This is a genomic window from Cyclobacterium sp. SYSU L10401, from assembly GCF_010993705.1.
In the GTDB taxonomy this organism is placed as follows: Bacteria; Bacteroidota; Bacteroidia; order Cytophagales; family Cyclobacteriaceae; genus Cyclobacterium.
Genome location: NZ_WOFO01000001.1, coordinates 1056160 through 1171502 on the forward strand (window position 1 = coordinate 1056160; position 115343 = coordinate 1171502).

At 44.3% G+C, this 115343-nt stretch carries 95 protein-coding genes (1 of these 95 running past the window's edge); 51 read left to right on the plus strand and 44 right to left on the minus strand.

The window, feature by feature from the left end; all coding sequences use genetic code 11:
- Positions 1-139 precede the first annotated feature (139 nt).
- Complete coding sequence (locus GL182_RS04435; RefSeq protein WP_240469571.1) at positions 140-502, minus strand: hypothetical protein; 363 nt, start codon at positions 500-502, stop codon at positions 140-142.
- 210 nt (positions 503-712) lie between these two features.
- A complete protein-coding gene (locus tag GL182_RS04440) occupies positions 713-985 on the minus strand; it encodes a hypothetical protein (RefSeq protein WP_163378335.1) in 273 nt (90 codons plus the stop codon).
- Positions 986-1115: 130 nt separating this feature from the next.
- On the opposite strand from GL182_RS04440, the gene GL182_RS04445 reads away from it, so the two are divergent.
- From GL182_RS04445 to GL182_RS04505, 13 genes are all read left to right on the plus strand, one after another.
- The gene (locus GL182_RS04445) at positions 1116-1550 is read left to right on the plus strand and encodes a hypothetical protein (RefSeq protein WP_163378336.1); all 435 of its coding nucleotides are present in this window, start codon (positions 1116-1118) and stop codon (positions 1548-1550) included.
- A 385-nt stretch (positions 1551-1935) separates the two neighbouring features.
- Entirely contained in the window at positions 1936-4206 is a 2271-nt protein-coding gene (gene katG, locus GL182_RS04450; protein WP_163378337.1) for a catalase/peroxidase HPI, read from the plus strand.
- 193 nt (positions 4207-4399) lie between these two features.
- Positions 4400-4780, plus strand: coding sequence for a PH domain-containing protein (locus tag GL182_RS04455; protein WP_163378338.1), 381 nt, complete (start codon positions 4400-4402; stop codon positions 4778-4780).
- A 137-nt stretch (positions 4781-4917) separates the two neighbouring features.
- Positions 4918-6369, plus strand: a complete 1452-nt coding sequence (locus GL182_RS04460) for a sulfatase (RefSeq protein ID WP_163378339.1) — start codon at positions 4918-4920, stop codon at positions 6367-6369.
- Between the two features lie 38 nt (positions 6370-6407).
- Positions 6408-7256: a sugar phosphate isomerase/epimerase family protein gene (locus GL182_RS04465; protein WP_163378340.1), complete on the plus strand. Its 849-nt coding sequence runs from the start codon at positions 6408-6410 to the stop codon at positions 7254-7256.
- 47 nt (positions 7257-7303) lie between these two features.
- On the plus strand, positions 7304-9190 hold the full coding sequence (locus tag GL182_RS04470) for a DUF4838 domain-containing protein (RefSeq protein WP_163378341.1): 1887 nt from the start codon (positions 7304-7306) through the stop codon (positions 9188-9190).
- A gap of 244 nt (positions 9191-9434) precedes the next feature.
- Positions 9435-10691 carry an MFS transporter gene (locus GL182_RS04475; protein WP_163378342.1) on the plus strand — a complete coding sequence of 419 codons (1257 nt, stop codon included), beginning with the start codon at positions 9435-9437 and terminating at the stop codon, positions 10689-10691.
- Positions 10692-10724: 33 nt separating this feature from the next.
- Positions 10725-12218, plus strand: a complete 1494-nt coding sequence (locus tag GL182_RS04480; RefSeq protein ID WP_163378343.1) for an L-fucose/L-arabinose isomerase family protein — start codon at positions 10725-10727, stop codon at positions 12216-12218.
- Between the two features lie 25 nt (positions 12219-12243).
- On the plus strand, positions 12244-15213 hold the full coding sequence (locus GL182_RS04485; protein WP_163378344.1) for a glycosyl hydrolase: 2970 nt from the start codon (positions 12244-12246) through the stop codon (positions 15211-15213).
- A 399-nt stretch (positions 15214-15612) separates the two neighbouring features.
- Complete coding sequence (locus GL182_RS04490; protein ID WP_240469573.1) at positions 15613-16659, plus strand: hypothetical protein; 1047 nt, start codon at positions 15613-15615, stop codon at positions 16657-16659.
- A gap of 347 nt (positions 16660-17006) precedes the next feature.
- Complete coding sequence (locus GL182_RS04495; protein ID WP_163378346.1) at positions 17007-17564, plus strand: Uma2 family endonuclease; 558 nt, start codon at positions 17007-17009, stop codon at positions 17562-17564.
- 79 nt (positions 17565-17643) lie between these two features.
- The gene (locus tag GL182_RS04500; protein ID WP_163378347.1) at positions 17644-18654 is read left to right on the plus strand and encodes a glycoside hydrolase family 43 protein; all 1011 of its coding nucleotides are present in this window, start codon (positions 17644-17646) and stop codon (positions 18652-18654) included.
- A 40-nt stretch (positions 18655-18694) separates the two neighbouring features.
- Complete coding sequence (locus GL182_RS04505; protein ID WP_163378348.1) at positions 18695-19342, plus strand: hypothetical protein; 648 nt, start codon at positions 18695-18697, stop codon at positions 19340-19342.
- 80 nt (positions 19343-19422) lie between these two features.
- Here GL182_RS04505 and GL182_RS04510 read toward each other — a convergent pair whose 3' ends face one another.
- Positions 19423-20673, minus strand: a complete 1251-nt coding sequence (locus tag GL182_RS04510; RefSeq protein WP_163378349.1) for a DUF4221 family protein — start codon at positions 20671-20673, stop codon at positions 19423-19425.
- A 224-nt stretch (positions 20674-20897) separates the two neighbouring features.
- Between GL182_RS04510 and GL182_RS04515 the strand changes: the two genes are divergently transcribed.
- Positions 20898-21215: a hypothetical protein gene (locus tag GL182_RS04515; RefSeq protein ID WP_163378350.1), complete on the plus strand. Its 318-nt coding sequence runs from the start codon at positions 20898-20900 to the stop codon at positions 21213-21215.
- Between the two features lie 146 nt (positions 21216-21361).
- Here the strand turns inward: GL182_RS04515 and GL182_RS04520 are convergent, their stop codons facing one another.
- On the minus strand, positions 21362-23083 hold the full coding sequence (locus GL182_RS04520) for a S1C family serine protease (RefSeq protein WP_163378351.1): 1722 nt from the start codon (positions 23081-23083) through the stop codon (positions 21362-21364).
- Between the two features lie 665 nt (positions 23084-23748).
- Here GL182_RS04520 and otsB point away from each other — a divergent pair.
- The 3 genes from otsB to GL182_RS04535 all read left to right on the plus strand — a co-directional run bounded on the left by otsB (position 23749) and on the right by GL182_RS04535 (position 30583).
- The gene (gene otsB / locus GL182_RS24195; protein WP_163378352.1) at positions 23749-25314 is read left to right on the plus strand and encodes a trehalose-phosphatase; all 1566 of its coding nucleotides are present in this window, start codon (positions 23749-23751) and stop codon (positions 25312-25314) included.
- 64 nt (positions 25315-25378) lie between these two features.
- A complete protein-coding gene (locus GL182_RS04530; RefSeq protein ID WP_163378353.1) occupies positions 25379-27775 on the plus strand; it encodes a glycoside hydrolase family 65 protein in 2397 nt (798 codons plus the stop codon).
- 33 nt (positions 27776-27808) lie between these two features.
- Positions 27809-30583: a cation-translocating P-type ATPase gene (locus GL182_RS04535; RefSeq protein WP_163378354.1), complete on the plus strand. Its 2775-nt coding sequence runs from the start codon at positions 27809-27811 to the stop codon at positions 30581-30583.
- A gap of 287 nt (positions 30584-30870) precedes the next feature.
- On the opposite strand, the gene GL182_RS04540 is transcribed toward GL182_RS04535, so the two are convergent.
- Positions 30871-30987, minus strand: a complete 117-nt coding sequence (locus GL182_RS04540; RefSeq protein WP_163378355.1) for a dodecin domain-containing protein — start codon at positions 30985-30987, stop codon at positions 30871-30873.
- A 245-nt stretch (positions 30988-31232) separates the two neighbouring features.
- Positions 31233-32573 (minus strand): M48 family metalloprotease, encoded by a 1341-nt coding sequence (locus GL182_RS04545; protein ID WP_240469578.1) that lies wholly within the window; start codon positions 32571-32573, stop codon positions 31233-31235.
- Between the two features lie 300 nt (positions 32574-32873).
- Here GL182_RS04545 and GL182_RS04550 point away from each other — a divergent pair, with 300 nt between their 5' ends.
- Positions 32874-34220 carry a M28 family metallopeptidase gene (locus GL182_RS04550; RefSeq protein ID WP_163378357.1) on the plus strand — a complete coding sequence of 449 codons (1347 nt, stop codon included), beginning with the start codon at positions 32874-32876 and terminating at the stop codon, positions 34218-34220.
- A gap of 198 nt (positions 34221-34418) precedes the next feature.
- Positions 34419-34919 (plus strand): tail fiber domain-containing protein, encoded by a 501-nt coding sequence (locus GL182_RS04555; RefSeq protein ID WP_163378358.1) that lies wholly within the window; start codon positions 34419-34421, stop codon positions 34917-34919.
- Positions 34920-34944: 25 nt separating this feature from the next.
- On the opposite strand, the gene GL182_RS04560 is transcribed toward GL182_RS04555, so the two are convergent.
- From GL182_RS04560 to GL182_RS04570, 3 genes are read right to left on the minus strand one after another with little or no spacing between them, the layout of a single operon-like run.
- The gene (locus tag GL182_RS04560) at positions 34945-35229 is read right to left on the minus strand and encodes a hypothetical protein (protein ID WP_163378359.1); all 285 of its coding nucleotides are present in this window, start codon (positions 35227-35229) and stop codon (positions 34945-34947) included.
- 26 nt (positions 35230-35255) lie between these two features.
- Positions 35256-36812 carry a serine protease gene (locus tag GL182_RS04565; protein ID WP_163378360.1) on the minus strand — a complete coding sequence of 519 codons (1557 nt, stop codon included), beginning with the start codon at positions 36810-36812 and terminating at the stop codon, positions 35256-35258.
- Complete coding sequence (locus tag GL182_RS04570) at positions 36805-37668, minus strand: hypothetical protein (protein WP_163378361.1); 864 nt, start codon at positions 37666-37668, stop codon at positions 36805-36807. Before GL182_RS04570 ends, GL182_RS04565 begins: the two co-directional genes overlap by 8 nt.
- A gap of 250 nt (positions 37669-37918) precedes the next feature.
- On the opposite strand from GL182_RS04570, the gene GL182_RS04575 reads away from it, so the two are divergent.
- The 5 genes from GL182_RS04575 to GL182_RS04595 all read left to right on the plus strand — a co-directional run bounded on the left by GL182_RS04575 (position 37919) and on the right by GL182_RS04595 (position 40436).
- Positions 37919-38200: a YciI-like protein gene (locus GL182_RS04575; protein WP_163378362.1), complete on the plus strand. Its 282-nt coding sequence runs from the start codon at positions 37919-37921 to the stop codon at positions 38198-38200.
- A gap of 160 nt (positions 38201-38360) precedes the next feature.
- The gene (locus tag GL182_RS04580) at positions 38361-38543 is read left to right on the plus strand and encodes a hypothetical protein (RefSeq protein ID WP_163378363.1); all 183 of its coding nucleotides are present in this window, start codon (positions 38361-38363) and stop codon (positions 38541-38543) included.
- Complete coding sequence (locus tag GL182_RS04585) at positions 38540-38863, plus strand: UvrD-helicase domain-containing protein (RefSeq protein ID WP_205603570.1); 324 nt, start codon at positions 38540-38542, stop codon at positions 38861-38863. Before GL182_RS04580 ends, GL182_RS04585 begins: the two co-directional genes overlap by 4 nt.
- Complete coding sequence (locus GL182_RS04590; RefSeq protein ID WP_163378365.1) at positions 38860-39354, plus strand: 3'-5' exonuclease; 495 nt, start codon at positions 38860-38862, stop codon at positions 39352-39354. Before GL182_RS04585 ends, GL182_RS04590 begins: the two co-directional genes overlap by 4 nt.
- Positions 39355-39428: 74 nt before the next feature.
- Positions 39429-40436, plus strand: coding sequence for a glycosyltransferase (locus GL182_RS04595; RefSeq protein WP_163378366.1), 1008 nt, complete (start codon positions 39429-39431; stop codon positions 40434-40436).
- Positions 40437-40770: 334 nt separating this feature from the next.
- On the opposite strand, the gene GL182_RS04600 is transcribed toward GL182_RS04595, so the two are convergent.
- The 4 genes from GL182_RS04600 to GL182_RS04615 all read right to left on the minus strand — a co-directional run bounded on the left by GL182_RS04600 (position 40771) and on the right by GL182_RS04615 (position 42881).
- Positions 40771-41211: an RES family NAD+ phosphorylase gene (locus GL182_RS04600; RefSeq protein WP_240469580.1), complete on the minus strand. Its 441-nt coding sequence runs from the start codon at positions 41209-41211 to the stop codon at positions 40771-40773.
- Between the two features lie 23 nt (positions 41212-41234).
- Positions 41235-41696: an antitoxin Xre-like helix-turn-helix domain-containing protein gene (locus GL182_RS04605; protein WP_163378368.1), complete on the minus strand. Its 462-nt coding sequence runs from the start codon at positions 41694-41696 to the stop codon at positions 41235-41237.
- Between the two features lie 138 nt (positions 41697-41834).
- Complete coding sequence (locus GL182_RS04610; RefSeq protein ID WP_163378369.1) at positions 41835-42458, minus strand: MCP four helix bundle domain-containing protein; 624 nt, start codon at positions 42456-42458, stop codon at positions 41835-41837.
- Between the two features lie 30 nt (positions 42459-42488).
- Positions 42489-42881 (minus strand): GreA/GreB family elongation factor, encoded by a 393-nt coding sequence (locus GL182_RS04615; RefSeq protein ID WP_163378370.1) that lies wholly within the window; start codon positions 42879-42881, stop codon positions 42489-42491.
- Between the two features lie 563 nt (positions 42882-43444).
- Between GL182_RS04615 and GL182_RS04620 the strand changes: the two genes are divergently transcribed.
- Together GL182_RS04620 and GL182_RS04625 are read left to right on the plus strand one after the other, a co-directional pair.
- Positions 43445-44119 carry an ABC transporter ATP-binding protein gene (locus GL182_RS04620; protein WP_163378371.1) on the plus strand — a complete coding sequence of 225 codons (675 nt, stop codon included), beginning with the start codon at positions 43445-43447 and terminating at the stop codon, positions 44117-44119.
- 1 nt (position 44120) lies between these two features.
- On the plus strand, positions 44121-45455 hold the full coding sequence (locus tag GL182_RS04625) for a TolC family protein (protein WP_163378372.1): 1335 nt from the start codon (positions 44121-44123) through the stop codon (positions 45453-45455).
- A gap of 266 nt (positions 45456-45721) precedes the next feature.
- On the opposite strand, the gene GL182_RS04630 is transcribed toward GL182_RS04625, so the two are convergent.
- The 3 genes from GL182_RS04630 to GL182_RS04640 form a co-directional block, all read right to left on the minus strand.
- Positions 45722-45928, minus strand: coding sequence for a hypothetical protein (locus GL182_RS04630; protein ID WP_163378373.1), 207 nt, complete (start codon positions 45926-45928; stop codon positions 45722-45724).
- Between the two features lie 92 nt (positions 45929-46020).
- Entirely contained in the window at positions 46021-47469 is a 1449-nt protein-coding gene (locus tag GL182_RS04635; protein WP_240469582.1) for a sensor histidine kinase, read from the minus strand.
- Complete coding sequence (locus GL182_RS04640; RefSeq protein WP_163378374.1) at positions 47387-48775, minus strand: sigma-54-dependent transcriptional regulator; 1389 nt, start codon at positions 48773-48775, stop codon at positions 47387-47389. Before GL182_RS04640 ends, GL182_RS04635 begins: the two co-directional genes overlap by 83 nt.
- Positions 48776-49082: 307 nt before the next feature.
- Here GL182_RS04640 and GL182_RS04645 point away from each other — a divergent pair, with 307 nt between their 5' ends.
- The gene (locus GL182_RS04645) at positions 49083-50336 is read left to right on the plus strand and encodes an efflux RND transporter periplasmic adaptor subunit (protein ID WP_163378375.1); all 1254 of its coding nucleotides are present in this window, start codon (positions 49083-49085) and stop codon (positions 50334-50336) included.
- 78 nt (positions 50337-50414) lie between these two features.
- The gene (locus GL182_RS04650) at positions 50415-51113 is read left to right on the plus strand and encodes an ABC transporter ATP-binding protein (RefSeq protein ID WP_163378376.1); all 699 of its coding nucleotides are present in this window, start codon (positions 50415-50417) and stop codon (positions 51111-51113) included.
- A 205-nt stretch (positions 51114-51318) separates the two neighbouring features.
- On the opposite strand, the gene GL182_RS04655 is transcribed toward GL182_RS04650, so the two are convergent.
- Complete coding sequence (locus tag GL182_RS04655) at positions 51319-51522, minus strand: dodecin family protein (RefSeq protein WP_163378377.1); 204 nt, start codon at positions 51520-51522, stop codon at positions 51319-51321.
- A gap of 106 nt (positions 51523-51628) precedes the next feature.
- Positions 51629-54064 (minus strand): ABC transporter permease, encoded by a 2436-nt coding sequence (locus GL182_RS04660; protein ID WP_163378378.1) that lies wholly within the window; start codon positions 54062-54064, stop codon positions 51629-51631.
- A gap of 393 nt (positions 54065-54457) precedes the next feature.
- Here GL182_RS04660 and GL182_RS04665 point away from each other — a divergent pair, with 393 nt between their 5' ends.
- From GL182_RS04665 to GL182_RS04675, 3 genes are all read left to right on the plus strand, one after another.
- Positions 54458-55402 (plus strand): hypothetical protein, encoded by a 945-nt coding sequence (locus tag GL182_RS04665; protein WP_163378379.1) that lies wholly within the window; start codon positions 54458-54460, stop codon positions 55400-55402.
- Positions 55403-55563: 161 nt separating this feature from the next.
- Positions 55564-55773 carry a hypothetical protein gene (locus tag GL182_RS04670; protein WP_163378380.1) on the plus strand — a complete coding sequence of 70 codons (210 nt, stop codon included), beginning with the start codon at positions 55564-55566 and terminating at the stop codon, positions 55771-55773.
- Positions 55760-56251 (plus strand): nucleotidyltransferase, encoded by a 492-nt coding sequence (locus tag GL182_RS04675; RefSeq protein WP_163378381.1) that lies wholly within the window; start codon positions 55760-55762, stop codon positions 56249-56251. Before GL182_RS04670 ends, GL182_RS04675 begins: the two co-directional genes overlap by 14 nt.
- A gap of 44 nt (positions 56252-56295) precedes the next feature.
- Here the strand turns inward: GL182_RS04675 and GL182_RS04680 are convergent, their stop codons facing one another.
- The 4 genes from GL182_RS04680 to GL182_RS04695 form a co-directional block, all read right to left on the minus strand.
- Positions 56296-56976: an ERCC4 domain-containing protein gene (locus GL182_RS04680; protein ID WP_163378382.1), complete on the minus strand. Its 681-nt coding sequence runs from the start codon at positions 56974-56976 to the stop codon at positions 56296-56298.
- Positions 56977-57058: 82 nt separating this feature from the next.
- Positions 57059-59503, minus strand: a complete 2445-nt coding sequence (locus GL182_RS04685; protein WP_163378383.1) for an ABC transporter permease — start codon at positions 59501-59503, stop codon at positions 57059-57061.
- A gap of 29 nt (positions 59504-59532) precedes the next feature.
- Positions 59533-59751, minus strand: a complete 219-nt coding sequence (locus GL182_RS04690; protein ID WP_163378384.1) for a hypothetical protein — start codon at positions 59749-59751, stop codon at positions 59533-59535.
- Between the two features lie 17 nt (positions 59752-59768).
- The gene (locus GL182_RS04695; protein ID WP_163378385.1) at positions 59769-60023 is read right to left on the minus strand and encodes a hypothetical protein; all 255 of its coding nucleotides are present in this window, start codon (positions 60021-60023) and stop codon (positions 59769-59771) included.
- Positions 60024-60039: 16 nt separating this feature from the next.
- On the opposite strand from GL182_RS04695, the gene GL182_RS04700 reads away from it, so the two are divergent.
- Together GL182_RS04700 and GL182_RS04705 are read left to right on the plus strand one after the other, a co-directional pair.
- Entirely contained in the window at positions 60040-60312 is a 273-nt protein-coding gene (locus GL182_RS04700; protein ID WP_163378386.1) for a DUF6364 family protein, read from the plus strand.
- On the plus strand, positions 60293-60712 hold the full coding sequence (locus GL182_RS04705) for a type II toxin-antitoxin system VapC family toxin (protein WP_163378387.1): 420 nt from the start codon (positions 60293-60295) through the stop codon (positions 60710-60712). Before GL182_RS04700 ends, GL182_RS04705 begins: the two co-directional genes overlap by 20 nt.
- 399 nt (positions 60713-61111) lie before the next feature.
- Here the strand turns inward: GL182_RS04705 and GL182_RS04710 are convergent, their stop codons facing one another.
- A complete protein-coding gene (locus tag GL182_RS04710; protein ID WP_163378388.1) occupies positions 61112-63472 on the minus strand; it encodes an ABC transporter permease in 2361 nt (786 codons plus the stop codon).
- Between the two features lie 341 nt (positions 63473-63813).
- Here GL182_RS04710 and GL182_RS04715 point away from each other — a divergent pair, with 341 nt between their 5' ends.
- A complete protein-coding gene (locus GL182_RS04715) occupies positions 63814-64353 on the plus strand; it encodes an META domain-containing protein (RefSeq protein WP_163378389.1) in 540 nt (179 codons plus the stop codon).
- Positions 64354-64513: 160 nt separating this feature from the next.
- Here the strand turns inward: GL182_RS04715 and GL182_RS04720 are convergent, their stop codons facing one another.
- The 19 genes from GL182_RS04720 to GL182_RS04810 all read right to left on the minus strand — a co-directional run bounded on the left by GL182_RS04720 (position 64514) and on the right by GL182_RS04810 (position 92166).
- Positions 64514-65155 carry a TetR/AcrR family transcriptional regulator gene (locus tag GL182_RS04720; RefSeq protein ID WP_163378390.1) on the minus strand — a complete coding sequence of 214 codons (642 nt, stop codon included), beginning with the start codon at positions 65153-65155 and terminating at the stop codon, positions 64514-64516.
- 417 nt (positions 65156-65572) lie between these two features.
- A complete protein-coding gene (locus tag GL182_RS04725) occupies positions 65573-67855 on the minus strand; it encodes a sialate O-acetylesterase (RefSeq protein WP_163378391.1) in 2283 nt (760 codons plus the stop codon).
- Between the two features lie 16 nt (positions 67856-67871).
- Positions 67872-70169, minus strand: a complete 2298-nt coding sequence (locus GL182_RS04730) for a glycosyl hydrolase family 95 catalytic domain-containing protein (RefSeq protein ID WP_163378392.1) — start codon at positions 70167-70169, stop codon at positions 67872-67874.
- A complete protein-coding gene (locus GL182_RS04735; RefSeq protein ID WP_205603571.1) occupies positions 70169-71629 on the minus strand; it encodes a sulfatase in 1461 nt (486 codons plus the stop codon). The genes GL182_RS04730 and GL182_RS04735 overlap by 1 nt, the downstream gene beginning before the upstream one ends.
- A 1-nt stretch (position 71630) precedes the next feature.
- Positions 71631-73031, minus strand: coding sequence for an alpha-L-fucosidase (locus GL182_RS04740; protein ID WP_163378393.1), 1401 nt, complete (start codon positions 73029-73031; stop codon positions 71631-71633).
- A 32-nt stretch (positions 73032-73063) separates the two neighbouring features.
- Entirely contained in the window at positions 73064-73786 is a 723-nt protein-coding gene (locus GL182_RS04745; protein WP_163378394.1) for a GDSL-type esterase/lipase family protein, read from the minus strand.
- 76 nt (positions 73787-73862) lie between these two features.
- Positions 73863-74939, minus strand: coding sequence for a glycoside hydrolase family protein (locus GL182_RS04750; protein WP_240469584.1), 1077 nt, complete (start codon positions 74937-74939; stop codon positions 73863-73865).
- Between the two features lie 11 nt (positions 74940-74950).
- Entirely contained in the window at positions 74951-76483 is a 1533-nt protein-coding gene (locus tag GL182_RS04755) for a sulfatase (RefSeq protein ID WP_163378395.1), read from the minus strand.
- Positions 76480-77877: an alpha-L-fucosidase gene (locus GL182_RS04760; RefSeq protein ID WP_163378396.1), complete on the minus strand. Its 1398-nt coding sequence runs from the start codon at positions 77875-77877 to the stop codon at positions 76480-76482. The genes GL182_RS04755 and GL182_RS04760 overlap by 4 nt, the downstream gene beginning before the upstream one ends.
- Positions 77878-78195: 318 nt before the next feature.
- On the minus strand, positions 78196-79212 hold the full coding sequence (locus GL182_RS04765) for a family 43 glycosylhydrolase (RefSeq protein ID WP_163378397.1): 1017 nt from the start codon (positions 79210-79212) through the stop codon (positions 78196-78198).
- A 44-nt stretch (positions 79213-79256) separates the two neighbouring features.
- Positions 79257-79511, minus strand: a complete 255-nt coding sequence (locus tag GL182_RS04770) for a hypothetical protein (RefSeq protein ID WP_163378398.1) — start codon at positions 79509-79511, stop codon at positions 79257-79259.
- Between the two features lie 156 nt (positions 79512-79667).
- A complete protein-coding gene (locus GL182_RS04775) occupies positions 79668-80120 on the minus strand; it encodes a hypothetical protein (RefSeq protein WP_163378399.1) in 453 nt (150 codons plus the stop codon).
- Positions 80121-80149: 29 nt separating this feature from the next.
- Complete coding sequence (locus GL182_RS04780; protein WP_163378400.1) at positions 80150-81988, minus strand: RagB/SusD family nutrient uptake outer membrane protein; 1839 nt, start codon at positions 81986-81988, stop codon at positions 80150-80152.
- A 64-nt stretch (positions 81989-82052) separates the two neighbouring features.
- Positions 82053-85265 carry a SusC/RagA family TonB-linked outer membrane protein gene (locus tag GL182_RS04785; RefSeq protein WP_163378401.1) on the minus strand — a complete coding sequence of 1071 codons (3213 nt, stop codon included), beginning with the start codon at positions 85263-85265 and terminating at the stop codon, positions 82053-82055.
- A 467-nt stretch (positions 85266-85732) separates the two neighbouring features.
- Positions 85733-86998, minus strand: a complete 1266-nt coding sequence (locus tag GL182_RS04790; protein ID WP_163378402.1) for an enolase C-terminal domain-like protein — start codon at positions 86996-86998, stop codon at positions 85733-85735.
- Positions 86999-87082: 84 nt separating this feature from the next.
- Complete coding sequence (locus GL182_RS04795; RefSeq protein ID WP_163378403.1) at positions 87083-88150, minus strand: Gfo/Idh/MocA family protein; 1068 nt, start codon at positions 88148-88150, stop codon at positions 87083-87085.
- A gap of 46 nt (positions 88151-88196) precedes the next feature.
- Positions 88197-89795 carry a sodium:solute symporter family transporter gene (locus GL182_RS04800; RefSeq protein ID WP_163378404.1) on the minus strand — a complete coding sequence of 533 codons (1599 nt, stop codon included), beginning with the start codon at positions 89793-89795 and terminating at the stop codon, positions 88197-88199.
- Positions 89796-90157: 362 nt separating this feature from the next.
- On the minus strand, positions 90158-90772 hold the full coding sequence (locus GL182_RS04805) for a Uma2 family endonuclease (protein ID WP_163378405.1): 615 nt from the start codon (positions 90770-90772) through the stop codon (positions 90158-90160).
- Between the two features lie 206 nt (positions 90773-90978).
- On the minus strand, positions 90979-92166 hold the full coding sequence (locus tag GL182_RS04810; protein WP_163378406.1) for an ATP-binding protein: 1188 nt from the start codon (positions 92164-92166) through the stop codon (positions 90979-90981).
- A gap of 293 nt (positions 92167-92459) precedes the next feature.
- On the opposite strand from GL182_RS04810, the gene GL182_RS04815 reads away from it, so the two are divergent.
- The 11 genes from GL182_RS04815 (at position 92460) to GL182_RS04865 (ending at position 105638) form a co-directional block, all read left to right on the plus strand.
- On the plus strand, positions 92460-92921 hold the full coding sequence (locus GL182_RS04815; protein WP_205603573.1) for a hypothetical protein: 462 nt from the start codon (positions 92460-92462) through the stop codon (positions 92919-92921).
- Positions 92922-93264: 343 nt separating this feature from the next.
- Positions 93265-94008, plus strand: coding sequence for a DUF6250 domain-containing protein (locus GL182_RS04820; protein WP_163378408.1), 744 nt, complete (start codon positions 93265-93267; stop codon positions 94006-94008).
- A gap of 79 nt (positions 94009-94087) precedes the next feature.
- Complete coding sequence (locus tag GL182_RS04825) at positions 94088-95494, plus strand: sulfatase (RefSeq protein ID WP_163378409.1); 1407 nt, start codon at positions 94088-94090, stop codon at positions 95492-95494.
- A 10-nt stretch (positions 95495-95504) separates the two neighbouring features.
- Positions 95505-96128, plus strand: a complete 624-nt coding sequence (locus GL182_RS04830; RefSeq protein WP_163378410.1) for a hypothetical protein — start codon at positions 95505-95507, stop codon at positions 96126-96128.
- Positions 96082-97338 carry a hypothetical protein gene (locus GL182_RS04835; protein WP_163378411.1) on the plus strand — a complete coding sequence of 419 codons (1257 nt, stop codon included), beginning with the start codon at positions 96082-96084 and terminating at the stop codon, positions 97336-97338. Before GL182_RS04830 ends, GL182_RS04835 begins: the two co-directional genes overlap by 47 nt.
- A 275-nt stretch (positions 97339-97613) precedes the next feature.
- The gene (locus GL182_RS04840; protein WP_205603574.1) at positions 97614-98645 is read left to right on the plus strand and encodes a Kelch repeat-containing protein; all 1032 of its coding nucleotides are present in this window, start codon (positions 97614-97616) and stop codon (positions 98643-98645) included.
- A 116-nt stretch (positions 98646-98761) separates the two neighbouring features.
- Complete coding sequence (locus GL182_RS04845; protein WP_163378412.1) at positions 98762-102265, plus strand: sulfatase-like hydrolase/transferase; 3504 nt, start codon at positions 98762-98764, stop codon at positions 102263-102265.
- Positions 102266-102297: 32 nt separating this feature from the next.
- Positions 102298-102624, plus strand: coding sequence for a putative toxin-antitoxin system toxin component, PIN family (locus GL182_RS04850; protein WP_163378413.1), 327 nt, complete (start codon positions 102298-102300; stop codon positions 102622-102624).
- A gap of 386 nt (positions 102625-103010) precedes the next feature.
- A complete protein-coding gene (locus tag GL182_RS04855; RefSeq protein WP_163378414.1) occupies positions 103011-103367 on the plus strand; it encodes a BlaI/MecI/CopY family transcriptional regulator in 357 nt (118 codons plus the stop codon).
- A 2-nt stretch (positions 103368-103369) separates the two neighbouring features.
- Positions 103370-104731 carry a M56 family metallopeptidase gene (locus tag GL182_RS04860; RefSeq protein WP_163378415.1) on the plus strand — a complete coding sequence of 454 codons (1362 nt, stop codon included), beginning with the start codon at positions 103370-103372 and terminating at the stop codon, positions 104729-104731.
- Positions 104732-104801: 70 nt separating this feature from the next.
- Complete coding sequence (locus GL182_RS04865) at positions 104802-105638, plus strand: alpha/beta hydrolase (protein WP_240469585.1); 837 nt, start codon at positions 104802-104804, stop codon at positions 105636-105638.
- Between the two features lie 76 nt (positions 105639-105714).
- Here GL182_RS04865 and GL182_RS04870 read toward each other — a convergent pair whose 3' ends face one another.
- Positions 105715-105903, minus strand: a complete 189-nt coding sequence (locus tag GL182_RS04870) for a hypothetical protein (protein ID WP_163378416.1) — start codon at positions 105901-105903, stop codon at positions 105715-105717.
- A gap of 138 nt (positions 105904-106041) precedes the next feature.
- On the opposite strand from GL182_RS04870, the gene GL182_RS04875 reads away from it, so the two are divergent.
- Complete coding sequence (locus GL182_RS04875) at positions 106042-106443, plus strand: SRPBCC family protein (RefSeq protein WP_163378417.1); 402 nt, start codon at positions 106042-106044, stop codon at positions 106441-106443.
- Between the two features lie 152 nt (positions 106444-106595).
- On the plus strand, positions 106596-106961 hold the full coding sequence (locus tag GL182_RS04880) for a DUF2200 domain-containing protein (protein WP_163378418.1): 366 nt from the start codon (positions 106596-106598) through the stop codon (positions 106959-106961).
- A 502-nt stretch (positions 106962-107463) separates the two neighbouring features.
- On the opposite strand, the gene GL182_RS04885 is transcribed toward GL182_RS04880, so the two are convergent.
- Complete coding sequence (locus GL182_RS04885) at positions 107464-108753, minus strand: DUF5690 family protein (RefSeq protein WP_163378419.1); 1290 nt, start codon at positions 108751-108753, stop codon at positions 107464-107466.
- Positions 108754-108949: 196 nt separating this feature from the next.
- Between GL182_RS04885 and GL182_RS04890 the strand changes: the two genes are divergently transcribed.
- The 4 genes from GL182_RS04890 to GL182_RS04905 form a co-directional block, all read left to right on the plus strand.
- Complete coding sequence (locus tag GL182_RS04890) at positions 108950-110032, plus strand: zinc-binding dehydrogenase (RefSeq protein ID WP_163378420.1); 1083 nt, start codon at positions 108950-108952, stop codon at positions 110030-110032.
- Positions 110033-110063: 31 nt separating this feature from the next.
- Positions 110064-110765 carry a phosphonatase-like hydrolase gene (locus GL182_RS04895; RefSeq protein ID WP_163378421.1) on the plus strand — a complete coding sequence of 234 codons (702 nt, stop codon included), beginning with the start codon at positions 110064-110066 and terminating at the stop codon, positions 110763-110765.
- A 113-nt stretch (positions 110766-110878) separates the two neighbouring features.
- Positions 110879-112003, plus strand: a complete 1125-nt coding sequence (locus tag GL182_RS04900) for a TIGR03364 family FAD-dependent oxidoreductase (RefSeq protein ID WP_163378422.1) — start codon at positions 110879-110881, stop codon at positions 112001-112003.
- Positions 112004-112332: 329 nt separating this feature from the next.
- Positions 112333-115343, plus strand: partial view of a SusC/RagA family TonB-linked outer membrane protein gene (locus GL182_RS04905; protein ID WP_163378423.1) — the 5' portion only. It continues 76 nt past the right edge of the window; only the first 3011 of its 3087 coding nucleotides appear in the window; the start codon lies at positions 112333-112335; its stop codon lies off the right edge, out of view.

The following is a 115343-nucleotide window of genomic DNA, read 5'->3' on the forward strand; positions in this document are numbered from 1 at the left end:
CTTTCGTACCTGAAGTGCATATAGATTCCGTAAACAATATGTGCCAGTCCAAATCCCATTGCCCAAAGCAAAAGCCCGTAGCCAATGAACCAGGAACTGATCAGCCCCAAACCCAACTGAACAAGTCCCAAAATTTTGACTACCCTAAACGTAAAGTTTCCAGCATTATCAGACCATAAAACAATAAAGAAAAGGGGGCCAAAAGTCCAAATAAACCCTTTGAAATCAGCATAAGGATCAACAGGCCTCCAGTGACCAGGATCAGGATGATTAAGGCCAAACCCATCAAATGCGGCAGGCCTGAATTACTGGTAAGAAAAGCATCGTCAGAGATAGTCGCCGGATTAAAATAAAGTACCTTATATGCGATCCAGGCACCGATCAGGGCACAGGTGCCTGCCAAAATACCTGTCCAACCGGATAGCGACAAGAATTTGGAGGAGCGCTCCATCATGGACCGAATCTCAGATATGTCCCGTATATAATCCAGGTTATTTTTCATTTAAAAGTACTTTTAAATTCAAAGTTAAATCAAATCCAGTTTTTCTGCAAAGGTTGAACAAAATATTTTTTAGGCTTCCCTCAGAAAAAACTGCCATCTTATGTCACCGGCATAGGATGCATCCTGGGAAAATTTATTTCAGGTAAAAACTACGATCTCTGCCGGCTGTGTTTTGTGGATTATCCTGTAAATAAAATCTCCCTCTTCCCGCTAAAACTCTATACGGTAACTGATTAATGGAATTAAAGGGAACTGGTAGGCAGTTTCGAGGGCTCCTTCCATGGGCTCAAAATAGGTTCCCAATGGCTGCACCTGGCTGTGCAGGCCAAACCCCAGACTTAGTCGTTGTTTATCATCCATCGCATAAGAAGCACTCAATCTCGGTTCTATGGAGTTAGAATGATTCAATAGGAGTAGCAGGTAATGCACCCCCACATTCATGGTCCATTCCCTGCTTGCCTTGAAATTGAGTTCATGGCGCAAGGTTTTCTTTCCCAGGAAAGACAAACTGAGGGGGTATTCTCCCCTATTCAGGATTTAAATTTTTAGTAACCAATTATCCTTAAATACGTTTTAATGAAAAAGTTCTGTTTTCAATTGAAATTCCCCGGCCATGAAAAAAATACTACTTGTATTCATTGGAATCATTTTATACTCAAGTACTTCATTCGGGCAAAATTTATTTAAATTCAAGCCTCATACCTTTGGTATGGCTCAGTTACCCAAATTTCCCGTCCTATCTGGTTTTGCCTGGATACAAAACCCCTTGCCCAAACCCGGAGCTCAGGTAATAGCTGGTAATGAACTGCTCATGGCAAATATCAATAGGTTCAGGCAAATTGATGACATTAAAATGCCTTTGCCGGAAAAAGTCACCATGCCCATTATTGACCTTTCCAAAGGACTTTCTTCCAATTTGCCCATTAAAAAATTTCCAGCGGATTATCCCTCCAACATGCCCATAATAGGTGGGAAGACGCAAATTCTTCCAGAGGGTTTGAATGAGGGCGATGCCCCAATTATTATTCCTGATGCCAGGAAGCCCTAGACCTTTTGGAGGACTTCTTTTGGATCAAAATCATCTTTACTTCATGTCTTTTTACTGCTGGTAACTAAATTTCGGTATTCTGGGTAGAAAAAATAAATTTTGTTATGGAATGAATCGATGGGTTGGATTAAATATTATTTTGTATCTGATTCTTTTTGTGGGATGCATGGGAAAGGACCTTTGTTAGTTTATTGGTTCATTGTAGTCTGAATATTTGGTAATTATGATTTAATTCTGGATAAAACTTTTGGTATATCTCCTCATTTCAACAAATTATTTTGAATAGTTATTGTTTTTTTCAAACACCTATTGAAAAAATCTATGATAAAAAGTAAATCATAGATACTATCTTTGGACATTAATAAGCTACAAACAAGCAAAAAGCATGAAGAAATCAATGGTATATAGTTTACTTCTGTTAATAGGAGTCCTATTTTCAGGATGCGAGAATAGTAAAGAACTAGGGAATCAGGCGGATGGGTATTCCGGTGCTACCCAGAAAAGCAATTCCAATCGAATTGCTACCAGCAACAGTGATTGGTGGCCCAATCAGTTGAACCTGAGTATTCTTAGACATAACTCTTCATTATCCAATCCAATGGGAGAGGATTTTAATTATGTAGAAGAATTTAATAGTCTGGATTATGAAGTCCTGAAAAAGGACATTGAAGCGGTGATGACTGAATCACAGGATTGGTGGCCGGCAGATTACGGTCACTATGGAGGTTTGTTTATTCGAATGGCCTGGCATAGCGCCGGCACATACAGGACCGGTGATGGTCGCGGTGGTTCCCGTTCCGGGCAACAGCGCTTTGCACCGCTTAATAGCTGGCCTGATAATGCCAATTTGGATAAGGCAAGACGCTTGCTGTGGCCTATAAAACAAAAATATGGGGACAAAATTTCCTGGGCAGATTTAATGGTCCTTACGGGTAATGTCGCTCTGGAATCCATGGGATTTAAAACTTTTGGCTTTGCCGGGGGCAGGGAAGACGTTTACGAACCGGAACTGGACGTGTATTGGGGAGCTGAGAACAAATGGCTGGGTGATGAAAAACGCTATACAGGAGACAGGGAATTGGAAAACCCACTAGCTGCTGTTCAAATGGGCCTGATTTATGTCAATCCGGAAGGGCCCAATGGAAATCCGGATCCTGTACTTGCTGCACATGATATTCGTGAAACTTTCGGAAGGATGGGCATGAACGATGAAGAAACAGTCGCCTTGATCGCAGGTGGGCATACCCTGGGAAAAACCCACGGGGCAGGGGATGCATCCAATGTAGGACCTGAGCCTGAAGCGGAAAGTATTGAAGCACAGGGTTTGGGATGGAAAAGCACCTATAAATCGGGCAAAGGTCCTGATGCCATTACCTCTGGTTTGGAGGTCATCTGGACATCCACTCCTGCAAAATGGAGTCATTTATTCTTTTTCAATTTGTTTGAAAACGAATGGGAGTTGACAAAAAGTCCGGCGGGAGCGCATCAGTGGGTAGCCAAAGACCCAAAAATGATGGTTCCGGATGCCTTTGATCCGGAAAAAGAACACAAACCAACCATGTTGACCACCGATTTGTCGTTGCGGTTTGATCCGGTATATGAAAAGATCTCCAGGAGCTTTTATGAAAACCCGGAAAAATTTAACGATGCCTTTGCCCGTGCCTGGTTTAAACTTACGCATAGAGATATGGGGCCAAAGACCACCTATTTAGGCCCTGAGGCACCCACAGAAGATTTAATCTGGCAGGATCCCATTCCTGCCGTAAACCATACACTTATCAATGATCAGGACATTGTGGCTTTGAAAACGAGCCTTTTGAATTCCGGTTTGTCGATAAGCGAGATGGTGAGTACTGCCTGGGCATCCGCCTCTACCTACCGGGGTTCGGATAGGAGGGGAGGAGCCAATGGTGCCCGCATCCGTCTGGCTCCTCAAAAAGACTGGGAAGTAAACAATCCGGGACAATTACAGAAGGTGTTGGGTGTGCTTGAAGAAATTCAGGGTGATTTCAACGAGAAATCGGCAAATAAAAAAGTATCCCTGGCAGATTTGATTGTCCTTGCAGGCAATGCAGCGGTGGAAAAAGCAGCGGCTAATGCAGGTTATTCCGTGAAAGTTCCTTTTATTCCTGGTCGCATGGATGCTACACAGGAACAAACCGATGTGGAATCTTTTGCCTTGCTTGAGCCCATGGCGGATGGTTTTCGGAATTATTTAAAAACCCAATACACCATTTCTACGGAAGAGTTGCTGTTAGACAAGGCACAGTTATTGACCCTTACAGCTCCCGAAATGACAGTGCTGGTGGGTGGGATGCGTGTGCTAAATGCCAACTTTGACGGTTCCGGACATGGGATTTTTTCAGACAAAAAAGAGACGCTTTCCAACGAATTTTTTGTACACCTGATGGACATGAGTACCGAATGGAAAGCCAATTCGGACACCAAAGAAACCTTTGAGGGCAGGGATAGAAAGACAGGTGAATTGAAGTGGACAGCTTCCCGAGCAGATCTGATATTTGGTTCCAATTCTGAATTAAGGGCTTTGGCAGAAGTATATGCAAGCGAAACGTCTAAAGAAAAATTTGTCACAGACTTTGTTTCCGCTTGGGACAAGGTGATGAAGCTTGATCGATTTGACCTGATATATCAATGAGGTATGACTTCTTAAGGCTTACCTTTTTGGGTTAAAAATCAACTTTATAGAAAGCCAGATCCTTGGGTCTGGCTTTTTTATTTTTCGCCTGGTGGTTTTCTGTTAATTCCCTTTGAGAAAACAATTTTTCCCATAAAAATGAGTAGATTTATTCTTGTAATAAAACTAAACTGATACGCTGGTAACCAAGGTTATGGGAATAATTAATTCAATATTAGGCAATGCAGGCGCAGTCAATAAAGAAACCCTCCAAAGGGATTACGGAAGAATACTGACCGCAGAAGAGCAAATAGAAACGGGGTTTAAGCTTTTCAGGGATACCTTCATCTTTACCAATAAACGACTGGTCCTGGTAGACAAGCAAGGGCTTACTGGGAGAAAATCCGAATACCTTTCCTTGCCCTACAAGAGCATTTCCCGCTTTAGTATAGAGACGGCAGGAACGTTTGATTTGGATGCAGAATTAAAAATTTGGATTTCTAGTGACTCGCAGCCGACGGTGAGTAAGAAGTTTAATAAATCGGTGGATGTCTATGAAGTACAGAAATTACTGGCGGGTTTTGTACTTGGGTAATGGATTTTCCCAAATGCCTGCTTTTTAAAGCTTCATGTATACCCCATTAACCTGGCAAACCAATACAACTAACGATTGAGTAAATTTATTTTGTATAACGATAATTTTCCGTAATTAATGTCCCTTATTCTATGCCCATGAAAAACCTGATAATCCCCTTTCTATCCAGTTGCTTTATGTTGCTTTCCTTTACCGTTCTGTCCCAGGAGCGGCCAAATATCGTACTGATTATGGCTGATGACCTCGGCGGTAGAGACTTGCCAGCCTATGGAAATCGATTCAACGAGACACCCAATATTGACAAATTGGTCAGTCAGGGAATGCTGTTTCACAACGCTTATGCGGCTCCGGTTTGTTCGCCAACCCGGGCCAGTATACAAGCGGGTCAATATCCTGCCAGAGTAGGTATATTCGATTTTATTCCCGGTCATTGGCGCCCTTACGAAGAGGTTACCGTTCCCCACCACCAGGTTCAGCACCTGCCAGATAAGATAGTTACTATGGGCAATGCCATGCAATCGGCAGGCTATACTACTGGTTATTTTGGCAAATGGCATTTGGGAAATAACGCCGAGCACCTGCCCCACAACAGGGGATATGATAAAGCCTATATGTATGCAGGCGGTGGCTTCTACCAACCCCGATTTGTTCCGGAATATACGTCTGCTGAAGGGGCACGACTGAGTGAAACCCTCACCAGCATGGGGGTTGATTTCATCGCTGAGAATAAAGAAAATCCTTTTTTTCTCTTCATTTCTCATTACGATGTGCACGTGCAGTTGGACGCAGATAGGGACCTGATTGAAAAATACCTCAACAAACCGAAGGATCTGGATTATGCCAGCAATGCCGTGTATGCAGCGATGATTTCTCATATAGACGAAAGCGTGGGTACGGTCATGGAGGCCATCGATGAAATGGGCCTGGCTGACAATACGGTATTTATTTTCTATTCCGATAACGGAGGAGTGGATAACCGGTTTGACAATATTCCACTGCTAGGAGGGGATAGTAAAGACGTTTATCCGGAGGGTCATCCCCTCCGCTATATTGCCACGACCAATGCGCCGCTGCGGGCAGGAAAGGGAACGCTTTATGAAGGAGGGATCCGGGTGCCCTTAATCGTTCGCTGGCCGGAAAAGGTAGAAGCTGGGAGTACTTCTGAGGCAATTGTTTCCAGCGTGGACTTTTACCCTACTTTTTTGGACCTGGGAAAGGGTGAACGGCCACCAGATCAGGTGCTTGACGGGTATTCTATGGTGCCTTCCCTGACAGAAAACAGGTATGACCCGGAACGGGAAGTGTTCACCCATTATCCTGTGTACCATCACGAGCAGCCCATGTCGGCTTTGAGAAAAGGCTCCTGGAAAATCATAGAAAACCTGGTTTCAGGAGAGTTTGACTTGTATAACCTGCGGTACGATGTCAACGAAATGACCGACCTTAAATTTAGTTATCCCGAAAAGTTGGCTGAAATGAAGTCCGCATTAAAAAAATGGCAAACGGAAACCAAGGCCCAAAACCCGGTCCCAAATCCTGATTTTGACCCGGCCAAAAGGTACGAATGGGGTACCAATCCATTCAGGTAAATGAAGTAAAAACGCATCAGAAGCAAAATAAACATACTATGGGAAAGAAAATGTGGGTATTCGTAGCCTTACCAGTACTCTTGCTGGGTATGGCGAGCATGGTAAAAGGCCCCTTTCGTGAACTTTCGCTGAAAAAAAGCGACTGGCGCATGGGCGTAGCTTTGTACTCCTTTAACCGGTTTCCTTTTTCCAGCTCCTTAGAAAAAGCGAAAGCTGCCGGAGTAAAATACGTGGAAGGCTTTGATTTTCATAAAATGGGTGGCGATTTTGGAGAAAAAACAATGAAAGATCTTGGACCCTCAGAGGCAAAGACAGTAATGATGCTCTTGAAGGACAATGGGTTAAAAATGAGATCCATGTACGTGGGAACAGCCCAGACTGAAGCCGACTGGCGCAAAGCCTTTGAACTGGCCAAATCTTTAAAAGTACAATACCTGGTAGCTGAACCCAAAAGAGCCCACTGGGACATGGTGGATCAGGTTGCGGGAGAGTTCAATATCAAAGTTGCGCTTCACCAGCATTCCAGAGAGGCCGGAAGTATTTACTGGCATCCCGATTCGGTATTGTCGGCGGTCAAAAATCACCCCAATTTCGGAGCTTGTGGAGATCTGGGACATTGGGTCAGAAGCGGGCTTAATCCCGTAGCAAGTTTGAAAAAGCTTGACGGCTACCTGATGAGTATCCACCTCAAGGATCTGGATGCTTACGGCCAGTCTGCCAAGGACCGGATGGTAGGCGAAGGAATAATTGATTTTGAAGCAGTGGTTGCCGAACTCGATAGGCAGGAATTTGATGGGGAGGTCTATGTGGAGTGCGAGCATAATATGGAGGATAACCTGAAGGATGTCCGGCATGCGGTAAGCTATTTTGACAAGCTAAGTCCTTGAGGCAAGGTTCGTGCTTTTTTATCAATAAACGTTAAACCCAATTTGTCATGAATGCCAAAGTATCTCATATTGCCATCATTTATCTGCTTGCCGCTGTTTGTTCCGGAGGCATGTCTCTGGCTCAGGATTTGAATTTAGTGGAGAATGGAACGAGCGAATACCAAATCGTGCTACCGGATGATGCGAGTGTCCAGGAGATTCAGGCGGCCATGGTGTTGCAAGATTATTTGCAACGCATTTCAGATGCCACTATTCCGGTACATCACGATGATGGAAATATTTCCGACCTGGAAATCCTCATTGGAAAAGTAAACAGGCCTGAGGTGAATGGTTTATCTCTTGAAGAACTTGGACCGGAAGGCCATTATATAGGGACCCGTGACCAAAAACTGATTATCCTGGGTGGGCCTGAGAAAGGCGTGATCTATGGGGTATATGCCTTTTTGGAAAATTACCTGGGTTGTAAAAAGTTCACTTCCCAAGTGGATCATATTCCCCGGCAACCTACCATTCACCTGGGGCAGATTGATGAGCTGGAAATTCCGGTTTTCTCTTACAGGGAAGTCTTTTACAATGACGTTTATGACCCCGAATTCATGGACTGGCACAGACTTCATTCCTTTTCCGGCAAAGGTTCCTCCCCCACGGCCTGGGGGTATTGGGTGCATACCTTTCACCAACTTCTGGACCCAAAAGAATACGGAGAATCCAATCCGGAATATTTTAGCTATTATGAAGGAGAGCGACATGCAGGTCTGGTGCCATCCTGGGATGGGAAGAGTGTACAACCTGAGGCACAACTCTGCCTGACCAATCCCGAGGTGTTGGAAATCGTCTGCGAAAACCTGCAAAAGGCAATTGACCAGAATCCCGGTGCGAAATACTGGTCGGTGAGTCAGAATGACAATGTCAATTATTGCCGCTGCGAACACTGTGCAGCCTTGGATGCCCAAAATGCTGCTTTTGCACCAGAGGAAAAGCTATACAAAACTCATGGGAGTGAATATCCCGCACTGGGGATGGGTTCCATGCTTACCTTTGTCAATAAAGTGGCAGAGCGGTTTCCGGATAAAATTATTTCTACGCTGGCCTATCAATACACCCGTGTACCCCCTAAGGATCTGGTGCCTGCAGATAATGTGAATATCATGCTTTGTAGCATAGAGAGCACCAGGAATGAACCTCTTGAGTCTGGAGATCCCGCATTCAGTGAAGACCTGAAAGGCTGGGGTAAGTTGACAGATAATATACTGGTCTGGGATTATAACATTCAGTTTTCAAACCTGCTTTCTCCCTTTCCCAACCTGCGCACCCTGCAACCCAATATCAGGTTCTTAAAGGAAAACCGGGTAAGTGCTGTTTTTGCTCAGGGAAATATCCAGTCCGGAGGAGAATTTGCTGATCTGAGGGCTTACTTATTGACCAAATTGGTCAATGACCCGGAGATAGACCTGGAAAAAGAAATGACCGAATTTCTACTGGCTTATTATGGGCAAGCAGCCGGGCATATCAAGGCCTATATCAATTTGATGCATGAGCACAATCAGTGCGGTACCGGCCGGAAGCTTTCCATCTTTGGAGGACCTGTGCAGGAGCAAGATTCCTACCTGACACCGGACCTAATTGTAGCCTACAATGGTATTTTTGATAAGGCCGAAAGGGCGGTGAGGGATTTTCCGGATCAGCTGGAGCGCGTCAGGTCTGCACGATTACCGGTGACTTACGCCATGCTAGAGATAGAGAAAGAAAATGCCGCTGAGCAGTGGGAAATTTTGGAGTCAGGGAAAAAAAGGAAGTTGCCTAATGAAATCAGCGAACTGCTTTACGACTTTATTTACCACTGTATGCGGACCAAGGTAAGCCGGCTTTCTGAGTGGCATACACCCCCGAAAGAATACCTGGAAAAGTATGCCAAGGTATCTTCAGATGAGTAGGGTAATAATGATAAAAGAAGGCTGTATTTATAATGTGAATTTCATTCTTGTTTCAAAAACCCTGCCTTTGATAATTCATCTGTTTATAATTTGTTTACGCGGTCAGATGCCTGCCTGTCGGACGACAGGGAATCTCGCATGCTTTACAATTATCTCATCGTGTGACGTATTTGTCATGCCTGTCTGCTTCAGGTAGGCTCGATTTCATACAGGATTGTATTTATGACATAACATACAAAGATAAATGAGCTCTAAAATCCGCTGGTACATATTGGCATTGGTATTCCTCGCCACCGGTCTGAATTTTCTGGACCGGCAAGTGTTGTCTATGACGATCATTAAAATCCAGGAGGAGTTGCAAATTTCTGATGTGGAGTATGGCTGGGTCAATACCGGCTTTTTGGTCAGTTATGCCCTGATGTTTACAGTTGGCGGGCGCTTGATTGATAAGGTTGGCGGCAAGTTAGGGTTAGGGTTGTCTGTGGGACTATGGTCTGTTGCCAGTGCACTTCACGGTATCATGAGCAATTTTTACCATTTATTGGGGTTCCGTTTTCTATTGGGAATGGGAGAGGGAGGCTGTTTTCCCGGTGCGGCGAAGACGGTCTACGAATGGTTTGATAAAAAAGAAAGGGCCCTGGCCAATGGAGTTGCCATTGGAGGAGCAGCTATAGGTGCGGTCGTTGCACCTCCCCTGACCATCCTGATATCCGGGCAATATGGATGGCGCTGGGCATTTATCATTCCCGGGATTATCGGCATTGTCTGGGTCATTGCCTGGTTTGCGCCATCCTGGAAGAAAAGCTTGCATGCCGTTTCACGTCGGGAAAGTAAGCAAGCAGGAAGCTCCCTTCAGGTACCGCTGCGCCATTTACTTAAAAACCGGACCGTACAAGCGTTCATTCTGATCCGGTTTTTATTGGACCCGGTATTTTATTTTTTGATGTTTTGGGTCCCCAAATACCTCAATCAGGAAAGGGACCTGTCCTTTGAACGGATAGGTGAACTCTTTTGGATTCCATTCCTGGCCCTCGGACTGTCCAATATCCTGGGGGGGTGGTGCTCTGACAAACTGGTGTCTCGTAACCTGACCATTAATGCTGCCAGGAAATGGGTCATGGGCTTTGCGGCTGCGCTCACGCTGGTGGCTCCGTTTATTTCCACCGTTTCTTCCGTAGCAGTGGCCATTTTACTCATGTCCCTGATGATGCTTGCCCACGGCTTCTGGATTACCAACTATATTACGGCTATAGGGGATGTGTTCGGGAATTATGCCACTTCTTCGGTAGTAGGGCTTTCCGGAACGGCAGGGGCGGTTTCCGGAATGATTTTGAATCCGGTTATAGGCTGGGTTGCCCAAAATCACTCTTATGGGCCTTTATGGCTGGTTTCGGGGATCATGTACCCGCTGGCGTTTGTGATACTGCTGGTTTTTGTTCCGAAGATTACCTCAATGGAATTTTCAGCAAATGGGAAAATGGGCCATGTCATAAATGAATAGCCGTTGAAATTTCAAATTTTTAAACATAGAAAAATGAAAAAGCCGATAAAAGATGTAAAGTCCGGGTCTGATACCTACCAGCTTGAAAGGCGCATGGAATCAAAACCCAGAATAGGGGTGTTTGGCGTTGGGTATTTCAAATATTGGTCTCAGTTTGACGGATTATTGGAAGATCTTTTGAAAAAGCAAGGGATATTCCTGGAGAAATTAAAAAAGCACCAGGTAGAAATCGTTGATTTTGGACTGGTAGATGATGCCCAATCTGCCTATGCCTTGGTGCCAAAACTCAAGGCTGCCCATTTGGATTTGATTTTTTGCGACATGCTCACCTATGCTACTTCCAGCACTTTTGGGGCGGTCATTAAAAACATAGATATCCCCATCGTCCTGGTAGCCCTGCAGCCGGACAAAGCCATGGATTATACCCGGGCATCCACCTACATGCAATTGTATAATGATGATATTTGTTCCCTTCCGGAATTTGCCGGGGTGGCGGTACGATTGGGAAAACAGGTGCCGGAGGTCATTATAGGAACCCTTTACGATGATCCGGGGGCAGAAGTGTTGATTGGAGAATATTGCCGCATTGCCAAGGTTTTGCACGGGCTAAAAACAGCCAGGATCGGACATATCGGGCATCCCATAGAAGCCATGCTGGACATGCATACGGATGCGACCATGCTTACTGCTCATTTTGGTGTACATGTGGTGCAGTGTGAGGCCAATCAAATCGTTCACCAGTACCTACACCAGGTGAGCGAGGCAGAGGTAGCCAGGGAAGAAAAGCGTATCCTTTCCTTCTTTGACACACCGGACCCGGTGTCCGATCCCATTTCGGAAAAATTAAAACCAGCTGATTTAAGCGTAGCCGCAAAGGCCTCCCTGGCCCTGAAAAAATTCGTAAATTCGGAAGAGCTGGATGGTTTGGCCTACTATTACAACGGGGAAGACAACAGTCCTACCCAACTGGTCATGTCTAACCTGATCGTGGGCAATTCCCTGCTGACCAGTTCCGGTTTTCCCATGTGTGGGGAATCAGACTTAAAGACCTGTCTGGCCATGTTTATCATGGACCGCCTGGGGATAGGTGGAAGCTTTGCAGAATTTCACCCGGTAGATTTCAAGGAGAACTTTATTCTGGTCGGCCATGATGGCCCGCACAATATCTCCATCGCTCAGGGGAAGCCAGTCTTACGGAGTTTAAAGAAATACCACGGCAAGCCCGGTTTTGGAGCAGGGGTCGAATTTAAGATCAAGGAAGGCCCCATTACCATGCTGAGCATCAGTTCCACCTTCGAAGGAAAATTCAAATTTGTAATCGCCGAAGGAGAATCGGTGGAAGGGCCCATTCCTCCCACAGGCAACACCAATACACGGGGCTTTTTCAAGCCGGATGTGCGAACCTTTCTCACGAAATGGATCAAGGAAGGCCCTACCCACCACTTTGCTCTGGGTATTGGGCATCATGCCGGCAGCATCCGGAAAGTCGCCCATTACCTGCAGATCGAATCGGTTATCGTGTCTTGAAACTTGTATTCAACCCAATTATGCCATGAAAATTTATCATTGTCCATTTCTCATCCTTGTCGGTTTTTGTTGTTTTTCTCTCCAGTCAACATATGGGCAGGAAGAAAACGCCTATCGCCAATTCAATGAAGGGTTTCAGTCGCCTCCTTCCTATGCTTACCCTAACGTTTACCACTGGTGGTTGGGTGGTCATGTGGACCGCCTTCGGTTAAAAGAAGAAATTCATGCATTTAAGGAAGCGGGGGTATCGGGATTTACCATCTTCGAGATCGGCTCCAGGGATACCGTTCTGGTAGGAACAGGCCCGGAATTTTTGGGGGATGAGTCCCTGAAAACCATTCAATTGGCCGTGGAGGAAGCCGGCAAGTTGGGATTGGAAGTAGGATTGAATACGGCCAGTAGCTGGAATGCAGGAGGAAACTGGTTGACCCCGGAGCATGCCGCCAAATCCATTTATCAATCGAAAGCAACCCTTACCGGAGGGAAAAATCAAAAAGTCACCATTCCTTTTCCCGAAATACCGGAAACCGATCCGAGAGGCAGGAAACGTATGATTGAATTCGATAAGGATGAGCGACCGGTTTATTCCGAAGAGATAGTTGTGTTGGCCCTACCTGAGCTGCCCGGGAAGAGCCGGGCCGATACCAGCCAAATCCGAGACATTTCCGAATTTTTCGATCCGGAAACGGAGATGCTGGATTGGGAGGCACCCGAGGGGGAATGGAAAATTATAAGGTACGTATGTTCCAATTCGGGCGAAAACCTGATCTTGCCGAGTAAATATTCTGCAGGTCCCATCGTGGACCATTACGATGCGGAGGCCACGGCCTTTCATTTCAATTACATCATCGACCGGTTGCAATCGGTGTTGGGGGACCTGAGGCAAACCGCCCTGAAAAGCCTCTACATGGCCAGTTATGAGGCCAGGGGCTTTACCTGGACCCCCACGCTACCGGAGAAATTCAAGTCGATCAACGGATATGAAGTGAAAAAACTCCTGCCTATCCTGTTTGAAGAAGCGGAATTTTCAGCCGAAACAACAGCCAATTTCCGGGCTGATTTTCAGCGGACCTTGTCCGAACTGATGATTCATAATTTTTACATGAAATCCAAAGAAGTCTGCCATGCCCACGGTCTTAAAAACAACAGTGAGGCCGGAGGACCAGGCCTGCCTTTGCACAATGTTCCCGTGGAACCGTTAAAAGCATTGGGCAAAGGGCTGGACATTCCCAGAGGTGAATTCTGGATCAATCACGGCCGGTACAATGAAGACGGAATGGATATTTTGCGAGTAGTGAAAGAAGTTTCTTCGGCGGCTCATATCTATGGCCTGGGAATTGTTGAAATGGAAGCTTTCACCTCTTTTCAACACTGGCAAGAGGGACCTTTTGAAATGAAGCCGATCGGGGACCGGGCTTTTGCAGAAGGCATGAATAAAGTGGTCGTTCACGGGTCCACCCACAATCCGCAGGGAACAGGTGTACCGGGTATCGTGTATCATGCCGGTACCCATTACAATGACAAGCGGGTATGGTGGCCTAAAATCAGGCCTTTTAACGAATACCTGGCCAGGGTCTCCTATATCCTCCAGGAAGCGGATTTTCAGGCCGACTTTCTGTATTATTACGGGGATACCATACCCAATTATGGGGGACACAAGCGGGGCAGATTTTCCCCGGGCGCAGGTTACGATTATGACCTGGTCAATACGGAAATTCTCCTGGGACTTGAAGTACAGGATGGCGAGATCGTAAATCCCAGAAATGGAGCAAAGTTTAGGGCGTTGGCGTTGGCGGAGGAGTATGAAATCCATCCTGAAGTCCTGCTCAAACTGAAAGAGATGGCAGAAAAAGGTGCGGTGATCATGGGCCCGAAACCCAATGGGATCGCCCAACGGAAAGTGAAACCCGGTATGCCGGATATGGAGGGTTGGCTGGATGATTTATGGCAACAATTCAATGCACAAGATTTCAATACAGGAGAGGCTGCTATTTATCGTGATGCAAGCCCTGCTGAAATATTGGATGCACTGGAACTTGCACCAGACCTTGATTATGAAGACAAGGCGGTCTATACGCTCGATTATACCCATTACCAAAAAGAGGGAATGGATTTCTATTTTGTAGTCAATACCACCGGAGAATGGGTTTCCCGAAACCTAACTTTTCGCCAACAGGGAAAAGTACCCGAAGTATGGGATCCCGTTACAGGAAAGATATCCCTTGCATCCATTTATGAGCAAAAAGAAAAACAGCTTACCCTGCCACTTACATTGGCTCCTTACGAAAGCAAATTTGTAACGTTTAGACCAGGCAGAGAAACGGAACATTATGCCCAGATCATCGGAGCTGGTTTACATCCTCCGAAAATTAATTTTCTGGAAGATGGTTTTGAAATTTGGGAAGAGGGAATCTTTGTCTTGCAAGAAGGAGTCGGTGACCGGGAAATCCATGGTCATATCCATGAAAAGGAAATTGCCGGCGCCTGGGAAGTTTCCTTTCCAGAAGGCTGGGGTGCTCCTGAAAAGGCCATTTTTCCAGAACTGAAATCCTGGACGACATCGGATGTGGAGGGTATTAAGTATTTTTCAGGAACAGCGCGTTATGAAAAGCAATTTGTACATGCCTTGCATCCTACCGACCATGCCGATGCCAAAACCTATCTTGATCTGGGGGACCTTTCGCATGTGGCGGAGGTCTGGTTGAACGATAAACCTCTGGGCATTACCTGGTCCAAGCCTTATCGCTTTGACGTAACCGATCTGCTTCGGCCCGGTGTCAATAGCTTGCGGATAGAAGTGGCCAATACCTGGTCCAACCGGATTACGGGAGATGCACTAACCGGAGAAACGTACACCCAAACCCATATCGAGGAAACCAATATCAAGGGGGTTGGGCATATCCGGGTACCCTGGGAGGAGGCACCCTTGATCCCGTCCGGATTGTTTGGGCCCGTGGCACTCCGTACAGTTGTGCCGGTCAAATTACCTCAGTAGTTCCAGGCAGCGAGGATTTTTCACGATCAATTGGTACTCCAAAGGGATTAACCGGTCCCAGTCTGGGGGGGCGGTACCCCTGAAGAAACAGTATCTGTTCAATTTGGAGACAAAACGGCAGCTATATTCATGGCTGCATAAAGGTGTCCATGACGCATATCATATTTTTCATTGGTATCAGTCATAGCGCATCAAAGCCTGGCTCGTTAAATTTGCAATGTCAAAACGATAATGATGAGTAATACCTGGTATTTATCCAATTTATTTTCAGGGGGATGTGGTTTTTTACCGAAAGCCCTAAGAGGATTAATTTTATCAGCTGTCTTTATGGTTTCTTCAAACAACAACTTGTTCTCACAGGAATGGGTTTTCAATCCATTTAAGATTCAGATTGATCCAATGGAAAAGCTCTTATTGGTCAATTTTGAAAAAGATCCCGATTCACTTTATGTTGGCTTTGAACCGCAGGTATTCGATGATGGTAAAAACGGCAGGGGGCATTTGATCATCGGTTGGCGGGTGGATGGAAAGGTAGATGTCTACCACCAAGCTTCCTTAACACTGGATCAGGCCAAATATGACATTGTGGGCAAAGGGCTGGCCAATATGGTTGAAGTGGAAATGCCCCTTGCTTCTTTTGAAATAAATGATTTCGGGGTGCAAGCGGATTACCAATTCATTGACCTTTTGGGCAGAACCATAAAAATCCAAATCTTTGAGCAGAACCCTAAGAGCCGAAAACCTTTTGGGCTACTGGCTCCGATGGGGGATGCTGCTGAAAAACCTTCCGCCATGCCTTTGGTGTTGTTGCACGATTTTTATTTTGTCAGAAGGAAAAGCACTGATTTTCTTGTATCCATTGATGGGAAAGTTCATTCGCCGGATGTTCTTCCGTTACCTATGGACTGGATGAATATGTATTTTGCCAGGTACAGCCCCAAGCCTTTGATCGCAACCTTAAATCCAGCCTATGATGGTCCTCTATTGCAGGAACTGGTGGATGAGGGAGTAGAACAAGTTACGCAGGAAAATGCAACTTTGGAATTGGAGTGGGAGGGCGGTTTTCCCAAATTAAAATCCCTTACCAGACACAACCTGGTGCATGATATCAAGTTTTCGTTTGATCCTTCCTTTCCCCATTTGGAGGCGGTGAAGGCAGGAACATCTCAGGAAGGGCATTTTTTGGTTGAAGGCCACCCGTCTACGGGTTCGATAGCCGGAGATTATATGATCTGTGCCAATAAAGAAAGTATCCTCATGGTATTGGTCCCTTCCAAAGGATGGAAACCCAGGCCAACAAAAATATCACTAAGGTTGCTGTACGCCGTGGGTAAGGTATTCAAGCAGTGGCCCGGTACTTACAGGTGGGAAGCCAGGCTGGAAAAATCCAAAGAGGGTGAATGGCACATGAAATCACATTGGAAAAGGACAGGTAAGGTTTTATAAGATTGGAATGGGTTTCAGTATAAATTACGGGAAGTAAGGAAACAAGTATTTTTTATTATCTTGATCACATAGGGAGGCATTCGTTTGTTGGGTTTCTAAAAAGGTCTTTGGAGAGGTTAAACCCGGATCAAGTATTGGCTTTCGTTATGAAGGCTGAAATTGCAAGAAAATCAGGCAGTTTGGAAACTAACACCGCCATGGTGAAGTTGAAAACTACAACGAAGTGACTGATTTTGAAGTAATTTCAGTCTGTAATTATCATGAAAAGCGGAAACTCTATGTTATCAAACCCACTGGCGTTTAAACCTGAAATTGACTATCTTTAAAAACAGAATAAACGGAATAGTATGGCAACTGAAGTAGTAAAACGGTTGATCAATGTAGATGAATACCACCAAATGGGGGAGATGGGCATTTTAAAGCCGGACGACCGTTTGGAACTGATACACGGTGAAATATACGAGATGAGCCCCATTGGAAGTAAACATGCAGGCATCGTCAATAAATTGGCTAGCCTGTTGAATGAGCTGTTCAAAAATAAGGCAGTCGTCGGCGTTCAAAATCCGGTTCAAATCGATGACAGGAATGAGCCCGAACCAGACATTTCCCTATTAAAATATCGGTCGGACTATTATTCATCCGCGCATCCGGCCCCTTCCGATGTACTGGCAATCATCGAAGTGTCCGATGCTTCTATCAAGTTTGATAGGGAAGTAAAGCTGCCCCTCTATGCCTCCCACGGCATTCAGGAATACTGGATTATCGATTTGGGTAACAATTGGATTGAAGTCCATACGAATCCGAAAAAAGGAACCTATGCCAGCATCCAACGATACCTGCCCGGCGAAGAAATTTCCCTGATGGAGCAAAAACTTTCTGTGAAGGAATTGCTCATATTAAGTTAGGTTGGTGTCTTTTTTTTGGAGAGCCAATCCGGCATTTCGTTTTTACTCCTTTGTAATTCAACTTAACCGACCCAACCCCATGAAACAGTTGATTGTCTTGTTACTTTTTATGCTGGCCCTACAGCCTCTTGCCTTTGCCCAAAACCGCCTGCCGGAAATCAGGGAAAACATTCCTTTGTATTCCATCCGGCTAAGCGATCCCTGTATTTTGGCAGACGCTGAAACTTCCATGTATTACATGACTGGAACAGGAGGCTTGCTCTGGAAAAGCAGGGATCTTAAATTCTGGACCGGACCATTTCGGGTTGTCAAAACCGACCCTGATTCCTGGATGGGACCCCGACCAATGATCTGGGCGGCCGAGCTGCATCAGTATAAAGACAAGTATTATAACTTTGCCACCTTTACCAACCGGGAGGTAAAAATCGATACGGTAAAAGGGAATGTGATCGAACGCAGGGCCTCCCATATCTTGGTTAGCGATAAGGCGGAAGGACCGTATCGGCCTATGGAAGATCCGACCTACCTGCCTGCTGACAAACCGACGCTGGACGGAACCTTCTGGGTGGATGAAGACGGTAAACCTTATATGGTATACTGTTACGAGTGGCTGCAAAACTGGAACGGGACCATCGAAAAAATCGAATTGAAACCGGATTTGAGTGGTGCGGTAGGGGAAAGCGAGCTCCTTTTCAAAGCCAGTGAATCCCCCTGGAGCCGGGAGCGGAATGAAAACGGAGACACCATTCCCAACAAGGTCACAGACGGACCCTGGCTATTTAAAACCCAAACCGGAAGGCTGGGCATGCTCTGGACCAGCTGGGTGTTCGGTGATTATACCCAGGGGCTGGCCTATTCGGAAAGCGGGACCTTGGATGGTCCCTGGATACATGAAGAAGAACCCATCACTCCTCCTAATCACGGCCATGGAATGCTATTCAAGACGTTTGAGGGACAACTGCTGATGGCGGTCCACAGCCACCGGGTAGGGGAGAACGGCCGGTACATACGTATCCCCAAACTTTTTAAGGTGGATGATTCGGGAGATAAATTGGTCCTGGGACAGCCATTTAATGGGGAAGTATACTAAACACCCTAACTAAGCGTTTTTTAGTTAAATAAGGTGCCCGATGATTAGAAATACTGCCTTTCTCGCTTTATTGATGCTTGTGTTTTCGTGTTCTGAGGATATCCCCGCACCCGGCGAGCCGGAAGAAATGGAAGAGCCTGCGGAAGTGGAGGAGACTACAGAAGATCCCGCCTATCCGGTTTGCGGATTTGACTTGGATCAGGAGGGAGACCCCTTACCGCTAATAGGCAATTGGGAATTTGTCGGTTTTGAACATCTGGAAACAGGCAATTTTTACCCCTATACCTGTACGGCGAGATTGGCCCATCTTACCCATTATCAGGGAGGATACGACAATCGGCTGGAAGACTATGATTTTCCATTATACCTGAAATTAACGGATCAGGAATGGGCGGAGGAAGATGAAGCATGTCAGGGAAGGTTTAAACTGGAAACCAGGACCCATTTGGGAGTACTTCATTCCTGTTTTTCTTATGATGAGCAGGGAGCGATTAAATTTGAAGTGGGGCTTCCCTATTGGGATTTTCCGGAAGGCGGCACCATTATTTTTCCGGAGGAAAGCCACCATATCGCCTACTCGGAGGGTCTTGAGAAGGCTTTTTCCTACGAAATTGAGGCCAACCGGCTGTATGTGTATTATGGCAACAAGGACTACCGGATGGTGTTTTTGGAGCTGAAAGAGAAATAATGGAGTTATTTTTCAACCTTGCACTGGCCCTTCTTTGAATAGTGGTTTGTATCCTTCTTTGCTTATTTATGAGGGAATGGTTAGAATTTTAAATCCATCACAGCAAATCCCAATTCATCGGCTACATTGACATGGCTCCACAGCTTACCGTCTTTGAAAAACCCGCCTTTTGGCAATGCAGTCAGTCCCTTGATTTTTGTTTCTCCGATAAGCTCCAGATTCTCAGAAAAAGCCATCAGGAAGATTTCCAGTTCATCAGCCGTAGTCTCCGTTTTGTGAGACAGGACCCTACTCGCAAATCGAAAATACCGACCGGATTTTTCATCCCAGATAAAGTTCCAATAACTGATTTGAGTAGCCAGTTTTTTTATTTCCTCCTCAAACTCCTCCTGGCTATGAACCCTGTTTTTCACCGCTTCCGTTTTTTCCAGGGGCAGCAAGGTTAGGGGGAATTCCCGGTAAAAAAGGCTATCCAACTTGGGCTTGTAGATGTAAATTCCATTTCCGACGGTGCAGGAAATCAGTACCCTATCATCAAAATGCTGTAAAAAAGGCAATTCAATCTTCAGACCACCTCCTTCCGGGCCGCCTGTACGGATGGTGAATTGATGGGCTTTTTGGAATTGGGGTAGGGCCATCATCGCTTTCCGCTCAGCCGCAGAGTCCAGCACTGCAAGGTAATAGTCCCGGGTTTCATAGTTGAAGGGAAGTGAATACAATTGATCCAGCGAAGGATTGAATACAATCCTGTTGTTGACTGTTGCAGATTCTACCGGGAATCCTTCAATAATTGTTTCCGGATTCAGATTCCAGGACCTTACTTTTTCTCCGGATTGGTGGATAATGGCCGGCTCCCTGAAAGCAGGGAAGAAGAAGCGGTCATTCCCCAATGGCTGAAAAGTAATCGTAAATCCAGGACTGTTGGGTCCTTCTTTTTCAAAGAAATAGGAATCAGTTAGTTTTAAAGAATCAAGATTTATCCGTTGTAATTCCAACGTTTTGTAATTGAGGATATGGTAGTGGCGGGCATCAGCAGACACAGCACCCATAAATGGAATACCAAAATTAATCAGGTCATCTCCTGTATCCACCATCAAGGTATCCATGGAAAAGGTGAAATTTTCAAGTAGATTGCTTTTTTGGGTTTTTTCGTCGGTCCAATCAGAGGCATCTTTTTGCTTGCAGGAAGTAAGTAATATAAGCCAAACTATGACAAATATTTTGTTCGTCTTTACAAGGCATAATACATTTAAATGGTAGGGGTTGTTAACCAATTTGAATGGATTGGTGCAAATTTTTATGTTTTTATATCGTCGAACAAGCGTTTTCATATAGATCAGAAACCTTTTTTAACCAGAAATGATAATTTCAGATCAATCACACCTCTTTTTGAGTTTGGTTTCATCTAAGATAGGATAAACGATCGTGAATAACTAATAGTACCGTTTAAATGTGTATGATATTTTGAATGGCACTTGATATGTTCTGGTTTTAGAACAATAATGACAACCATTCATTTAGGAGTTACGTGTAGTAGGGGTACACTAAATCAGTAATGATGAGAAGTCAGTTGTTTTTTGCGTTTGGATTTATATTGATTATTTCCTCTTGTTCACCTCACCTTTTTTCCTCCTTGAGAAGCAATAACATGAACCAGCTGGAGTTGGGGATGTCCAAGGAACAGGTTACAGATGTCCTGGGTATCAACTACACCATTGCAGAGAAACGTATGGAAAATGGGATCCCTGTGGAAGTGCTTTCCTATAGAAATTTCCCAAACGATGATGAATTCTATCTTTTTGTGTTTAAGAATAATGAACTGGAAGAATGGTACAGGGAGTTATTGCCTGGTTTTGAAAATAGGGATAATTGATATTTTTGATCCTTTCACTAGCCGGAACAGGCTATGGTTCGGCAGGTAGCAGCAGTGGGAGGCATCCGGACAGGGTAAAAAATTATCCAACAAGCCATCTGGAAGGATCGCTTGTTGGATAAGGAATTTTGCCTGAAATCACGGGCTTATTGCAGCTGGATTTTCAATCTATCGAAAATTTCGTAAGAGGGTATACCGAAGGCCACACCTTCAATACCCGGTCCGGTTAATTTGGCACTGACCACTCCCAATACCTTTCCGTTTTTGTCTACCAATGCGCCACCACTGTTGCCGCCATTGATACTGGCATCTGTCTGGATCAATTGGGCATCGCCCTCCAAGGAACGCAGCCCGGAAATGATGCCCCTGGATATGGTTTGTGAAAGATCCTCCGCAGAAGGGGTTCCCAGTGCGTAAACTTCTTCCGCAATCCTGATGTCTTTTTCAGTACTGATCTGGAAGGGGAGCATGCCCTTGCAATCTTTTATCTGCAAGAGGGCCAGGTCATGCACCTTACTTACCCGGAGGACTTCTACCTCATGAACCGATTGGTCCTCAAAAACTGCCTGTATATTTTCCTGGTTGGAAATGACATGGTAATTGGTAATGATGTGTCCGGATTCACTGATCAAAAATCCGCTGCCATGGCCATTTTGGTGCTTGATGGTCATGGAAGACTTTACCGCATCATTCAGATTGCTAACAAATTTTGTAGGTTTTGGGAGGGTGAGTTCCTCAAATTGTTCCTCCAGCCTGTTCTGCTCCCTGTCATTCAGCAGTGCAATCATTTTGTCCTCATTCATCAATTCAATAAGTCCGAATTCCAGGGCATCTTTGATCGCATCATGGATAACCCCATCGATGTGGTCATAATCCTGAATGGCAAATTGCCCGGACCTGGTTTGCGTTGTTTGAGAATATATCGGTGTCTTGTAGTAATCCAGGGCCTGCCATTTAACCGCCAGGTCCACATATACCATACCTCCGTGATCCACTGTGTAATGGTTGGCTACATGATTAAGGGTATAATCCTGGATAGAAGCGTCTACCAGGAGGTCGTTTAAATAGGTGTTTTTAATAGCGCGCCTGCTGGTGTCAATGTAACCGTTTTCCTTCAGGACTTCGTTGAGCAAATCCGGAAAAACCGTCTGGGTCAATTCGATTTTCTCTGTTTCATCCGAAGTTTTTGTGCGTTTTTTATCTTGCCTCCGCTTATGGTTACGGTAGGTTTGATAATACCGGTATTTGACATCTTCTGCATTCAGGTTGACTGCCACATTATTGATCTGGATGTTTTTGGTATGGGCATCACGATCAGGAATCCGAACCGGTTGTTGGTCCGTTACCAAAAACTTATCATAATCATAGGATTTATCTCCAGTATCAAATAAAGGCCCCAGGGTGAAAATAAAAGGTACCCAGGAAAGGTAATAAAGGGGAGGCCGTTTGTATTGCATAAGGGTATAATGTTCCTCTTTGTACCCTTCTTTTTTGATGGTCAGCTGTTTGGGTTTTCGGTCTCTTTCCAGAAGGTAGGCACCCTGTTGGGGTTTTACCGATTTACCATTTACCAGGACTTCCTGCTGCCCTCCCTGGACCGACACTTTCTGGTATTTTCCATTCCAGATGGTCGCACAACCCGAAAAAAACATGGATACCACCAGACCCAGTGCCACTGTTTTATTGCCTGGAAACCGGGTATAGGAAGCCGAGATCCCGGTCCAAAACCCTTTCCCCATTCCGGGTTTTTTCTCCTGTCTTGGCCTGATCATTCTATTTTGCTGTACATGATCTGGACCAAATCTTTGATCGTTTCCTGTCCACCCTTCCCGGGTGCAGGCAGGAAAATTGCTGTTAAATTTTTCCATTTTTGTTATAAAAGTTAAACTAAAACAATACAACAAACATAAACTAAAAAAATAAAAAAATCAATAAAAATGTAATTTAAATACTTTAAAATGTATTTAGTAATTATTCTACACATGTATTCTCTTATTTTTAAAAATGTATTTGCTGCAACTAATTTCAGAAAATGGTATTATATAGCGGGTGTTTATTAATTTATTTATCTGAAAATTTCATAGTTTTTCACTGATTCTCCGCGCCATTGAACCGCTATTTTTTTAAGTTTCAAACTCAAATTAGGCAAGTTGGGAAACGTTTGCTTTATGATGGAAGCTTAACCCTGTACCTTTGCTTGCCGTTCTTTATAGATTAGGATATGTTTAGCGCCATCATTTTCATCGAAATCTTTTTGTATTTTTTTAGGGATAAATAAATGAATTATCCAGCATTTTGGTATAATAAATGTTTCTATTTAAAAGGCAAATATGTTTTTGATCCTGTATTTTAATAAAGTGCATTGATTTTAACTTGTTCAGTATCAAAATGAACACTAATATTAGAAAAATAAAGAAATTGCGGTTTGATTTGACATGTAAAAACGTATCAAATGGTAATTAGTAAGAAAATCATTTTAGCAATATGTTTTTAAAATATCAAACAGTGATTGATTGATAGTCAATTTAATTATATGCCAATACCTTCAAATTTCACTCTTCAGGCAGTAATCCTGGATATGGACGGTGTCATCACAGATACCGCCAGGCTACATGCTAAGGCATGGAAGCAGATGTTTGATTCTTTTCTAGAGAAGAAGGAGGGAGTAGACTATATGCCCTTGGATATCGAAAAAGATTACAAGCGAAATATAGACGGAATATCCAGATTAGATGGTGTACGTAGCTTTGTTAAATCCCGAGATATTCATCTTCCGGAGGGTAACCCTGAAGACGGATCTGAAAGAGATACCGTTTATGGGTTGGCAAAAAGGAAAAACGATATTTTATTGCTGCTACTGGAGAAGGAAGGGGTATCGGTTTTTGAGGATACGCTGGACATGCTGAAATTTTGGAAGAAGAAAGGCGTAAAATTGGCAGTTATTTCTGCGAGCAGGAACTGCCGGTATATTCTGGAATCTGCAGGGATTTTAGATTGGTTCGAGGTAAGAGTGGATGGAGAAAGTGTTGAAAAGGAGCATTTGCCAGGCAAGCCTGATCCAGCGATATTTCTCAGGGCCCAGGAACGTTTAGCGTCAGATTTGGACCAAACCCTGGTTATTGAAGATGCCATAGCTGGAGTGGAGGCAGCTAAGAACGGGGGCTTTCCCATTGTAGTAGGTGTAGCCAGAAAGGGAAAATCAGGTGATCTTATTCGCGCAGGAGCAGATATTGTAGTTCATAAACTCACTGAAATAGATTTAAAGATTCAAGAAACGATCGGATTGGATATTCCTGAGAATTTACCTCATGCCCTGGAGAGCATGGAGGAGGTATTCAAAAAGCTTATGAAGAAAAGTCCCGTTTTATTTTTTGATTATGACGGCACCCTTTCACCAATAGTTGATGATCCTGACGATGCCAAATTATCTGATGAGGGCAAAACTATACTCAAAAAACTTTCGAAACTCCTGCCGTTGGCCGTGATAAGCGGTCGCGGTTTGGATGATTTAAAAGGTAATATTGGTATTAGGGATCTCATTTATGCCGGCAGTCATGGATTTGAGATCAGCGGCCCGGGGGGGCTGGATAAGCAGCATGAAGGGGGGATTGACATCCTTCCCGAACTGGACAAAGCAGAAACGCAACTCAATAAAAGGCTTGACATGGTTAGTGGATGTGTGGTGGAAAGAAAAAAATATGCCATAGCCGTGCATTATCGGAATGTAGATGTCAAGAAGGTAAGTGAAATTAAAAATGCTGTTGAGGAGATTGTGAAGCAGCGGGACAAGCTGAAAATAGGCAAAGGAAAAAAAATATTGGAGCTGAAACCGGACTTTAATTGGCATAAAGGGCACGCCTTAAACTGGCTGCTGGAAAAGCTGGAACTGAAAACAAACCGTTACTATCCCATATTCTTCGGAGATGACATTACGGATGAGGATGCATTTGAAATGATTCAATCTTCGGGACTGGGTATTCTTGTAGGTACCCATGGCCAGAAAACCCATGCCCATATGCGGCTTGAGGATACGGGGGAAGTGTATTTGTTTTTGGAAGAGTTGATAGAATGGCTTGAATCAGGGGCACGTAATTCCTAAATGGGAAGGATGACCCAGGTAGGTCGAAAGTCAGAGATTTTGCAAGCATAAAAGATTGAGAGTAATGGAAAGATTTAGTATCACATACACAAACTGGAAACCTAAAACACAAAAATTAAGAGAAGCTTTATGCACCTTGGGAAATGGCTATATCGCTTCCCGGGGGGCGGTAGAAGAAAACCACAAAAATGAATTCAATTATCCCGGTACCTACCTTGCCGGAGGGTATAACCGTGCAAAGACTGAAGTGTCAGGTAAAATCATCGAAAATGAAGATTTTGTCAATTTTCCAAATTGGTTGTGCCTGACGTTTAGGCCTGAAGGTGGAGAATGGTTGAATCTTCAATCACAAAAAGTCTTGGATTATGAGCAAATCCTAGACATGAAATGCGGGATATTGACAAGGGTATTCCGAATAGAAGATGATGCTGGCAGGCGAACAGCGATCAGAAGCCGTAGATTGGTAAGCATGAGGGATAAACACATCGCTGCGCTGCATTGGTCATTTACACCTGAAAACTGGGATGGAATGGTGGAGTTCGATGTTGCACTGGATGGCACCGTTATCAATGATAATGTAGATCGTTACAAGGATCTGGAACGGCAGCATTTGGAGCCCCTCGAAACAGAAAAAATAGGGGATAATTCCATTTTTTTAATGGTACAGACTCTCCAGTCCAGGATTATCATGGCTCAAGCCGCCAGAACCACTTTTTTAAAAAATAATAAAGTCCTGGAACCAGTGACCGAAACCTATCAGAGCAAAGGGTATATTGGTCAAGTATTGCGTACAGAGGTCAAGAAAGGCGAAACATATACCCTCGAAAAAATTGTAGGAATTTTTACTTCCAGGGATCGGGCGATCAGTGAACCTGCTGTGGAGGCGAAGAAGTCCATTGTACGTGCCGGGTGCTTTGAGGAAATCTTCCAGAGGCACACCGATGCTTTTAAAAATTTATGGAACAGGGCAGATATTGGTATGGTCAATGGGGATCGAAACCAACAGTTGCTTAGGCTCCATATTTTTCATGTGTTTCAATCTGTTTCTACCAATGTTATAGGAATGGATGTTGGGGTTACTTCCAGAGGACTTCATGGAGAAGCCTACAGGGGACATATATTCTGGGATGAGATTTATATTTTCCCATTTCTTAACCTGCGTTTTCCAGAATTGACGCGAAGTTTACTAATGTACCGTTATTATAGGATAGAGGAAGCCAGGTTTGCGGCAAAGGAGGATGGCAAAAAAGGAGCCATGTATCCTTGGCAAAGCGGAAGCAATGGCCGGGAGGAAACCCAGGTAGTACACCTGAACCCCAAGTCCGGAAATTGGATTCCTGATAATACCCATTTACAGCGGCACATCAACGCTGCCATAGCCTATAATATTTGGAGCTACTTTTTAACTACAGATGACCAGCAATTTCTTTCCATTTTTGGAGCGGAGATGTTCCTGAGCATTGCAGTTTTCTGGGAAAGCATGACTACCTATAATAAAGAAAAAGGCCGGTATGAAATTCTCGGCGTAGTAGGTCCGGATGAATACCACACTTCCTATCCGGATACCGATCAATCGGGATTAAACAATAATGCTTACACCAACGTAATGGCCGCCTGGGTGATGCAAAAGGCACTGGAAATTCTTAGCCTCATTGAAAAAAGTAGGAAAAGAGAGTTACTTAGGGAGCTTGATATCAAAAATGAAGATTTGGCAGTATGGGAGGATATCAGTAAAAAAATGTATGTACCATTTATTGATAAATATATTATTTCACAATTTGAAGGATATGAAAAACTAGAGGAATTTTCCTGGGAAGAATATCAAAACAAATACGATGATATCCAAAGGCTCGATAGGGTATTGGAAAGTGAAGGAGACAGTCCAAACCGATACAAGGCCAGTAAGCAAGCGGATGTACTGATGCTTTTTTATCTATTTTCCAAAAGCCAGATATCAACGATTTTTGAAAATCTGGGGTATGATTTTTCTGAGGAAATGATCCTGAAAAACATCCGGTACTACAGCAAAAGGACTTCTCACGGGTCAACTTTAAGCCGATTGGTGTTTTCCTGGATTTTAATCAAATATGATCAGCAAAGATCCTGGGAGAATTTTGAGGCCGTTTTAAAAAGTGACTTTGAAGACATACAGGGAGGAACGACAGCCGAAGGTATACACCTGGGTGCCATGGCAGGATCATTGGATCTTGTGCAACGAGGATTTCTTGGGCTGGAGGTAGGGGAGGAGGCCTTGTGGATAAAGCCTCCTATACTGGAACCCCTGAAAAAAATATCCATAAAGGTGCAATACCGCAGGCACTGGATTGCGATCTCTCTACATGAAAAAAAGTTGACCATTTCATTTGAAGAGGGATGGAGAAATAAAGTTAAAATTGGCGTAGTGGACAAGGTCCATGAGTTTAAATTGGGCGAAGTAAGGGAATTTGACCTGGAGAAGTAATAGATATTTACTTTTTTTTCAACAAACAAGTCGATGAATAATTCAAAAGAATCAAAATTGAAGGTGGAAGACGCTTACCAGAAGACCACGGAAGAAATTCTGGAGTTGATGGCTGTAGATCAGCAGCACGGTCTTACTGACGAAGAGGTTGGAAAACGAAGGAAAGCTCATGGACCAAATATACTGGAAGAACAGGAAAAGGAAAGCATATGGAAACTTATCTTGTCACAAATAAATAATCCGGTAATATACCTTTTGTTTGCTGCGGCTGCTCTGGCTTTTGTATTCGGCGATATTCCGGAAGGTATCGCGATTTTGGTTGTGCTTTTGATCAATACTGTTATTGGGTTCTGGATGGAATACAAGGCTCAAAAGTCTATGGATGCATTAAAGAGAATGGACAGGATCCAGGCCAGGGTAATGCGCAGTGGAAAAAAAACGACGATTGATGCAGAAGAGATAGTCCCCGGCGATATTTTACTGATAGAATCAGGTGACCTGATTCCAGCTGACGCTAGGATTTTGGAAGCCAATGAACTGGCAGTGGATGAGTCGCCGCTAACAGGAGAATCAGTACCTGTCAACAAATCAGCTGAAACCCTGGAAGGAGAGAAACAGGTTGCCGACCGTACGGACATGCTTTATAAAGGTACTGCGGTGACAGGTGGTGCGGGAAAAGTGGTGGTATGCAGCATAGGGATGGAAACAGAGCTTGGAAGTATTTCATCCATGGTGGGAGAACAGGAAAAGGAAGAAACGCCATTAAATCAGAAGTTAAATAAACTTACCAAAACGCTTATTTACGTTACCCTCGGTTTAGCGTTTGGTTTTTTAGTCGTAGGCTGGATGACAGGTAAAGAAATCTATCAGCTGATCCAAACTTCCATCGCCTGGACCATAGCCGCCATACCTGAAGGGCTTCCTATAGTGGCGAGCATTGCCCTGGCAAGGGGCATGCTTCGATTGGCCAAAAAGAATGTTATTGTCAAAAAGTTGGAAGCGGTTGAAACCCTGGGAGAGACCACCATGATTTTTACCGACAAAACAGGAACCCTCACAAAAAATCAATTGACTGTCAATACCCTGTTTTTTCCGGACGAAAATCGTATGGAAACAGACTGGACAGAAAATGACAGAGTCAAATTCAGGGAATCGGGTGATCCTGCAAAAAATAAAAATTTAGACCATTTGTTTAAAATTTCAGTGCTGGCCAACGATGCCAGCCTAAAGAAAGAATCAACGGGAGAAGCTGATGATTCAACTGAAAAAAACAGCCAGCAAAAGAAGAAACCAAAAGAGCGGCTAAGCGGGGAAGGAGATGGTGATCCCCTTGATGTGGCATTACTCCATTTCTCAAGAAGTTTTGATTCTTCTGCCTATAAAGGTTTCAGGAAATTAAAAAGAAAATTGCATGACCCTTTTGATTCGGAAGCCATGGTGATGGGTGCTGTATATGAGGATGACAATGGACTATATGCTGCTGGAAAAGGAGCCACACATGCTATCTTGGAGCGCTCCCGAAAAATATTTATAAATGGTGATTCTAAGGATTTTTCTGAGGAAGATAAAAATTATTGGCATAAAAAAAACAATGACTTAGCGGATGAAGGGTTGCGGGTTTTGGCTTTTGCCTACAAAACCATGGACAAGCTACCTGAAGGAAAAGCTGCGGAGGATTTTTTAAGGGATTTGATTTTTATTGGCTTGATTGGATTCATTGATCCACCCAGAAAAGAAGTGGCCGACGCCATTAAAATTTGCAAGGAAGCAGGTATAAGAGTGGTTATGGTGACGGGTGACCATCCCGGTACGGCGAAAAATGTAGGTCAAAAAGTAAAATTATTTGATAAAGAAGAGGAAAATGTGCAGATGGCTCTTTCAGGTAATGAACTCAATGAAAAACTGGAGACCAATGAGCATGATGATATCCTTGGCACCCAGATTTTCTCAAGAGTGGATCCTTCTCAAAAGCTGGAACTGATTAAATATTTTCAGGACAAAGGAGAGATTGTTGCGATGACTGGAGATGGTATCAATGATGCTCCGGCGCTGAAAAGGGCCAATATTGGTATTGCTATGGGAAAAAGGGGAACCCAGGTGGCTCAGGAGGTTTCAGATATGGTATTGAAAGATGATTCATTCGGCTCCATAGTCAAAGCCATCGAACAAGGGCGAATCATTTTTGGAAACATAAGAAAATTCATCATGTATCAACTGTCTTATCACCTGAGTGAAATAGTGATCATAGCACTGATTAGTTTTAGTTTGTTTACCCTACCCTTATTGCCGTTACAACTGCTTTTTTTAAACCTTCTGTCTGATGTTTTTCCTGCTTTGGCATTGGGAGTGGGAGAAGGGAATCCGGGCACGATGAAAAAACTACCCAAGGATCCCGATGAGCCGATTTTAACCCGGAAAAATTGGTTACAAATCAGTATCTATGGTTTGATTTTGTCCATTTGTATATCTGGTGCTTATTTCTATGCCCATTTCGTTTGGGATCAGTCCGAGGAAATATCCAATAATGTGGCTTTTTTTAGCCTTGCCTTTGCCCAACTATTACATGTTTTTAACATGAGAGAAGGAGATGAACCTTTGATAAATAATCAGGTTAGCCGAAACAAATTCATCTGGATGGCCTTGGCGATTTGCACCGCTGCCATCGCACTTGCCTATTTCATTCCCCAGATTTCGGATATACTTTCTTTCCAGGAACTGGAAGCTAGGGTTTGGGCACTCATTGGCATTACCAGCATATTGCCATTATTGATTATTCAACTAATAAAATTCTTTAACAAAAACTTGTAAAATACCCAATCAAAAAGCATCACCGTAGCATGATAATTTGCATGTGGTAAATTATGGATATCGAATAATTGGCTTGTCTTAAAATGAAAGCAACGGGTAAAAAGAATTAATCCAGCATGAAATGTTTGAATTTATCTAAACAGAAATGATCGGTAAGAAAAATTTCACTTCGCAGGGCTATCCTGCCAGGTCTTTAGTTGCTATGCCAAAAGACCATGAATTCAATGTCGTTGATTGCCTGTAATGTTCTATTAGCATAGTTTTTGTTAAGATTTAGAAAATTTAGTTTAAATTGATTTGATGTTTTTAACAGACTTTGATGCCTGAATCAGAGCATTGTGTACCGCATCATCAAAACTTTTATCAGATCTGGCGATTATTTCTAACACTATAACAATTGCCATACCTTTTAGAATTTGTGGGTTGAATACTGAAAACCAATCTGGATTCCTGTCTTATATAAAACTCCTCAGACACCATGTCTTATTGATTTTATTATCAATCAATCAAATAAAATTTTAGAGTTATAATTAGTTAACCTCGCTTTTTTCCCACCAGGTGGCATTATGGTATTGGTAACACCCCATTAAAAATACCTTTTGGAAAGAATAAATGGTTAAGTTCACCTGGCAATTACAGCAATTTGTTATCATTCCACCACCTTGATCAATGTACCCGCTGGCAGCTGTTCGTCAAGCAGCATGCCATTTAAAATGGCCATCTCCTCCAGACGGTTTTCTGGTATTTTGTGGTTTTTGAGGGCCGTTTCCAGGGTCATGGCCTGATTGATACTTTGGATAGCTAATCTTTCGGGTTGACGGTTCAGTTTATCTGCCGCTTTCAGTTCGCTGAAGTTCTTCATGGTACCCAGAAAATCTTGCTCATACCGGCTAAAATTACTTCCCTCCGCCAATCCCATCAGGCGGTAAGTATTGTCAGCATGCCTGATAAAGTAAACCAATAGCTTGATGCTACTGCCCGATTCCTGTTTTTGTTCCGCCAGAAGTTGAAGGGAATTCAGGTTGTTGACCTTTTCTTCGCTTACGGAAAGTACTTCGAGTTGATATTGTTGCACCATTTGGTCGGCCAATTCCCGGAGGTTATCTCCAGAACTCAGGGTAAGCGACATGACCGCCTCTCCGCTTTTTGGGGCCATTTGCACTTGCTGGGGACTGTTTTGCAGGCTCCATTCTTTTGGAACGGGGAAATTAAATTTTAATTCAGGATGATAGAAAACCTGATTTTCTACAAAACCTTGTCTTGGATCTTCCCCATATACCAGGCCTTCTATTCTTTTCAGGTAGCTTTCCCTGTTGACTTTTGTTTCACTCAGGTCAAGTTTTTCTTTCCAGTTTTGCGCCAGTTGGGCTACGGTTACGTTTCTTTCTGCAGGAGAGGGGTGAGTGGAAAGGAATTCGGGTACGGGACTGCCCCCTTCTTTTGTCTGTTGGCGTTCCAGGGTTTCAAAAAAACCGGCCATTTCCACCGCATCATACCCTATTTTGGAAGAGTATTCTACACCAAGTTCATCCGACTGCCGCTCTGCATCCCTGCCAAAACTCAGCAGTGCCAATTGCATTCCCTGAGAAAGGGGTTCTACAAATTCAGAAAGTTGGGGAACCAACACGATTCCGGCAATCATTCCCAGCTGGCCCAGCATGGCGTTGCGCTGTTGTATTACAGAATGCCTGGCCGTGACATGGCCGATTTCATGGCCAAGTACGCCTGCAAACTCTGCTTCATTGTTGAAATGAGCCATGATACCCCTGGTAAAATACACAAAACCACCCGGTACGGCAAAGGCATTGATTACAGGGGAGTCAACGATTTTGAACTCATAATCCAGTTTTGGCCGGTGGGAGACGGCAGCCATTTCATTCCCTTTTTCTGTAATAAATGCCTGTAAGTCGGGATCATCATATCTACCAAAAAAAGCCATGATTTCAGGGTCAGAAGACTTTCCCATCTCCACTTCCTGTTTTTCCGACATGAGTACCAATTGCTTTTTACCCGTTACCGGATTTCGGGCGCAGCTGATCTGTATGAACAACAACCCAAATAAAATAAAACGTTGGAAAATGAATAGGATGGACATAGCTTGAAGTGTGATGGTTGAGTTTAAATATACTTAACAAATGTTGTGCTATATTTTTTTCGTGGTAGATTTATGCTTACAAAACATATGGATACATGAAATCTACACGATTGAAATCATCATTAAACACACAGGGTAATGATTATTTTAATCGTCAAAGATTCCATCTGACCGCTTAAAACAAATTATAAACAGATGAAAACTGCTACCCTTCTTTTGATCTTGCTATCACCTCTTTCCAGTTTGGCCCAGGTTGCTGGAATACACCGGATGCCCGCTATTCAAACCAAGGTGGAAGAAGTTTCCAAAGACAGTCTCGAATCTTACCTGGAAGACCTGGTCAGCTTTGGTACCAGACACAGTTTAAGCCCAGACCAGGATAGCAGGGGGATAGAGGCCGCCAGACAATATGTTTTGAAGAAATTTCAATCCTATGAGCATGCCTCGAATGGACGTTTGACCGCAGCGATCGACTATTTCACCGTAGCAGCAAACGGAAGAAGGGTATTGGAAGATACCCGCATGGGCAATGTGATGGCAACCCTAAAAGGTACTGATCCGGAGGACGACCGGATTTTTATCGTTAGTGGACACATTGACAGCCGGGTTTCAGATATCATGAATGCGGAAGATGATGCACCCGGTGCCAATGATGACGGTTCCGGTGTAGTGGCCTTGATTGAGATGGTGCGGATCCTGAGTCGGAAAGACTTCCCTGCCACCATCATCTTTGTGGCGGTATCCGGAGAAGAGCAGGGCCTGATCGGTGCAGCCCATCTGGCCAGGAGAGCCAGGGAAGAAAACTGGAACCTGGTAGCCATGATCAACAATGACATGATCGGAAACAGTGCATCCAGCGGTACGGATATACGCGACAATACTAAACTGCGTGTCTTTAGTGAGGGAGTACCCCTTTTGGAAACTGAGCAGATGGCCTCCCTTCGCCGGTCAACCAATGCCGAAAATGACAGCAAGTCCCGGCAACTGGCCCGGTACATCAAGGAAATAGGGGAACGTTACGTAGATCAGCTGGAAATCAAATTGCTGTACCGAAATGACCGCTTTTTAAGAGGGGGTGATCATACTCCCTTCTCCAGAGAGGGATTTACCGCCGTGCGCTTGTGTGAAATGAATGAAAACTACTACCAGCAGCACCAGGACCTGCGTACTGAAGAGGGTATACAATACGGGGATCTTATTGAGCACATCGATTACGAATACTTGCGAAAAAATACCGCCGTTAACCTGGCTGTCCTGGCAAATCTGGCCACTGCTCCATCGGTTCCCGAATCTGTAGGACTGGATATCAGTGGACTAAGCAATTCCACCCTGTTGCGCTGGGAGGCTCCGGAATATGGTACAGCAAAGGGTTATTATGTGCTGATGCGGGAAACCAGTTCGGCCATGTGGGAACGGAAATTTTATACCGAAGAGATGGAGCTGGAATTGCCCTATTCCAAAGACAATTACTTCTTCGCGGTACAAGCTGTAGGTGAGGGAGGAGCTGAAAGTTTGGCGGTCTTTCCCCGGCCGGTTCGGTAAAGGGCTGAACAGGGAGTTAGGCAACTGATCTACATTTATAGGAGTAATATTTACTCAGATCGGTCCGATTTAATCGGCGATTTTTTAGTGGACGCTTTGGGGGAGGAAAAGGTTTAACATAATCAAGCTAATATCCTTTATTCTAATAATATTTTTTATAAATTGGTGATGTTTCGAAATAATAAAAGCCAATCCACTATGAAACCAAACATTCAAATTCTTCTTGTCTTAATTCTATTTGTAGGTTTTTCGTCATGTTCGTTAGATGATGATGACAGGGATATCAAAAGAGAAATTTGCAATAATAATATCGATGACGATGGTGATGGACTGATCGATTGCGCCGACAGCGATTGCTCTGAAGATGATAATTGTGTACAGGCTGGTTCGGATTACAGGTTAAAAGACAATATTTCTTTGCTTCAATATGGGCTGTCAGAAGCCTTGCTATTGGACGCAAAGATCTACACCTATAAATCCGATGAGTCCTCAGAAAAACGTATGGGTTTTATGGCCCAGGATGTACAATCAATTATGCCGGAATTGGTTAATATTGATAAATCCAACCAACACCTAAAACTAAAATACATGGATTTAGTGGCAGTTTTGGTCAATGCAATTCAAGAGCAACAAAAGATGATTGAAGCTAACGAACAACAAATAGAAATGCTTATTTGCGAAATTGAAAAGTTAGAGTAAGTCAACTATTTTAGAAACGCTTCAGCTACCTTTCCAAGACTTCTCGACAGTAATCTCCACTATTCCTTCCTACGGTATGCAAATGAACCTCGCAAACCGCTACAAGTTGGCCGGTTGCTGAATAGGTTCGGAAATAGGAACGGCCAGTGGATAGACTCTTTTGACTTTTGGGTAGGCGCAACTTCTTTATGATATAAGTTTGAAACAGGTCTTTCATACCAAAAAACATTTTTTCGGAAGGATGCCAGGATAGAATTTTCCATTCGTCTCCCTCTTCGATCGCCGTCAAATCCGAAATGGCCGTCTGCACTTCACTCTATGTCATCGAACCTGGTTTCAATAGGCAAAATTGGTCAGGTGTGCTGCAGCAAAGGTTTTAAATACCTGGTTGAAGTAGGTGCAATAGGCTGCATACATTCCGGGGTTGTTGCAATCCAGGCCGTATGTCATGGCTAAGGTTAGCATTTCTACAGGTACCGGGATGGTGGCAATAGCCAGAAAGGTTTTTTCTTCGGTCATGAGCAGTGTCATGTATACATAAAAGCCATATTGCAGGCCATCCTGTCCCATAAGGTATTCATTGCCCAGCGAAAGGATCCAGGCTACTTTCCTTCCGCCCTCAAACTCGTCCCAGGTGGAATAGTCCTCATCAATGGTAAATCCACTCATGCCATATCGATAAGCAAAATTTTGGTTGATAATTTCTCCCATAAGCAAAAGCAATTCCTCGAAATCTGTTTGGGAGAAATCACTTTGCATGCCATAAAAATAGAGTTGCATGTCATTCCCATCAAAGTTGGTTACCTGAAAGGCTTCCTCAGCTGGGTTGAATTGCAGAGAACGTCCTTCCGGTACGGCGAGTACCACACCATTATTAATGTCTTCGTAAATGTCAAAACGCATGTTTTCATAGTCCAGCTGGATGTTGATGTCAAGGGAAAACTCGTCGGCTAGCTTTTGGATGTTCTCAGGGTCATCAGAAGTTTCCATCATTTCTGTGAGCGAGCGATTTTTGGTAGCGTAAAACTCAAATCCGATGGCCTCAACCGGCCCCTCATCCATTTTGCTAAAGCTGCTTTCCAGTATTTTTTCTCCAGAATCTGTATTTCTTTCTGTTTCATCGGCTGCTATTTCTATTCTGGCAGCAGCGGAGAAGAGCTGAGTCAGGTTTTCAAATCCGGCAGGTAAGCTCGATAAGGTAGAGGCTTCCAACTCCGACAGGTAGCTTGCAGGAATGATCCAGCTTACGTTGCTGGCACCTTTTTCCAGGCCTCCATCTCCTATGCCTATCAGCCGGGTTTGAGAGTCAAAAACGGGTGCTCCTGAAAATCCGGGTAGCAGGCTTCCTTCCAGATAGAGTATGTTCAGGTCCAGGGCAGGAAACCCTATTCTGGCCAGGGCATCTTTGTCCTTTTTCGGGATGAGGTTAGCCAATGTTTCAGGGTCAACATATCCTTTTTTCATTTGCCTTGACGAACTTCCGGTAGCCCCGCCATTGTATCCCAAGGCAAATACATCTGTTCCTATCGCGACTTTTCCCGAATGGAAATTGGTGATAGGCAGCAGCCCGGAAGGAAGGACTGGTTGGCCCGGCAATAATTCCAACAGAACCAGATCTGCCTTTTGAAGCACCTTTTTAATCCGGGCTTTTCTCCAGGCCTGGCCCTGATACAAAACCCGAATTTCTCCGGTTGGGCTCATGCCATGCAGGGAAGTCACTATTTGATCGGGAGTTTTCCAAAGAAAGCCGGTAAGGGAGTTGGACTCCCGGCTGTTGATGGATACGATTACCTTTACCAGGGAATGCTTTACTTTATCGGGATTAAAGGTTTGTGCTGGCAATTTTATATACCACAGCAGCAAAACAAGTAGTATCCAGGACAATTTATTCATGGTTCAATACATTTAGTAAGGATACATAGACCCGTTTTCTTTCGGTTGCATGGAAGCGTTTCCCTAATTCATCCTGTAGCCGGTTCCAGGGCTGGGAAGCATTCCCGAATTCCTCTTCGATCTGTTCTAAAGGGGCTCCGGCAGCCAGATTTCTGAGGTTTTTACCTACTTCAATGGTCCCCTGACCGGGACTGCAGAAACTGTCTCTCAAGGTCAAAAGTGCAAGGACAGCCACAGGTTCCGGTAAGTCCCTTTTAAAAGCAATCACAAATTCCCCCCATATTCCTCCTGCAGTCTCAAAAGTATTGAAAATCTCAGCCGGAGCTGTTTCTGCATTGGCATAAATCAGGAAATCACAAGCACCAATCTCTATTTCTGAAGAATAAAGTACATTCGCCTGCCTGATGGCCAGTGAGGAAGAGTCTGCTCGGATAAATCCGGTGACAAAGGCTTTGGCTTCAGCTTCCGAATAGCCAATAGCCAGATATTCTTCCATTTTATCTGAAAGGGTAGGAGCAAATGGGTCATTGGCCCTGATGTAAAGGCCAAGGATAATTCCGATTACGGAAAACAGTCCAAATGCGCCAATCCGGAGGCTTTTGATAGGATCCAGAAATTTTTCATTCAGTCCGATGAGTATGGCCAGTAGAGAAGAAATCGTTCCGATAACACCACTGACAACAGGAGAAACAGAGAGCCCGAGTAAAAGTCCCAGGAATAGACCTATTCCCAAACCATTGAAAACGGCAGCAACTCCCTGAAGGAGATTAGGTTTGGTATTTCCGGCCCCATCTGGAAGCAGTTTTTCAAAATTACTCTTCGGGGATGTACTTTCGTCGTGAGTGGAGTCCTCCATGGTGGTTGTTGGGTTGGTTGTAAGGCCAAACCTGGGATTTTTCTGAAAACGGTGCAGAAAGCAGGTTTAACCATACAATATAAGTATTTATGGCTCAAATGATACCGGCTTTATTATCTTTTATAGTTTAATGGGCTGAAAATAAACCTACTGACCATAATGATTTCATCCCATCAATGGATAAGGGTTGATTGTTTTAATTTTCTACCATAAATCAGTAAAATTGTATCTGAAGTCTAAACTTGTTGACATGAACCATTACCTGCTAACCTACGAAGTAGCCGAAGATTATGTGGAAAAAAGAATTCCCTTTCGTAAAGCACATTTGTCGCTTGCGGAAAATTATTTCAGGAAAGGGCTCCTCATTATGGGTGGTGCATTGGCTCATCCGGCCGATACGGCCGTATTGGTTTTTCGTTGTGAAGAGGTTAAAACTGTAGAAGATTTTGTAAAGCAGGATCCGTATTGGCAAAATGGCCTGGTAAAATCCTGGAAGATCCGGGAGTGGACCGTGGTAGTGGGAGTTAATTAGATTGGCGAAAATCTTGATTTCTGGGGATGTCTTGATTTTTTTTCTCATTGACATAAAGAATTATTCCATTCCATTTAGTGATCGCACAGCTCAGCCAGGATCTTACAGGTATGGAATTTTCCTTCAAATAATATAGATAAACGATTATCAAAAGAATCCTATGGATCAGAAAGAAGAAATCCGGTATCTGAACAAGGTGTTGTCAAAATTGGACCGGGCTATACAGGATATCAACGAAAGGGTAAATGTTCAGAAAAGGGATATCGACGAGGCAATAGATCATCTTCAGGAACATAAAAGAGACATGGCCAAATCCGGAAAATGCTTCCATCTACTAGTTTGAGAGTACTATATAGAGGCTTTTACCAGTGGATGGACCGATCCGAAATACTGAAGATCAGAAAGGGATCACACCATGAATATGCAGATGTGTATCTTTTGGTTTATTTGAAATACAGGCTGGAGGGTCTTAAACCTTTCTATAAAATCAAGCACCTGATCGTAGATGAAATGCAGGACTATTCTGCGGTACAGTATCACGTGCTTAACCGGCTTTTCCCCTGCAAAAAGACTATTCTTGGAGATACCAATCAATCTGTCAACCCATTCAGCACCTCCAATCTGTCAACCATTAAAAACCTGACCCAAATTCTGAATGCATGACAATGCTAAAGAGTTACCGGTCTACTTTTGAAATAACGGAATTTACAAAGCGGATTAGTGCCCGGGTAGCCGTGGAACCGATTGAAAGACATGGAAAGCTTCCTGAGGTGAAAAAATTCCAGGGGGAGGATGGGGAGATCCGGTATTTAAGGGAAGTTGTAAATTGTTTTGATAAGGGAGAATACAACTCTTTGGGGATTATTTGCAAAACCCAGGAACAAGCGGATCGGATATATGCCTACCTGAAGGAGGAAGATGGTGCCATCAGCCTGCTTGATGCCAGCAGTGTGGCCTTTGCCGGAGGAAAAGTGATCACTACTGCCCATTTGGCAAAAGGTCTTGAATTTGATCAGGTACTGGTTACATTTGTAAATCAAAAAAATTACCGATCGGAACCTGACCGTCAAATGCTGTATGTTGCTTGTACCAGAGCCATGCACGAATTGGAACTCACATATTCCCAATCCATCAGCCCGTCTCTTATAGACTAGTCTGATGTTGAAAAACACAAGTGTTTGCCTGGAAGGTGAAAGGAAAGTTTGACAACTGTGTTTTGCCAATTCCAATGATCAAATTATCGATAATTATACCGGTCAAATTTGACAATCCCTTTTTTAAAAGGAGCCTGGAAAGTACGCTGTACTTCATGGACAATAATACCATGGAGTTAATTCTGGTGTCGGACCATGCCGATGCAGCCTGTATGGAAATCATGGAGCGCTATGTCAGTGAAAGAAAAGAAACAATCAGGCTAATGCAATCTCCGGGAACAGGCATAGTCGATGCACTGAATGCCGGACTTGGCAGGGCCCGCGGAGCGTATATTGCGCGCATGGATGCAGATGATATATGCCTGAATGACCGTTTTGTACGACAACTGCAATACCTGGAAAATCATCCGGAAGTAGGTTTGGTCAGTTGTTTGGTTCGGTACGGGGGAGATTTTGAGAAGAATGCTGGATTTGCTCGTTTTGTGGAAGGCTTAAACCAACTCGATACCCACCAGAAGATGTGTGCCAGGCGTTTTGCAGAAGCTGTTGTAGCGCATCCCTCAGTAATGTTTCGAAGAGAATTGCTTCATTTGGGGACCTACAGGAAGACCAATTCAAGAGGCGAAACCGTTCCCGATGATTTTGATCTTTGGCTTCGTTGGTTGAACAAGGGGGTGGTTTTTGCAAAAATTAAAGCATTTCTGCTGGAATGGACAGATCTGGAGCATCGGCTCTCAAGGACAGATCGGGCTTATGCAAAGCGATCGTTTAGGAATGCTGCGGCTGCCGGATTTAGTATTCCTACAACCAAGCCGGTTTGGGTTTGCGGCTATGGCCGACCGGTGGAGCGCAGGCTGGCACCATTCAAAGCAAGAGGCCTAATAATAAGCGGTTACATTGCTTTGGAGGAGAGGGAAAGATCGGATGGAATACCTGTAATTACCCTTGAGAACAGTCAGGGACTCCGCGGAAAAGCTTTGATCCTGGCAATGGTGGGAAATATGGAAGGTAGAGCTTATATCCAACAGTTTTTTGATGATGCAAATTTTCAGGAAGCTGTCGATTACCTCTGGATGGTATAATAGGGATTCATTTTTTTTGATGATTTAGGCTTCAGTTTTTCCCTGAGACCTGCTACAGCAGTATCACTACCTAGAAGTAGGAGGATTTGATGCTCGTCAATCAATCTACAACAGAAAACTCAATAACCTGCACCACCGTTGAGGGTATATTGATATAAAATGATTCGCTTTTCAGTCTTTTGATCAATTGAACTTTGGTTTTATATCCCATCTACAGTGTTTTAAATAAATAAAAAGTACCGGAAAGATAAGGAATAATTCTACCCTTTCTTTATCTGGCATGATGCCAGCTACCAAACATTAGAGAAACCAATTTGGCCAGGATTAGATACAGTTACCTGACAATCCTGTGATCCAATTGTAGCGGATAGACTTTGAAATTTACAGGATTAATTTTTTCGGATAAGGGATTGATGACAAAATTTAAGGAGCTTGGATCTACAACTGATGGTACGCCAAAACAAAGCAGGCCGGATCTCAACAAATCAGACCCAAACTGCTGTGATTTTACCTTTGGGGGTATGGCATCCCATTCAGCAGGCAATTCCTCTAAATCAGGAATGTACACCCCATCCTTAGGAATATCGAATTCCATCACCGCATAAAGGATATAACGCTCGGAGGAAAAAAGTTCAGCATCTATAGTAAGCCGCTCCAGCAAGGAAGAGGAGACGAAGGAACTCCCATATAAAGCAGGGATACCGGGTAGATTCCACCTTCCGCCATACAGTTTTGCCCCTTCACCACTACTATCACAGTATTTCGTCAAAGCCATCCGGTATATTTTCATATATCCAGCTAAACTGCTATTCCGTGCTGCAAACGCATGATTTCAGCTTTTAAGAGATTAAGCCCCTCTGAAACATCGATTAATTCGATAGGCTTAATATTACCAATGGAAAAAAGGGGTCGTTCCATCCACCGCCTAAATCCTTCCTTTCCAAAATAAGTATTGCCCAGGGCATACAATTCCGCCAGTTGGTACAATTTTTCGGACTGTATGGCATCAAAAATCTCCTTCCGCTGAAGGGTTTTGGCAGAAACTCCCAATGCTGCAGCCAGCGTGTTATTGTCCAAACCAGAAACTTCCTTAAGCCTTTTAAAGGATTTTTTCCCCAGGCCATTGCGGAAAGTTGCTACCCGATTTAAAGGCTCATTCAACCAGTTAATTTCTACATCCAGGATTTCTTGTACAGTTTTTGGGGCCTTTTGATAGGAGGCAACTCCAGGTTCATTCACTTTTGAGGACTTTTTGGCCATCGTTTAACTGGTAATTTGTCCCCTAAGATAAGGTATTTTGTCCGGAATTTAAATTTTTATCCAATTTTTTTCCAATCATCAGGCCAAGGTCATTTCATCTGATCTCGTCCTTCCATCAAAGGTTGTTGCTGCTTAATTTCAGTTTAATTTAAAAGGGGCCATATGCCCGGGATGGAGACGGTTGCTGGAAATGATCAGGGTCTGGATCAAAAGGAGGACAAGTATTAAAGCGACTATTTCCAGTTGGGCAAAGCTTTCTCCTGAATGGATGATTTTTTCCGTTTGTGAAATAATGGCCTTTCCTTCTTCCATTTGGATACGGGAAAGCTTCTGCAATTCGGCCAGAGAAAGGGTAATTTGCTTTTCTAAATCAGAGAGAAGCAGGCCTCCCAATGGAGAGGACCTGATCTTATCCACCCTTTCTACCAGGTGGCGGAGATGTTGCTCCTCCGCCACTGTCAGTTGAGTTTTCTGAAACAATTCGATCCGATCATCAATGAATTCAATTTTTTCATTGAGGAACTGGGGATTTTCGGTTGTGCTTTCCTGATAATGTTTCCTGATCTCCGAAAAAGCCAGTGAAATGTCGTAAATATACCCTTCCACCATTAGCCTATCCTGATACATGGCCGTCATGGCTTTACTCATTTTATTGGCATTACTTCTTTCTTTAAAATGGTTGAGTAAAACGACGCCTACAATAACCATTAGCAGCAATGAAAGCTTGCCTTTGTTTCGGATGCTATATGCCCATTTCATCATTTTTTGGAAAACTGGTTTGAAAATTGATTTTTAACTCACAGGTATGGATTCAGGATTACTCACTTTAAGGATTTGAATGGTTCTTTTCCCTCCGGGTAATTTCCATTCTATACTATCTCCTTCCTTAAAGCCGATCAATGCCACGCCCAGGGGAGAAAGCAGGGAAAGTTTATGACTGCTCAGGTCTGCATTTTTTGGGTGTACCAGGGTCATGCCTATTTGTTGCCCCCCTTCCTCAAACCTGGCTTCAAAATAGCTGTTTAATTGTATGACATGCTGTGGTATGGTCCCGTCAGGGACTTTTTTGGCTTTTTGAATTTCGGAAACCAACTGTCTTACTTCTTTCGTTTTCTCTCCGGGAGTCAGGTTGCCTACTAATTTTAGGATGGTTTCCACATCCGTTACTTTGATAACAGGTATCATGATTTATAAATATTTTAAAGATTTAATAATTACTGGTGATGGCGATCCAGAAAGGGATTGCCTGAAAATACGACCCTCTACCTGTACTTGTGGGGGTAGAGGGTTTAGCTAATGAAGGCTTTATTGTGCCCAAAAAGCAATGCGCTGGTTCTCAAAAGAAAACCAACATCAAGTAAGCGGGCCGTATGATGGAAAAATTTTATAACCATGACTTCTGGTCAAGTTACAAAAAAAAATACCAACTTATCTGCTTTATTGCGAAAATGTTACAGGCGGCTGACCAGACTTCCGTAAAGGGTATAATTATATTGGATGGACTATAGAATGATTAGTTTTTAAATCCTTCTTTTTTAGTTTTATAATTGTGATTTACCGATTAAAAAATGAAAGGTACTTAACGGATTAATCGTCCGCTAGCGGACGAAGTTGTACGGATAAAACAGACCCATTGAGGAATAAAACACCCCTATTCAGCCCTATAACCGTCTGTTTTATGGCATGGTACTGGAATCAAGCTTTTACAGTAGATGTAATTCCTCCTCAATGACCATCATTCTGTATTTATGATCCAGTTAAAAGAAATCGACAAGTTTATAGCATCCCGTTTCCAAAGGGTCTTCATTTTAAATGGCATTCACCTTCACATCGGGCAAGGGGAGTTCATCACACTGATGGGACCCTCAGGCGTGGGAAAATCCACTTTGCTCAATATCATTGGCCTGCTGGACGAAGATTATGAAGGAGAGTACATCTTCGATGGCAAAGCCATGGCGTCCTTGAAGGACAAGCAGCGGTCATCACTTCATAAATCGGAATTCGGATATATCTTCCAGGCTTATCACCTGATCGATGAGTTGACCGTGTATGAGAATATCGAGACTCCTTTGCTTTACAGGAAAGTATCCTCAGGGGAAAGGAAAAGCATTGTAGCGGCCCTGCTGGACCGATTCAATATGGTAGCCAAAAAAGACCTGTTTCCGGAACAACTTTCAGGGGGACAGCAACAGCTGGTGGGAGTGGCCAGGGCCATCGCCGGAAAGCCCCGGATACTTTTGGCTGATGAGCCTACCGGCAACCTGCATTCTGCCCAGGCAAGGGAAATCATGGAGGTATTCAGGGAACTCAACCAGGAGGGGACCACAATTATTCAGGCCACCCATGCCAGGGAAAATGCTGATTATGGGAGCCGCCTCATAGAAATGCTGGACGGTAAAATTGCAAAAGACATTCAAATTTGATATGAAAAAATTGATGATTTTCCCGATGATGATCCTACTTGCCTGCGTTCAAACCTTGGCACAGGATACCATTCCCCTTTCGTTCGAGGAGGCAGTGGCCATCGGATTGGAGCAGCAGATGGATCTGAAAGTTTTGGAAAACCAACAGCAGGTGCTCCGCATGAATAGCCTCAATGCCCGCTTGAGGCAGCTGCCATCGCTCAATATCAATAACAGTATCGGCAGGCAGGTAGGCCAGCAATTTCAGCAGGTGGAAGGCGAGCTGATCGTAACCAACCAAATCAATGACAGGATATCTTCCGGACTCAATTCCCAGGTGCCGGTATTCGCCGGCTTTCAACGGGTAAATGAATCCAGGGCATCCAGGTATTTTGAGGAGGCGGGGGAATTTGCCCTGGGCAGGGCTCAGGAAGATGTCAAATTTACCATCGCACAGCAATACCTGCAGGTATTACTGGATGAGCAGTTGCACGCCATTGCCAGTGAAAATCTCCAAAACCAAAAAAAGCAGTTGGAACAAATTGAAGGTTTTGTGGAAGCCGGTCTCCGCACCCTATCGGACCAGTACAACCAACAATCGGAGGTAGCCAGATTGGAAACAGTAGTATTAAATGCGAGGATTCAATGGGAAACAGACTTATGGACCCTGGCCGAAACCCTGCAACTGGAACCCAATATTTTACCCAGACTCCAGGCTGTTGATTTGAAGCAAACCAGGAATGAATGGTTGGTCATGGATTTGCAAGCACTTTATGAGCAGGCTTTACAGCAGAGGAAGGATTTTAGGGAACAGCAGTTGCTGGAGCAGGGAAACCAAAGGCTGTTGGTAGCGGCAAAAGGATCCAGGTATCCGCAGTTGTTTGCATTTTTCAATTACAATACCTTTTTCACCTCTCTGGATGAAAGGACCATCAGGGATCAGCTGTTGACTGTTTACCCCCAGCGGATTTTTGGCTTGAACCTGAGCATCCCCATTTTTAATAATTTTGACAACCAGGCAGCCATTACCCGTGCAAGGGTCAATAGGATGAACCAGAAACTGGAAAGTAAAGCCCTGGAAAGGAAAATTTCGCAGGAAGTAAAGTTGGCCCTTGAAAATTATAAAGGGGCCTTACAAAGGCAGGCATCCACTGCATTGCAACTCAAAGCAGCAGCACAGGCCAGAGAGGCCATTGCAGAAAGATTCCGCTTAGGCGTAAGCAATTTTGTGGATCTGGCACAGGCCAATCAGCAATGGGTCACTGCCCAATCCGACCATGTGCAAGCCAGGTATACCCTTTACTTTCAGGAGATCATAATGGATTACGCCATGGGGGAGGCTTCTGTAAGTTACTAAAATTAGGGACTGGCCATTTGTTTTGCAGACCCGACGACCAGTTTTTATTCAAACTTCATGCTATTTGATCTCTTTTAACATCCACTCTTCTGACCTGGACTTTTTTTAAAGGAACACATTACCACGTTTTTTCTATTATAGGTAAACAAACTGCGGTTTCATGTTGAAGGGGAAATAACCATTGCCAATTATCAAATCCGTTAGCTTTAAAGTGAGGTGTAGCTTCTTAGGTTTGACCATTGAAAAACATGGAGCCTGTACTTGATTCAGTCTTTGTTATTTTTGATGGTCATCCATAAGGCAATGCCTGCGATGGTAACCACTCCGCTTAGAACAAGGGCCAGGTTGATGTCTCTTTGGGTTTTTCTTGCCTTCTTCAGATAGGTTGAACCAAGGCCATTTGATGCGATGAATTCCTCAATTTTATCAAGACGATTTTCCAATTCCTCTTTGGCTTTTTTAGTTATATCCATAATAATTTAGATTTTTAATTTTATATTCCAACTTATTCAACCGAAAAGGGAAAAAAATAGTTCTGGTTATAGATAGATCGCTTCCCTGCGCCTTAAATTTTTGACAGACCCCCGGAAGTTCCAAACAACAAAGTAAATGTAGTCCTTTCACCAGGTACTGAGGTTACCTCCAGACTTCCCTGGTGCAGGTTCATGATTTGTCGGGAGATGGCCAGTCCAATGCCGCTACCCGTTTTTTTGGTGGTATAGAAGGGGACGAATATGCGTTCCAGGGCTTCGGCGACTATTCCATCCCCATGGTCAGTAATTTGTATAAAGGGATGTCCGTGCTGGTCAGAGCAGGCAGTAAGTTGGATGGTCCTGTTGGTGGCTTTTTCCATGGCTTCACTGGCATTTTTGATCAGGTTGATCAGGATCATCTGAATCATTTCCTTATCTGCAATGATTTCCAGGCCCGGAGGTTGAATACTGGATTTTAGGATCAATTCCGACTTTGCGAGCTCCTCTTTCATGAGTATACAAATATTCTCGAAGAGCTTGCTAACCCGAAGTCTCTTGGGATGCGGGTTAGGGATATTCGTGTAATCACGATAAGCGTTTACAAAATCCACCAGGCCGCTACTCCGTTTAGAAATGGTTTCCAATCCCTCTGACAGGTCCAGGAAACTGTCTTTATTGATCATCAGGCCGGATGGTACTTCTTCCAGGTCCTCTTCCAGTATGGTGCCCAGTGAATTGGCAAGGCTGGCGATAGGGGTCATGGAGTTCATGATCTCATGTCGCAGGACTTTGGTCAGGTTTTGCCAGGCTTTTAATTCATTTTTCTGAAGTTCTGACCTGATATTTTGAAAAGACAGCAAGGTCCAGCTCTGCCCATCCATTTTGAAGGCAGCAGATTGCACATTCAGGTGGAGGTCAGCATTGATTTTCATGGAAAACGATCCGCCTGGCTGAAGCTCCAGGACCATTTTAAGTAAGTCCTCCGAGCGTTTTCCCAGATCGTGAATGTCTTTAAACTGTGGGATTTGAAGCAGCTGTTTGGCAGCTCCATTGATTACTCCGATTTTTCCTCCACTTTCAAACGATAGGATTCCTGTATTGATGTGTTGAATCATGATCTGTAAAAAAAGCATCTGCTCTTCCTTTTCGGCCCTGGTTTTTTTGAAGGCTTTTATGACCTCATTAAAGGACAGGTTCATTTCCATAAAGGACCTGCCCAGCTTGCTGTCTTTGGTAAAGGAGGAGGAAAAATCTGAATACCGGATGGAGTCCAGAAAACGTGTAATTTTCCTGTTGGTGGTATTGCTATAGGCAATCAGGTTGATGGTTTGGAACACCAGTATAAGGGAGAAGACAAATCCCAGCAGGAGGGCATTTTCCCGGATATAGAAATACATAGCCAGATGTATGATCAGGATGACCAACAGCACCCTGATGACAATCCCGAAAGCAAAAGACTTAAAGCCCATAACGTTCCAATCTTCTGTAGAGGGAGGATCTGGTAAGACCCAATTCCTCTGCTGCCCGGGTAATATGGCCATTGTGCTTCTGCAAGGCTTTTCTGATCAGTATTTTTTCCACATCTTCTATGTTATAGTGGTCCAGGTTGATGCTTTCTTCATGTTTTTCAGGAGGAAGCTGTTTTTGCATGAACAGATCTTCCGGCTGCAGTACGCTGTGGTTGGACATGATGACCGCCCGCTCTATGCTGTGCTGTAGTTCCCGGATATTTCCAGGCCAGGTATATTTTTGCATCCTTTTGATCAGCCCTTCCCCGGCTTTGCGGATATCCTTGTTGTATTTTTTGGCATAGATACCGATAAAATGATTGGCCAGGGGCATGATGTCTTCCAGCCTTTCTCTCAGTGGGGGGAGGGTGATTTCTATGGTATTGATGCGGTAGAGCAGGTCCTGCCGGAAACTATTGTCATATACCATGTTATGGATGGCCATATTGGTGGCAGAAATCAGGCGGATATTCACAGGCAGCGCTTTGTTGGTACCCACCCGGGTGACCTCACGGTTTTGGAGCGTGGCCAATAATTTGGCCTGAAGGGGCAGGGGTAGGTTGCCGATCTCATCCAGAAAAAGGGTGCCCTTATGCGCCTGTTCAAATCGTCCGGAACGATCCTCCCGGGCATCCGTGAAAGCCCCTTTTTTGTGACCAAACAGTTCGCTTTCAAACAAGGTAGGGGTGATGGATCCCAGGTCTACGCCCACAAAAGCTTCCTTGTGTCGCTTTGAATTTCGGTGAATGGCTCTGGCCACCAGTTCCTTACCGGTGCCATTTTCTCCCAATATCAAAACATTGGCATCCGTGCCTGCCACCCGGTCTATGGTTTCAAATACTTTCATCATGGCCGGGCTCTGCCCGATGATGTCCTTAAATTTCTGATCCATGTCCTGAAGGAATTGTTGCTGTTGGTTCCTCAATTGAGAGATTTCCAACTTGGACTGGCGGAGTTGCAAGGCGGCATTAAGGGTAGCCAGTAATTTTTCGTTTTCCCAGGGTTTGAGCACAAAATCAGTAGCACCCTCTTTGATGGCTTTTACAGCGGTAGTCACATCACCATATGCGGTGATCAAAACCACCACCGCAGAGGAGTCCAACTCCAGGATCCTGTCCAGCCAATAAAACCCTTCCTGTCCGCTGCTGACATCCCTGGTGAAATTCATGTCCAGTAAGATGACATCGTATTGTTCATTGACCATCAGGATTGGTAATAGTCCCGGATTGGTTTCTGTATCTACCTGGCCAAAATGCCTTTTCAAGAAAATTTTGGCTGCCTTCAGCAGGTCTTCGTTGTCATCAATGATCAGTATTTTACCGGCTTTCTGCTCTTTCATAAGTTTTGATAGGAATGGCTGATTGTCATTTGGGAAAGCCAAAACATGTACCGCAATGCTACAACCGAACAAATTTTTCCCAAAATCGGTCAATACTTGAAATTTAAGCTTATTTTTTGAATTCTTTTTTTTCCATACCCAAGAAACCCATGACCTGTTTCATACAATTTTGGTCGCTGGCGGACAAATTTGTTCGAAAAAATCAGCTATTTGCTGGGGCAAAGGGCTTGCAGGGCAAATTTCCTGCGCTTTTGGGGCTGGCATGCTAATTGGCAATGGTAAGAAAGAAATAAAAATGCTCCCGGAGATGGATAGAAAGCTTGAGAAAAAAACCTGGACCCCCCAATTAATTGGTGTTTTGATCACAGGGTTCCTTTTGGTGGCCTTTGTGATTTATCAATTGGTATTTGCGGACACCCGATCCAGTATGAATGTAGACCGGGAAAGAATTACGATTGCCACGGTCAAAAGAGGTGAGTTTACCGATTATATCCCGGTCAGTGGCACCATCGAGCCGAAGGAGGTTTTCTACCTGGATGCCATCGAGCGGGGAAATATTCAGGAGATTGTCCGGGAGTCAGGTTCCATGGTAGAAAAAGGAGATACGATTTTGAAATTGACCAATTCAAACCTTCAATTGGACGTGATGCAAAGGGAGACGGACCTTTATTTTCAAATCAATAACCTCAGGCAAACCCGCCTGCTCCTGGATCAAAATGACCTCAACCAACAGGCCCAACTGGCAGAAATTGACTATCAGATTAACCTGCTGCAACCGCAATACGAAAGGTTTCGGGAATTGCATGAAAAAAGGCTAATTTCTGACAGGGAACTGGAAGAAGTCAAGGAGGAATACGAATACAATTTGAAAAGGCAAAGGCTGACCTATGCCTCTTATAGAGCCGACTCCATTGCCCGGTCTATTCAAAAGAAGCAGTTACGGGATTCAGAGGAAAGAATGAATCAATCCTTAAATGGAGTGGGACACATTCTGGATAACCTGATCGTCAGGGCCCCTATTCCGGGCCAATTGACCACAGAAGAGATTGAGGTAGGCCAGTCTATCAATGCGGGTGAGCGTTATGGACAAATTGATATCATCGATAAATTCAAAGCAAGGGTTCCTGTCGACGAATTGTATTTGCCCAGAATCAATATCGGATTGAAAGGGGCCTTTAGTTTTTCTGGAGAAACCTACGAAATGGAAATTGACAAAATTTACCCTAATGTGACCGGGGGAAGGTTTGAAGTAGACATGGTCTTTAGCAGTGCAAGCCCATCCGGCATCCGCAGGGGACAAACCGTGAGAATCCGGCTTGAACTTGGAGAAAGCGAACAGGCCAATTTATTGCCTACGGGCGGTTTTTATAAGGATACCGGTGGAAATTGGGTGTTCGTTGTGGATGAAGAAAGTGGAAAAGCAGAAATAAGAAACATCCGCCTGGGCAGAAAAAATCCGGAATATTACGAGGTGATCGAAGGTCTCACTGAAGGAGAAAAAGTGATTGTCAGTGGCTATGAAAATTTCGGTAAAAATGAGGTGCTGAATCTTGGCCGTTAGCAAATAGACAAATATGAATATTTCCCAAATACCCTCACCAATTGGCAATTCAAAGGTTAAATCCATAATTTGAAAAACATGCAAAACATCATCAAAACCAATCAATTGAAAAAGCGGTATACCACCGAGGAAGTAGAAACCACCGCCCTGGACGATATCCAAATTGAAATCAAAAAAGGAGAGTTTGTCGCGATCATGGGACCCTCCGGATGTGGGAAATCTACCCTGCTGAATATCATTGGGCTGCTGGATAACCCCGACGAGGGAGAGTATTACTTCCTGGAAAAAGAGGTCGCCAAATTTTCAGAACGGCAGCGGTCTCAACTCAGAAAGGGCAATATAGGATTCGTTTTTCAGAGTTTTAACCTGATCGATGAACTCACCTGCTTTGAAAATGTAGAATTGCCCCTACTGTACCTTAAAATCCCTTCTGATGAAAGGAAAAAGAAGGTGGAGGAAGTATTGACCCGGATGAATATCATGCACCGGAAAAACCATTTCCCCCAGCAGCTTTCGGGAGGTCAGCAGCAAAGGGTAGCCATTGCCCGGGCCATTGTGGCCAAACCGGCGGTGATCCTGGCAGATGAGCCAACAGGAAACCTGGATTCCGCCAATGGGGAAGAGGTGATGCGCCTTTTAGAGGAGTTGAACAATGAAGGGACCACCATCGTCATGGTCACCCACTCCCCCCATGATGCCAACTACGCCCACCGGATTATCAATCTTTTTGATGGCAAGGTGGTGACTGAAAATATCCGGGAACAATTTCACATTTAGGAAGGGCTTTTCATGTTTAAAAACCATTTTAAAATTGCAATAAGGGGCTTTGTCCGGTACAAGCTGACCTTTTTCCATTGCCTGTATAACTGTTACCCTGGAGGCCTTGCGTGCGACAGGTTCAAAGGCAGTCCATGCTTTGAAAACGGAATAAAAAATGAACCAAAGAAGGTAAGATAATACCTTCTTTGGTGTCTTGGATTTATTATTGATTTACTTCAAATGAAATCTTGGCATTTACTCCATAGGATACAATTTGGTTATTTTCCACATTGGCGTTGAAATGCTTGACATAAACAGATTTGATGTTTTTTACTGACTTGGAAGCTTCCTTAAGTGCATTCTTAACAGCATCATCAAAGCTTTTGTCAGAGCTGGCGATTACTTCTATTATTTTTACAATTCCCATAGCTTTACGAATTTTAATCTTGAAAATGGAAAACCAACCTGGTTTTCATTCTTTATTACCTATACAAACTTTATGCCCTATTCTATTTCATTTCGGAGCATTTCTCCTATTCACTACGCAAAGATTTCACTGGATTCGCTAAAGCAGCCTTAATGGCCTCCTTGCCAACGGCCAACCAGGCCACCAGTAAAACCAATCCTCCTGCAGCCAAATAGGTCCAGATGGAAATATCTATCCGGTAAGCAAAGCCTTCCAGCCATTGGTTCATCAGCCACCAGGAAATTGGGAATGCAATGAAGGCTGACAAAAGTACCAGCTTTATATATTCCCTGGACAGCATGCTCACAATGGTGGATACATCCGCACCAAGAACCTTTCGGATTCCAATCTCTTTATTGCGCTGTTTTGCAGTAAACATAGCCAGCCCAAATAAACCCAAACAGGCAACAAAGATGATCAAGCCTGAAAACACCACCAGGATGTATCCTATCCTTCGTTCTGCCTGATAGGTTTGGTAATACCTTTCGTCCAAAAATGAGTACTCAAAGGGTTCCTCTGGGGCAAGGGTATTCCATTTCAATTTGATGTCTTCCAGTAAGCTTCCTGGCTCATCGGTATTGAGCCTGGCGATGACAGCTCCATGGCTGTTACTTTTTGCCATAACCAATGGAAAGATGCGTTCATGCAAGGACCTGAAATGGAAGTCTTTCACAATGCCAATGACCTGGTAATTTGTTTGGTTCCCTTCATTGTCCAGGTGGGAAAGGGTCTTACCCAGGGCATCTTCTTCCCAGTTCAATGCCCGGGCCGCAGTCTCATTCAGAATAATGGAGGTTTGTTCGGATCCAAAAGCTTCCGAAAAATTTCTACCGGCCTCCAATTCCATGCCCAGAGTGGGTATGTAATCGGCATCTACATCATACCTCAAGGTTTTCACTTGCCTGCGCACATCCCCATCCGGATACAAAAAGAAATTATTATTGAAGGATGGCCCTGAAGGCAGGTATCCGGAAATACTTACGCTTGCGACTCTTGAGTCCTGAAGCAGCTGTTGCCGGAATACTTCAGTATTGTTTCCCAGGTACCGGACCTCTGGAAAAATCAAAACCTGATCTTTGTTGTAACCCAGGTTTTTATTTTGGATAAACTCCAGTTGGTTGTAAACCACGATGGTGCCTATAATCAGTATTACAGACACGGCGAACTGGAATATAACCAATCCGCTGCGCAAACTAAAGGACCGTTTGCCCATGCTGCCTGAGCCTGGGAAAAAGGATCCTTTCAATACGGAAACAGGCTTGAAAGTAGAGAGGAAAAATGCCGGATATATACCGGCAAGTATCCCTACCATCAGCCCAAATAAAAGCAGGGCGGGCACAGTCCATAGGTTGGAAAAATACTGAATGTCTACGTCTTTTCCTGCAAGGTTATTAAATACGGGCAGCGATAATTTTACCAATGTCATGGCTATTAATAGTGCAAAAAGGCTCAATAGGGTGTATTCGGCAAGAAATTGTCCAACAAGTTGCTGCTTTTCTGACCCAAGTACTTTTCGAACACCCACTTCCCGGGCCCTTTTGCCGGCACTTGCTGTGGAAAGGTTAATGAAATTGATGCTGGCAATCAGGATCATAAAAAGGGCAATGGCCCCGGAAATGTAGACATACCTGATATCCCCACCCGGTCCCAGTTCGCCCATCAAGTCAGAATGCAAATGAATGGAAGTGAGTGGCTGCAGGAAGATGCCGATATCGTTTCCATCTTCCTTGAATTGATTGTAACTGATTCCCATGGCTTCTTCTAGTTGCGGGCCCATGTATTTTTCGGCTACCTGGGGAAGTTTTGCTTCCAGGTTTTTGTAATTATAGCCGGGTTGAAGCAACAAATAGGTATAAAATTCTGAAACCATCCAGGAAGGGTTTTTGGCTTGCGGAAAGGTCGCCATGGAAGCCAAAAGGTCAAAATGAAAATGGGAGTTGGCCGGCATATCTGCCATGACACCCGTAATGGTGAACAGGTCCCTGTCATCCCCGATCAACAGCTCTTTTCCTATCGGATTCTCCCCCTTAAAATAGGTTTGTGCGGTAGATGCAGAAATCACAATGGTGTGGGGTTCTTTTAAAGCCTGATCCGGATCCCCCTGGATCAATGGAAAGGTAAACACCTGGAAAAAATTGGCATCTGCAAAGGCAGCGGGTTTGTCTCGGAATGCGCTGTTCTCATAAATAACCTTAGGATTCCCCATCTTCCGGATGCGCGTAGCCTGCTCTACCTCAGGATAATCTGCCTTCAGGGCAGCTGCTACCGGAGGCATCACATGTGCTTCATTCATCGTCCCCCCCTGTATGGATCCACGAAAGACTACCCGGACAATGCGGTCTGCCTTGTCATGAAAACTATCGTACCCAAGCTCGCTGATTATTGAAAGTAGGATAAGCAGGCAGGAGGCCATTCCAATAGCCAGCCCCAATATATTGATAGCAGTGAAGGATTTGTCCCTAAGCAGGTTTCTAATCGCAATTTTAAAATAGTTTTTTATCATCGCCAATAACTAATGATTTTTTTCCGTCCAAGTTCAACCTCCCCGATCTCTTTTCCAAACTAACAATAGGCAGCTCATTCCTGATTAGCCGACAAGTTTTGTTAAGATCTGGTAATGCCCTAGCGAGGCTTACAATATATCATATCTACTTCCATACCAGTAAAAAAATATCTCCAAATAGCTGTTTGGGGATGAAGGGGCTTTTTTGTGCTATTTTATCGCACATTGTTGTTCGCTGGCGGGCAAAAGCCAATGTGGCCTTGTAGTACATCTGCCGCAAAGACTAAAGTTCTTATCAGAACTGTTGGTTGTTTATTTCTTTTTTCAACTTGCAAAGTTGGTAATTATAGAGATTAATTCGTTAGTTGCAGCACAATTGACCCAAACCTCTACATGGAGCATTTTATAACAAAAAGGCATTTCTTTCGATTTTATTTTTTACTGGTCCTGATGCTTTTACTAATGGGCGGATTTGGTGTTTTTGTCATCATGGATTTCTACGGAAAATGGGGAACACCGGATTTTGAAGTTGGGAATTATCTTTTGTTGTTATTAGGTGGTTTTATGCTAATGTTTGGGGTATTCTTTTTGATCATGTATTTCAGAAATTCACCCATTATCAGGCTGCATCAAGATAGGATTTCATTTGGCAATGAATCCTATGATTTAAAGGAGGTAGCGGTTTTGGAAATGACAGGAAAATTTCCCTTTGGCTGGGGTATTTCCCTTCCTGAAGAAGGAGCTTGCCTTACCTTCAAAGATGGTCAAAAGAAGTATATTTTCGACATCATGTATGCCAATGGTCCGGAGTTAAAAATGTTACTGGAACGGAAAATTCACAATACTTCAGCACCAAAACCTGTTAGCATTCGAAACTTTAATAGGATCCGAAAAGCGGATATGGAACTGTTTAAAGGAAATCCTTTGGTCAATTTCCGGGCATCATTTTTATGGTTTATCATCGGTTTTTTCCTCTGGTATTTGCTGGTAGTTCCACCAAACCATAATGACGTATTTATTGCTTTGGCATTGATCGGTGTTGTCTGGTTTTTTGTTCTTTCCTTTAGCATGTATTATTTTGGCTTGTCAAACGACTATTTTATCGTTCAAAACCACTTTTTTTTCTGGAAAAAGCATGTGTATAATTTTAGGGACATAAAGGAGATTATATTCGAAAGCGGTGGCAAAGGTCCCTATCGCATGAGGTTGATCACAGAAGATTATCAAACAAAAATTTACGCTGCCAGCACCCTAAAAACCAAGACCTGGTTGAACCTAAAAAAAGCATTGGAGCAAATGGAGGTTCAGGTGAGAAACGAGGCATTTCCAGAAGGTTAAATCCCCAAGGATTTTCTATTGGTCTTTCTGAAATTACAGCGTTAGTCCATCCGAGAATAAAATACCTTGAAGTTGGATTTTACTCTGATTTCAAAAAACATAGGAGAACCATCCTTTTTTGTATATTTAATGAAGCAATTGCTAAATTTTGAATGACAAATATGGCGAATAGATCCAAATTACCTATTTACTACATTGATGAAGAGAAGGATTTGGAAATGCTCGTTGAGCAGGCAGTCAATTCTACTCTTGAAGAGAACATTACACGCTACTTCCAGGTTCTGGCATTTAATTACTCGCTGGCGGGGATTGATATTTACGATCATTCCATGGAAAAGACCATTAATTACATAGCCGATGAATCAAAATAACCGCTTCCCGGAGGATTTTAGATCCTTCATAGAATCCCTGAACAAACATGGTGTGGAATACCTCTTGATCGGAGGTTTTGCAATGGGAGCATATGGTTATATCAGGAGTACGGGAGATTTGGATATTTTTATTCATGCCACAGAGGAAAATGCCCAAAGGGCGTTAAAAGCCTGTATCGATTTTGGTATAGATGAAGCCGATCTCAAAGAAGAAATGTTTCTGGTGGAAAAAATGATTGGAATCGGGATGCCTCCTTTAAGAATCGAAATCCTTAAAAAGCTTGACACAATAGATTTTAAATATGCCTATCAAAGGGCAGAGACGAAAAGCCCTGATGGATTGGAGATCAAAATTGTTGCATTGGATGATCTCATTTTGCTCAAAGAAGCTGCCGTGAAGGGAAGAAACAAGGAGCGTGATCGGGAGGACCTGGCGTTTCTAAAACAATACAAAAATAAATTAAATCCTGGAAAATAGGAAAGTCCAGCTAACCCTTTAAGGGAGATCTTCACCTATTCAAGCTACTTCTTCAAAACATCTATTAACCGCTCCACCGTCTTTTTTCCTAATCCCGGTACCTTCCGGAGCTCCGTATCCTCTGCGGTAAACACCCTCTGGAGGTTGCCGAATTCCAACAACAAGCTTTTTGCCTTATATGGTCCGATACCGGGAAGGTTTTCCAAAAGTTGGATTTTTTGCGATTGCAGCGGAGTATGCTTCTTTTTCAGCGAAGTAGGCCGGCGATAAAATTTCACGTCTTCCGGCCGGTCTTTGGTAAGTTGTTTAAAGCCTTGCAACATGACCCTCACTGTTTCTCCGGGATTTTTTGTCCTCACTATTGGGATTCTGAATCCCAGGGAAATGGATAGCAAAAGTCCCTGAATGGCCTGTTGGGAAAAATCCGTTGTTCTAAAATGCCGGCTTTTTCCTTCCAGAATCAGGCAGGAAGGTACGGAACTGTTGCTTAGTTTTTTCGCCTGTTGAAACAATCGGCCATCCTTTATGGATTGGCAAAAGTCTGGAATCGTCTTCCGCTCTACCAGTAAGTCTCCATCCAAAAGATAGTCTCCTGCCAACAGCCGTTGGCGGTGTATGATCATGTTTCCTATTTTCCGAAATTCCTCGCCCATCAGGGCTGGTTCGCGGTCATCGATAGTGACCTGTAAAGGAAAATAGAAAGAAGACTTTAGCAACCTGGACATAGACAGATCATTGATTCCCTTCCTGAATGTACAAATTTTAGAGGTGGGGTGCAGTATTAAGTGAATGTTTTTTGTAGTTGAATTATTCACTTCTCAAGGCATTTACCGGATTGGCAATAGCTGCTCTTATGGTTTGGACGCTTACTGTCAGCAGGGCAATCCCCATCGACACAAGTCCAGCCAGCGCAAACATCCACCAATTCATATCAATCTTGTAGGCAAAGTTTTCCAGCCAATGGTTCATGACATACCAGGCCATGGGCGAGGCTATCGCAAAAGCAAGTAGAATCAATTTCACAAGATCTTTGCTCAGGATTCCTACGATAGCCGGAACATTTGCCCCCATCACTTTGCGGATGCCTATTTCCTTGGTGCGCTGTTGGACGGAAACAGTAATCATTCCAAGCAGACCTAAGCTGGAGAGTAAAATACTTAACCCACCAAATGCCACACTCAAGGACAAAGCCCTGCGGTCATCTTTGTACAACCTGTCAAATTCCTCATCCAAAAAAGTGTATTCAAAAGGGTGCTCAGGAGTAAATTCATTCCATACTTTTTTGGCCTGGTCCAGTGCCTGAGGCGTATTTCCTGGGTTTATTTTGACCAAATAAGATGAAGCCCCATAGGGGTCAAGTGAAAATACGATTGGATCAATTTTTTCGTGTAAGCTTTTGTGGTGATAATCCTGGACTACTCCGATGATCGTTCCGCTTTCCTCTGATCCTGTCCGATAGGACATGGTGGAGAAGGAGGTTCCCACCAGGGGCTCCTGAAGGCCGAAAACTTTAACCGCTGTTTCATTGAGGATTAAGTTGTTGAAGTCCGACGTATTTTCGTTTTCAAACCAACGGCCAGATGCCAGCGTCAGGTTGGCCAGTTCGGCGTAGTTTTCATCCGCCCAAATCTGGACTACCTCAAAAGGATCCCGGGCTTCCGGATAGCCCGACCAGGAAATACTGACCGGTTGTTTTCTTTTGTCATCCAGGATTGAGGTGCCATTGACCTGCGAAACAGACTGTATGGCGTTACTTGCAAGCAAACTGGTTTTAATACTGCTAACCCGAGACGCATGGCGTTTTTTCGCCTCTTCATCACCAGATCCAAAACCTATTGGCAAAGGTACATGTAACCTGAATACCTGCTCCTTCTGGTAACTATCCGTTTGCTGCTGAATAAAAGCAAATTGATTATGGATGGTAATGATTCCCACCAGTAGCACCACTGAAAAAACAAGTTGGCCTGTAACCAGGGCCTTACGGAAACCCTGTTTACTAAGGCCTGCCAACACCTGGTTTTTAAGCAAGGCTACCGGCTTCAAAGTAGCCAGAACCAAAGCAGGGTAGAGACCGGTTAATAGGAGTACCAGGGTTACTATTCCCAGAATCAGCCATAAAATCTGAGGATTCAGCAGGTCCATTACCAGGTTTCTTTCTACAAAGGCATTGAAATCCGGAAGCAGCAAAAAGGCCAGCAACAAGGTGAAGCCAGTGGCCATGGTGATGGAAAGGAAGGTTTCTACCATTACCTGGACAATCAAATGATTTTTTGAAGCACCCACGATTTTGCGAATCCCAATTTCCTTCAATCGGGTACCGATCCGGGCAATGGATAAGTTGACAAAATTAACACTGGCTACTCCAAGCAGTAAAACCGCGAGAATCGAAAAGACCCATAAGTTGAGGGTATTCCCGTGCGGAATGATTTGATCAAGTAATCCGTTTTCAAAATGTAAATCCCTTAATGCAACCAATTTGGATCGCCTGGCTGACTCCGCCATCCATGATGGCCGGTTTCTGGCAATGATTTCAGCTATTTTTTGCTCTGCTTCCACGATAGACGCAGCAGGATACAACTTTATAAACAAAAGTTGAGAGAAGATGCCCCAGGACTGGGTGTTACCCAAATCCTCCTTGCTTTCCTGATAAATGGAATTTGAAACCAGGATATCCTGTTGGAAGGAGGAGTTGGCTGGAATATCCTCGATGACTGCCGCTACGGCATAAGGGATTGAGTCAATATAAATTGTCTGTTCTAAGGGGGGCAGGTCTCCAAAATACCTGGCCGCTTTGGAGCGGGTCAGGATCACTGAACGCGGATTATTGAAAAAATAGTCCAGACTTCCCTGCTGAACCTTGTAGGTGAACATGTCTATCCAGTCCCTGCCCACAATCAGGCCATTGGTTTCTTTGAATGGCTGACCATTGATTTCCAAAACCTTTCTACTCAGGCCGGTTCCGGCCATGGCCATTTGTTCTATTTCGGGGACCTTTTCATGAATGGCCTCGGAGGTCGGATAAGAGGAATGCCCGCTAAAGGTGTATGCTGACTTAATCGTATCATAATCCGCTCGTAAATATATCCGCTCTGCGTCCGGATGATAGTTGTCAAAACGCAGCTCATTGTGACCCCAAAGAAGAATAAGAATAGCCGCAGTCATGGCTATGGCTAGCCCCCCTATGTGGATGATAGCGCTTATTTTGTTTTGCCGGAGATAGCGAAAAGCGATTTTAAAGTAATTTTTTATCATGCTATTAGTAAATATGATTGTTGACTAACTCAGGCATAAATTTTCAGTTGCACCCGTTTCTCCACAAATCCATCATGATCAAACCAGGCTTTCTGCGACACCCTGTTACAGGTCTTTTCCTGTACCTTGGATTGGCCAGGATTCCCTATTTCTGCCTTTCTGTATCGGAATTCAGTTAAAAATAAGGAAAAAGGAATAGCCCTTTTATTCGAAGGGAGTTTTTTCAGCCGGGATTTATCGGATTCCATTACTATTTATTCCACTTCTATGCCATTGATAATCCAGCTGAAAGTGCATAAAAGCCCCATTCATTGATCCTTTGATTTCCCAAACGGGCAAAAGTGTCCGTTGACGGGCAAATTGGCGGAAAAATATCAGGTTTTTCATTTCGAGCTGTCCCCTTCACATAACCGAGGAGGATGGTTGGTGTCAAACTAAAATTAAAGAAACCAAAGCATTTTCTAAGCAATCCAATAAACTTATTGACTTTTTTATACGTATTTATTAATATTATACGCATAATAGGTATTTGTATTATGAAGAATCGACTAAACCTCACTGTAAACAATGATCTGATCCAAAAAATGAAAAAATATGCAGATCTCAGGCATACCAGTCTATCCCAAATAGTGGAAGAGCACTTTGAAGAATTATTGAATCGGCCAACCAGACTTCACGAAGATAAGTCCTTGTTGGAGTATGTGAAAACCCTGCCTAAATCCAAGGTGGATTATCCCAAGGATTTTGATTTTAATGAGGAATACTACAAAGCAAAAAACAAAGAAAGCAATGAGCAAAATCCTGTTTGATGCCAATGTTCTTTTGGATTTTTTTCTTGAGCGAAATTTGCAGCCTGAAACGATAGAAAAGATATTTATGCTGATTGACAATAAAAAGGTTGAGGGCTATGTAACCGTAACCATACTTCAAATTTGTGCTTATTATTTAACGAAGGCAAAAGGGGTAGCAGTAGCAAAAGAGATTTTGGAGATGGTTATTTTGAAATTTCAGCTTTTGGATGGCAATAAAAAAAATGTTCTGAATGCCCTGAAATCAGAACAGCAGGATATTGAAGATGCCATTCACTATTTTATTGCGCTTGAGAACGAAGTCAATGCGATCGTTACTTTAGATCAAGGTTTTATTAAATTGTCCTCTCCCTATTTACCCATTTACAGTCCTGCTGACCTATTGAACAATATTGGTTAGGAAGTGCTTTGTCTTTATTTTGCTTTCTGACCCGATTTTTTGACCAGGAAAAAAAAAGCCTTCATTCCCACAAGCCTCCTGCGCATCCCCTGAGAAAATTCAGGACCGACCACTGACTACCGTCAGGACAGGTTCGGTTTTTTGTCGGGCCAGTGCGCATTGCATATTTAAAATATAGTTCTTCTATTTTTCAAATTTTTCCCAAGTAATACCTTTTAGAAATCAGTTTTAAATCCGTCATTGGTAAATTGGCCAATCCCCTTTTTCAATAGCCATTCCCGTTGTGGTTCATTTGTTTGGTTTGATTATCTTAAGGTCACCATATGATTTATCACCTGAACGGAAACTCATGTGATCACTGATCAATTTTTCCTGATCATAAATTATCATAACATCCAATTACTCGCTCTTCAGCGTCTCAGCGGGATTGACCAGCCCCGCTTTGATCGCCTGGGCGCTTACCGTCAGTAAGGCAATCAAAAGCGTCAAGCCACCGGTCCATAAGAACAAGGCCCAATCAATAGTAGTCCTGTAAGCAAATGTCTCCAGCCAATCGCTCATAAAATACCAGGTAACCGGTATACCTATGATCACGGAGATCAGCACCAGTTTGGTAAATTCTGAAGAGATCAACGCCACCACGCTGCCAATTGATGCACCCAATACTTTCCTGACAGAGATTTCCTTTTTTCGCCGTTCTGCTATATAGGTCGCCAATCCAAAAAGCCCCATACAGGATATTATCCCGGCCAGGCCTGTAAACAAGGATGTCAGCCTGGCAGTACGTTCCTGGGATATGAATTTGCGGGCATGCTCCTGATCTACAAATCGGTATTCAAAAGGGGAGTCGGGATTGTATTTATTGAAAACGGTCTCAACCCTGGCGAGGGAATTCAAATAATCAGCTGCTTCTTCAAACCGGATTTGGATGAAATTCAGGTCGCGCTTTGGCCCCATTACCATGATCGGAGACACTTCATCAAAGGGAGATTCCACAATAAAATCCTTTACTACGCCCACAATGGTAAAGGAATAGGCGTCATCCTTGACCACCTGACCAATGGGGTCCTCAAACCCCATCACCTCAACCGCTTTTTCATTGACGATTGCCGAAAGGCTGTCACTGGCATAGGAATAAATATCAATATCCCTTCCTGCGATCAATTCCATTCCGGCTGTTTTCACCAGGTTTGCATCTGTTCCCATGCGACTGATATTTGGCTTGTATTCCGGGTCTTTGCCTTGCCATTCCATCCCATCAGTGTCGCTGTAAATATTGGTTAAGGGAGAAAAGGTATAGCTGACCTCGGCTACCTCCGGAAGGGCCTGCAATCCAAGACGAAGTGCCGTTTTGTTCTTTCTGATACTTTGCGTTACCGGATGAAAAATCAGGTTCTCCTTGTCCATTCCCAAATCTCTGTTTTGGACAAACCTCATCTGATCCTGCACAATCCATACACAGGATATGAGGGTGACCACAACGGCAAACTGAAAAACCACCAAAACCTCCCGAGGCTTCCATCCAAGGTTACTCCTTGTTCTCATTTGGGATTTAAAAACTGCTGTGGGCTGGTAAGCACTTAATAAAAATGCCGGATAGCTACCTGCAAGTATCCCTGTTACAAAAATATAAACGGCAGAAATCCCCCAAAAGTAGGGTTGGGTAAACGGGTTGGGCAATTCCTGGCCCACCAAACCCTTAAACCAGGGAAAAGAAAGGGATACAATGGTGATGGCCAGCAAATAGGCGGTGAGTGCGATGAATACAGATTCGGCGAGGAACTGGCCAATCAGCATGCCTTTGCCTGCACCGGAGATCTTCCGGATTCCCACTTCTTTGGACCGTTGGTCACTTTGGGCAGTACTCAGGTTCACAAAGTTAATCGCTGCAAGCACCAAAACAATAATGGAGACGATGCCAAACATCCGGATCATTTCGATTTTTCCCCCTACAGACTTTCCATTTTCGAATTTGGAATAAAGATGAAGATCACGAATAGGAAAAAGAAAATCAGAAATGTCTTCCAGATCGGAGTTACTGGTAGTGAAGTCCGCAAACTTCTGATTGAATGCAGCATGATCGGCATGCTCATTTAACAAGGCAAAGGTACGGTAGGAATTATTTCCCCAATAGTCATCAGCCCAGCCCTCGGCTTCCAATTTCTTGAAAGGCAGAAAGACTGTAAAAGGGAAAGCGGTATTCTCCGGTAAGTCCTTTATCACTGCGCCAACGGCAAAATCCCATTGCTTGCTTACCGTCACTATTTTACCCAGAGCTGAGGTCTGGCCGAATAATTTAAGTGCAACGGATTCAGTCAGAACAATATTTCCCGGTTCCGTCAATGCAATAATTGGGTCACCTGCCAGGGCTTCAAAGCTGAAAATTTCAAAAAATCCATGGTCGGTAAAAGTGGCCTCTTCATAGAAATTATTTTCACCCACGGTTAAGAGTTGTTGGTCCCATTCGGTGATCCTGGCTACTTCTTCCACTTCGGGAAACTGCGCTTTCATGGCTGGGGCATAGGGAGCTGGTGTATAGTCCCAGGTTGATACCTGGCCTTGCATGGTTGCATTTCTCCAGACGGCATATATCCGATTTGAATTTTCATGAAAGCGGTCGACAGATAGCTCAAACTGCACCCAGATAAGTATGAGTATAGAAGCGGCCATGCCGATCCCCAGTCCTGCAATGTTTATAAATGCGTATCCCTTACTCCTGCGGATGTTTCTCCAGGCGATTTTAAAGTAATTTTTCCACATGGTGCCTAATGTAAATGCTTTAGTCCGCTAAATAAAACGCCATTTCAGGTCTATTTACCTATCTATTCCAGAGCTAACGTAATCCACTTCCATGCCAGTCCAAAACACCGCATTTGTGCGGAAAATGTAATGTTTATATTCATTCACGAAAGCTATTCGAACAAAAATGTGCGCATGCGGACAAGAATTCCTGACTTCTTCCGGGAAGTACCCATCCAATCCCCTCATTTTTCAAACGGTGAATGCAACCAAAGGGAAATGGTTATGGTACATGTATCTTTTGTTACCTGGGACAAGATCACATCATTTTTCGTAGTGGTAATTAATAAACAATTCTTCTTATGAAAAACTGGACAGCCATAATCATCTTGACATTTTTGATACTATCGGGTGCATGTATGGAAGATGAGAACCCAGGTTGTCCCGTTCCGTACTCCATCCAATCCGGAAACCACGAAATTTATAACTCCTGGGCCTTTGTAGGCTTTAGACACAAAACCTTGCGATGGACTGACTATCCGCCCTGTGAATTGTACATAAATGATGAAGGTAGGGTTACACCAGACAGAATAAGGATCACTTTTACAGAGGAAGCTTCCAGGGACGAAGAATTGGTGGACTATCAAATTTTTTCCGGTGCAGGTCCCGTTAATGGCTTTTCCGGGGATTTCCAACTTTCCGGTAACACTATCCAAAGTGGAGGCAAAATCGCTACTACTTTCATTGCATCAATTCATGCCAATGTGAATGAATATGAGTCAAAGCTTTATTCCGCATTGATGCAAATGACACATTTTAACATTGTAAAGAATCAGTTACTCATCACCTTTGGGGAAGGAGAGGAGGAAATGTTGTGGGTGCTTGCGGAAGGCCATCTTTGATCAATCCCCTACTGCATTTTATTGATCAGGAGAATAAATCTTTATTGGCAGCATTGAATGATTAACCTTTATCCAGATCACTGCTTGAGAACAGCTGTTTTTCAGGGCCTTCAATCATTCAATTAAATTTAAAGCAGGTTTAAAGAGTTGTTTCTTTGCACTACACCCTTGAACCGTCCACCAGCTCCTGGTATAATAGTTGTCCTTTTTCCGTCATGTAAGGAAAAAGTAGTTTCCAAATATTGTCCGACATGCCGCTGTTGTTTTTTTTAGATTTGGAATTGGAAAGCAATTCCTCCTGTGATAGCCAGAAAGTAATAATGATCCTGATGGACAAAAGCAGTTGCTCGATGTGGTCTTCCGTGCTTTTGATAAAATAGCCATCTTCAATCGCCCGTTTAAACAGGTCTGACATTTGTTGTTTCCGGATCCTTAGGGTGTTTTTCAGCAGCCGGTTGATTTTTGGGTAGGACCGGGAAATTTCCAAAACATCCAGGTTAAAAAATCGGAATTTATATTGAAAGGATTCCAAATGAAGCAATAATCGGTGGATCTGATCAAAACTCCCTGTAGCAGGATCAGCGGCCTTGTAGGAATCGGACATTTCAGCCCGCATTTGCTTGTATATGGCCAGCAAAAGTACTTCCTTGTTTTTAAAATGGTAGTCAAGGTTGCCATAACTTATACCCATCTCTTTGGCAATATGCCTGCTGGTAATGCTTTGAACCCCATCTTTATTGAAAAGGTCTACGGCAGTATCCATGATTCGCTGCTTGGTATTTGTTTTGCTCTTTTTTGTCATCTTAACTGTTTCATGGAAATTCCGGCAAATTAACCCTTCATCTTTACAAAAGTAAAAAAAACACAGGTATTAACACTAAAAATATAACCCATTACTTTCCCAAGTTATAATTGATAATTTTGATTTTTCTCCAACGATATTTTGCTTGATTCGGGTAAAGGCTTTAAAAATAGTGCAGATTTCCCATTATCATATCATGACCTACCTGTATTGACTTTTTTCCTGTCGTGCTGGTTTCCCTAATTTCCGTCATGCTAATGGACAGCATGTTTTCATACCCCAATGAAAAAGTGCTGCAGGTTGAAATTAAAAGGCTACTTTAAATTCCATGATAATGGGATCTTCAGGATCCGGTATGGTCTCCAATTCCTATCCAGTCATTTTCCCCACTGTTATCATTTTACCTTATGGATGAATTTATTTGTTCAAAAAGAAATACCTTATCCGGCACGCATTACCGCTACTTTGCGGGTTCTTTTCCCCGACCGTTCTTATTTGCAGCACATGCCCACCGTCTGTCAATCCCGCCGCCAGGGTATAATACCATGGTAGGTGTAGGTTTAAGCTCCATTGGGTGAAAAGATCCTGCTTTTGCCAGTCATTATTGTCGATTCTGTATTCGATAATGCCCGCATCGGGTCCGGCTGCGACAGCTATGCCAACCGCATTTCCGCTAAACTCAAATTCCAGTACAGCACCTTCCTCCTGAGCAATAAGCATGGGAACATGCACATAATTGGCCCGGGTGCCGGCATTATCATCCGGAGCCCAGGAAGCAAGCAGCTTCCAGCCATGGCGTATACGGGCCCTGCGGGGCTCGATCAGTACTCCATTATCGTAATTCGCCGGATCGAGCAGTTGGGGCAAAACGTAGCGTTCACGGCTGTCGTCTTCTGCGCCTGTTTCGTCCCATGCGTTCTCAAGAAACGTTTTCATGGAGCGAAAATACACCCCCTGCCCAAAAGGTGAGGGATGGAGATTTTTAAAATCTTCTTCCCAGGAAAATTCACCAGCGTCGATACGCTCAGTTACTTCTTTTGCTAAATTAATGCTTGGGACATGGTAGTGAGCGGCTACTTTTTCCTGATTTTCAATCACCTCCGGCACTTGCCCCTCACGGTAGCGTTCCATCTTGGGAGGGTCCACAAAATGCATGAGGACGATATCGGTGGAGGCATCGTTCCGGCGGACCTGCCTGATTATTCCTTCCATTGCCCGGACTTGTTCCTGAGCGCTTCTGCCGTTCGATGCGTCGTTTACCGCGGCCTCCACAAACAGCAAGTCGACCGAACCGGCAGCCAGCACATCGCGTTGAAGCCGGAAAGCAGCGGGAGTGGATCCCATGGAAGGAATGCCTGCATTGATAAATTGGAATTCGGTATCCGGGAAACGCTTTTGAAGGTAATTGGAGACGCTGTCCCGCCAGCCATCGTTGTAGGTAATGGAACCGCCGAGGAAAGCAACCCGTCCTCTTTTATCCCGCTGAAACGTTAAACGACTGTTTCGGATACCCTGCCGCTGCTTGTGGTAGCTTTCAGCATTGAGCAAAGGTTTGGGTAATTCCGTGTGGTACCTGATAAAATCGGCACCTAGTCGGGGTGTTTCAATGGGGAAATGATGCCCGAATAACGCGTGCTTTCCTTCGGTACAGGGGACGACCGTTGCAGGACCCCCGAGTTTGATATAGCGATCAACCAGGACAAAGGTGTTTTCCTCCGGCGGAACCACCTGGTCGTTTAATCCAATCATGTGCATAATGGGCACCTTTGCTGCTGCCAGTGCCTCGAGGTTATCCACCGGATGATCTGCGTATGCCAGGGCTTCTTCGTCCGAAGTGAATCCATTCCATTCCGTTTTTTCTCCCGGAAAGGTTGTGAGTTGTGATTTTTCATTTTCGGGAAGCAGCGATAGATACGCCTCAAAAATTCGTTTTCCATGTCCCACTAATCCTGCTGGAGTAAGGTGCGTCGCATCTGCTTTTGGAAGGCCCAGCATGCTGGTAAAGGCAATCGTTGCATCTTCTGCGGCTATTCGTTTTTGGGCTTCTACCACCACGGACCGTTCTTTCACGAAGGGATGCTGTTCATCCACTCCAAGAATGATTTTCAGCTTGGGCTCATTTATTACGTTCTGCCGCAAATCAGTAATCATTTTCTTTAGGTTAGCATCATATTCCTGAGCCGTATTTTCATTACCAGCGTCAGTTTCGCCCTGAATCCAGATAAACCCTCGCACGTTGACCTTAAAATTCTCTTCTTCCAGTAGTTTTAAAGCCGACTTCAGATCTTCGATCATCCGATCATAGATACCGCCTTCTCCGGGAGATTTCCAGTCGCGAGCAAGGCCGGTAGCACCCTTGGTATACTTGAATATGGCCGGATTATAACCTGCTTTTTTGAGTTCACGAGCAAAGCGTACCTCCGGCCCGAAATGGCCTTTGGGGAATCTTCCGGCCTGGGCTTGCATGGTGCCCCACTTTCCCCCTGAACTTTGATGATCCACAAATGTCCAGTGTAAGCGAATCGATTCATCCAATTCCTGTCCCGCTTCCGGGTAGCTGGCAGCATCTCCCATCCATCCCTGCGCATTGGACTGGCCGGCCCAGATAAACAGATCCAGGGCCTGCTGTGCAGGTGCATCGATTGGTAGCAAAAGCAGAAGATGCAGGAAAATACCGGTGATTGCGCTGAAACACTTCATGCTAATGCCTCTCTTTTTAACGGTTAAAAACTACTTGTTGTCCTTCAGCTAAAGTAAGTTTTATATTCAGACCATCCTTTATATATTCTTTATCAGATGAAAATTGATCTTTACCAAACGGATTTTCAAAAATTATTTCTCCTCCTTTTTCGGAGGTAATCTCCACTTTTTCCACTTTTCCATTCTCTCTAGTTGCAGAAACAAGGAATGCTCCTTGGGTCCGCAGGGTTTTAAAAGAAACATCTTGCCAGTCTGCAGGAATGGCTGGAAACAGCTTTACCACGCCAGTGTGACTTTGTATCAGCATTTCTTGTATCCCTGTAGCAAAGGCAAAATTTCCTTCCAGGGTAAAAGGGCGGTAGGTAAAGCTTGACTTACCCGTTCCCGATTGGTCTCCATTTACGTGAAAACTATTGGGCAATACAAAGGAGGAAGCAAAATCCCTTAAGGCCCTGGCAGCTCCCTCTCCATCTCCTGCCCTTGCCTTAAGATTTCCCAGCCAGGCAAAGGAATAGCCGGTCCAGTTGGATGATCCCAGCTTATCTAAATGGGCAATGGTATTTTCTATGATTTCCCGTTCCTTTTCTCCATTGGAGGGATCTATCAGGCTTAGGGGATGAATGGCCATGATATGGGAAAAATGCCGGTGGGAATCTTCTAGCGGATTGTCAGGTGCTACCATTAGGCCTGATTCATCCGTGGCATAATCGGGCCATTCGGCCAGCATGGTATTCCAATCTGCTGCTTCATCAGTATAACCCAGTTCCAGGGCCAGTTCGGCAGCGGTGGTATAGGTCCAACGCACCAGGGCCAGGTCATAATTGGTCATTTGGTCAAACCATGCCCGGGCATCATTGTTATAGATTTCGGGGCTGGAAGACAAGGGAAGCTTCCTTTTGCCGTCATCAGCCTGTACGGAAAGCTCATTTAGAAAAACGGCGACCTCCCTTATCCAGGGATAGGCTTCGGCTTCCAGAAATTGTCTATCCATCGTATACCGCCAATGCAGGTAATAGTGGTGTCCCAGCCAGGCACTTACGGTAGGTCCGAATGCATATTGTATCCAGCCGCCCATGGGATCTCCCTCCAGCGTGGTCACTCCGGGTACATTCAATCCATTCGTTCCAAAATATTCCCGGGTGTATTTTTTAAAAGTAGGTTGATGTTGATTGAGCCAGTCAATAAAGCCTTGTTCCAGCTCCAGGTGATTGCCTGCATAGGTAGGCCAGTAACTTAACTGGGTGTTGAGGTCGTGGTGGAAATCCCCTTTCCAGGGAGGTAATTTACCATTGTCCGCAGTCCAGACGCTTTGAAGCGAAATGGGCGGCGCTCCCTGTCTGGCAGCAGCTCCTAATTTGTACATATCCATGTAATATTGCTGCTGCAAAAGGCTGTCGGGAAGGGTAATGGAGGATGCCTTCCAGTAGCCATCCCACCAGGTATGGTGCACCTGATGGTATTCATCCTGATTTTTGGTAAAAGCTTTTTCAGTGATCTCCGAGGCGGTATCGGCGGTTCGCTGGTCTTTCTTCCTCGAACTGATGCTCCAGAATCCCTCCAGTTGATCTGCTGTTTTCTCCCATCGGGTATTTACCTGAAACCGGAATCCGTCCCATCCTTCCTGCTCATAAGTCAGGGTATTTTCTTCCTGGGAAAGTTTGCCGGCCGGATATCCCAACCTTCGCAGGTCTTGTCCACTGACCGGGTCCAGGGCTTCTGATGGTCCGGCTCCTACGTAAGGGGGAGGCACGATTTCTGGCAACAGGTCAACTTTGAGGTTTTCAAAACGATACCAGCCAACCGGTTCGGTGGCGTGTACAAAAGTTCTTAATAGGGTGCCATTTTTCCACCGGATTTCACTGCTTGCTTTTTGAAGGTCCAATTTGACGGATGCTATTTCGCCCAATTCGGAAATATCAAATTCAAGTGCCGCTCCCGGGATTTTAGAAGGTCCGGCAAGGGTGTCATACGGAAGGTCATATTGTCTCTGTACTGCCGCATATTGCTTGGCTTCCCATTGTTTTTTCACCCAGTTGAAATCATTGTTTTCAAAGTCCAGGTTTTTCATTTCTCTAAGATCCCAAAGATCTGCCCGATCCAGGGAAAACCGCAGTTTTCCTTCCTTTTGCCAGACCAGTGCGCCAAGCATGGCATTGCCGAGGGGTATCCCTTCGTCCCAGGTCTTTGCCAGGTCCGGGAAGCTGCGTTCCATATAAAAGGGTGTGCCTTGATTGGCTTGCTTTTCCTTACAGCCACCCATCGATAGCACACAAAATAGGGTACATGCAAAACCTAGTAGTTTTTTGAATTCCATTAGTTTTCAGGTTGATAAGAGGGGTTTGGATAAGGTAATTGTACTGCCATTTCCTTCACCCAGTGTTGTAATTTTTTATTTAATTGTTTTCTTCTTTTAGGGGACGAATTACTTAGGTCGGAGTCTTCGGCTCGATCTGTCTCCAGATCGTATAATTCCGATCGGTCGCTTTCAAAAAAGTGAATCAGTTTGTACTGCCCTTCTCGGATGGCAGCCGAAGGTCGACCTCCAAGACCTCCACTATAGTGGGGATAATACCAAAATATAGGCCGCTCTTCCATACTTTCACCCTTCAACAGGGGCTTTAGGCTTAGACCGTCCCGGTGCTGATGCGGCAATGGATTTAGACCCGCCATTTCCAGAAAGGTGGGAAAGAGATCGGTACCGGTAACCGGAAACTCATTGGTACTTCCTTCTTTTATGGTTCCTGGCCAGCGGAAAATAAGTGGAACACGGATGCCTCCCTCGTACAAATACCCTTTTCCTGTGCGCAGGGGGGCGTTTGAAGTAGGTATTTGTTCGGCCAGGTTGCTGGTGGCCATCCCGCCGTTATCCGAGGTGAAAATAACCAAGGTGTTTTGGTCAAGCCCTGTTCGGGAAAGGGCTTGCAACAGCCTTCCAATATTTTCGTCCAGGCTTTCCACCATGGCTGCATAGGTAGGATGGTCCTGATGATTTTTAATAAACGTTTGATTTTGCTGGTCGAATGCCGCTCCCTCAGATGGCATTTGCTGGCGTTTATTTTGATACTTTTTTACTTTTTCTTCCTTCCCTTGCAAAGGCAGATGCACGGTATAATAGGAAAGGAGGGCAAAAAAGGGCTTTTCTCTTTTTTTGGTAATAAACCGGATGGTTTCTTCCGTAAGGCGATCCGTAAGGTACTCTCCTTCCGGCCCATCGGGCAGTTGCGGGTTTGCATAGGGTGAAAAATACCCTCCGGCAGGGTGACCCGTAGCATTGCCACCCACATTTACCTCAAAACCATGATTTTCCGGATAATGCATCTCATTTTCACCCAAATGCCATTTTCCGGCAAAAAAGGTGGCATAGCCGCTGGACTTAAAGGCTTCCGCCATCGTGGTTTCCTTTGGATCCAGAAACAGCTCAAAGGGGTGGGATGCCAGTTTTTGGTCGGGATGGGGACCGTAATGCCGGTTGCCGGGGATGTAGTCGGTCAGGTTTAACCGAGCCGGGTATTTTCCGGTCAGAATGGCTGCTCTGGAGGGGGAGCAAATTGGGCTGGCGGCAAAGGCATTGGTAAAGCTCATGCCTTCTGCAGCCAGCTTATCAATATGTGGCGTTTCATAAAAGTGGCTTCCGGTATATCCCAAATCATGATATCCTAAATCATCCACCAGGATAAACAGGATGTTTGGAGGCTTTTCACCTGGGCTCTGGGCCTGGCTTACAAGGGGAAGCAGAGACAAAAAGAAGAGCAATTGTCGCACAGGTTTAGTCATTTTAGCGCAGGGGATCAATTTTATATACGGATAGGGCTTTTAATTGGGGGTCGCCAATGGATGATTGGGCAACAAAGCGGATTTTGCCCGTGCGCACTGGATCGATTTTCACGATGTGCTTGTGGCCAATGGAGGAACCGGTATAAATGGCGGTCCATTTTCCGTTGATTTCGGCTTCCAGCATAAACTCCCGTACCCGTTCCCCTTTTGAAATGTCTTCCTGTAACACAATGTGGTCAATAAGCTGTGCTTTGTCCAGAACCAGGGAAATGTTGTTTCCATTTCCCGAAATTCGGGCTATTGGATTGGAAAACCGCCGGTTGATTTCATCTCCAAATTCTTTAAGTCTTTTTACGTCCGGTTCTGGCATTAGCCCTTCGGGATTGGGGGTTACCCCCAGAATTAAGGTGGAATTATGTCCCACGGATTCGTAGTACATGTCCACCAGGTTTTCCAGTGGATAGATGATAGATGCCCGATTGGGTTCCCAAAACCAGTCGTGTCCGCCATTTCCGCGAAGCGGTGCATCGCTCATGGCAGGCATGTAATAGCTGCCGTTGGGATCTCCGGTCTTCAGAAGGGCAAAATTATTGGCTGCAATTTCCTTTCGGGTACTTTCCCCGGCGCCAATTGCCGGATAGGGAAATGTCCCCCAACTGGGATAGGGTACCGTACCCGTTTCGCTGCCACCCCAGCGGATATCCGCCCGTTGGAGGTTGTGGTAAAAAATACTGTTTGGCTGGTGTTTCTCAAAAACGGAGAGTACATCCGGTCCTCCTTGTTCTGGACCATGTGCGCCCCCGTCAAACCAGACCATTGCCCAGTCGCCGTAATTGGTGAAGATTTCTTCCACGATTTTTTCGATCATTCGGTTGTAGTGCTCTTGTCGGTTGCGGGCAAATTCATTGTCTCCCTGCACCTTAAAGTCGTACACGCCATAAAAGGCATTCCAGCGTGTGCCTATATAGACGGCCGGGAGCATATCGTATTTTTCACAAGCTGCCTTGAAATCACGGAGAATATCTCCCTTGCCGTTCTGCCATTCCAACGCTTTCATGGAATAGGGTGTGGCGTTACTTTGGTGAAAAAAGAAGCCGGTCTCATGGCTTACGGTAAAAATGGCGATTTTGAATCCGGCATCTTTTAAGGACCGGATCCACTGGTCCATATCATACTTTTGTGGATTGAAGGTGTTGTAATCTTCTACCGGGGTAATTCTTGCTTTGGGCTGAACATAGAATTCACCATCAAATACATGCATGTCCCAGCAAACCAATGCTGCCAGTTCGGCCTGCTGCCACTGTAGTTGGGCGGGTGTAGGGATGGGAACCTGCTGCTGCGCAGTTGTATTCAAATAAAGGGCAAAAAATATGCCCAGGGAAAATAGCATCGTTTTAAACATCGGTTTTCTAAAATTAAATGGCATCATTCTATTTACTTATGGCCTGTGAGTTCCTTTGCTATCAATTTTGCAATGGCCTCGTAACCCTCCTTATTAGGGTGAACCCCATCGCTTATCGTAAACAGTTCCGGTCGATGGTCCAATGGTTCATTGAGGTCAATGAAGGATACATTCTTCTCCTTTGCCACCTTTTTTGTCATACTAATAAGTTCTTGAAGCCTCGGTTTTCGGACTTTCAGCCCTGCTATCCGTTCAGCATCCAGGCCAGGGGTTTCCAACACCATGGGCGAGGGTGCGCATAGGAAGATTTGCGGATCAGATGGGAGTTGGGAAAGTTCATCGATGAGGTCCCGGTAATCACTTTCGAATTCATCCTTGTACTCCCAGCACTTACGGTCTCCACAGGTACCATAGCCGCAGGTATCGTTGGTGCCAAGGCTGATGACGATGATATCCGGGTTTGCGGCTTTTATTTTTCGCAACTCGTTCCATACGGTAGGGATACCTTTTCGGATAAGGGTACATCCTCCTACACCAAAATTTTCCACTGCATAATCATCCCCAAGGAGCTTTTGCAATTGCGCGGGATAGGAATCGCTGTCCGGGTCATCCAGTCGTGCCCCGTAGGTAATGCTATCCCCGACACTGGCTACTTTTTTTTTTTCATTGGTGCTAAAACCTGTAAAAGTAGAAAGCACAATCATTAACATGGTGCAAAAAATAATGGGAGGGATGAATTTTTCTATACGCTTCATAGGTCTAATCTTTTATATTTTGTTCTTTAAAACTAATAATTGCTGGCTTTCCTTTTGATTTGTCAATGGCCTTTACTTATGGGTCGGTCGGATGCTCTTGCACTGGAACAAAAACAATATAAGCGTCATCTCCCTTTTTTACTGCCATACTTAAGACCATGGGCTCACCCTCTTCCTGGTACAGAAAGGGACGCTCCATGCGGTCGGGTACCAGCTCCGAACCGTTAGCCATAGGGATCCGCTTGTTTTGAATCACATATTCTGTGGCTTTCCTCCAGTTGATCCCATCTGGTGAATTTATCATACCGATAAAGCTGTGGGCGTGGAAGACACCGTAGAACCTGTCGCGCCTGTCATCATACCAGACCGACATGTCTTCTGTGTCCATGTCGTCGATTACCGCCTCGGGGTGCATTTTAAAAAGCCCAGTGGGAGAATCGGATATGGCGACAGCCTGGTTGCGGTTAAATCCGATGTCTTTGGGCTTATCACCTTTCACAATCAGGTAGTATTTCCCATCTTTCCCCTGTACAACGGCTGGGTTTACCGTCAACGTTGTAATAGGCCCAGAGGGCTCAATGAGCGGTCTTTCCATTCGCTTCCACGGTCCATCAATCGACTCAGCCACCGCCACGCCGGTTCGCTGATTCGGTCGCAGGTATTCTTGCCAGTTGGAATGAGGGTATCCTACCCGAGCGATTTCAATCAGCTCTTCTTCAGTATAATCATTATCTCCCATATTTGTAGAAATATAATAGAGGTAGTATTTATCCCCGAATTTTTTGATTTTGGGATTGTGCACCGTGATCGCATCCCAGTGGCCTGGTCCCCGGCTTTTCAATACCGTTTCTTTGTATTCCCAGGGTCCGGAAGGATTGTCGGCTATTGCGTGGGCAACTTCGGAATGAGTCAACCAACTTAAAAAAGTGTATTTTTTCGGCCATCGCGAATAAAACAAGTGATACTTTCCGTCCTCTCCTTTTATGATTGATGAGCACCAGTTAAAGTAGTCATCCGATTTAAAAATGTTTTTTTCAGTCAGTGGCTGCAGCCGATCTTTGAAAATCAATGGATTTTTTTGGATTTGTGCCGAAAGATGCATTCCCATCAATATGACTACTATAGCACTGAAAATAAACAGCTTTTTATTCACGATTCTCAAATTTATAATTCTATTTCATCAGGCCAGGGTACCGGTTGCCCTGTCTCAATAAACGAGGGCCGCTGGGCAGCTACATTTCTCAGGTATTCTCCCAGTTTCAAAGTCAGTTCATTCACTTTTCCAGGATTTCTTTCAGCCAGATTATTTTGCTCGCCGATATCTTCCGGAATATTGAAAAGTTCGAAATGCTGATTGTGGTAATAATAAATCAGTTTCCAGTCGCCGCTGCGGATGGTGCTGGTAGCGCCGATTCCTGGGCCGGTAGGGCCCCAGTTATTGGGAAAATGCCAGACCAAATCCCGGGCTTTGGTTTCTTTTTCAGGGTTTAAAAGCAAAGAGACAAAACTTTTGCCGTCAATGGTTTGAACTGTTTCATACTCTTTTACTCCGGCAATTTCAAGAATCGTTGGAAAGAAGTCCTCGATAATCAACATTTTATCACTTTTTGAGCCGGGTTTCACTGTTTCAGGCCATTTCACAATCATAGGTACACGAATTCCTCCTTCGTAAACCGAGCCCTTGCCGCTGTTCAACGGTTGATTGTGCGTGTTTGGCTCGCCTGCTCTGTGAGAAGCGCTCAAGCCTCCATTGTCTGACATGAATATAATAATGGTATTATCAGTCAACTCCTTTTCATCAAGGTAATTCATTAAATCCCCCAGGCTTTTGTCCATCCCTTCCAGCATCGATGCGTATTTGGCTTCCGATTCGGGTAATCCCTTATCTATGTATTTCTGGTAAAAACGCAGGTCGGCATTCAAAGGAATATGAACCGCATAGTGAGACATGTACAGATAAAATGGCTTGTTTGCCCCCAATGCTTTATCCATCGCTTTCGTAGCCTCTATCGTAAGGGCCTCTGTTAAAAATATCGAGTCCCCGTGGTATTTTTCCATCCCCGGTACTCCCCAGGGTAGGGTATGACCACCTTTTTCCTTATTACCAAAGTTTTCAGTTCCGAGATAATTACCCAAACCTCCTGCCGCATGCCCGGCAATGTTTACATCGAAGCCGCAGTTTTCGGGATTGGCTGCCGGGGTATTCATTGCTCCGAAATGGGCCTTGCCGGCGTGAATCGTGAAATAGCCATTATCTTTCAAAATCTGAGGTAATAGGCTGGCATGAACCGAACGCTCGATGCTATCGACCGGCTGAACGCCATTTACATTCCATTCAGGATAGCTAAGTATATCGTGTGGGGCATCAACGGAGGCATTTCGGCGCAATGTCCAGTTAGTGACTCGGTGACGTGCTGCGTTCATACCACTCATCAGGCTGACGCGGGTGGGTGAACAAACCGGAGTGGCATAGGCCTGTGTGAACATCATCCCATCGGCTGCCAGTTGCTCCATTCCGGGCGTATAGTACCGTTGATTGAACGGGGTTTGGTCTTTCCAAAAAGGAACCGAAGTATCCTGCCAACCCATGTCATCGACCAGAAATAGGATAATGTTGGGCTGTTTCTCCTTTTCATCGTTTGTAATCCCTGTACAGGATGTCAGAATAAAAAACAGCAAGAAGGATCGTATTTTCATTTACCTGATGATTTTTGCTCAATATTATAAACGTTAAAGGCTTTGATTTGAGGTTCTCCTTTTGATTCAGCGATTTTAAGCCTTACCGCATCTACCTCCATTTCGTCAAATTTATGGATAAACTTGTGGCCGATAACGGAACCCTCAAAAATAGGCTGCCAGCCCTTTTTTGTTTTGCCTTCTAATTTAAATTCCCGAACCCTTTCGCCCTGGGCGATCTCTTCTTGCAAAACGATGTGGTTTACAGTGGTCCATTCTTTTAATTTAAGCCTGTGCTTTTTGCCTGTTCCAGAAGTTTCTGCCAACGGATTGCGAAACCGTCGTTTTATTTCGGCTCCCCATTCCTTCAAACGCTCCACATCGGCCTGGGGCAGCAAGCCATCTGCATTAGGCGTCAGCCCCATAATCAGGGTGGTATTGTGCCCGACACTTTTGTAGTACATGTCCATAAGGTTTTCCAGTGGATAGATATGTTTTTCATCATCCGGCTCCCAAAACCACTCGTGTCCGCCATTGTATCCACGCAATGGTGCATCGCTCATAGCAGGCATGTAATGCTTCCCGTCTGGGTCCCCTTCCTTAAGTAGTTGAAAATTATTTTTAAGAACGACTTCCTGATTGGCAGCATGCGAGAAAGGAAAGGGAAATGTACCCCAACTCGGGTAGGGGACCGTTCCACTTTCACTTCCTCCCCAGCGGATATCTGCGCGTTGGGTATTGTGGTAGAAAATGCCGTTGGGTTGGTTCTTTTCAAAAATGGATAGCACGTCCGGTCCTCCTTTTTCGGGTCCATGTGCTCCTCCATCAAACCAAATGATGGCCAGTTCACCGTATTGGCTGGTCAACTCTTCGACCATCTCCTCACACATTTTATTGTAATAGGCCTGTCTGTTTTTTGCAAATTCATTATCCCCATTCACTTTAAAATCATGCACGCCAAAAAAGGAATTCCAGCGGATCCCAATGTAAATACCAGGAGCAATACCGTATTTGCGGCAGGAATTTACAAAGTCCTGGACAATATCCCCTTCTCCTTCCCGCCATTCTACCGCTTTCAATGAATAAGGATTGACCTTGCTCTGATAGAGGGCAAAACCGGTCTCATGTGTTGCCGTTAAGATGGCAATCTTAAAGCCAGCATCTTTGGCGGCTTTGACCCATTGATCCGTATCAAGCTTAACGGGATTAAAGATGTTGTAGTCGGGGATAGGGGTGACCCTGTTTTTTGCCTGGTTATAGGCTTTTCCATCAAAGACATGCAAATCGTAATGGAATACGGCAGCCAATTCTGCATGCTGCCAGTCTAACTGGGCTTGTGTTGGAATGGGAACTTCTGTTTGCCCCCAACTTTTTAATCCATGGACCAGGAAGCACGCTACTAAGAGTATTTTCAATTGCATATGATTATTAATTCTTTTTCAATTCAATTTAATTCAATTTAATTCAAATTCAGCCAATACAGCCCAGTGGTCAGAAGGCCAGTCAGCATTCCATTTAACCTCGCCGACTCCTTTTGAATCGGTTACCAGCGCCGCTGTTTTGCACGTCAGTCCCGAGCGGGTAAAATATATCCGGTACACTGGGCAAACTATATAAATAACGCAATGCAGTAGCCAATATATTTAAATGGTTGGTTCATGGAGTCAAATCAAGTCTGCTATCCTGCGCAGTGGTATTTGGGGGTTTATAGATGAATAATTAATAGGCAATTATCATTTGGAGACCAATTCGAAACGGACCAGGTAACATTCGTGTTTGTTGTGGATCATGGATATGCCCCATTTTAATCCTTCGCCAACCACCACAGGATCGGTAATATCAGGCCTAAACCCTCCCGGGGCAACCGCACGTTCCTTTACCTTTGCATTAAGTTTGTTTGACATAAAATCAATTCCATCAGGGGCATATTCAAATGTTTCCGATAAGGAGGCGAAGGCACCTACCCCGGTACCCTGAGGCCAGATGAATACTTCATGACTTCTTTCAAGTATTTCTTTCCCGAATTTGGTATAAGGTCCTTCCGGATAATTTGAATAGGCCACACCCATGGCCGTGTGTGCCGGTCCGCCCTGTCCCCCAATTATGGATCGGCCTTTGTAATACATCCAATACAATCCATTTCGGTAAAGCAAGGAAGCATCGTCCACCCGGTAACTATCAAATTTTTCAGGTTCTACACTTACTTTAAGAATGGGTTCCGGGTTTATTCGCTTGAAAGGACCGGTTGGCGAATCGGACACTGCCACACCAATCGATGTGATGTCACTGATATTATTGTTCTCAAACTCGCCATTGGCGTTTCCCGGTGTCGGCTTTACCCCGGTATAATACAGGTAGTACTTGCCGTCGGCAAAAAAAATGTTTGGGGTAAAAACTGCCTGTGAATCCCATTCTCCATCTTGCCCTACGTCCAGCATTTGCCCTACTTCTGTCCATGAAAAACCCTCGTCTTCCGATTTGGCACACCAGACACTGGCTCCCCAATAACCTGCTCCCCAATATTTTGGTTGAGCATCGGGGATTTTGGTGTAATACACGTAATAGGTTTCTCCGACTTTGATGACATCGCTGGGATCCCTGCGGGTGACACCCGATTCATAACCAATGCCTGACACCTCGGCGAATTTAAATTCACCACCGGAAAAAGAGATATTGTTTTCCTGGGCAATGATCGAATTGGTCGATAGGAAAAAGAGGAGGAGCAGACTTTTATAATAATTTTCTTTCATTTTACAAACGGCTTAAATTAAGTATACGTTTTTCATAGGCTAAATCAGTACTTCAAAAAGTAAGGATTGGAATTAGTAAATCTATTTGTATTTGAAAATATAACTGGCAGGTGCTTCTCCTCCAAACCAATAGCAATCCCAATGTACTCCCACCCATCGGCAAAGGTTTGTTCATTTGAACTAAGATGTCCTGTAATCGCAACTACCTTATAAGCTTTAAAGATTCGATGACCATGTGTTACCAATCCCGAAGGCGTTAAATGGGTAAAAAAAAACAGCGCTATTTTAAGGGTATTCATAGGTTATAGTTAGGGCAATTGAATCTGTGATTTTTGTGAAGTTGTATACTTTTCTTTTAGGCAATTATTTGAATGGTAAACATAAATCAAGCAGCCAAGATACACTTGACTGCTTGAATTGCTTTTTATTTGGAAACTTATTTTAAATTTCAGGACTTATTCTTCTTCTACAATCCTGATTACCCAATCGTGTGTCGTTCCATCGGCTGACACAAGCTTGTAAATAAATTCTCGATCGGATAAGTCGGTAATAATACCAGCAACCGGAGAAAGACCAACAGGCTCTACCCGCATGCTTTGGTGATTAATGATGATACCGGTCCTGGTAAGGTCCGCAGATGCTGGTACGGTAACCGTAGCAGTGAAATTTTCATCTTCTATCACCGCATTTCCTGTGGATATAATGAGTCTTCTGCGTGCCGGAGTCAGCTCACCATTCTCAAAAAACTCCTGAAGTTCATGCTCATCTGCTTGTAAGGTAAATATATTTACATTGGTGATAAATGCAGTGTCTCCCCATTGCCCTTCATCAAAGTCAATCCTGGGTTCGCAGGCAGATAGTACCCCTCCAATTACAAGGATATATAGTATTAAAATATTCTTTTTCATATCATTCATTTTTTGAAAGTCAATTTAATTTAGAACCATCCGGGATTTTGTGTCAATTCATATCCGGCATCAGCGTATACTTCAATTTCATTTCTGGGAATAGGCGCCAAATACACCCGGCCCGGTTCAATGAAGAAGCCCTCTCCAGAAGATCTGAAATCTGGGTTTCGGAAAAATGGATTGATGTGCCCATCACTGAAGATATCAAAGTCTTCACCCATCGTCAAGGCCCAAATACCCGTATTGCCAGAATTAACACCATCTGCTTCTAATTTTGACGGATCATTGTAATAATCAACAAATTCCTGGTAATGGGCACCTTTTGGTTTCCAATCATTGATCACCTGATGGAAAACTCCCCACCTTTTCAAATCATTCTGTCTGTGGCCTTCAAAAACCAGCTCCACCAGGCGTTCCCTGCGGATTTCATTCAGGATATTTGATTCGGATGGCTCAAAGCCATCTTCTGCCGAATACGTTATGGGCCATGAATTTACCTCAGCCAGCGACAGCGGTGCCATTCCTACTCTTTCACGAAGGAGGTTCACTGTTTTGTCTAAATCGCTTTGATTGATCGTACCCAATATGGCTTTTGCTTCTGCCAGCGCCAATAATCCTTCTGCATACCGTATCAATACCTCATCGGTTGAGCCATTTCTCCATTCATTATTATCCAAAATAGCACCTTTCCACCTGCGGAGGCCCGTTGAGGTATAATTTGCGGAGAAAACATTGTTAAGCTGGGGATATCGTAATGGCAGCGGGGTGGGTGTGTTCCCGTACCCTTGTATTTGCTGGTGAGGTCCTCTGTCAGGAGTCCAGACTGACTGTCTGAAGCGCGGATCGAGGTTTTCTCCCAGATTATTCAAACTTGCATAGTCTATGGGCAAGGAGGATAGTTCTTGAGGCATCCCCTCTTTGTCCAGGTAACTGCCAACCAATTTCCAGGTTAGTGCCTGTGCATTATCTACTACCAAATCGTAGAAATTATGTCCCACAATTTCATTCACATCGTAGATGCGGTATAGAAACACGCCTGCAGATGATGAGGCATCCTGCTGGGAAAACAGTTGATTATAGGCCTCATTAAAGGGACCTCCGTTGGTAAATAAATTGCTGCCCTGATGGTCAATCAATTGTTGTATGGTAGGTTCTACCATTTGCAGAAATTCACTACCATCCTGGCCTTCGACGGCAAAGGGAGTGTTCTTAGATCCGTGGTAACGCTCCCAGGTTCCTTCAAATAAAGCTGCCCGTGCTTTCATTACCAGGGCAGCTTCTTTTGTTACCCGTCCCGGTGTTGCGAAGGTGGAGTTTTTCCAACCTATGTTTGCAATGGCAGAGTCCAGGTCCTGAATGATAAATTTGGCAACCTCATACCTGGAGTCTCTTGCTTTATATAACCTTTCACTATCTGTATCCAGCACTTCCGTGTAAATGGGAACATCTCCATACCGCTCCAACATGTTCAAATAGACCCAGGCCCTGAAAAAATAGGCTTCTCCCGTATATTGATTGGCTTCAACACTTACATCAACGCGCCTTGCGTTATTTATTAAATAATTAATTTGTCTTATCCAATTAAAGTTTCCGTTCCAGCTACCATCTGTAGCCGGAGCCTGCCCGGAGGCTCCTCTTTGGAACAAAAAGCCGGAAGGGCCGGTGCCCACCTGAATGTCGGTATTGGCATCTAAGAAATTATTTTGAGGACCATTTCCCTGGCTTTGAAAATGGTACCTTGGAAATAACCTGTAAAAGCCATTGGCCATTACCTTTAAATCATTTGGCGACGTAAAGTAGGTCGCGTCGGTCATGGCATCTAAGGGATATCTTTCCAGAAAATCCTCTACGCAGCTATAAAATGACATTGTAAATAGGATTAGCAATGTCCTTATATGTTTCAGATTAAATTTCATCATTAATTTTTTTATATTAAATACCTACGTTTACACCAAAAGAAATTTGCCGCTGTGGAGGATACCCGTTTCCTCCATATCTGGACAATATTTCAGGTTCATATCTGAAATTTGATTTATAATAAATCATTCCCAGGTTTTCGGCACTTGTGTAGACATACACCTTTCTCAACTTTGCCCTTTCCAACAGGGATTGAGGTAGGTTGTAACCAAGGCGTAAATTCTGAACCCTGAGATGGGCCAGGTTTTCCACATACTGGTCGTTTGCCCCATAGGTTTTGAAGGAGTGCCGGGGGAAATAATTATCCGGTGTTTCAGGAGACCAGGTACCTAACTCCCTGTGGCTTGTAAACCATTTTGAGTTCCAAATATTTACGCCTGCAGGAATGACGTGGAAATTATTGGTATAGGTAATCCATTTGGGTACGCCCGTAAATGTTACCGAAAGGTCAATGCCATTCCAATTGGCTTGCAAATTCATCCCATACCGGTACCGCCCGTAATTATAGCCGGCCATGACCTGGTCCCCCCGGGCATACCAGCGGCCTCCTTCTCCAGCATTGATCTGCCCATCCCCATTTAAATCTTTCATCATCAGATCTCCAGGGTAGTACCAACCGCCTCCCTGAGGGACGTTTGCTTCCACATCGGCGATATCTTGTGCCACACCATTAGACTCATACATCCAAATCTGGCCAAATACCTGTCCCGGAGTCCAGGTGCCATTTCGTTGTCCATTGACGTTTTCATCGTATTCTACTACATAACCGATGTAATCGGCAATATTAAATCTTGCAGAATAATTAATTGGTCTGCCGGCTAATCGGCCCGTATTTCTCCACTTCATCGAAAACTCCCAGCCTCTGGTCTCACTAACTGCGTTATTGATACTTGGCAAACCGGTTCCAATGGTTTGGGGTAAAATTTTAGCAGGGCCGGGTTGATTGTAAATGGTACGCTGGTACCAATCATAGGTCAACTCGAGCCTGTTTTCGATGGCCACTACATCCAAACCAAAGCCAAGCGTTTGCGGGGAAGACCAGGTCAAGTCGGAACTGACCAATGGTGGCATAAAGACCATGTTTGGTTTTACTCCGCCAAGCAATACATCCCCATTTCCTATACCGGTACCCATGGTTGGAAGGTACAGGTAATTACCAGATCCAGGGTCGCCGGAAGAAGTATAAGCGGCTCTTATTTTGAAGGCATCTACTTTATTGACAGACCAGAAATTCTCTTCAGCTATATTCCAGGCCCCCGAAATGGAGGGGAAAAAGGACCACCTGATGGCTGCTGGAAATTTAGAGTGCGCATCGTAACGCCCGTTAAATTCGATAAAATATTTCTCCGCATAATTGTATGCCATCCTGCCGAAAACACCCTGTGTCGCCCAATGGGTTAACATGTCATTCACAGTTGGGTTGGGATTAAAGGTGGTACTTATACTGGGTACCGAATTGGTATATAAATCCCTACCTGTCCCGGATAAACGAGAAAAATTATTATACTCTTCCTGGTAACCCACCAGGGCATTGATAGAATGCTTACCAATTTGCTTATTGTAATCAGCAACGATGTCTGCAGTGTGATAATTCGTAAAATTCATTTGCCGGATCACACTACTCTGCTGTGCAGATCTGGCGGAATTTCGGATGCTTCCATCGGCCTCTTCAACGAAAATCACAAACGTATTGCGCTCAAGATGAGAGGTAAGGTTCCTCCAGGTATAATTTCCCCGGATGTCAAGCCCTTCAAATGGCTTTAATGTAAACCCTCCGGTCAGGGTCGTTTCGTTTCTTTGATTGGTTTGGGTTCCGCCCTCCCCACGCAATGAGGGTCCACTGCTTAAAAAAGAAGGACTCCCATTCGGGTTTAAATCGTTCCAATTTGGAAGCGATGCGGATGCATTCTGCCAAATGTCACCGTAATTAGGTCCTCCTCCCCGGTAATTGGGTGCTTGTTCATCTGTTCGTACATAATTCATGCTCATCCTGAGGCTGAGCCAATCCGTGACATCTGAATTTACTTTTAAAAGGGCATTGTACCGATTCAATCTGTCATCGGAACCTTTAATAAGCCCCATGGATTCATTGTAGCCAAGCCCTACATAATACCCCGTATTGTTACTTCCTCCTGAAACGCTGGCATTATGTTGTTGACTTGGCACCACACTTTTATACATGATGTCAAACCAGTCACTGTTGCCATTCATGTCCCAGTGTGCGCCATAGGTGCCATTTTCGGTTACTATGTTATTGGGGATTAATCCGGCACCATGGTCCCTCATTCGTTGGATGGCTTCTTCTGTATAAATAGGCGCTTGTAATGAGTTTCTGTATTGCTCATTTATTTTTTCGGCATATTCCCAGGAATTGGCCCATTGGGGCATTCCTATGGGCGATCCTATACTGTAATTACCGCTGTAATTGACTTGTATTTTTTCACCTTTCGTTCCTGACTTCGTCGTAATAAGGATGACACCTGACGGAGCCCTTGATCCATATATGGCAGAGGCAGCAGCATCTTTCAATACCGTCACCGATTCTACATCGTTTGGATTGACATCGCTCATGGTACGCTCTATCCCATCTATCAATACCAGAGGGCCCCCTTTCTGCCCAAATCCGGTATATCCGCGAATATTGAAATTTGACTCCTGTGCAGGTCCACCATTAACCGGGGTAACATACAAACCGGCAACAGCCCCCTGAAGAGCTTCGGATAACCTGTTAATAGGCCTGTTTTCTATCAAGTCGCTGCCTATTTGCTCCACGGCTGCGGTAAGGTGCGATTTCTTTTGGGTACCAAAACCAACCACTACCACCTCATCCATTTGTGCAATGTCTTCAACGAGCGTAATTTCAAAATCAGTCTGGTTTCCCACTTCGATTTCCTGTGTGATAAATCCCAAAAAGGAAACCACAATAATTGCTTCTTCATCTACCTCAAGTGAAAAGTTTCCATCGATATCGGTCGTGGTACCTGAAGTGGTGCCTTTTACGAGGATAGCTGCTCCCGGGATAGGATTTCCTTCCCCATCTACTACTTTTCCTTCTACCAAAATAGCTGCGACTAGATCACCGGCAGGTTTCGTTTGAAGAGCATCGCTTTTGTCTTTTTCGTTGACCCCGAATGCTACTACCTCCTGGAATAGTAGCAATTGGATTGCCAGGCCATAAATGAAATACCGGGCCAACATTGGGCCCTTCTTTAGTAATTTTACTAGCATAATTTTGTCTGTTAGGTTTATAATAATTGAATGCAGGGTCTTGTTAATCAGGAATTTTCACCCTGCAACCATCCGGGTTTCCCATCGGATTCTTATGAGGTGTTTGGGTTTTTTACTTCCATCGCTAAAGATTTATGTGTGATTCGTATGTATTTATCGGCTATTCAACACTTAGACCCTGGATTCTCCAGATTACTTTCCTTGGAATTTAGATTTTCAAAGAGGGGGTCCGGATAACTGAGGTCTTTCTTTTTCATTCTAAGTGGGTCGCACCTGGCCCTGGATTTATGGGTGAATGCTCATCCAATCAATTGACAAGAGATACCCTAAAAAACACATAAACAGGCGATTGCAATTTATCTAACTTAGGGCATCTGCCCCAATATTAGGAATATTAGGTCAAACGACCTAATAATTAATAAAATTTAAATCACAAAATTTTGCAGATCTGACTGTTATTGGAAAAATCAACGGGAGAGGACCGTTTTCTCCTGTACAAAATCCTTGAAATCGGAACTTAAGCCCGGTTCCTGAGGTGTTGTATACTTTCCTCCCACCACCTGAGCAGGAAATTTAAAATAGTCCTTTAAATGAGGAATGTATTCCAGCAGAATAGCTGGATGGCCAAGCGAAATATGATTAAAAAGCACCAGGTGCTGGTGGATCTGTCCCATATCCCCTACGTGAGGCACTACCGGAATGGAATATTTCCTTGACAGTAGGCTGATCAGGAGAAATTCAGATACTCCCCCCACCCTAACGGCATCCACCTGGTTAAAAGACATGCAGCCAGACTGGATAAAATTTTTGAACATTATTTTGTTGGGTACATGTTCTCCAAGCGCAATTGGAATCGGCACCTCCTTTGAGAGCGTGATATGGGCCTGAATGTCATCGGGATGAGTAGGCTCTTCTATCCAGAAGGGATCAATTCCCAGTAGCTTTTTACAGGTAGAAATGGCTTTAGGCAGGTTCCATTGCTGATTGGCATCCAGCATAATGGTCGCTTTTGCCCCTGCCGCCTTGCGAACCAGTTCTGCCCGGCGAATATCCCTGTCCTCCGCTATGGAGCCTACTTTCAATTTTATAGCTGTAAAGCCCTGATCAATCGATTTTTTAATATTGGTAGTTAACTGTTCATCGGAATAATTGAACCAGCCGATGGACGTGTCATACCCCGGATATCCGGTTTTAAGGATGCCCATCCGGCTACTTTTTCCAGGCGCCTGGTTTTTCATTAGCTGAATGGCTTCCTCCTTTGACAGGATGTCTTCATAATAGGAGAAATCCAGCGTATTGGCCAGTTCTTCCGGAGAAAGTTCTATCAGCAATTGCCAAAGAGGCAGGCACCTGGATTTAGCCCAAAGGTCAAAACAGGCATTTACCACTGAGGCCAGTGCCAGGTGAATCACTCCCTTGTGAGGCCCCAGCCACCGGAGGTTGGGGTCGTCGGCCATCTTTTTGTAGGTGGCTCCAAAATCAGCCATGAGCTCATTGATTTCCCTACCTTCAACATGCCGTACCAGATAATCGATGGCACTACATACCAGCTTGTTTCCCGCACCCAGGGTCAAGGTCAGCCCGAGTCCCTCCAGCCGGGTATCGGTTTGTAATTTGCAAACGGCATAGGCATAAATGGGCGTGGAATGAACCGCATCCGAGCCGGCACCATTTTCCAAAGCAAACTGGACATCCTGAGATCTTCCGGTTTTAATATATATTGATTTCTTCATTCATTTTGCATGTTAAGGTTGCTGCATGGTGTTGGGTACTTAGCTAATAGCCCTGCAGCGAGTATATTCTTTTCAATTTCAATGTTATTCGAAAGTCAATCCAGCCTGTGCATTTGATTCATACAGTTTTTCAACCAAACGCATGGTTTGGAAGGCATCTTCCACCGCAGTGGGAAGCGCTGCCGAAGGGGTTTTAAAGTGCTGCTGCAAGGTGGCCATGGGGCCAATAAATGCATCAGGAAACCAATCTCCGGTCAACGGAACGTCCTGCCAGCCCTTTTCTTTGGCTTTTTTGCTGTAATATTCAAATGTCGAAGGTCTGCCTTTAGGATAATCATAGGATACCCCAATTTGTACCTTGATGGCACCCTGCGTTCCCTCTATCTTAAGGTACGATTCCTGCTGTTTCGATCCGTAATCGTGTCCATGATTGGTAAGTATACGAGCTTGTTTAAAGTGATCATAGTCCATAACGATGGTGCTTCTGGTGGCAGCCAATGAGCTATTGTTGGGGTGTTTTATTGTATTGGCATATACCTGAGCAGGATTACCCAAAAAGTCCCTGATAGTATCTACGTAATGGATGCTATGATATAAAATCTCCAGCCTTGGTTTGTTTTTCAGGAATTCCCATAATTCCCAGGGAGTATATACACATACTTTAAACTCCATGTCAAACACTTCCCCGATCAGCCCCTGACGAATCACATCTTTAGCCGCTAACATAAATGGGGCATGCCGAAGTTGAAAATTGACTGCCGCCACCAGCGACTTTTTTCGGCAGAGGTCCCTTATTTTGCTGGCCTCTTTCAGGTTCTCACCCATGGGTTTCTGTATCAACACCGCCGATCCATCGGGTAATTGCGGTAATATTTCCAGGATCTGTTCGGCGGGTACGGCCAGATCAAATACAGCTCCTACTTCCCGGGCCTTCCGGATGATCAAATCCAGGGAATCAAAAGCCCCCTGTACCCAAGCAAAGGAACCCGCCAATGATTTCGCTTTGCCTGAACTTATATCATACAGACCGGCAACCGGGAATTTTGCCATGGCGTAGGCAGGGAGATGGGCATCACGTACAATGCCGCCTGCTCCTATGATGACAATCGGAAGCGGTTTCTCAGGAATTACCGGGCTTTGGTTAAAATGCATGTCTAAGAATGAATTAATTTTTCAGGTATGCGATGTATTTTATTATTTAATAGAAAGTCCAGTACAAAATCAGCATGGTCAGCAATAAAACCATACTCAGCCAATTGACAAGTGAGGAAGGGCTGCTTACCTTCAGGTAAAACCCGGGGAAAATGACCTGGTCTTTTTTATCAAAATAGGAAATAGCTGCATAGAGCAAGGAAGAGAAAATGAAGAACAGATAGGTTTGCTTTAGCCAGTTGATACCCAGCCCCTCAGGACTGGATATGTAATTCGAAATCCCTCCGATGGGCAGGTACTTTTCCACAATAAAAACCGAAGCAGCGAACAAACTGCCGATTAATAGCGTGTAGAACGCCGCATTTGCCGTCCCCCTGGAAGATAGTATTCCCAACAGGAAAACGGCTACGATCGACGGAGCAAGTATGGAAAACATTTGGTTGATCAATTCAAATATAGTTCCCAAATTCCCCAGGAAAGGGGACCAAATCACGGCAGAAAGTAAAACCACCACCCCCGTCACTCTTCCGATAAAGATTTTTCTCCTGTCAGGTAGGTTGGGTTTTAGTTTATTGAATACGTCATAAACGATCAGTGTGGAGCAGCTATTGATAGCCGCAGCCACACTGCTCATAACTGCAGCCAGCAGGGCCGCCACCATGAGCCCTTTCAGTCCGATCGGCATTAATTGGGTTATCATTACCGGCAGGACACTTTTGGTGTCATTCCCTATTTCTTGCCGAAACAAAGCAAAAGCTAGAATCCCTGGAATAACCATGATGAATACTGGGAGGATTTTTAGGAATCCGGCAAATAAAGCGCCTAGCTTGGCCTGCTTTTCCGAACGGGCACCCAAGACGCGCTGCACAATGGTCTGATCCGTACACCAATACCAGATGCCCAAAATCAGGTGCCCAAACAGCATGTCGGTAAAAGAAAACCCCGTTTTGGCCGTATCAAAACTTACAATTTTCAAGCGATCAGGATCTACGGCTCCTTTGAGTTCCTCATAGGAAGTAATGCCGATTTCCGGCAACCGGTAGATGGCCAGTAGGGTAATGGTAAATGAACCGGCAATTAAAATGACCGTCTGAACCGCTTCCGTAATCACCACGGAAGTCAATCCTCCAACAATCGTATATATCCCCGTCGCCAGGGCAATGACCAGGATGGAAACCGGAATGCTTAGTCCGGATACATTTTCAAATACGACGGCTCCGGCATATAAACTTACCCCAATGTGCATAAAAAGCGCCGCCAGGATGCTGAATATGGCCAATACCACCCGGGATCGGGAATCATAGCGTTTTTCCAGAAACTGGGGCAGGGTGGTGATTTTGGTGCGCAGGTAAAAGGGAATGAATACAAAGGCAAGGATGAGGAGTTCAATTCCGGAGAACCACTCAAAATTTCCCCAAAGGATGCCATCCGTAAACCCGGATTCGGCCAGACCTACCAGGTGTACGGTAGAAATGTTCGAGGCAAAGAGGGAGGCACCGATAACGGCCCATGACAATGACTTGCCTGCCAAAAAATAGCCCTCGCTCGTTTGTTTCTTTTTCCGAACGGAAAAAAGCCCAATACCGACGATGCCTAGCAGGTAGCCTACGATGATCAAAAGATCTACTAATTCCATTGAATTCATAGCATACAATTTGTTCCACGGAGCAACCTAACCTGAATAGAAAGCCGGTTGGTGAATTTATCTTCTGAGCTCCCGATCTGGTAAATAAGACCTATCTTTCCAAAGGCCATTCGGATGCATACCTGCATTTTTTTAAAAACTAATCCGGCCAAAAATATACAATCTAGGGCAAAAGACCTAAATATATTTTTAGAATTCTTGTGTGGTGATGCTCCTCCATGTGAAAGTGTGTTGAAATAAGTGTGCGGGATTGAAATGGAATTTGAGGGTAGTCTGGCTCAGTATCTGGTTAATTCCGGCCATTTCCAATTGCAAATTGAAAATAATAGAAGGGTGTAGTTGCAAACTATACCCAGCTGGGGTTATTTGTCCTCCGAACTTTCGAACAAGTCCGAAATATTTAATTTAAAACCTGTAATTACCTGAGAATGGACCAGATCTCCATGGGTGAGTAAGCGGGTGGGCTGATAGGCACCATTAATTAACCGGTACACCAATAAGGTCTGTTCATCCGGGTGAATGATCCAGTATTCTTTAACCCCGCTTTTTTCGTAAACGTCATATTTTTGCTTGAGCTCCTTTTGGTTATTGCCAGGAGAAAGGATTTCCACCACCAGATCCGGTGCACCCAAGCAACCCCTGTCGTCCAATTTGCTGCGGTCGCAAACCACGCAGATATCCGGTTGTACCACGGTATCAATTTTTTCAGGCAAGTTGGAGTCCTTAGGAAAACGAACATCAAATGGGGCAATAAACACCTTGCAGGGATGTTGATCCAGATGGTCAGCAAATATTCTGGCCATTTCCAGCAAAATTTCCTGATGGATCCTTCGGGGTGCAGCAGCTGCCCGCAAAACTTTGCCCTTGATCAATTCCACCATTTCATCCATCTGCCATTGGAGATAGTCCAAATAGGTATAATGGCCATAAGAAGTGAATGGCTCTTCCGATTGGTTTGGTTTTTCCTTGGAATCCATACCAGGAATTTACAAATAATATTTCAGAATTACAGGTTGATAGGCAGGTGATTCATGGAAAAATACACAGTTAAATTCATGTGCTGGTGATGTGTTGATGCCTGCGGTCCCTGAGCTTGTCGAAGGGAGCGGGGTCGGGCTTAGGCACGCTCAGCCTGAAAAGGCATGATGCGGTGATATGTTGATTTGGAGATGTGGTCATGCCTTTAGTATAAAAAGCCAAACAGCCATAAGGGAATTTTGTTGCCAAAACCAACTTCTATACCATCAGCTGCGACGTAATTCGCCTTATTTTCAGATGGATTGATTTTTTTGTCTTTCCCTCCAATTTCAAAAAGGTTGCTTTGATTTACTAGAAAATCTGATGTTTCCGGGTAATTGACTGTATGGATATAAGATAGCTGATTCAGAAAAAATGTTTCTCTAAGGTTACCCAAATCCACATTTTTCCCCAAGGCAAAAGAAAGATTGGTGTTTTCCAGGAACAGTTTTTCAGGTTTTTGCAACAGGGAGACTCCTTCCGTTTCCCTGTAAATACTTTTGGTCAGCCGGCTTTCTTCCAGGTAGTGGAGATAGGCAAGTAAGGTTTGCCGGTTGATACCTATTTTTCGGCTCAGTTTACTGACATTGGGAACAAATGGAACCGCATCTGCGATAATTGATAGCAACTGTTTTATTTTGCTGGCATAGGCGATGTCCACTTTGCGCATCAAGGGGAGTTCTATTTCAATAATCAAATTAATGATGGCAAGAACCTGTACCCCATAGAGATCTTTGAAGTCCTTAAAAAAAGGATAATACCCAGTTTTGAGGTATTCGGGGAAATATTTCAATGGTCGTACCGATTGAGAAATATCACTGGCATATTCCACGTGTTCCTGTAAAATAGTTTCCAGGGTAATTACTGGAAGATTTTTGCCTGTGACCAAATTCAGGTATTCCCTAAACGATAATCCCTGAATCTCATATACCAATGCCCTTCTGCTTAAATCTGCCCTTGCATTGAGAATTTCCAACAGGGAAGACCCTGTGAATACCACTTTTAATTCCGGGTAAAAATCATAAATATTTTTGATCTCAACAGACCAATTGGAGTACTTGTGCACCTCGTCTATAAAAAGGATTTTCCCTCCTGCCTTGGCAAACCCATCCACCAAATCACTTAGGGTATGGTTGGAAAACCATATATGGTCCAAACTCACATAAAGGATTTCAGTACTTCGGGGGTATTTTTTTTTAATCCTCTGGAGCAATAGAGTGGTTTTACCTGTTCCCCTGGCACCGATAATGCCGATCAATCGGTTATCCCAATCGATCTGATAATAGATACTACGTGTGAAAGTGCTTTTTAGGGTAGCAATTAATTTGATCTGCAATTCAACGAGTGTTTCCATTTTGTTTGTTATAGTAAACAATAATACTTAAAAATGGTGGTTATAACAAACAAAAATGAATAAAATTATAGTGTGTATAATAAACATTTTTTTAAAAAATAAATGATTGGGTAAGCTATTATGTTATTTTTAAGTTGTAAGAAATAAATTTAAAGGTCGGTTTAAAGTTACCAAACCCTAAAATTCAGTGTAAAAACCCAATAATTTGTTTATTTTTATCAGGTATAATTTTGATTAAAACTACTGGAAATGAGTATATATAAAGCCAAATAAGCTTTGACGAGCCATTGAGAATGAAAAATAACGAGAAGCATTTTCGGTTACCAAGAAAAGTCAAAAAATCACTAAAAGGGAACCTTTGGTTGTATCCGGCCGATGAGAGGGGAAATTCCTTGATGGCCATGCCAACCAAGTCTCAGGAGGATTATTTGGCACTAAAAAATGGAATAGTCAGAAATCTCATTGACCCTAAGGGAGCAAAAGCCAGGAAAAAGGCTTATAGAGAAAAGATGGATAAAGAAACCCTGGTTTCTGATGAAGAACTTAAAAGATACGTAAATGAAATCATCAGGGAAGATCTTAGAGCCTCATCATACCGCATTTTGGTAGCAGCAAAAAATCATCCGAAGGCAATTACTGCTTATTACAGTTTCGTTAATGCCTATCAAATGTTTGAAAAAGGAGAAGAGTCCTACGGAAATATTTGTTGCCTGGCCATAGACAGGGCAAAAGACCTTATGAAGAAAAAGAGGTAATAGCCCTACAATACGGTTTTAAAGAAGGTCTTATAGTAGAAATTATTTTTAAATGGCAGTTGACAAGTTACCGTAAGAAAATTGGTGGCCTATTGCTATCTATCGAACTGAACAGGCTTCGAAATTCTTGCTTTCCTTCAATTTGGAAAAATTATCAGTGCTTCAACCTGTGCATGACAAAATATTTGGTATTTTAGTCGGTGTAAATATAATCCCTGACCCAAGACAACCATCCCCTTTGGACCAATAGGGTGGGCTATGTGGATTTTGAGAAAACCACCGGCTGGTTGGCAGCAGATATTGCCATTGCCAGACAAAGAGAGTAGCAATAATGAAAAATCTAATGATGCGACTTATACTATTTCTACCCTTGCTCCTCATCAACTTACCAAACAGCCTGGTCGCCCAGGAGTCTGGTTATGTCACCTTAAATGACTCCCTGGTATTGAAGCCTTCATTATTATTTTCGGAAGCATTTCATGACTTGAGCCATTGGATTGCCGAACAACAACCCGGAGGAAGGGTTGTTTTAAACAGGGGTAGATTGGAAATCGAAGACAAAGCTGGCTGCACCGTCTGGTTCGATAAGCAGTTAAATCAACCTGTCATGATCGAGTTTACCGCTATTGTGATTGATGAAGGAGGGCCGCAGGACCGGGTGTCAGACTTAAACTGTTTTTGGTTGGCTACCGATCCCTGGCACACGGATTTTTTTGGGGATACGAACCCACCTAGAGCCGGTAAATTTAGTCAGTATGATAGCTTAAAACTCTACTATGTAGGGCTTGGCGGCCACAATAACACCAAGACGAGGTTTCGCAGATATACAGGAAATGGGCAAAAACCCTTACTCCCGGCACACGATCTTTCAGATGAAGTATACCTGATCGTCCCTAATGTACCGAATCGAATTCGCATTATCGTGTACGATGGTACGATTCAATACTGGAGGAATGAACAACTGATTTTTAATGTATATGATGCGTCACCGTATGATTCCGGCTATTTTGCGTTTCGAACGGTGAATAATCACCTTATCATTGATGAATTTAACGTGTATGAGCTTTCAAAAATGGACGCTCATTAGCGCCATAAAAAAGAAAGCGAAGTAGGTAGTACTAAAACTTTGAAAAAAAAGATCGAAAACAATCATTTATATTGAAAAAATGAAAGCATACATCACTGGGGCCTTCTTACTATTTGGCGTTTTCCTTATTTCCTGTTCGGAAAAGCAACAAGAAACAGTAAAAAGGCAACCCAATATCCTCTTTATCGCCGTGGACGATTTGCGGCCGGAGCTCAATTTTTATGGGGCAGGTCACATTCAATCCCCTCATCTGGATAAACTGGCTAGCCAAAGTCTGGTATTCAACCGGGCCTATTGCAATGTTCCGGTTTGCGGGGCATCCCGGGCCAGCTTGCTGACCGGAGCCAGGCCCACCCGCAGCAGATTTATTGACTACAAAACCTTAAAGGATGTAGACTATCCGGAGGCTGAATCCCTGCCCATGCACTTTAAGAATAACGGGTACACTACCGTTTCTAATGGGAAAGTGTATCACCACGCAAAAGACGATTCCCTAGCCTGGGATGAAATATGGCATCCGGACGGAAGGTTTAACTACGCCACCGAGGAATATAGGGAGATACGGGCAAATACCTTTCGAGGCATGCCCATGGAAAATGCCGATGTGCCCGATTCTGCATACCGGGACGGTAAGTTGGCATTAAAAGCCATAGCTGACCTGAACAAACTCAAGGAGGGAAACCAACCGTTCTTTCTGGCGCTGGGTTTTTACAAGCCCCACCTGCCTTTTGCCGCACCCAAAAAATACTGGGACCAATATCGCCGGGAGGAAATCGAGCTACCTGAAAATTACCGGCAACCGGAAACCACCCCCCGTAAGGCCTATCACAATTTTGGAGAACTTAGAAATTATGAAACCATACCCGAGGAAGGCCATTTGCCTGAAGAACTGGCAAAGGAGCTGATTCACGGTTATTATGCCTGTGTCAGCTATACGGATGCACAGATCGGCCTGGTATTGGACGAATTGGAGCGACTGGGCCTGGCCGATAATACCATTGTAGTCCTCTGGGGGGATCATGGCTGGAATTTGGGGGACCACAAGCTCTGGTGCAAGCACGCCAATTTCAATTCATCCCTTCAAGTGCCGATGACCATCAAAGTTCCTGGGAAAACCAATGGCCGTCATACCGATTTTATCACCGAGACCATAGACCTTTATCCCAGCCTTTGTGAGCTGGCAGGCATAGAGAAACCGGATCACCTGGAAGGAGACAGTTTTGTTTCGTTGATGGAAACCGGGACTCGGGAAAAAGACCATGCCGTTTCAAAATTCCATGATGGGGTTACACTGGTGAAGGGATCATTTCAGTATACCGAATGGACCGATGATCAGGGAGTGGCATACGAACGAATGCTGTTTGACCATGCCTCCGATCCACTGCAGCTGGACAACCTGGCCGAAAAGGAGGAATACCAATCCAAAGTGGATGAATTGTCCAGGGAATTGAGGGAAAGATGGGGTGAAGGTTTTTTAACGAACTAGCGCGACACGGATGGGCAGCAAAAACACGTATATCCTTTCGCTTTTGGTGTTTCTTAGTGGATGGCTTTCCGCCCAACAACCTGAGCGTCCTTTTATCTGGGTACGTCCAGGTGAGAGATCGGCTATTCTGGAAAAAATCGAAAGGAAGGACTGGGCCCAAAAAATCTACATCGATTTTAAAAACCAATTGGACCGGGAGATCAAAGACCATCCAACCGATCCGGCACTTTTCCTTCAGGACTTGCCATTGGATTGGGAAAAGAAGCAACCGGATCAATACCCGCCTTTCCACCTGACCTACCATATTGAAAATGGAGATCACAAAAACCTGGACAATGCCACCGATGAAGAAATGGCCCATTCAAGGACTTTAATCCGGTACCTGCAATTGGGCGTCGATTGTGGCATGGCCTATTTCCTGACTGAGGAAGAAAAATACGCCCAATGCGCCACGGATATTCTATATTCATTTATAAAAGGCGTGCTCCGCTCAGAAGTCTCGGACTGGCAGGGAAGGGGAGGTTGGCTTTTCCCGGATGATGGTTTCCGTGAGATTAGGGAAATTGGCTACAAGGTACCGTTGATTTATGATTTCATTGCAGCTTTTATTAAAAAGGGGGGGAAGGCCTTATGACCTGGTAAAAAAGGAAAAAACCGATTTCCCCATCAACGAGGCCCAGGCGGTTTTTCGTACTTATGCCGACATCACGATCAATTATGGGATGATTCGATCCAATCATCCCATTTTAGAGGCAACCAACCTGGTTTACAATGCACTGGCCATGGAGGATGAAAAGGAGCGTGAAAGATTACTTTCCTACTTCCTGACCAAAAGTACAGCACACCAGGATGCCTTGAATGAAATGGTCGCCATATATAAGGAAAAGGGAGACCTTTGGCCCGAAACCTCCCAATACCTGAATGCTGCCGCCTCCATATTAACCAGACTGATGTTGGTGGTTAATAGATACGACCCTGGGTTGAGGCTGGGGGATAAGTACGCAAACCTTTTATTCTCCTTGCCGGCATTGGCTTACCAGGAGCGTACCCTGGCACTGATCAGAACCTCCGAAACTACCGGATACTATGTGGATATTTTCCGTTCAAAATCCAAATTACCCGATCAATACCATGATTATTTGTACCACAATATTGGAGACAGGTTGGAAATCCTGAACAGTGATGTTTGCTTGAAGCCAACCCCTGACAGGTACATGGCCAATGCCGGGTTGCCTTGGGTGCAGAATCAGGAATACCGCCATCCCGGCTGGCACTTCTTTGAGGATGTATATTCCACAGGTGACTACCAAAAGAATGTTCGGGCCAGGTTTATAGCCGAAAAATTTGAAAAACCGATTTACATGGATTTGCATCTTTCGGCTGGTGAAAGCCGGGAGTACAGCCAAGTACTCGCTCCACCTACCTTTGAAGCACCTGCGCCTTACGAAGATAAACCAACCCCTACTTTGGTTATCCGAAAGAAAGGCGAAGCCTGGACCCAGCCTTTTGTGGTGGTGTTCGAGCCATTTGACGGGAACAGTGATAATCATTCCATACGATCCGTTGAAAAACTGGAACAGGATGGGATTTTTAAAGGATTACGGATTCGAAGCAAGGTGGCAGGTAATATACTGGTGCAATACATCATTGCACAGGACAAGGAAGATCATTTTGCCGATAAAAACCTGGGGATCTATTTTAAAGGGTCATTTGCCGTGATCACCGAAAATGCCGATGAAAAGCTCCAAAATGTGTATATTGGTGACGGGGAGGAACTCAGGTATGGGGACATCAACGTTAAACCAGCATATTCCAAAAAATCATTGTACCAGGAATTCCGATGAAAAGAGGGTGTCAAAAGTTGGCGAAAAGAATGTTGAAACCTACAAACCGGACCCCTTGAGGAGTAGGATTAAAATATTCGTTGACCTTCCTGGGTAGGATGGAACGGGGTTTGAAGATGATGTATTAGAAGCATTGGCTTCAAATAACATTCACATTGAAAGGTAAAAGTATTTGTAACCCACTGCGAAAGGTTGTTGAATAGGGTAGTGGTGATAATTAATTTGAGGCTTTAATGGAATCCTAAGTCATTTGATTTAAATAAACCAAAAATATCATGAATATCAAGTATTATTTTACCGGTTCCTTTTTGATTATAGGGGCAATAACCATGCAGTTTTGTTCAGAAAACAAACCTGAAGAAAGTGAACAGGATCAGGAAATTCCAAAGGAAAAAAGCTGGGAAATCCTTGATTGTGAAGGTAGTCCGAATGCCAGACATGAAAATAGTTTTGTGGAGGTAAATGATAAATTTTACCTGCTAGGGGGGAGGGGTATCAAACCCGTAGATATCTTTGACCCGTCCAGCAATAGCTGGACTTCCGGCGCGGAGCCACCAATGGAAGTACACCATTTTCAGGCTGTGGCTTATGCCGGTAAAATTTATATCATTGGGGCCATGACGGGCAAATACCCCCGTGAAACTCCAGTGGAACGAATCATGATTTATGATCCGGCCAATGATGTCTGGGAAATGGGTGATACCATTCCGGAAGAGAGGCGCAGGGGTTCGGCAGGAGTGGTCATAGATGATGACAAGGCCATCATTCTGAGTGGGATCATAGATGGACATTGGGAAGGACATGTGCCCTGGACGGACCAGTATGACTTTAAGACAGGAGAATGGACCGTACTGGCAGATGCTCCCCGCCCCAGGGATCATTTTCATGCAGCAGTTAGTGAGGGCAAGATTTATGCTGCGGGCGGAAGAAATTCCTCTGCAAAAACCGGTGATACTTTTGAGTTGACCATTCCGGAGGTTGATATTTATGATATGGCTGATAATTCCTGGAGTTCCCTGCCGGAAGGGCAACATTTGCCTACTGAAAGGGCTGGCACATCAAGTGCTTTTATCGGGCAGCAGCTGGTGATTATAGGAGGGGAGAGTGCCAGCCAGGAAGCGGCACATAGTGAGGTGGAGGCCTACCATATCGGTAACCAAACCTGGGAAAGCCTGGATCCATTGGTCCGGGGCCGACACGGTTCCCAGGCCATCGTGTACAAAGGGGCCATTTATATTGCTGCCGGAAGCGGCAACAGGGGAGGAAGCCCGGAATTAAATACCATAGAAAAGTATGCTGAGGAATAATTATCTCTTAAAAAATCAGTAATACTGATAATTGCTACCGGCAATGGGATTTTTAAGAAAAAGGAGTACTTTTAGTATTTCTTTTTCTTAATATTGATAGAAAAATAACCTTATACATGCTTGAATCGATTTCTACTATCCTGGTATGGATGGCTTTCACCCCCTTGATTTGTCAGTCCCAAACTACCAACCAATCGAACCAAAAACCCAACATTATCTTTATCCTGACCGATGACCAGCGCTGGGATGCCCTGGGGCATGCCGGGAACGAGCTGATCCATACCCCGGAAATGGACCGCCTGGCGGAAGAAGGCACTTACTTTAAAAATGCCCTGGTCACCACGCCCATATGTGCGGCCAGCCGGGCCACCATTTTCACCGGACTGTATGAAAGGACCCATGCCTACACCTTTCAAACAGGACCCATCAAAGGCGAATACATGGAATTGGCCTATCCGAAACTGCTGAAAGAAGCAGGCTATAGGGTGGGATTCTATGGCAAATATGGGGTCAACCACAAGGACCTGGCCGGACAATTTGATGAATATGAATCCTACGACAGAAACGGACAGTTTAAGGACCGCCGGGGCTATTTTTACAAGACTATCGGCAGGGATACCGTCCACCTGACCCGCTATACCGGACAGCAGGCCCTGGACTTTATCGACCAGGCCAATCCCGATGAACCCTTTTGTCTTTCCTTGTCTTTCAGTGCCCCTCATGCCCACGATCCGGCGGAGGATCAGTATTTCTGGCAGGATGAAACGGATCCCCTCTTGCAGGGCATTACCATCCCCGAAGCCGACATCTCTGAAGACCGCTATTTTGAAGCCCAACCAGAGATCGTCAAGTCCGGCTTTAACCGTCTGCGCTGGACCTGGCGCTACGATACCCCCGAAAAATACCAGCACAGTGTAAAAGGCTATTACCGCATGCTGTCGGGCATAGACCTGGAAATCGCCAAAATCAGGCAACAACTCAAGGGCAAAGGTTTGGACCAGAACACGGTCATTATCCTGATGGGAGATAATGGTTACTTTCTCGGAGAAAGGCAATTGGCCGGCAAATGGCTGATGTATGACAATTCTATCCGGGTGCCATTAATGGTCTACGATCCCAGGCTTACCAATCACGTGGATTCAGAGGAGATGGCGGCCAATGTGGATGTGCCCGCCACCATTTTGGATTTGGCTGGCGTTCAGATACCCGATGCCTACCAGGGCAAAAGCCTGATGCCGGTGGTGAAGGGAGAGCGACTCAACCGGGATACCGTTCTGATCGAACACCTTTGGGATTTTGAAAATATCCCGCCAAGTGAAGGCCTGCGCACGGCAGAGTGGAAGTATTTCCGCTATGTCAATGACAAATCCATTGAAGAATTGTACCACCTTAAGGACGATCCAAAAGAAATCCATAACCTGGCTAAAGATCCGCAGCATGCTGCCAGGCTAGCGGCTTTTCGAAAAAAGCTAGACAGCATGGGAGAAGCACTCTCTGATGCAAGCACCGCTGCCCCTGAAAACCTTCATGTAGAAATGATTCGCAATCCTTCAGGGTTGACATTGAAGGATACCAGACCCGAGTTTGGCTGGCAGGTTCCTGAAGGCCTGGTTTTTCAGTCAGCCTACCAGGTTTTGGTCAGCAGCACAGCGGAAAAAAGTGAGCAGAATATTGGTGATGTCTGGGACAGCGGAAAAGTACAGGGATCAAAATCCTTTAATATTGCCTATGAAGGTTCGGATTTGAAGGAAAACAAGGACTACTTCTGGAAGGTGAGGCTGTGGGATGGAGACAACCGTACCGGCCGGTATGCTGCGAGCCAGGAATTCCAGGTGGGGGAAAATGGGGGATACCTGACCACGGCAAATGGATTTTTAAAGGAAGATATCCTGCATCAAACTCTGGAAAAAGTATCAGGGGATACCTGGATGGCTGATTTTGGTAAAGCCGCTTTTGCCAACCTGGCTTTCCGCTACCAGGCAGATAAACCAGAAACCCTGACCGTTCGCCTGGGTGAGCAGCTGGAAGGAGGGAGGATCAACCGGGACCCGCAGGGTCATATCCGCTTTCAGGAAGTGGAGGTAGTGGTCAGTCCTGGAAAAGACCGATATGTGCTGCAGTTGCCGCCTGATGAGCGGAATACAGGCCCGGCGGCAGTGGCCCTGCCGGACTCATTTCCGGTACTGCTGCCTTTTCGCTATGCCGAAATCGTAGCCCAAAAGCAACCGGAAGCACTTACCCAGCAGGCCTATTTTGGCTATTTTGAGGCCGACCAAAGCCAATTCAGTAGTTCAGACACCATACTGAATCAGGTATGGGACCTGTGTAAGTATTCCATGAAAGCCACTTCCTTTGCCGGTATCTATGTGGATGGGGACCGAGAGCGCATTCCCTATGAGGCGGATGCCTATATCAACCAACTCAGCCATTATGCGGTGGATTGGGAATACCCCATTGCCCGGCGGAGCATAGAATATTTTATGGAAAATCCCACCTGGCCCACCGAATGGCAGCTGCATGTAGCCCTGATGTTTTATGAGGATTACCTGTACACGGGCAATACCGAGCTGATTGAAAAATACTACGATGAACTCAAGCACAAAACCCTGATGGAACTGGCCCGGGAAGACGGATTGATCAGTTCTGCCAACGCAACGCCAGAATTCATGAAAAAACTGGGTTTTAAGGATCCGGATTTGAAAATGAGAGACATTGTGGACTGGCCACCGGCCCAAAAGGACACCGGTTGGGAGCTGGCTACGGAAGAAGGGGAGCGGGACGGATTTGTTTTTACACCCATCAATACCGTAATCAACGCTTTGTATTTCCGTAACCTGGAAATCATGGGAGAATTTGCCCGGATCATGGGCAAAACCGGGGAAGCCATGGAATACGAACTGATGGCTGCCAAGGTGAAGAAAGCCGTTACGGAGAAATTAATGGATCCCGAGAAAGGCATTTACCTGGATGGGGAAGGGGCTGGCCATTCCTCCCTGCATGCCAACATGATGCCGCTGGCCTTCAATATGGTGCCCAAAGAAAATATTCCCTCCGTGGTGGAGTTTATCAAATCCAGAGGCATGGCTTGCAGCGTATATGGATCCCAATACCTGATGGATGGATTGTACAATGCCGGGGAGGCAGACTATGCGCTGGACCTGATGACCGCCACCCATGACCGCAGCTGGTGGAACATGATCGCCATCGGCTCCACCATGACCCTGGAGGCCTGGGACATGAAATACAAGCCCAATGCCGACTGGAACCACGCCTGGGGAGCCGTGCCCGGGAATATCGTGGCCCGGAAAATGTGGGGCATCCTGCCCAAAACACCGGGAGCTGGTTTGCTGGAGATCCGGCCCCAGCTGAGCAGGTTGACGGAAACGGAAATTACCGTGCCTTTCCTTACCGGGAAGGTGAATGCTTCCTACAAAAGGGTAAACAATCGCCTACAGCGCTATGCCTTTGATTTGCCGGCCAATGTATCTGCCGATTTGTTTTTGGAATTTGGCCCTAATGATGCGGTTTCGCTCAATGGAGAAAAAGTCAACACCCAGTTTGGTTCCATACGGCTATCTCCGGGACAGAACGAAATTGAGTTGCAGGTGAATTCGTTTTGAAAATTTTTGGTGAAAAATGGTAGAAAAGGGTATTGTCCATTCATACCAATGAATTGATTGGTGCCCACTTTCTCAATAACGCTGTAAGCACTAAAGCGCTGGATAAAGCTTTGCGCAATGGAAAGGTGTTTTTTTCAGACGCTACTTTCACTGAATTTGCTGAATTGTTATACAGAAAAAAATTGGATAAGTATTTCTCCTATGGTGAAAGAGAAGAAATACTTGCTTCCCTGACTTTTAATAGCACCCGATATAGCCCTGATATCCAAATTAAAGCCTCCCGGGACCCGAAAGATGATAAGTTTCTGGAACTTGCCGTTTCTGCAAAAGCTGCCTGTAATATTTCAGGAGAGAAATAAGGCGGGTATCCAATCATATGAAACAGTCTTTTCAGGCAGGGAAGTGCCATTTTTAGGGTACAAGCTTTTTCCTTATTTGAATTTCAAGAGAGGGTTCTTTGGATCAATTGCCTGCTGCTTGAGGTATCAATTTTGGCTAAAGCCCCTGGTTCGGGGTTCCAATTTATGGAATGGGCTAAAGCCGCATACCTATTGAAGTGGTTTTGATACTGTTTGATGGGCCATAATTTGTACCATTTCAGAATAAATATGGTCTCATTTCAGCCTTTTCCGACCTGGAGATATTCCTGATAGGCAGAAAAAATTTGCATGATAACTGATAAAACAATTGTATTATTGATAAATCAGGTGTATATTTAAATATTAAGTTTAAAAGATAAATACTCATGGACAAACTCACCAAAAAAGAAGAAGAGGTCATGAAGATCCTTTGGAAGCTCCAAAAAGGCTTCGTCAAAGACATCCTGGCTGAGTTTCCCGACCCCAAACCCCCATACAATACCATCTCCTCTATGGTCAGGATCCTGCAGGAAAAGGGCATCGTGGGCTATAAACAATATGGAAACACCTATGAATATTTTCCCCTGCTCACGAAGGAAGCTTACCGCAAACGGTACATGAAAGCCTTTATCAGCGATTATTTCGACGATTCATTTTCAAAGGCAGTGGCTGCTTTTATAGAGGAAGAGCCACTTGACCAGCAGGAGATTGCCGAAATCCTAAAAATTATAAAATCCAAATAGCCATGGAAGCAATCCTTTATTACCTATTGAAGGTTTCCATAGGAACAGCGGTTTTCTATGCCACCTATTTTTTCCTGTTTAGGAAAAACAAAGGTTTTGTGTTTAATCGCTGCTACCTGGCCGGATCATTTATTGCTGCTTTTATCATTCCCCTGCTTACACTTCAAACCTATTCCTCCTTATCTCCTGCCACCATCTTTTTTTCAGGAAATGGGGTAAGCCATACCTGGACTTCCGGATTAAAGGCAAAAACCATGGAAAGTGATATCGGTATGGCGGATATATTACTGTATGGGTATTTGATTGGACTGGTAATTTGTTTGGCCAGGCTGATCTATGGCTATATAGCAGCTGCCAGGATAAGAAAAAACTGTAAGGAAACAGATATCGCCGGGATGAAAGTCTGGGTAGCCGAACAAAAGGACATGGCGTTCACCTTTATTGACCAGATCATCATAGGGAAAAATTTGCTCGGAAATGCCTCGCTGGAAATGGTATTGCATCATGAAGCAGTACATTCACGTGAAAGGCATTTTTACGATATCATCCTGGCCGAATTGCTTTTGGCCCTGCAGTGGTTCAACCCTTTCGCCAGGTTTCATGCCCAGGCCATTAGGAACAACCTGGAGTTCCGGGCGGATGACAGGGTGATCCAGGTATCAGACAAACAAGCCTACCAGTGGACCATGCTGTCCATGGCCCTGAATACCATCGATTCCCCGTTATTTACAGCCATTAATTCCAGTAACCTTAAAAAACGAATGATCATGATGAATTCCCCAAATAAAAACCGGTTTGCCGGCCTTTCCAGGTTGGCCATTCTGCCCGTATTTGCCTTGCTGCTGGTATCCCTTTCCGGGAAGGAAACGGTAGTGATGAGCGATAGTGGATCAGGTATGGAGCCATCAAGTCAGCAGGTGCAGGAAAATCCTTCCGATCCCATAGATTCAATTGAAGGGATAAATAAGCACCTGTCAAAAAACTTAAAATACCCCGCTGATGCCAGGTCAGCGGGGCTGATAGGAACGGTAAGACTTTATGCCAGGGTCAGCGCTGATGGAATGATACAGGAAGTCCTGGACGTGAAACCTGATGAGGAATATGTAGCCTATGATGAAGTCGTCATTATTGGATATATGGGAGAGCATTCTGAAAATTTAAAAAAAACCAAATCCTACCGACACCAAATCCTTTTGGCAGAGGGAAAAAGGGTGGTGGAATCCCTTCCAAAATTGGAAATTTCCGACCTTCAGGGGAAACTGGTTCAGTTTAATTTTAAATTCGACTTACGATCGACTTATGACAGGAGCAAAATATGGGTACCTGATATAGACCAGGAAGCAATAAACCTGATCTCAAAATAAAATCGGGAATTCTCCGGAGGAAATGACATATTTGTACAGACAAAAAATACCCACCACTGATAATGGTCGAATGATGAAATTGCGATTGACCCTTTTACTGCTGTTTTCTTTTACTATGGTGACTTTTGCCCAACAGAGGGATACCCTTTATGTTTGGCCCGGAGCAGTGCCGGGTGAAAATGTACCCAAGCAGGATCCTGTTCAGACCGACAATATCAGTGGTGATGTCACCCGGATAACCGATATCACCAATCCCGCCCTGATTGTATTCGAACCAGAGGAAGCCCTTAAAAATGGGGCTGCGGTGATTGTTTGTCCGGGTGGAGGCTATAACATCCTCGCCATAGACAAGGAGGGGTACGAAGTGGCCGAATGGCTGAATACCCTGGGCTATACTGCTTTTGTGCTGCAGTACAGGGTTCCTAACAAGCAACAGGAGGCATTGTATGACCTTCAGCGGTCCATAAGAATGGTCAGGAGCAGGGAAGCCTGGGAAAAGGTGGGGGTCATCGGGTTCTCTGCCGGTGGAAGCCTGGCCGCCAGGGCCGGAACCCGGTTTAGGGAAGATACCTATGCCAGAATAGATGAATGGGATGAAACTTCCAGCCGCCCGGATTTTGCTATGCTGATCTACCCCGCTTACCTGGACAAGGGAGACAACCGAAGCTTAAGCCCGGAGCTGAGCGTGGACCAGGATACCCCTCCCATGTTTATTTTTGGAACGGCCGATGACACATACGGCAACAGTTCGCTGGTCATGGCAGGGGCGTTGAGGGACCATAAGGTGCCGGTGGAGCTGCACCTGCTGCCGGAGGGAGGGCACGGCTATGGGCTGCGTTCCGGAAATATTGCTGCCGAGACCTGGCCTTCACTGGCCGAAAGCTGGCTGAATCAATGGCAGGAGTAAAGGGCAATTGAAAAGAAGCCTTTGTGCTTTTTCAGGTATACCCAAATAGCCTTTATCCGGCCGAGGGGCTTTATATTCAAAAAATCCAAAGATCTGTCCATAACAAAGCACCGATATGGATTGTCTGGTTATCCTGTGATTTTTGACCCATCCCATGAGATAGGGGAAGGACAGCCGGATGAGCGAATGGCTGCCGTACAAAAGCCAATTCGTCAGGAACAAACCCATTGTTTTCGTAAACATGGACCAAAACTAAATTTTTCATGGTCGATTAACTTCAGAAATTAAACCAACCATTGGTATAGTTAAATTTTTCCGGTAAATTCAATGGAGCAATCGCATTCCCTGGGCTTGCTCTGGATGAGTAGGCCAAGCTAAACCAAACTAGAAATTCGGCATAAACATGTACAGCATAGAACAAATCAACTATATCAAGGCTCCTGCTGCTACCATTTATAAGGCACTGACCACAGCAGAAGGATTGGGGCAGGTTTGGACCAGAAAATTAGAAGTAAAACCTGAGCTGGGTTTTGTCAATGTTTTTGACTTTGATGAAGGATACCTGACCAAAATGGAGGTGACAGATTTGCAGGCAGATACATTGGTATCCTGGAAATGTGTGGCCTCTGACCAGGAATGGGTAGGCACAGGCATCAGCTTTGAACTTACTGAAGAGGAAAAGGCTACTAAAGTGCGCCTCAACCATCATGACTGGAGGGAGCTGACGGACTATTATCGCTGGTGCAGCTACAACTGGGCCATGTTTTTGTTCCGGCTAAAAAAGTATACCGAAAGTTTAAATTGATTTTCCTATCAGAAAATAGAAAACCCCTGGCAGAACTGCAGGAAGTGCCGGGAGGAGGCTTTTTGCAGGAGACCCTTTGGCACTAAAGCTTGTTTCGATAAATTGGAAATGGCGATTAAATAGCTTACCCAAGATAAATAAATGCACCCCCTATGAGCACCACTCCCGAACACGACGAACGCATGGCCAAAATGACTTTTGCCACCGTGTATCCCCACTATGTCACCAAGGTGGAAAGAAAGGGCCGGACCAAAGCCGAATTGCATCAGGTGATCCATTGGCTGACGGGCTTTGATGAGAAGAAGCAACAGGAGCTGATAGACCGGAAGGTCACTTTTGAGACCTTTTTTCAGGAGGCAAAATTAAACCCCAAGGCCCGGCAGATCACCGGGTTGATCTGTGGATACCGGGTGGAAGAAATTACCAATCCTTTGACCCAAAAAGTGAGGTATCTGGACAAACTGGTGGACGAGCTGGCCAAAGGTAAAAAGATGGAAAAGATCCTGAGGGAAGGGTAGGGGAAAGAAACCGAATGATGGCTCCAGCCTAAAAATTGACGGGCTTTGTGCCAGGCTATTCAGGGCCCGGAAAAGGAATGTTTAGCAACCTTCTTTTTCCGGGCCCAAAGGCACTATTCTGAAAATGTCAGTGAAGCCACTCTGGACTGGAAGGAAATCGCAGAAACCTTACAACTAAAAACATCCTGTAGGGACTGAAAGGTTTGATTGACATATTAAAATCGAGGGATTGTGCAGTTTCCGGTGGCAAATGACTTGAGTTTTTTCCTGGCTGATTGGTAAATTGACAAATGGAATAACCTTAATTTTATAACTCATCCTGTCCAAGGTCTCAGGGCAATTAGAATCCTGATATTTCAGTCGAATATGCTGATGCCACCTATACGAATCTTTAACCATTTTTTGTCCTGCTCTTAAGGTGAAATCTATAGAAAAGAAGCTTCCCGTTGCTTTTTCTAAACAAAATTGCAGGCCATATTAATTCTTTCTGATAACCAATGTATTAAGGCTGCATTACCAACTTGGGCTGATTTTTTGATTTGAACTGAAGTACAACCAATATGATAATACATACGGAGGTGATCACAATTCCTCCGAATTGGTTTAATATACCCAGGAATGTAATCCATTCGACCTGCGAATTGCTGAATTCTTTGAAAAGCATCACCCCCACACTTCCTGTATATCCGAGGGCGTCTGCGGTGTAAAATAGGAATCCCACATTTCCACTGAACCGTACCAGGGCCAATAATCTTTCAAAGATCAGGCAGTGAAAAAGAATATAAGGCAAATAAAGCCCCACCCCATTAATCACCATCCACCAAACCGGTGAAACGGCGCCTTTGTCAAAGAACCATGTAAGTACTACAATTCCAATACAGCACACAATGCTAAGCCAAATGCCGTAGTTAAAGGCATTCCGATTGTCCCGAATCAAAACACCAGATGCGGCAATCAACAAAACCAGTAATGCAACAGGTATTTCAGTCATCGTCATTAATTCGGGTTTACCCTCCATTCCCAGCTCCGTCCAAAACTCTACCATAAAATTATCCCTAAAATCACGCATGATCGTAAGCAATACATAAACCAGTACCAATGCCCCAAATACTAACCCATGTTGTCTAAGGAATTCCATCCGCTTTTTGCCACCCATAGGTACCCTTTCGGATCTCAAAATTAAATCCTCTTGTGATCGCTCCCTGGAAGTACTGAGCATTTTGACTGAAAGAAGAAAAAAGGGAAAAAACAGCAAGCCCGTAAGGAATGGCATATTGAACTCCCCTACACCAAAGCTTTGTATAAGCCATATGCCTACGGTTTTGACAAATCCTGTCGAGAAAATAAATGTCGCACTTAAGGCGGCAGCGAGAAGTTCGGTATTTTTTCTTCCTTCGAGATAGGAAAAAACCAATCCAAATACCATCCCTAGCGGCAGCCCGTTTAAAAATAGGGCATATGGTTTAAAGTTCACTGGCAAAATCGCGAAAGCCAAAAGCATTAATAGCCCGAAGCTAAGTAACACCACCAAAAAAAATCCTCGCCTATGGGCCGCCATTTCGGATACCAGCTTGATGCCAACAAACTTTGAAAACATATACCCTAAGACCTGGCTGACCACCAGGATGGTCTTTAAATCCATACCATAAAATTCCGTATTCAGGTATTGTCCGGCAAGGAAAGATTTCCGGACTGCGTACATCCCAGTATAGCACGTAAAGGCCCCGACCATGAGCAAAACCGTAGATTTATGTGGGAGGTCCTTTCGGGAAAGCGGAAAACTTATTTGCATACCGGGGAAATTTCCAAACTGTTTGAATTTATCTATAAATGTATTGGAGTCCGGTTGTAAAATAAATTACTGGATGTTAAGGGATTATTAACTTTTCCTATGGAAAAATAATTTTCCAATTTTTTAAGTTTATTTACAATTCCATTCGGTGCAGGTAACGCAATTGAGCAACTAAACAATAGACCGGTTTTTAAAGATGAAAAATGAAGCCCTGGCGATGGTTTTTAGTGAAGTTGAAAAGCCATTTCTTCCACTTTCAGTGAACCTACCAGCCTTAGCTACAGGTGAGGCTATTGTCGAGATAACTTATTCCACTATATGTACGAGTGATCTTCACACTTTCTATGGGAGGAGGGAAGCAAATTTTCCAAGTGTCCTGGGGCATGAAATGATCGGTAGGATGATTGACCTCCCTGAAAACGGGTTAACAGATTACTACGGCCAGACACTTAAAATCGGGGATCTCGTAACCTGGTCGGTTTATGCGCATGATCACACAGGATCAATGGCTCAAAAAGGAATTCCTCAAAAATCTGTGCCATTGTTCAAGTACGGGCATGAAAAAATGGAGACGAACGATGTTCTTAGTGGTGGATTTGCCACCCATTGCCATCTGAGAAAAGGAACTGATATTTTTAAAATCCCTGCTGGAATTTCTTCCAAAGCTGCTGCTCCATTAAATTGCACCCATGCCACCATAGCGGGTGCCATCAGATTGGCCGGCAATCTCCTTGAAAAAAATGTGCTGGTGCTGGGAGCGGGAATGCTGGGGCTATCAGCATGTGCCATGTCGCGGTATGCCGGAGCAAAGATGGTATTGGTAATGGACCTTGACCTGCAAAGAGTCGAAATCGCCAGGCAGTATGGTGCGGACGAGGGCTTACCTGCTGAACTGGCGCTGGAAGAAACCCTGAAAGTCATTCAGCCACATGGTGGGATAGATGTAGTTATAGAGACTTCTGGATCAGCTTCGGCAATGGAAAAAAGCCTTGATTTATTGAACATTGGCGGAATTACTGTATGGGTAGGCGCAGTTTATTCTGATCGGAATGTTAACCTTAACGCAGAAAAAGTGGTGAGAAAGATCCTTACGATCAAAGGTCTGCACAATTACATTCCTGAAGACCTCTCCTATGCAATCAAGTTTTTGGAAACAACGCATTCATTGTATTCTTTTGAGCGCCTTGTTGGAACAGAATTCAAATTGACTGAACTGGACGAAGCATTTAACGTTGCCAATGCCTTTGGCAAATACAGGGTAGGAATCACTCCAAATTAACCAAAATTAGCTTTCACTTAATGGTATAAAAATGGGAAAAAAAGGAAAAATTAAACTTGTCGTTTTTGATATGGCTGGAACCACTGTCAATGAAAACAATGTAGTATATAAATCTTTACAAAGGGCCATCAATCAACTGGGCCACAACTTTACTCTCGAAAATGTGCTGTTAAATGGTGGTGGAAAAGAAAAACTTCAAGCCATTCGGGACATCCTTAAGCCAGCCTATTCTTCCCTTGAGGATATGGAAAAATATGCTCAAACAGCCTTCGCAGACTTTCTAGTCATTCTAAAGAAAGCCTATGAAAACCTAAAAGTAGATCCTTATGATGGCACCCTTGAAGTTTTTGATTTCCTGGCAAAACAGGGGATAAAAGTGGCTTTGAACACTGGCTATAATAAGGAAACTGCACTATCCCTATTGGATAAACTGAATTGGGAGGAGGGCAGGACATTTGATGTGTTAGTGACTGCCGATGATGTGAAAAACAGTCGGCCTGCTCCTGATATGATCTTTGTTGCCATGAAAAAATGTGGTGTGTCAATTGCAAAAGAAGTGGCAAAAGTAGGTGATTCGATTGTGGATATCGAAGAAGGAAAATCTGCAGGTTGTGGATTGACATTCGGAGTAACGACTGGCGCACATACTGCCGGCCAACTCCATACCGCTGAACCGGATTTTATTATCCATTCCCTGCGTGAATTGAAAGAAATAATTGCCCCTGCTTACTGAACAAGTCCTTTAAAGCAAAAAAAGTAAATTAGATGGAGCTGAAAGAAAACTGTCAGGTTTTGGTTTTGACCAGTTAAATGAGATTTGATCTGTTTTAAATAAAAAATCAACCCATGAATCAACAACATGCGATAGTAATCGGTGCAGGAATCGTAGGATTGTCATTAACCCGGGCCCTTCACAACAAAGGATGGAAAGTCACCGTCATCGAGCGCCATCCTCAAGCTCAGGGAGCCTCTGTTAGGAATTTTGGAATGATATGGCCGATCGGACAAAGCCAGGGTTCAAGCTTCAAAAGGGCCTTACGTTCCAGGCAAATTTGGTTAGAAATGTCGGAAAAAGCGGGTTTCTGGGCTGAAAAAACGGGATCCTTACATTTGGCTTATTCAGACCTGGAGCTCCAGGTGGTTAAGGAATATGTGGAAGCATTGCAAAATCAAAAATCGGCCCATCATCTCACCGTACAAGAAACGATTTCGAAAAGCCCTGCTACCGTAATAAATGGCCTTAAAGGTGCACTTTGGTCAGAAGATGAAGTGATAGTCGATCCCCGTGAAGCGATCGTGAAAACTGCCCAACACCTGGAGCGCCTTGAAGGCGTCAGCTTTGTTTGGAGCAGATTGATCTCCCGTATTAAAGGAAATACGGTTTATAGCGGACAAAGATCTTGGTCAGCGGATAAGATATTTGTCTGTAGCGGTGCAGATTTTGAAACTTTGTACCCTGATCTTTTTGAGTCTTTTCCTATCACGAAGTGCAAGGTACAGATGATGCGGCTGGTGCAGCAACCTCTCAATTGGCGCATTGGTCCTCCCCTTTGTGCCGGTTTAAGTTTTATACATTACAAAGGCTTTGAGGTAGCGCCTTCATTGCAAAAGCTCAAAGATGTTTATATGGAACAGCACAAAGAATTATTGGAACTGGGCATCCATGTAATGGTAGCTCAAAATGGAATGGGCGAACTGACAGTAGGAGACAGCCATGATTATGGATTAAACTTATCCCCATTTGATGCCATGCACACCAACAAGCTAATTCTAAATGTCTTGAAATCTTTTGCACAGTTTAAAGATTGGAATATGGGGAGCACCTGGCACGGCATCTATCCAAAAATGACCAATGGCGCTACGGAATTTATATTCCAGGTTGATAACATGGTAACGATCGTAAACGGATTAGGGGGCGCCGGTATGACCCTTTCTTTTGGCCTTGGAGAAGAGGTAGTGGAAAATATTTAATTACGATGAAAATAGGCAATCAATCAGCTGGGAAACGGTATGCCGGCATTACCATCCTTTCCTGGATATTTTCCCGGTTTCGGTAATTTTGAGATTTTTATATATTGAAAACCCCGAAGATTGATTTTAGGCTTTCGCTTAGTCTAATGGTATTTTCATGTATGCTTTTAAACAAAAAAATTCATTTACTTAATAATAGAAACTTTTGGTGATTTTTTGGTAATACAACGCTAACCTCTTATTAACTACACTTTATTCCATATACACTACTTTTATATATCATTAAAAGCAAAAGTATTAAAAAATTTAGCCAACTAATTTCGAATATTATGAATTTAAAATTACCATTATTTAAAACAATTTATGCTGCTGCATATTTGATTCTTTGTGCTGGATTTATTGTTAATCCCTCCTTTGCGTTTTCTGGCAATGCTGAAAAAGAGGTTTATTTGATCAAAAAAAATTCTTTTTCTAAGCTGGTGTCCATCCCCAAATCCATTTCTGGTACAGTTACAGACGAAACAGGAGAAGCTTTGCCCGGTGCATCCGTTCTTGTAAAAGGAACCAACAATGGAACGGTAACGGACCTTGATGGAAAATTTGTCCTGGATGTAGAGGAAAATGCTATTCTTCAAATTTCCTATTTGGGATATACGCCGCAAGAAGTGGAAGTGGAGGGGAGATCCACGATAACAGTCCAATTAGAGCCGGCTGATTCGCAGTTGAGTGAATTTGTGGTGGTAGGATACGGCACCCAAAAAAGATCAGACGTTACCGGTGCCATCGCTTCTGTCGATACTGAAAGTTTTAACAAGGGAATGGTAAACAATCCAGGTGAACTGATGCAGGGAAAATTGGCCGGTGTTTCCATTGCCGCAAACAGTGGCGAACCGGGAGCTGCTCAGGATGTTATCATCAGAGGCATCGGTAGTTTGCGTTCGGGAACGCAGCCGCTATATGTGGTTGATGGTTTTTTATTGGATAATTCCTCTACAGGTATTCCTAACAATCCACTGAATTTTCTAAATCCCAACGATATTGAAAGCATCGATGTACTGAAGGATGCCAGTGCTACTGCTGTATACGGATCCAGGGCGTCCAATGGGGTAGTGGTAATTACCACCAAAAAAGGTGCCGGTAAACCAAAAATAAATCTTTCGTTGTCATCTGCTGTATCCTCCATGGCCAATAAAATAGGGGTTTTCAATGCCGATGATTTCCGCAGGGAAGTTGTGGACGCTGGTGGAAACTTGGAAGACTTTGGTGCGGACACGGATTGGCAGGATGAACTGACCCAGACGGGAATATCCAATAATCTCAATCTCTCCATGAGCGGGGCCAGTAATGAAAATTTTTCCTATTTCACCTCCGTAGGCATCCAGGATCAGGAAGGAATTTTAAAGAATAGCAGACTAAAACGCTATTCAGGAAAATTGAATATGAACCAGAAGGCCTTTGATGGCAGGCTAAATATAGATTATAACCTGACGGCCTCCCGTACCGAAAACTTAAGACCTGCTATTACTTCAACCATAAGTGATATGCTTAGTTTGAACCCGACGGTGCCTCCTTATACCGATGGTGAGCCTACTTTATTAAATACAAACGCTTTAAATCCATTGGCCAGATATGAATTATACAGTGACAATGCCATAAATAACCGTATTTTGGCAAACATTTCACCATCAATAGAATTATTTGATGGCCTGACTTATAAAATAAACCTGGGGGTGGATTATTCGGCTACGAATAGGTACCAGCAATACAAACCCTCTCCCTCTGTAATCAATGAGTCCAATGTATCTGATGGGTCGCTGAATGCTGGTATTCATTCCAATACCAATCAACTGGTTGAGAATACACTTACATACATCTGGAACCAGGATGTACACAGCCTTGTCTTATTGGGTGGACATTCTTACCAGGAATTTATGGATGAAGCCAGGATAACTACTGCTAATGGCTTTGCCAATAATAATATTGAACCCCGGTTCCAGGATCATACCAGTACAAATGAATATCCTACCTCAGTAAATTCATCTGCCATCAAAAACGAGCTGCAATCTTTCTTCGGCAGATTGAACTATACCTATGCAGATAAATACCTGGTTACAGGGACCTTCCGGGCTGATGGATCTTCCAAATTCGGAGCCAATAACAAGTATGGTTATTTTCCTTCTTTTGCCTTGGGATGGAACATCAGCAATGAGGATTTTATGAGCAATTCAGTCTTTAATAACTTAAAGCTGCGTGCAAGCTGGGGTCAAACCGGAAACCAGGAGATCCCCTCCAAAATCACCAAAGCCAGCTATTCCGAAGACAGGTTATCTACCGGCGCTGGTAGTCTCAATACCTATCCGATAGATACCGACGCTACTTCATTGGATGGTTATCCATACGGAATTGTTTTTACACGATTGGCAAACCCGGATCTGCAATGGGAGGTATCATCCCAGATAGATGTAGGAATTGATTTTGCATTTTTTAATTCGCAATTGACTGGTACCCTGGATTATTTCAATAAGCAGTCTTCCAATATTTTGTTGGAAGTGGTTCCTTCCGATCCCGTTCAGCCCACCCCAACCTATTGGAGCAATATCCCGGGAATGAAAATCATTAACAATGGGGTCGAATTGGCATTGGATTTCAGAAGTGATGCCACGCGCGACTTCTCTTATAATATAGGCGGCAACATGACCTTTATCCAAAACAGGGTGGAGGATTCACCCTATTCGGTCCTGGTAACAGGGGCGGCTCAAGGTTCAGGTCAAACGGGAGCGACCATTAACGGTTATATCAACGATAATCCATTGGGTGCATTTTACATGTATCAGTTTGATGGGGTTGGCGCTGATGATGGGCAAAGCATATACAGAGATACCAATGGAGATGGCGAAATATTGGATAATGACCGACTTGTAGTGGGTAGTGCGATTCCCAAGTTTATCTACGGGTTTTACTCCAATTTTAAATATAGGGCATTTGACCTGAGTTTAAACTTTAATGGGGTGGCAGGAAACAAGGTCTACAACCATACCACCATGACCCTTTTTAATAAGGCGCTATTGGCTCAGTCGAATAATACCACGGATTTTGCGGTCCAGTATCCTGAAGAGTCTTTGACCAATGCCAATATCGTATCTACCCGTTATCTGGAAAATGGTTCTTTTTTAAGGTTGAATAATGCTACGCTGGCCTATAGCCTGAATGCGAATAGCATGGGTCTGGGAGAAACCTTCGGAAATATCAGTTTGTCTTTAACCGGTCAAAACCTGTTCGTCATTACAGAATATTCAGGATTTGATCCGGAAGTCAATACGGGATCGACATCAAATGGCAT

Bases quoted from the DNA above. Each gene is read 5' to 3' on its own strand.
- GL182_RS04435 (WP_240469571.1), bottom strand. From the start codon at position 502: ATGAAAAATAACCTGGATTATATACGGGACATATCTGAGATTCGGTCC.
- GL182_RS04445 (WP_163378336.1), top strand. From the start codon at position 1,116: ATGAAAAAAATACTACTTGTATTCATTGGAATCATTTTATACTCAAGT.
- katG (WP_163378337.1), top strand. From the start codon at position 1,936: ATGAAGAAATCAATGGTATATAGTTTACTTCTGTTAATAGGAGTCCTA.
- GL182_RS04455 (WP_163378338.1), top strand. From the start codon at position 4,400: ATGGGAATAATTAATTCAATATTAGGCAATGCAGGCGCAGTCAATAAA.
- GL182_RS04460 (WP_163378339.1), top strand. From the start codon at position 4,918: ATGAAAAACCTGATAATCCCCTTTCTATCCAGTTGCTTTATGTTGCTT.
- GL182_RS04465 (WP_163378340.1), top strand. From the start codon at position 6,408: ATGGGAAAGAAAATGTGGGTATTCGTAGCCTTACCAGTACTCTTGCTG.
- GL182_RS04470 (WP_163378341.1), top strand. From the start codon at position 7,304: ATGAATGCCAAAGTATCTCATATTGCCATCATTTATCTGCTTGCCGCT.
- GL182_RS04475 (WP_163378342.1), top strand. From the start codon at position 9,435: ATGAGCTCTAAAATCCGCTGGTACATATTGGCATTGGTATTCCTCGCC.
- GL182_RS04480 (WP_163378343.1), top strand. From the start codon at position 10,725: ATGAAAAAGCCGATAAAAGATGTAAAGTCCGGGTCTGATACCTACCAG.
- GL182_RS04485 (WP_163378344.1), top strand. From the start codon at position 12,244: ATGAAAATTTATCATTGTCCATTTCTCATCCTTGTCGGTTTTTGTTGT.
- GL182_RS04490 (WP_240469573.1), top strand. From the start codon at position 15,613: ATGGAAAAGCTCTTATTGGTCAATTTTGAAAAAGATCCCGATTCACTT.
- GL182_RS04495 (WP_163378346.1), top strand. From the start codon at position 17,007: ATGGCAACTGAAGTAGTAAAACGGTTGATCAATGTAGATGAATACCAC.
- GL182_RS04500 (WP_163378347.1), top strand. From the start codon at position 17,644: ATGAAACAGTTGATTGTCTTGTTACTTTTTATGCTGGCCCTACAGCCT.
- GL182_RS04505 (WP_163378348.1), top strand. From the start codon at position 18,695: ATGATTAGAAATACTGCCTTTCTCGCTTTATTGATGCTTGTGTTTTCG.
- GL182_RS04510 (WP_163378349.1), bottom strand. From the start codon at position 20,673: ATGAAAACGCTTGTTCGACGATATAAAAACATAAAAATTTGCACCAAT.
- GL182_RS04515 (WP_163378350.1), top strand. From the start codon at position 20,898: ATGATGAGAAGTCAGTTGTTTTTTGCGTTTGGATTTATATTGATTATT.
- GL182_RS04520 (WP_163378351.1), bottom strand. From the start codon at position 23,083: ATGGAAAAATTTAACAGCAATTTTCCTGCCTGCACCCGGGAAGGGTGG.
- otsB (WP_163378352.1), top strand. From the start codon at position 23,749: ATGCCAATACCTTCAAATTTCACTCTTCAGGCAGTAATCCTGGATATG.
- GL182_RS04530 (WP_163378353.1), top strand. From the start codon at position 25,379: ATGGAAAGATTTAGTATCACATACACAAACTGGAAACCTAAAACACAA.
- GL182_RS04535 (WP_163378354.1), top strand. From the start codon at position 27,809: ATGAATAATTCAAAAGAATCAAAATTGAAGGTGGAAGACGCTTACCAG.
- GL182_RS04540 (WP_163378355.1), bottom strand. From the start codon at position 30,987: ATGGCAATTGTTATAGTGTTAGAAATAATCGCCAGATCTGATAAAAGT.
- GL182_RS04545 (WP_240469578.1), bottom strand. From the start codon at position 32,573: ATGTCGGAAAAACAGGAAGTGGAGATGGGAAAGTCTTCTGACCCTGAA.
- GL182_RS04550 (WP_163378357.1), top strand. From the start codon at position 32,874: ATGAAAACTGCTACCCTTCTTTTGATCTTGCTATCACCTCTTTCCAGT.
- GL182_RS04555 (WP_163378358.1), top strand. From the start codon at position 34,419: ATGAAACCAAACATTCAAATTCTTCTTGTCTTAATTCTATTTGTAGGT.
- GL182_RS04565 (WP_163378360.1), bottom strand. From the start codon at position 36,812: ATGAATAAATTGTCCTGGATACTACTTGTTTTGCTGCTGTGGTATATA.
- GL182_RS04570 (WP_163378361.1), bottom strand. From the start codon at position 37,668: ATGGAGGACTCCACTCACGACGAAAGTACATCCCCGAAGAGTAATTTT.
- GL182_RS04575 (WP_163378362.1), top strand. From the start codon at position 37,919: ATGAACCATTACCTGCTAACCTACGAAGTAGCCGAAGATTATGTGGAA.
- GL182_RS04580 (WP_163378363.1), top strand. From the start codon at position 38,361: ATGGATCAGAAAGAAGAAATCCGGTATCTGAACAAGGTGTTGTCAAAA.
- GL182_RS04590 (WP_163378365.1), top strand. From the start codon at position 38,860: ATGACAATGCTAAAGAGTTACCGGTCTACTTTTGAAATAACGGAATTT.
- GL182_RS04595 (WP_163378366.1), top strand. From the start codon at position 39,429: ATGATCAAATTATCGATAATTATACCGGTCAAATTTGACAATCCCTTT.
- GL182_RS04600 (WP_240469580.1), bottom strand. From the start codon at position 41,211: ATGGCTTTGACGAAATACTGTGATAGTAGTGGTGAAGGGGCAAAACTG.
- GL182_RS04605 (WP_163378368.1), bottom strand. From the start codon at position 41,696: ATGGCCAAAAAGTCCTCAAAAGTGAATGAACCTGGAGTTGCCTCCTAT.
- GL182_RS04610 (WP_163378369.1), bottom strand. From the start codon at position 42,458: ATGATGAAATGGGCATATAGCATCCGAAACAAAGGCAAGCTTTCATTG.
- GL182_RS04615 (WP_163378370.1), bottom strand. From the start codon at position 42,881: ATGATACCTGTTATCAAAGTAACGGATGTGGAAACCATCCTAAAATTA.
- GL182_RS04620 (WP_163378371.1), top strand. From the start codon at position 43,445: ATGATCCAGTTAAAAGAAATCGACAAGTTTATAGCATCCCGTTTCCAA.
- GL182_RS04625 (WP_163378372.1), top strand. From the start codon at position 44,121: ATGAAAAAATTGATGATTTTCCCGATGATGATCCTACTTGCCTGCGTT.
- GL182_RS04630 (WP_163378373.1), bottom strand. From the start codon at position 45,928: ATGGATATAACTAAAAAAGCCAAAGAGGAATTGGAAAATCGTCTTGAT.
- GL182_RS04635 (WP_240469582.1), bottom strand. From the start codon at position 47,469: ATGGCCATATTACCCGGGCAGCAGAGGAATTGGGTCTTACCAGATCCT.
- GL182_RS04640 (WP_163378374.1), bottom strand. From the start codon at position 48,775: ATGAAAGAGCAGAAAGCCGGTAAAATACTGATCATTGATGACAACGAA.
- GL182_RS04645 (WP_163378375.1), top strand. From the start codon at position 49,083: ATGGATAGAAAGCTTGAGAAAAAAACCTGGACCCCCCAATTAATTGGT.
- GL182_RS04650 (WP_163378376.1), top strand. From the start codon at position 50,415: ATGCAAAACATCATCAAAACCAATCAATTGAAAAAGCGGTATACCACC.
- GL182_RS04655 (WP_163378377.1), bottom strand. From the start codon at position 51,522: ATGGGAATTGTAAAAATAATAGAAGTAATCGCCAGCTCTGACAAAAGC.
- GL182_RS04660 (WP_163378378.1), bottom strand. From the start codon at position 54,064: ATGATAAAAAACTATTTTAAAATTGCGATTAGAAACCTGCTTAGGGAC.
- GL182_RS04665 (WP_163378379.1), top strand. From the start codon at position 54,458: ATGGAGCATTTTATAACAAAAAGGCATTTCTTTCGATTTTATTTTTTA.
- GL182_RS04670 (WP_163378380.1), top strand. From the start codon at position 55,564: ATGGCGAATAGATCCAAATTACCTATTTACTACATTGATGAAGAGAAG.
- GL182_RS04675 (WP_163378381.1), top strand. From the start codon at position 55,760: ATGAATCAAAATAACCGCTTCCCGGAGGATTTTAGATCCTTCATAGAA.
- GL182_RS04680 (WP_163378382.1), bottom strand. From the start codon at position 56,976: ATGTCCAGGTTGCTAAAGTCTTCTTTCTATTTTCCTTTACAGGTCACT.
- GL182_RS04685 (WP_163378383.1), bottom strand. From the start codon at position 59,503: ATGATAAAAAATTACTTTAAAATCGCTTTTCGCTATCTCCGGCAAAAC.
- GL182_RS04690 (WP_163378384.1), bottom strand. From the start codon at position 59,751: ATGGAATCCGATAAATCCCGGCTGAAAAAACTCCCTTCGAATAAAAGG.
- GL182_RS04695 (WP_163378385.1), bottom strand. From the start codon at position 60,023: ATGCGTATAATATTAATAAATACGTATAAAAAAGTCAATAAGTTTATT.
- GL182_RS04700 (WP_163378386.1), top strand. From the start codon at position 60,040: ATGAAGAATCGACTAAACCTCACTGTAAACAATGATCTGATCCAAAAA.
- GL182_RS04705 (WP_163378387.1), top strand. From the start codon at position 60,293: ATGAGCAAAATCCTGTTTGATGCCAATGTTCTTTTGGATTTTTTTCTT.
- GL182_RS04710 (WP_163378388.1), bottom strand. From the start codon at position 63,472: ATGTGGAAAAATTACTTTAAAATCGCCTGGAGAAACATCCGCAGGAGT.
- GL182_RS04715 (WP_163378389.1), top strand. From the start codon at position 63,814: ATGAAAAACTGGACAGCCATAATCATCTTGACATTTTTGATACTATCG.
- GL182_RS04720 (WP_163378390.1), bottom strand. From the start codon at position 65,155: ATGACAAAAAAGAGCAAAACAAATACCAAGCAGCGAATCATGGATACT.
- GL182_RS04725 (WP_163378391.1), bottom strand. From the start codon at position 67,855: ATGAAGTGTTTCAGCGCAATCACCGGTATTTTCCTGCATCTTCTGCTT.
- GL182_RS04730 (WP_163378392.1), bottom strand. From the start codon at position 70,169: ATGGAATTCAAAAAACTACTAGGTTTTGCATGTACCCTATTTTGTGTG.
- GL182_RS04735 (WP_205603571.1), bottom strand. From the start codon at position 71,629: ATGACTAAACCTGTGCGACAATTGCTCTTCTTTTTGTCTCTGCTTCCC.
- GL182_RS04740 (WP_163378393.1), bottom strand. From the start codon at position 73,031: ATGTTTAAAACGATGCTATTTTCCCTGGGCATATTTTTTGCCCTTTAT.
- GL182_RS04745 (WP_163378394.1), bottom strand. From the start codon at position 73,786: ATGAAGCGTATAGAAAAATTCATCCCTCCCATTATTTTTTGCACCATG.
- GL182_RS04755 (WP_163378395.1), bottom strand. From the start codon at position 76,483: ATGAAAATACGATCCTTCTTGCTGTTTTTTATTCTGACATCCTGTACA.
- GL182_RS04765 (WP_163378397.1), bottom strand. From the start codon at position 79,212: ATGAAAGAAAATTATTATAAAAGTCTGCTCCTCCTCTTTTTCCTATCG.
- GL182_RS04770 (WP_163378398.1), bottom strand. From the start codon at position 79,511: ATGAATACCCTTAAAATAGCGCTGTTTTTTTTTACCCATTTAACGCCT.
- GL182_RS04775 (WP_163378399.1), bottom strand. From the start codon at position 80,120: ATGAAAAAGAATATTTTAATACTATATATCCTTGTAATTGGAGGGGTA.
- GL182_RS04780 (WP_163378400.1), bottom strand. From the start codon at position 81,988: ATGTCATTTTATAGCTGCGTAGAGGATTTTCTGGAAAGATATCCCTTA.
- GL182_RS04785 (WP_163378401.1), bottom strand. From the start codon at position 85,265: ATGCTAGTAAAATTACTAAAGAAGGGCCCAATGTTGGCCCGGTATTTC.
- GL182_RS04790 (WP_163378402.1), bottom strand. From the start codon at position 86,998: ATGAAGAAATCAATATATATTAAAACCGGAAGATCTCAGGATGTCCAG.
- GL182_RS04795 (WP_163378403.1), bottom strand. From the start codon at position 88,150: ATGCATTTTAACCAAAGCCCGGTAATTCCTGAGAAACCGCTTCCGATT.
- GL182_RS04800 (WP_163378404.1), bottom strand. From the start codon at position 89,795: ATGAATTCAATGGAATTAGTAGATCTTTTGATCATCGTAGGCTACCTG.
- GL182_RS04805 (WP_163378405.1), bottom strand. From the start codon at position 90,772: ATGGATTCCAAGGAAAAACCAAACCAATCGGAAGAGCCATTCACTTCT.
- GL182_RS04810 (WP_163378406.1), bottom strand. From the start codon at position 92,166: ATGGAAACACTCGTTGAATTGCAGATCAAATTAATTGCTACCCTAAAA.
- GL182_RS04815 (WP_205603573.1), top strand. From the start codon at position 92,460: ATGAAAAATAACGAGAAGCATTTTCGGTTACCAAGAAAAGTCAAAAAA.
- GL182_RS04820 (WP_163378408.1), top strand. From the start codon at position 93,265: ATGATGCGACTTATACTATTTCTACCCTTGCTCCTCATCAACTTACCA.
- GL182_RS04825 (WP_163378409.1), top strand. From the start codon at position 94,088: ATGAAAGCATACATCACTGGGGCCTTCTTACTATTTGGCGTTTTCCTT.
- GL182_RS04830 (WP_163378410.1), top strand. From the start codon at position 95,505: ATGGGCAGCAAAAACACGTATATCCTTTCGCTTTTGGTGTTTCTTAGT.
- GL182_RS04835 (WP_163378411.1), top strand. From the start codon at position 96,082: ATGATTTCATTGCAGCTTTTATTAAAAAGGGGGGGAAGGCCTTATGAC.
- GL182_RS04840 (WP_205603574.1), top strand. From the start codon at position 97,614: ATGAATATCAAGTATTATTTTACCGGTTCCTTTTTGATTATAGGGGCA.
- GL182_RS04845 (WP_163378412.1), top strand. From the start codon at position 98,762: ATGCTTGAATCGATTTCTACTATCCTGGTATGGATGGCTTTCACCCCC.
- GL182_RS04855 (WP_163378414.1), top strand. From the start codon at position 103,011: ATGGACAAACTCACCAAAAAAGAAGAAGAGGTCATGAAGATCCTTTGG.
- GL182_RS04860 (WP_163378415.1), top strand. From the start codon at position 103,370: ATGGAAGCAATCCTTTATTACCTATTGAAGGTTTCCATAGGAACAGCG.
- GL182_RS04865 (WP_240469585.1), top strand. From the start codon at position 104,802: ATGATGAAATTGCGATTGACCCTTTTACTGCTGTTTTCTTTTACTATG.
- GL182_RS04870 (WP_163378416.1), bottom strand. From the start codon at position 105,903: ATGAAAAATTTAGTTTTGGTCCATGTTTACGAAAACAATGGGTTTGTT.
- GL182_RS04875 (WP_163378417.1), top strand. From the start codon at position 106,042: ATGTACAGCATAGAACAAATCAACTATATCAAGGCTCCTGCTGCTACC.
- GL182_RS04880 (WP_163378418.1), top strand. From the start codon at position 106,596: ATGAGCACCACTCCCGAACACGACGAACGCATGGCCAAAATGACTTTT.
- GL182_RS04885 (WP_163378419.1), bottom strand. From the start codon at position 108,753: ATGCAAATAAGTTTTCCGCTTTCCCGAAAGGACCTCCCACATAAATCT.
- GL182_RS04890 (WP_163378420.1), top strand. From the start codon at position 108,950: ATGAAAAATGAAGCCCTGGCGATGGTTTTTAGTGAAGTTGAAAAGCCA.
- GL182_RS04895 (WP_163378421.1), top strand. From the start codon at position 110,064: ATGGGAAAAAAAGGAAAAATTAAACTTGTCGTTTTTGATATGGCTGGA.
- GL182_RS04900 (WP_163378422.1), top strand. From the start codon at position 110,879: ATGAATCAACAACATGCGATAGTAATCGGTGCAGGAATCGTAGGATTG.